The organism is Lactobacillus taiwanensis, assembly GCF_017894345.1.
In the GTDB taxonomy this organism is placed as follows: Bacteria; Bacillota; Bacilli; order Lactobacillales; family Lactobacillaceae; genus Lactobacillus; species Lactobacillus taiwanensis.
Genome location: NZ_CP059276.1, coordinates 57,672 through 173,014, shown reverse-complemented (window position 1 = coordinate 173,014; position 115,343 = coordinate 57,672). Strand labels below are relative to the sequence as shown.

Here is a 115,343-nt window from a genome sequence, read left to right as displayed (position 1 = left end):
CTCTTTATTGTAGTTTGGCAAGTTGTCAGATACAACCGAACGTATATTCTGAAACAAAAAAGTAACATAAATTACATACTTTTATCTTAAAATAAAAAGAGTAATGCCGAAGCATTACCTTTTCAAGAGCTTATTTAATAACTTAATTAGGTTCCTTACCTCTCTTACCAATGTTTTAATTTTGCTCACTATCATCAAACACAGAAGTAGTTGTACGTTCAACGTATTGAGCAGATAAAGGAACCTGATATTGATCAACTTCTTCCTTTGCAAAAATGTTTGCTTCACACATTTCATTCATTGCATTCTTTACTTCTTCTGCAGTTAAATCTTCAGCTGCTTCTGCTAAAGATAAATTTACTTTCTTGTCTTTAGCATTTTTGAATGTAAGTCTTAAAGTTTTAGTAGTAGCCATTTTTTATTTTCCTTTCAAACTATTGAGATTTATAAAATAGATAATTTCTAGTTTTGAATATCTGAATATGAGATTAATCTAGCTTTTTGAATTCCTGCATCTTTTTGAAGGCTAGATAAAGCTTTGCCCACCTTCATAATGTCTTCAGCTTTAACTTGCTTTTTAACATTTTTCAGAATTTTATTTTTCTTACCATTGTTGTACTTCTCACCTATAAAAGTAAATTGAACTGATTGATCTTTTAAAATAAATTCCATTTTTATGCTCCTAATTTATAAATATTTTTTGTAAGTCATCACCGGTGAATTGCCTTACACTATTACTAACGATTTATCTCAGTAATTTGTGCCAACTTTTTCTAAAAAATTGTTATACATGAAATTTGGTATAATTTAAGTAGGATAAATTCATTTTTATAGGAGGAAAAAAATGATGAAACGATCAAAACTCGGAGTGGCCATTACGGCATTCTTCATTACCTTTTTAGCAGTTGGATGTTCAAATACATCATCAAATAATTCATCTAATAGTGGTTCAGATAAGTACACTACTTACATGAACCAAGGAAAAGATGCTGCTTCTAGTCAACAATATGAAGCAGCTGAAGAAAAGTTTGAAGATGCACATGATGTAAAGGCTACTTCTGAATCAAAGACCTACGCAGATCAAGCTGGCAACATGAAAGATGCTAAAGAAAAAATTCGAGAATACGAATTTAAAGATGCTCTTGGTGAGTTAGACAAAGTTGCCAATAAGACTAATGGCTACTCTGTAATGACTAAGCAAGCTACAAAGCTCTACAAGACCATTAATAAGGTGCAAGATCATATCAAAAATGATATTAATCCTTTATATAAGCAGGCAAAGATTAGCTATCGCGATGGGAACTACCAATCAACCATTGATTCTTGCGACCAAATCTTAGATCTGCCCTACATTAATGGCAAATATTATAAGAAAGTAAAGAAGAACGTAAAGCATTTGCGTAAAGCTGCTAATGCTAGATTGAACGGTGAAGATGTTAATGAGGATATCGATACCGATAACTTAGACGCTAATGATGAAGATGAGGCTACTTCTTCAAATAAACAAGCTAGCTCAAACTCTAACTCATCTACAAAATCTAACTCTACAAGTACTAACAGCAATAACAGTTCTAACCAAACTAATTCAAGTAGTACTAATACTCAAAACAATAGTGCTTCAAATAAACAATCATCTCACTCAAATGCTTCAAGCAGTAATCAATCTGCTAATAATAACAATACCAGCAGTAACTCCTCATCTAATTCAAATAACGATAGCATGATGGTTGGCGGACAAACAGTTACTGGTCGTGTAATTTCTCAAACTCGTAACCAGTTAAGTTCAATTGGTGTTGATACTAGTTCTTGGTCCGATCAAAAAGTTGTCGACTTCATGAGATCAGCTGCCAACAACGGTCATACCACAATTGACTCATATACTAAGCAAGATGTAGAGAACTTTAAATAAGCCCGATAAAATTTGCTTTTGATTGCAATTCAATGTAAGATTATATTGAATTTTTGTACAGCTAAACAGTAAAGGAGCTCTTAACTTTGACTGAAGACAAGAAGAACACCGAAGAAACTCAAGAAAAAGAAGAATTTGAAGTAGTTATGCCAGAAGCAAATCGTGTAGAAATGCCTGCTACTGAATTTAAAGAACAACCGGATTACTTAAAGACATTTGCTAACTTCTACATTTCAAAATTTGACGAAAGTGATCTTGAAATCATGGACGTTTACGATGGTAATCATGACGTTATCGAAATCAATACTTACTTAACTAATAATATGGCCTTCAGCCGTCAAAATTTGGTTAAGCACGTATTAAACATTCATGCAGAACGTTTTATAGATATGCTTAACAATATCCAAAAACAAACTGGCATAGATCCACAAAACATGAAGACTTACGAAGATTGGGACAAATGGTACACTGATCGTCGTAACGAAATTAAACAAACTCTTTCATAAAAAATCACAATTTATTATTTGCATATTGGTTTTTAATGGGCCAAAATAGTGCTAACAAAAAAGAATGTATCGTATGATACATTCTTTTTTTGTTTATTCAGAAATATTATTAACAATTTATTTCAGAGGAAAGCTAATATGAATAATAATCTACGTAAAAAAGTTACCTTAGCAGGACTTTTAGTTTCAATTGGAATTGTTTACGGTGATATTGGTACAAGTCCACTATATGTTATGAAAGCAATCGTAAACGAAAATGGTGGTATTGCTAATGTTAACCGTGAATATATTGTTGGCTCCATTTCACTTATTCTTTGGACGATAACACTTTTAACAACAGTTAAATATGTCTTAATCGCTCTCAAAGCAACTAATCATGGTGAGGGTGGGATCTTTTCACTCTATGCTTTAGTTAGAAAAAAAGCAAAATGGCTAGTTATCCCCGCCTTAGTCGGAGGAGCTGCATTACTTGCTGATGGAACCTTAACACCAGCAGTTACTGTAACAACAGCCATTGAAGGTCTTAAAAACATGAAATTCGGCGACGACATTCCTCTTCCTAATCAAAATAGCGTTATTATGATTACAATTATTATTTTGCTGTTTTTATTTTCTATTCAAAGAATGGGAACTAGTATTATCGGCAAGACTTTCGGCCCTATCATGCTACTCTGGTTTACCTTCTTAGGAGTAACTGGAATCATGAACTTAAGTCATGACTGGTCACTACTTGAAGCACTTAATCCACTTTTAGCTGTCAAAGTTTTATTTAGCCCAGCAAACAAAGTTGGTATCTTAATTCTAGGAGCAGTCTTTTTAGCTACTACAGGGGCTGAGGCACTCTATTCTGACGTTGGACATGTAGGTAAAGGCAATATTATGGGATCATGGCCTTTTGTGTTTATTTGCTTAGCCTTAAATTATCTTGGGCAAGGTGTTTGGATCTTAGAAAATCCAAACTATCATGCTGGAGCAACTGACTTTAATCCCTTTTTTGAAGCCTTACCAAGCCAATGGAAATTTTTTGCTATAATCTTGGCCACCTTAGCCGCAATTATCGCCTCGCAAGCTTTAATTACGGGGTCATTTACTTTAGTTTCTGAAGCTAGCAGCTTAAAGTTTTTACCAAGAATGAAAATCATTTATCCTTCTACTCAACAGGGACAATTATTTATTCCTTCAATCAATAAAATGCTTTGTGTTGCCACAATTGGAATTGTCTTTTTATTTAGAACATCTGAACACATGGAAGCTGCTTATGGTCTTGCAATTACCGTAACAATGCTTATGACAACAATTCTTCTCTTTGAATATCTATCACTGAGAAAAATTAATTTGGGTTTGCGCTTAATATTTCTGTTACTTTTTGGTGCAATTGAAATTATGTTTTTAATTTCTAGCTTAGCCAAATTTTTACATGGCGGTTACGTTACCGTTATCATCGCTGCCTTCATTGGTGCAATTATGTACGTTTGGTACTTTGGTAATAAAGTACGTGATAAGCGGGAAGCTGAAAATGCTTATGTCCGTTTAGATGAATACACTAATATGTTAAGTAGTTTAAGTCATGATGATAGCGTCCCGCTATATGCTACTAATTTAGTTTATATGGCAAAAGTTAAATACAATAAATTTATCAAACGCGACATGCTTTATTCAATCTTAGATAAACGACCTAAACGAGCTCATGCTTATTGGTTCGTAACTGTAAATGTTACTAACGAGCCATTTACTGCTGAATACGCGGTTAATACTTACGGCACAAAAAATGTCATTAATGTTCAGCTTTATTTAGGATTCAAACAGCAACAAAAAGTTAATGTTTATCTACGCCAAATTGTTCATGATTTAATCAAAGACGGCACTATTGAATCTCAGCCACAAGAATATACAACCACTCCTGGGAGAGATGTTGGTGACTTTAAGTTCGTAATTGTTAACGACGTAATTAGTCCACAAACTCAACTCAACACCTATGAAAAATGGTTAGTTGAAAGTCGCGTTTGGCTTCAAAATCTATCCTCTAATCCAGCTATCTGGTTTGGCTTAGAATATGCTGATACTGTAGTTGAACGAGTTCCTTTAATTTTAGGATCTCAAGATATTAAATCTATTCATAGAACTAAACTAAGATAATTATTTTTAATTATTCTCTTGCAGATACTTGCAACTCTTGCATAAATAGATGAAAATAGATATGTTTAAAGAAGAATGTCCCTTTTTTGGCATTCTTTTTTACGTTATTTAGATATTTAGTCATTTTGGCTATCTATTGGGAGAATAAAAATGAATGAAAAAACACGGAAAAATATATCGGCCGCGGGCTTACTAATTGCTATCGGCATTGTCTACGGTGATATCGGAACAAGTCCGTTATATGTTATGAAGTCAATTGTTGCCGGAAACGGCGGAATTGCAAATGTAAATCGTGACTTTATCGTTGGTTCTATTTCTTTAGTGCTTTGGACAGTTACATTATTAACGACACTGCAAACTGTTTTTATTGCATTAAAAGCAACCAACCATGGTGAAGGTGGTATCTTTGCTCTATATACTTTAATACGTAAACGAGCAAAATGGTTGGTGCTTCCCGCTTTAATCGGTGGGGCGGCAATCTTAGCCGATGGTACTTTAACTCCTGCAGTTACTGTTACAACTGCTATTGAAGGATTAAAGGGAATTGAATTTGGTCATGGTAATGTTCCAGTTTCAACTCAAGGCACTGTTATTGCAATTACTGTAGTAATTTTGTTAATCCTATTTTCGATTCAAAGAATGGGAACAAGTATTATTGGTAAAGCATTTGGTCCAATCATGTTTATCTGGTTTACCTTCCTAGGTGTTATCGGTTTAATGAACATGATGGGCGATCTTTCTATCTTACAAGCTCTTAACCCATACTACGCAATCAAGCTTTTATTTAGTCCATATAACAAGGCTGGGATCTTTATTTTAGGATCTATCTTCCTTGCTACTACTGGTGCTGAAGCTTTGTACTCTGACGTAGGACACGTTGGTAAAGGTAATATTATCGGTTCTTGGCCATATGTTTTCGTCTGTTTGTCACTTAACTACTTTGGTCAAGGTGTTTGGATTTTAAACAATCCTAACTACAATGCTGGAAATGGTGATTTCAACCCATTCTTTGAAATCATTCCACAAAATATTCGTTTAGCTGCTATTGTTTTAGCAACTATTGCAGCCGTTATTGCTTCACAAGCCTTAATTACTGGTTCATTTACTTTAGTGGCTGAAGCCAGTGGATTGAAATTTTTACCAAGAATGAATATTATGTATCCCTCAACTAAGAAAGGGCAAATTTATATTCCCTCTGTTAATAAGATGATTTGTGCTGCAACAATTGCGATTGTTTTGTTCTTCCAAACTTCAGCTCACATGGAAGCAGCATATGGTTTGTCAATTACCATCTCAATGTTAATGACAACAATTCTGCTCTATGAATGGTTAGCAATGAAAGGCATTCATACAATTTGGAACTGGATTTTCTTAATTTTCTTTGGCTTCCTGGATGTAATGTTTATGTTAGCCAGCTTGAGCAAGTTCATGCATGGTGGTTACGTTTCATTAGTAATTGCCGGCTTCATCGGCGTTATTATGTACGTTTGGTTCTATGGTAATAAAATTAGAGACAAGCGTGAATCACGCAATGCTTACGTAAGACTTGATGAATACGTTGATATGCTAACAAACTTAAGTCATGACGAAGATTATCCTACTTTCGCTACTAACTTAGTTTATATGGCAAAAGTTAAATATAATAAGTTCATTAAACGTGAAATTCTTTATTCTATTTTGGATAAACGTCCAAAGCGTGCACGTGCATATTGGTTTGTAACGGTAAACGTTACTAATGAACCATTTACTGCTGAATATGCTGTTAACACTTACGGTACTAAGAACGTAATTAACGTTCAGCTTTTCCTTGGTTTCAAGCAACAAACCAGTGTGAATGTTTACTTGCGTCAAATTGTTCATGATTTAATCGCCGATGGAACAATTGAATCTCAACCACAAGAATACACCACCACTCCTGGTAGAGATGTTGGTGACTTCTCATTTGTTATTGTTAACGATGTAATTAGTCCTCAAACTCAACTACGTAGTTATGAAAAATTCCTAGTAGAAGCACGTGTATGGTTACAGAACCTTTCATCTAACCCAGCTTCATGGTTTGGTTTAGATTACGCTGACACAGTCATCGAACGTGTTCCATTAATTTTAGGAAATCAAAGAAGACAACACATTACTCGAATTGCTCCAAAGAAATTTGAAGTTATTAAAAAGAAACTTCAAGCTGAAGGCGAACTTAAAGAGTAATAAATAGATACGAAAAAGACATCCCAATCGGGATGTCTTTTTTAGTGTTCAAATATAAAAATTATAGAGGAATATTTAAATTATTAACTTAATTCTTTAATAATACCTTCTAAAGTTTCCTTAGCTTCAGCTTGGATTGGTTGAGTAGGATGTTCTTCATCATACTTGTTAAGCCAATCTAAACGATCTTGCATTCTCTTAGCTAAAGTCTTTTGATATTCTGGATCATCCAAGTGAACTTCATAGTCTTCGATTGGTAAGTATGATACACCCTTGAAGTTACCAAATGGTTTCCAGTCGCTATCCTTAATGCTGCCATTAGCAAGATCTTCCACTAACTTCTTAGTTACTTCCTTTGGAATATCCTTACCCATGAATGCATCTGTGTTTAAGATATAACAAGATGCTCCTCGCTTAGTAAATAATTCCTTAAAGTCGGAGTAGTCACCAGATACTGGGTAAGCGCGGAATGGATCTGCAAATGGCTCAATTACTAAGGTATTCATATCAAAGCCCTTAGGCAAGTTTTCAGCACTAGTTCTCTTAGTTGCTAAAGTAAGTCCCATGGTTGTAGCTAAAACTGGATCGTCAACCTTTAAGATTGGTGGTAATGAACCATCCTTCATAATCCAGAATAAAGCTGTAATTGGTGCACTTTCATAGTCAACTCTATGTGGTGAAGTATAACGTGTCTTAATAACACGACCATTATTGTTACGTAAGTCTTCAGTAACAATAACCTTCTTACCATCTTCGTCTTGAGTAACAGCACAGTTCATAATTGTAGTGTAGTACTTAGTCTCGTGGTGACCTGCTGGATAGTCATGCGTCTTATCAAAGTATGAAGGCTCTAATGCTACTGAAGATCCATCTTCACGAGAAATAATAAATGCATCGTCGTGCAAAACAGTAATATCATATTTACCATCATACATTTCATGAGTCAAAGTAGATTTACCTGAACCAGATAAGCCGTAGAAAGCAAATACTTTATCATCCTTATCCTTAAAGTGGAATGACTTTTCACCACCGTGACAAGCAGTATAACCGTTTCTATGAGCCATAGCCCAAGCAAGAGTCAAAGTACCCTTCTTTAATTCACCGAAGTAGCGTAAGCCAAAGACTGCAGCACAGTTATGTGGAGCATCAAAGACACCAAAACCCTTTGGATAGTCTTCATCTTGTGTATTTGGATCAAAGTAGAAGTAAATATCTCCTTCATCATATAATTTCGACTTCTTATAGATCTTTTCTGCTTCTTCATCAAAGAAGTGGAAGTTCAAGATATATGAGAGCAAGTTAAAGGCTTGGTCTTCTGGCATCATAATATGTGCTTTAACAGTAAAGCTTGGATCTAGTCCTACTAAAACTGTTGCTTTTAAGAATTTTTGATTATGGCCCTTATAAATATCTTCACGTAAATTGCCTGCTAATGCCTCAGGATCCTCTTTTGGATCGTCAACAAGGTGACGTGCACTTGCTGTTCTACCCAAAATTTTACCATGGTTATAAACCAATTGCTTTGCCCCTTGTGGCAAGCCTAATTCCTTAGTATGCAAAATTGGTAGGTCAGTTTCAATAACACCAGATTGTTTTTTAGCTAAATTATAAGCTTCAGCAACACTAGTTACTTCGTGTACATTGTTGCCATAAAAGGCAGATTCAATAGTAGAACGAACCCGACTAAATTTCTTGTTAGCTTTTCTTAACTCATCATGAGAATAACGTTCTTGTGTACTCAACTTATTTTCCTCCTCCGAAACCATAGAAAGCGGTTCCAATTCTTACAGTTAAATCATAACATAACAAGTTAGCTATCGCTATGTAAGACTTGAAAAATAAATTGATATTAATAGTAAGTAAACCAGTACAAACAAAAAGCAGAATCCTGATGAGTTTATCCCATCAAGATTCTGCTTTTATATATGATTAAAAATTACTCTAATTAATTATTTTTACCATTTATAAAATTTTTCCATATTAAAAAGACGATAGCTGCAAGCCACGACATCATTGAAATTGCACTCACTATATAGAACCAAGTCGGTACTATAAAACGTAAAGTAGCATGGTTTAATCCCCGTTTTTGATAAATAATTGGGTTACCAATTACATTTTTAGCTCCTGAGAATTTTTTATTATTCACAGTTAACTCACTCTGCTTGTATAAAACAACGGGTAAGATAATATCACGAGATTCTTTTCCCTTCCAAGATAAAATCAAGTCACCATTTTTAGTTACATAGTGACGATATTTTTGCCATTGATTAACAACATTAATTTTGTATAGATAAGCTGCATTTTGATCAATCGACTTATCTTTAGTCGGTAAATAATCAGGCAAGTAATGCCACTTAAGCATATTTAACATCTCACTGTCATTTGATTTATGTGCTACTTGTTGAACAGTAGTATCCTTTGCACAAGCAACTGTGAAAATGTGATTAGTTATTAGGTTTGGTATTGCAGCTTCCAAAAGAAGAATGGTCACTAAGCTAATTCCAACTACTCTTGGCTTAACTCCTTGCTTCAGTAAATAATTAATAGTTAGTCCTATCCCTAAAAGAATTAATGGATAAGCTACTACCGTTAATCTAAATGGAAATTGGAAATAGGATTTCAAACTTGGAAATACTCTTTGTACTAATCCCCAGGGAAAAATAAATGAAGATAACCCTAATAAAATTGTTCCCCAAACTGTTACAAAGGCATTCAACTTATCTCGCTTATAATGCATTACTGCATAAACAAATTGTGCAATAATCAATAAGACAAAGATTGGCAAAATATAAGCAAAGGCTGTTCCATATTCATTATGCCAAAGCATATGCGGCCGCAAACCGCCACGGGATAAGTCAAACTCAGTATTAGCGGCTAAATGATTATTAGGCATTAAGACTAAAAAAGCACCGATTACATTTGCAGATAAAACAACTGTACCAACAACAGCCTTAATAAAAGGTATCCAAACTTTTTTTGAATTGTTATTGATAATTAATGAACAAACAAAGAATGGAATTAATAGCAATGCTGCCATTAATGTACTTAAAACATGAACTTGTACTAGTAAGCTCATTACTAACATCAGCTGAATCCAGTTAATTGGCTGCCTTTTATCTTGAATCATGCGTACGCCGCACAAAACAACTAATGGCATTAAAGCTTGACCCCAACCGTTAAACGAACTGCGGTTAATAAATGCTGGAATCATCCCAATATTAATATAAATAATTCCAATGACAGTTGCTAAAAGCTTATTAATACCTACTTTTTTAAGTAAGTAATACATACTTCCAGCACCTAACAACGAAATTAGATACGTTAAAATAATCTGATAGTTAAACCAATTACCAGCAATAAGCACTAGAATTCCATTAAAGTAAGCAAATAATGGCCCATAGATAGCATTAATTATTCTTCCACTCTGCTGAAAAGTAAAGTTCGTCTGAAAGATACTGAAAATTCCAGTTTTAATTTGCATCCCTGCATCATAAAAACGACTATAGTGAAATAAAGTATCAGCAGTGTCATCGCTAGCCAAAATAGTGTGCGAGATTAATTGCGGTGAAATAACTATGGTAGTAGCCAACGCAATTAAAAGATACGGCCAGATGAATTGGCAGAATTTGTTATTCCTTATTTTTTCTAACATTGTCTAACCTTTTCTAATTTGAGAAATATTTCTTTATTTTAAGAATACCAATTCATAATATTATTAACGAATTTTTTTTGCAAACTACGAAAAAAGAACCAAACAGCTTTCGCCATTTGATTCTAAAATTAGTTTTTATTTTTTACCAGATCACAACACGTTTTTCTGGATCAAGCCACATACCATCTTCTGGCTTCACATCAAATGCCTTGTAGAATTCTTCTTGGCATTGCGATTGAACATTAGCTCTTTCAGGACCAGGAGCGTGAACGTCAACTGAGACTTGTGTCTTAATTGATTCAGGAAGTTGCTTGTTTGCCCAAACACGAGCAAAGTTTTCAAATACTTCCTTCATGTTTCCATTTTCGCCCTTATTTGCTTCAACAGCTGCAGTTAAACCACCTTGGTCTGCAATATTTTCAGAAACAATTTGCTTACCATTTAAGGTAACTGGGCCATATTCAATTCCATTAAATAAGTCAATTTCGTCTTGCGTACGTTTCTTGAATTCTGCAAAGTCTTCGTCAGTCCACCAATTCTTCAAATTACCGAATTCGTCGAACTTAGCACCGTTGTTATCAAATGCGTGTGAAATTTCGTGCGCAATAACGACACCAATACCACCATAATTCAAGCTACGTGATTGCTTCAGGTCGTAGAATGGCTTTTGTAAAATTGCTGCTGGGAAAGTAATGTCATTTCTTTGTGGATCGTAGCAAGCATTTACTAAGTTACCTGGCATTAACCAAACAGTTCTATCAACTGGTTCGTTTAATTTTTCAAGGTTGTACTTAACTGATTCAACAGCAGCGGCACTTTCATTTGAATATAGACTGCCACCTTCTGATTCAGAAGTAACTTGAAGACGATCGTAAATTTTTTCGATCTTTTCTGGGTAACCAATCTTCAAAATTAAGGCGCGCAACTTAACAATTGCTTTTTTCTTAGTATCTTCAGATAACCATTCATTTTCAGAAATACGTTTTTCATAAACGTCAATCATCTTATGAATCATATCTTCGACATCAGCTTTTGCTTCAGCACCAAAGTAAGTTTGACCGTAGTAAACACCAACTACTTCACTAAACATGCCGTTAGCTAAGCGATAAGCTTGCTTAGTACCAGAAGATAATTCAGGTTGACCTGATAAAGCTTGACTAAACGGAAATGCAGCTTCACGGAAATCTTGAGAAAGATATGCAGCTACACCATTAATGAATTTAACAACCATCCAGCCTTTAATTTCATCAAAGTTATCTTCATTAAGTAATTCTTCAACATGGTCTAAGAATCTAGGTTCAGTTACGATCACCTTATCTGGCTTTTGAGCAAATAAGTTACTTAAGAAGTTATCAACTTTAAAGCTATCAAATTTAGATTCGAATTCATCTAAGGACATCGGATTATACATTGCAGGATAATCTGCCCATTCTTCAGATGACTTAACAACTTTAGAAAGTTTCTTATCAAACTTCAAAGCATCTTCTACATATTTCTTGGCATCTGCTTCACTTACACCAGCCATCTTCAATAGGTTTTCAGATTGATCTTGTAATACCTTCAATAGGTCAGCTGCTGCAGGATTATCGTAAGTAGTAGTATCAGGTAAGAATAAGCCAGGTCCACCAACATAAACTACATGAACTTTTGTATCTTTCATGTCAGCATCAACAGATACACTAATTGGTAAATCAAACGCATTCTTGTAAAAATCAGCCGCTCTTAAGTTAAGATCAGCTAAATTGCGTAAACTAGTAATTTCTTCAAGGTCAGCCTTAATTGGTTTTGCACCATCTGCATTTCTCTTGTCAAAATTATTAGCGATCTTATAAAGTTCTACTGCTTTTTCAAAATTAGGAACCTCTGGCAACTTCTTTTTACCATCTGCAAAATCAGCAAAATCCTGCATTAAGTTCTTTTCAATATTTAAGTCAATACCATCAAATGAGCTGATTCTTGAACGATCTGAAGGAATTTTTGCTTTTTCCATCCATTCAGAATTCACTGCTAAATAAAGATTATCTTGTGGTCTTGCATTAAGATCTGGCTTAGTGATATCACCAGCACCACCACGTACATTGAATAATGCCATTAATAAAATTCCTCCTTATAAATCATAAGTAATTAACTAAATGATATCATTATTAAAATTTTTAGTCTATTATTAAAAACATAATTTTTTATCTTTATTTTTTCTTTGGTACAAAGACAATTGTCAGAAGCAAATTAATAATTATCAGAACTAGCAAGATCATAAAAGCCCATTTGGATCCAATTACCGTACTATTTTTATAGTTTTGATTTTGTGCCAAGGCAATCATTGTACCAGCAAGTGCCGTTCCCAGTGCCCCAGAAAATTGTTGCAGCGTATTAAAAATAGCATTACCTTGAGCATGATTATCTTTACCTAAACTAAGTAAGCCACTAGTCAATAAACTACCAAAGCACATTCCATAGCCACCATAATAAAGAATATACAAGAAAACAATTTCTAAATTGCTAAGTGGCGCTAAGAAATTCATCAAAATCAAACTAATCAAACTGGCGCACACACCAATAATAATTGGTAGTCTTGCTCCTTTTTTATCAAGTAGTTTGCCAGCTAAAGCTGCCATTAGCGCATTAATTATTGCTCCGGGAAAGGTTATCCAGCCAGCAAGAGATACTGATCCATGATTAACAGTTTGCACATAAATAGGAAAAATAAAACCTAACGCTAACGTAGCAATTTTGGCAAAACAATAGGCAATTAATTGCATACTAAAATTGAAATTTTCGAATAGTTGCGGGCTAATAAGCGCATTTTTATCGGACCAAGATATCTTTATCCAAATTAACAAACTAATAATACCTAATGCTAAAAATCCAGCAACTTGAATTGACAAAAACTGATACTTTGCTATTTGAGTAAAGCCTAACATGAGACAGACTAAAGCTAGAGCTAGTGAAAACCACTGCCCATACTTAATCTTTACATTTTGCAATGAATTAATTTGCTCAATTGAATACGTTCCCGTTAGTAAACTAATTAAAATTAAAACTAATGAGATAATAAAGATCCAACGCCAATTTAAAATATCAGTTATAGTTCCGCCAAAAACCGGTCCAAAGGCAACTGCACACGCAGTAATCATTGTTCCGATTCCCATCATAAAGCCAATTTTTTCTTTAGGCACTTCCGTTAAAATAATATTGTACATTAGCGGTAATCCAATTCCAGTACCAACACCTTGTAACGCACGTCCTAGCAGTAATAAATCAAAGCGCGGCGTAATAATATCAATTATCAATCCTAAAGCAAACAATAAAACACCTAAGATAAAAATATGTTTAGTTGATATCCTTAATCTAATCTGAGAACTAATTGGTACAATTGTTGCAATTACTAATAATACAAGGGTATTTACCCATTGCACTTGATCAGTTGTAACTGCAAATTCTCTAGTTAGGATAGGAAAAGTAACCGTTGTAGCTGTTTCATCTAAAATTCCTAAAAATGATAGCATCCCTGCGGATAAGATAGCCAATACTATGCGTGGTGAAACCTTTTTAGCCATTTTTAATCTTCCTTTTTCTCATAAATAGGCTGTATCTCTCATATTTCATTCTAGTCTTTTTTTACTCATTCTTGGATAATAAAGTTATGAATTACATCACAAATAAATGGAGAAAAGATTATGAAAAACCTAAATCCAATCCTAATTTAAAATTATCTTTAATAGGATTGAGTTTAGGTTTAATTAGTCTGTTAGTTTACTTAATAGTTAAACGTCTAAGACTCAGATACGAATAATTCCTTAATCTCTTTTGGTATCTTAACTTGTTTCAATTTTTCAATAAAATCTTGGTGAGTAAGTAATTTAACCGTATTAGACAAATATTGTAAATGAATTTTACTATCCTTTACTACTAATCCTAATGGCCAGCTTGCTTCGCTTTCGACATTAACTTTTATGGGCTACATGTCAAAAACCAACTATTTTCCTGATTATGAAGTACGCTCTCGATTACCTTTACAAATCATGACCCGTATTTTTTTGGATGCATATTCGGTTAGAACTGGTTTTGCTAGACAATAAAAAAGAGTTGATAATCTCGTTTTTCAACGTTGATCTATCAACTCTTTTTTATCAGTATATGATTTTATAAATTAATTATTCTTTTTCTTACGGTTAATACCAAGGTAGCTAACTAAGCTAGCTCCTGCAACTGCTAATCCAGAAAGAGCTGCAACTAGCTCATTCTTTGCACCAGTTTGTGGCAATTTATTAGTAGTTACATTACCAGTTACAGCAACTACATGAGCTTTATCAGCTTTAACCCAGCGGTTTGCACTAACTTTGTAGTAAGTAGTACCGTTAACTGTCTTTTCTCCAAAGGTCTTAACTGGAGTATTTGAATCGTTTAAGACAACAGATACGGCTGAACTATCACTATTATCAACAATCTTAACAGTAGATAATTTTTCTTCAGACTTATTGTTAGTCTTAAGATCTGCCTTAGCATTTTCTTTTACAGTACCAGTATCCTTTACCTCTGCATCAGTATCAGCTGGGGTAGTTTCAGATGAATTAGTTGTTGATGCTTCACTATTTGAATCCAGCTTATCTGTTGGCTTTACAGTACTATTTGCAGCAGTTTTATCTGAAGGTTTTACAAGATGACTAGTGTCAGATTCGTTGGTTGCGTTTACAGGTTTTTCAGTATTGGAAGTTTCTTTATGGCTGTTTTCTGTTTCTTTCTTATTAAATGCGTCTAATCTTGCCTTAGCATCTTCAAGCTTACTTTGTTCAGCAGCTAATTCTGCTTCCGCCTTCTTAAGTTCTTCTGATGCGTTTGTAACTTGTGCAGCAGCTTTAGCTTTAGATTCCTTCAAAGTATCTAAAATTAATTGTTGAGCTTTAACTGCCTTATTAGCAGCAGTTACGTCATCGTTTGCCTTATTCAAAGCTGTTTGAGCAGCAGAAAGATTTGATTGTGCATTTTCTAAATTGTTCAAAGTTTGATTCAATGAATCCAAAGCAGCTTGAGCACTCTTTAAATTATTATCTTTAACTTGAACATCACTTTGTGCTGTCTCAACCTTGGCTTGACTAGCCTTAACAGCAGCAGTAGCTTCAGATAAAACATTTTGTGCTTGAGCTACAGCTTCTGCTGCCTTAGCTTGTGCAGCTTTAGCATCTTCCAAAGCTTTTGCTTTTGTACCAACTTTAGCTTGAACATTTGCTAAGGTTTTATTTGCTTGATCTAATTGTTTTTGTTCAAACTCAAGATTTTCTTGGCCCTTAGCAAGAGCAGCTTGTGTATCTGAAATTGCCTTATTGATCTTAGTAGAACCATTGTTTAATTCTGCTAGGTTAGCTTGTAGACTCTGAACGTTATTTTGTGCTGATTTAACTGCATTTTGTGCTGCAACTAGGTTTTGATTTGCAGTTGCTACGTTAGCTTTAAGGGTGTTTAACTGATCTTCTTTTAATACATCTTTAGAATACTTATTAAATAAATCAGTATAGGCTTCAACACTTAGTGGATTTGAAACATCAAGAACATCATTTACATCCCAAGAAACAGCAGAGTCATCTAAGCGGCCCATTCCAAAATGAGTAAGAGACGGATCCATTAAATTCAAAAAGTGACCTACTTGTAAATATTCATCATAATGGTTGGTAAAGAAAGCATAAATATTGTAAGAGCTAGTTGGCACATCAGCATATTCAGGATGTTCCTTTACCATTTCATTCCAGGTTTCTTCTTCTTGCATCCATGATTGAACTGGTTCCTGCATATAAGTAGTAAGATTTTCTGATTGATATAAACTGTCTGGATGGTCTAACCAGCCTGTTTGATAGTCTGCATCAATCATAGCTACAGCCATATCTGTTAATGATATTCCCAAAACAGATCTATTGTGACTTGTGCGGGCTTCATTTACCTTAGGTAAATATGGAAGAACATTTTTCATTTCTTCAATACTGGTAGCATCATTTTTAGCACCTAAATGTACACGTTTTGCATACCAGGTTGGCTCTTTTCCATATTCACCATTATATGTTCCCGCTACAATTTCATATGCAGTTTGAGCATCTTCTCTTAAACTTTCAGAATTATCTTTATTGTCAGCAATTGCCTTAAAGAAACCAGCTGCACCGCTTGCTTGATCTTGAGCAACTTGATCTTGTAAGTCCTTCAAAGCTTGTTTAGCATCAGCCAGCGCCTTTTGTTTAGCATTAACATAGTTTTGAGCATCTACTACAGCTTTGTTTGCCACTGCAAGATTATTATTAACAGTTGCTATCTTTTGATTATTTTCAGCTAAAGCAGCTTGATTCTTAGACAAAACTGATTCGTTATCCGCATTTGTCTTCTTAATATCATTTAATGCGTTTTGAACTTTTTGAACATTTTGTTTTGCTTCATCTAGTCCACTATTCTTAAGAGCAGCTTCAGCGTTAGCAACATTATTATCAGCGGTTTTCTTTGCAGCTTCTTTACTGTTAACTAAATTTTGAGCATCAGCCTGTTTTTGTTTAGCAGTCGCCAATTGACTTTGTGCTGTATTTAAATCTGCACTTGCACCACTGACATTTTGCTTAGCAGCTTTAATTGCATCTTGCTGTGCAGCAATATTCTTTTGGGTCTTTTGAATATTTTCTGAAGTTGCTTGCTTTGCTACTTCAATTGCACTAGTTAACTTATCTTGTGCTTGTTTTGCAACAGCTTGCTTATCAGCTAAATTCTTTTGGCTATCATTTACCTTAGCTTGTTGAGCATCACAGGCATCATTTGGTGCTTTTGCCTGTGCTTGTGCGTTAGTTAATGCGCTCTTTTTACTATATACGCTTGCTTGAGCATTATTAACTGAATTTTGTGCTTGATTAACAGCATCTTGTAATTTTTCTTTATCTGATTTTGCTACAACGACAGTGTTATTTTTATCAGTTGTAGCAGCTTGAACCTTACTATTATTAGTACTTACTAAAAGAGTAGCTGTTAATGCTGCAACAGCCAAACTTGTATATTTTAATTCTTTCATTGTTTTCCTCCAAATTAACAATTCCTTTTTTATTTTATTGTGTTAAGTATGTTTTTTCAAGGTTGGACCTAGGTCCATCCATACAAAAAAACAAGGCCACTTCTAACCTTGTTTTCAATTAAATAATTCAGCTATTATTCTTCGATTTCTAATTTATCTTTCCATGATTTTGCACCTTTAAGTGCATCATTTAAGTTCTCGATATTTTTCTTTCCTTTAAAGTCTGCATCAGCTTTTTCAGTCATTTCAATCTCTGCAATAAATTCTTCTGAAGTTACACCAGCCGATAAAAAGAGATATGGTAAATGAGTTAAATCTGACTGTTTCTTCAATAATTTCTTTGCTTCTTCTTGAGTATAAACAACATTGTTATCGCCATTATAGCCTTCTACAAACTTAATATTAAATGGCATCTCAACTTTAAGAACTGTTACATCATATTGAGACTTAGAGAATTCTTGCATAGTTTTGAAAACTTTTTCAGGTTTTACCTTTGCGTATTCTTCACCTTTAGCATCATTAATTTTCCCATCATAAGTTAATAATTCACGGAAAAATGGTAATCCATTTGCTTTAGTTTCAGCTCCTACTCTTTCAACAAAAGCCTTCTTCTTATCGTTAATTTCATCACTTTCGTCTGGATCGTAGTAAAGTAAGAACTTAACTGCATTGGCACTATCATTTTTAATTCTTAATGCTGATTGATCGGCAATCAAATCACACATTCTACCTAGCTCAGTAGTGTCATAGCCCGTCTTTTCATAAGATAATAATAAACCACAATTCTTATCTCTACCCTTAGCTGCTGGAAGACCATATTCCGGATCTGTCAAAATAGCAGAAGCATATGGAGTCAACTCACTAGAAACAGCTTCCTTAAAATCAACAATTATTGTTTCATCAGCAGGCTAATTTTCTGCCTCAGCTAACATTCGTTTTAATGATCCTCTTTGGTCAATTGTTAATGCACTGATTACGCCAGCCTCATTAGATAAATTATCCATATGTTTTGCAACTTCAGGTGAAATCTTTCTCATCGTGTATCTCCTTTTCATTTACCGCACATTTATATTATAAGATGGCGTTTTCATAAAAAGCAAAGATCGCTTTCATACTATAAAGCTTTTCACTTAATGAGAAAAATCATGTAAAAGTTTATCTAAATATTTTCAGCTTTCCTTTTAATCTTGTATGAAGGGGAACAATAATTGCCAGCATCATAAAAATCCCAACCGCAGCAACAATAAAGAAATTGATATAACCAAACTTATCAATAACCAAGCCCCCAAATAATGGTCCAAATGCTCTCCCAACAGCCGACGTTGAAATTGTTAAACCTTGGTATTTCCCTTTACTATCGACAGGTGACAAGTCATTTACATATGCGGGCATTGCTGGCATTGCTGTTGATTCACCAAGCGTTAAAGTAACCATTGAAAATACAAAGTGAGCATAGTCTTTTGCAAAAATTAGAGTTACAAAAGAAATAGCAAACATAGTAACTCCAAATACTACTTGATGAAATAAGTTCTTAAATGTGTTAGGAAAACGACTTAGAAATGCTTGAACAATCACAATAATGCTGGCGTTAATTGTCCACAATAAACTATATAAATGAAAAGGAATTCCCAAAGAAACCATATAAACTGAAAGGTTAGATTCCCAGTTCATATACATTAACCAAATTACAGCTAAGGTAGTGAAAAAGCCGATAGTCAGCTTTAGATTAGCAGCAGGCATCGGAGTGGCTTTATTTTTACTATCTTTATTTTGCTGAGCTTTTCTTTCCAAATGAAACTTAATAATTGGTCGATAATTAATGATTGCGTTTATACTTACAATCACAAAAAGACTAGCCGCAATTACAAATAAAATTGTAACTGAATAATCATAGATATAACCTACAATTAATGTTCCTAGTACCACACCAAGATTTTGTGCAAAATAAATTGTATTAAAGATATACCGCCCTGGCTTAGACTTGATACTAGTCGCAATTGAATTAATTAATGCACCATTCCAGCCGCCCAGTAGACCAGTCAAAGTCATCCAAACCCAATAAATTGGCCAGGTATGATTAGTGGCCATTCCAAATAGTACTAAGGCATCTAAGCCAGCGCCAGCAATAATTAAATAGTATGGATTGAAATGATCATATGCCCAGCCAGCAATAAATGAACCAAGCATATTAGCCAAACAATTAAATAGAAGTACTATTCCAATCATAGCCAAAGAAACATGGAGTCTTTTATTCAAATAAACTGAAGTTAATGGCCAAATAAAACTGGCTCCAATCCAGGTAAATAATTCACCTAAAAGAAGCCAATGTAACTTTATCTCATCATCCGGTTGGATATTTCCCTTACTATGCAACTTTCTCACCCTTTTCTTCCATATTCTTACATTCAGTCTAGCAATTAATGAACATTTTTGCACGAGCGTAAAAAAGACTCTGCCTAAAGGTAGAGTCTTCTCGTTATCGCTTTTCATTCTTCCAACTTCTAATATCAGTAACATCCTGAGCAACTTCTAAACAGCCCAAATATTTATTATCTTTTCTCACAGCAAAATACTGTAAGTATAGGTACCGCCCCATATGTCTTGGCTGAAACCAAAACTCATACTTATCTTTTTTCCCTTGGTGAAAATCGTCAAAAATCTTTTTAACTCGTGGTATGCTCTCAGGTAAATGACAAGAATAAACACTATTGCCAATCGCATTTTTAGAATGAGGGAAAATATTGGCGCCTCCGCCAAAATAAGCTACTTTATCATTTTCATCAATAAAAGTTAATGCAAAAGGCAATAAGTCCAAAATTGCAGATAATTGCTCCAAATTTAAGCTTCCTTCTGCAAAATTTAGTGCTAAGCTACTTAATTTATCAACAGAAAGTGGCCTATCATTTTTAGTCTTTTCCTTAGGTTTCCAATTCATTGGTTTTTGAATCAAGGTATAGCCAATCTGTTCTTCCTCATTTTTGACATTGCCCCAGTCTTCTTCACTGGCAACTTCATCAATCATTGGCAACATGATTTCTTCTTCTTTAAAAATCATTTCAAGCACTTCATGTGCCGTCTCTTTTATTGCCTTAGACACTTCAACTTGATCAATATCTTTTTGATTAACAAGTAAATTAGCCTGACCAATGAGTTTTCGAATTTTATCATCAACGCCCCACATAACTTTCGGTGGTGCAGTAATTCCATATTTAGTCATAATGGGAAACATTGAAGTTTCCTTACGAGCATAATGATAGTGAATTTTAGCTAGGTCTTTTAACTCCTGTCTTAACTTTGAGAGTGCACCCTTATCTCCCTTTTCCCACTTAGCTAAGTCTGGCAATAAAGCGTCATTTACCAAGGACTTAAGAACAATATTCTCTAACTTGAATGTATGAACTGGATGACCCGGTTTTTCAAACTCAGAATTTTTCTTATTTTCTTTAATATTACCCTTAAAAACATCGGCGTGAACATTGCACAAATATTGGATTTTTCTTGGATCAAGGCCTTGAGCAATTAATTCTCTTTCTGCTGCAGTGATTTCAGCCACATCAACTTGATCAAAGGCAGCTTGAAACATTTTCTTTGCTTCTTCAAGCTCTCCACCATCTTGAATAAAATTTAAAATTTTTAAAATAGCTTTTTGTCGCTCTTTATCTAGTTCTTTCATTAATCAATCACCTTGTAGCCTTTATCTTCGAACGCCTGCCTTATTTTATCTAAATCAATTTTCATAGCTTGGGCACCAAGCGGAATCGTCATTACTCTTCCTACGGTAGACAACAGGCCCGGAATTTTAATTCTTGTAAAGCCGCAGTCATACATAATTTGAATAAAATCTGGATATTCTTCTGCCAGCTTCTTTATTGGAACAGAAAAATCAATTATCTTTTCTTTCTTTTCTGTCTCTTCAATTTTATTTTCTTGATCAAGGACTTGTTCATTATCCAGCATCCCTAATTGTTTCTTAGCCGCTATCGTCATTCTTTCTGGACTCCAAACTGGATACCAAACCAACTTCACATCACAACTCTTAATTTCGGGAACAGACAAGACTGCCTTTTCAATTGCATTTTGCAAATATGTGGACAAGGGACAGCCAACGATTGTTAAAGTCATCTTAACTGTGGCATGATCCCCTTCAATATCAATTCCATAAATTAACCCTAAATTAACTACATCAACTAGTAATTCTGGATCTTCTACACCTTGCAAGGCAGTCATAATTTTATCGACTAATTTCAAATTCTTTTCTTGCATCTTTTTCACCTAAAAAAATAAGAGAAACATTATCGTTTCCCTTATTCTATCAAACTTATCTAACTAGCTTATCCCAAATAATAACCTTATTAGCCTTAATTGATTTTTGAACATCAATAATTCGCTGGTTACTTGACCCACGAAATTGTAGTGTCAAATCTTTTAAATCATCCATGAAACGTCCATCAACTAAAATATCAATCTTTGAAAGCATTTCTTTCTTATCAGGAGTTTCTTTTTGAAGCTCATCCCAGGTATAACCTGACCAAGACCAAATATCTTTACTATGTCCAAATTCTTTACGTACTCGGTTAATTAATTTCAAGCATACCCAAGTATTTAAAAATGGTTCACCACCTAATAAAGTTAACCCCTGCACATAAGATTGAGACATATCTTCAATAATTCTATCTTCCAATTCTTGAGTATAAGGACGTCCATAATTAAAATTCTGGGCTGCTAAATTATAACAACCAGGACAGTCAAACAAACATCCACTTACATATAAACTGCATCTAACCCCTTCACCATCAACAAAATTAAATGGCTTATAGTCAGCAATTTTATGCTTAGAGTATTCTTCTGACTTCCATTCCTTTGGTTTAGGATTCTTCGGTTTTCTATGCTGTTGTTTTAATTTTTTTGCATGTTCAACTTGCGGTTTGTATTGATTAGAATCAACAAAAATTGTATCTCCACCAACATTAACCTTAATTAAATTTCCTCGAACATCAGGACCTTCTTGATTGTTTTTATCTTTCTCTGGCATCAGTATTCGTCATTCTTTCTAACTTCATCCTTAGCCATCTTTTCTTCCATTCCCATATTCAAGTGCTTTACGCGGTGGACAATTTCTTCATGACGACCATGAACCATTGGACGTTTCAAAGGATTACCCAGATAGCCACAAGTACGCTTCACACAATCACAAGTTTCTGGATCATGATTTCCACATTGTGGACATTCAAAGCCTTTAGCGGTTGCCTTAAATTCACCCTTAAAACCACACTTGTAGCATTGGTCAATTGGAGTGTTGGTTCCTAAGTATCCTACTTTATCATAAGCCCAGTCCCAGACAGCCTCTAGTGCCTTAGGATTTTGCTTAAGGTTTGGATATTCACAATAATGAATGAATCCACCTGCAGCATAGAATGGATAGGGAGCTTCAAAAGCTAATTTTTCAAATGGAGTTGGGTGCTTTCTTACATCGTAGTGGAAAGAATTAGTGTAGTATTCCTTATCAGTAATATCTTTCACCTTACCGAATTTTTTGGTATCCAGACGACAAAATCTATCAGTCAAACTTTCACTTGGAGTGGAATATACACTGTAGTGATAGTGATTTGGATCTTCTTTTTCCCATTTAGCGCAGTAATCGTGAAGTTCTTTAACAATATTAATAGTAAATTGGTGCGCTTCTTCATTATGTTCCCAATTAGGACCATAAAAGACTGTACCTACTTCATAAAGTCCAATATAACCTAAGGAAACCGTACAGCGGCCATTTTTGAAAAGATCATTTACATTATCTTCTGCATTTAGTCTTTTACCAAAAGCACCATATTCATAAAGAATTGGAGCATTATCAGGTACAGCATCAGTACAACGTTTAGCCTTAATTTGCAAAGCTTCATGTGCTGTTTGGACCTTTTCTCTAAAGATTTGCCAGAATAAATCTTTATCTCCTTTTGATTCCATAGCAATTCTAGGTAGGTTTAAAGTAACAACACCTAAGTTCATACGACCAGAATTTACTTCTTTACCAGTTTCTGGATCTTTCCAACCTTGTAAGAAGGAACGACAACCCATTGGAGCTTTAAATGATCCAGTAATTTTCTTAATCATGTCATAACTAACAATATCTGGATACATACGCTTAGTAGAACATTCCAAAGCTAATTCTTTAATATCATAGTTTGGATCTCCAGGATGTAAATTAAGTCCCTTCTTTAGCGTAAAGACTAACTTAGGAAAGATAGCTGTTCTTTTGTCTTTTCCTAAACCTTCAATTCTAATCTTTAAGATTGCTTTTTGGATTTCACGTTCAATCCAGGATGTTCCTAATCCAAATCCTAAAGTAGTAAATGGAGTTTGTCCTTGGCTTGAAAATAGGGTATTAATTTCATATTCAAGAGCTTGCATAGCATCATAAATATCTTTTTTTGTTCGCTTAACTGCAAAAGCCTTGATCTTTTCTTCATCGTCAAAGAATTCGCTAGCTTCCTTAATATTCTTGTGATAATTCTTTTCAGCATATGGAGCTAAAACTTCATCTACTCTGTCAGCAGAACATCCCCCATATTGACTAGAAGCAACATTAGCAATAATTTGAGACATTTGAGCAGTTGCTGTTTCGATTGAATGAGGAGGTTCAATATTTGCATTTCCTATTGTAAAGCCATGACCTAGCATTTCTTTAAAGTCAATCAAACAACAGTTAGTTAGAGGACTGAGCGGTGTGTAATCTAAGTCATGCCAGTGAATGTCACCGCGTAAGTGAGCCTTCGCAATATGTTCTGGCATCATCGTTAAACCAATTGTTTTACCAACTACACCAGCTGTTAAATCACGCTGAGTTGAAAAAACACGTGAGTCTTTATTAGCATTTTCATTAACAATTGTTGGATCATGATGAACTAAGCGATTCAGACGGTTAGTAGTCTCAGTTTGCTTCTTAAAATTAGCTTCGTCTTCTCTACGATAATCAACATAAGCATTTGCTTCATCACTAAAGCCGAATTCGATTAATGTTTGAACAAATGCATCTGCTATTTTCTCAGTAGAAGTCTGCTTTGCACCATTTAGTTTTTGAAGGATAGCAGGTAGAATATCTGCTTCATGTTTAGTCAGATGCAAGCTATCTAAAACCATTTCAATTTTGTAAAGAGCAAAAGGATAGATGCTACCGTCTCTTTTAATGGCTGTTTCTGGCAGCGTCATTTGAGTAATTGATTTAATTTGAGCATCTTGTTGTAACATGGTTATTCTCCTCTTTCACAATATCTATGGTTCTATTTTATCAGAAACTACATGATATTGTAGGTATTGACATTTTGGATCATATATATTGTATTAAGCAAAAGTTACGTCTAGCAAGAGAGAGGCTCATTTTCAAAATTTTCTATAATTAGTAAAGTAGTCAAAAAAATACTGCTGAGAGTAAAAAATTCTCAGCAGTATTTTTCTAGTTAAATTTCATTTTCATGGTTTTCTTGTTGACCATCACGAAGAGCTTGTTTTTCTAATTTTTTAGCTTCTTCTTCAAAATATTGTCCCTTATTTACTTGGTAGTACTTCTTATATCTAGCATAGTAATTATGGAACATGTAGTGCATCAATAACCAACGTTTTAAGCTACAATCTTTATCATAGAAGACAGTTGTACCGTAATGCCCCTCATCAATTAACTTTTCAGCTAAGCGTTTTGAACCGTTGTCGTAAGCATATTCCTTAAAGATCTTCTTTGGAACTCCAAGCCACAACATATAGTTAGCACCGTCTTTATTTCCATAAACTGATGGCTTGTCCTTTAAATTATCTTCAACATAGTCATCTACATACCACTTGGCTAAGTTATAACCATTTAAAGTCACGTAGAAACTTGAACGACCTTGACGAAGGTTGATCTCAAAGAATTTGTATTCTCCATCTCTTGGGTCGTACTTAATGTCAAAGTTAGCCATACCAGTATAATTCAACTTCTCAAGGAATGATTGAACAGTATCGTAAAGCTTTTGACTGAAGGCTGGCAAAATTGCCATGTAATTACCGATAGATTGAGGAGTTGGGTCTTCAAGAAGTGGGTGACCTAAGCACATCATCTTAACCTTGTGATCTTTATCAACATAAGCATTAAGAACACGCATGTTAGAATCATCGCCTGGAATGAAATCTTGTAAAATCAAGTCTTCAGTATATCCATGAGTGTAGATTTTACCAACGATATCTACTAATTCTGCCTCATCATGAATAGTAAAGGCTTTTTTACGGCCTTCAAATTGACAATTCAACCATGAAACTGGATCTTCCGGCTTCAATTCAACTGGATAATCAAATGGTAAATTCAAATAATTTTCAGCCTTATAGTCATCCATAGTCACAATCTTAGTGTGTGGATATGGAAGACCATACTTTTCAGCAATTTCGTAGAAACCTTCTTTAGAAATTAGCTTCTCTAACAAATCATAATCAATGTAAGGAACAACAAAAGTATCCTTCAATTCATCCTTATGCTTAGCTAATAATTCTGCGTATCCATCTCCGCAAGCAATTAAAATAACTGGTTCTGGATGGTTCTTGTATTCTTCAATTTTTTGCTTCATAACGTTCATAAAGCCTGGATCTTCTTCAAAACCTTCATGAACTTCTACATCAACAATTTTAGAATAGCGCGTTGCTGCTAATTGACTAGCAGCCCAAGCTTGAACCTTAATTCCATAAGCTTCATTGAAGGAGCGAGCCATTCCGTAAACATTGATATCACTACCCAATAAAATAGGGGTAAATTTTACTTGTACCATTTTGTATCCGTACTTCTCTCTAACTTTAATTAAACAAGTCTGCCACTTTCGATTAATTCTGCCACTTCTGGTTGAACGTGTTGATACTTCTTAACAGTTTCATCATAGTCAACAAAGAATAACTTGTACCAAACTAAGAAAGTGTAAATAGCCCAAATTTGACGACGAGCTGAACCATCGCCCTTGTAGTTATTATCAAGCAATTTAACAATCTTCTTTTGGTCAAAAATGTCATCTACAAAGTCTTCAGTAAACAATTCTCTAACTTGTTTGTAAAATCTTGGTTCCTTAAGCCATTGCTTAATTGGAGTTGGGAAACCAAGCTTAGGTCTTTGAGCCCATTCTTCTGGTAAAACCTTTTCAGATGCTTTACGAAGAGCATATTTAGTATCGTGGCGGTTAACTAAATATTTAGTTGGGATTGAGTTAGCAAGTTCTGCAATCTTCTTATCAAGATATGGCACACGTAATTCTAGAGAATGAGCCATTGAGATCTTATCTGCTTTTTGCTCAATATCATTAAGCATAAAGTGGTGAAGATCAATATATTGCATTTGCTTAACTTCATCGATATTCTTAACTTTCTTAAAGTCTTCTTGATAAATGCCATTAACTGTCAAATCATTCTTGTATTTATCACGCAAGATAGCATTAGCATCTTTGGAAGTAAAGATAGTTGGATAGTCCATATCATAAATGACAGATTGTCCAACATAAAATTCACTTGGCTCTGCCAAGTTAGTGTACATATGTACTTTACCTGGGAAGTTAGGCATCTTCTTAATCTTATGAGCTAAACGAATACGACTCTTCTTAGGTAATTTCTTAAGGCCAGCAGTAAAGACCTTAATTACATCATTATGGGTATGCATGCCGTAGTTAACGTAGCCTGCAAATAATTCATCGGCACCTTCACCAGAAAGGGCAACAGTAACATGCTTTCTAGCTAATTTACACAAGTACCATAATGGAATAATAGATGGGTTGGCATCTGGTTCGTCCATGTGATATTGCATTTCTGGGAAGTCACGCATTGCTTCATCTGCATCAACTTTATCTGCAAAGAATTTCCAGCCGTGTAAGTCAGAAAGTGCCTTAGCCTTTGATGCTTCATTATATGTAGAATCATCAAAAGAAACTGAGAAGACATCTTCAGGATCAAGTAAACTAGTTAAGTAGGAAGAATCAATACCTTCAGATAAGAATGCACCAACTGGTACGTCCGCATTTCTGTATAAATCAACAGTTTCTTTTAAGTCCTCATTGATTTTATCTAAGGTTTCTTCAAAACTTAGACTATTTTCAACATACTTAGCATCCCAGTACTGATGAGTTTTCATTTTGCCATCTTTATATTCAAACCAGTGACCTGCTGGAAAGCGGTAAACACCCTTAAAGAAAGTTTCCTTTAAGTCATTATATTGGTTCATTAAGTATGGCTTAACTGCTTCAGTATTTAATTCCTTTTTAAAGCCTGGGTAAGCTAAGAAGCTCTTCAATTCACTACCAACAATTAACTTACCATTTTGGTCTGAGTAGTACATTGGCTTAATTCCGAAGAAGTCACGAGCACCATATAAAGTCTTGGTATTGTCATCCCAAATTACAAAGGCAAACATACCACGAACTTTCTTCAATAAGCCATCCATTCCCCATTCTTCATAGCCATGAAGCAAGACTTCAGTATCAGCCTTAGTAGTAAAGGTATGACCTGCATCAATTAATTCTTTTCTTAATGGTTTAAAATTATAAATTTCCCCATTAAAAATAATTGCTCTACTTTTATCTTCATTAAAAATTGGTTGACTTCCACCACGAAGGTCAATAATTGACAAACGTCTAAAACCTAAAGCCACCTGATCATTAGTATATTTTCCATCAGAAGACGGACCACGGTGTTTAATTGTATCCATCATTCCCTGAATAGCACAGTCTTTATCCTTTAATTCAGGATCAAAAAACGCACAAATTCCACACATAAGTAACTTTCACCTCAAAATAAACAGTAGTCTTATTATAAGCTATTTACATTTCAAAAATTAAATTCGATAGAATCGTCTCTTAGAAGCAGCTCCATATCCAAATACTTGTAATAAATGTCTTTGAACATCAACATTTACTATATATCCAGCTGCTTCATTAGCATGATCCATCTGTCTATTCCAGCGCTTATTATATTGCGTAGTAAGCGCATGGTTAGGCCCCATTAGAGCCGAGCAATTAAAAAATATATATTGTATACCGTTAATGCGATATTGGTCTTCAGTATGACGGTGTCCACATAAATATGCAACTATTTTTGCATTTTTTATCTTTGTGAAATCAAAGCTGTTAGCTAGGGTAAATTCAGGAGGAACATCCCTTGAATTAAGGTATCCTTTTTCACGTTGATTAAAGGCAACCATTAATTCATGTAGAGAACGCCCATTAAATTTCAAGGCATTTGTTCCCTTGCGAGTAATAGGGTTTGCATGACTCATGAAAATAATTGTTTTACCATTTGAATTTTCAAGAATTTCGATAATTTCTTGCATCTGATCTTCACGAATCGCTAAAGCAAGTTTAGCATCGTATTTTTTCTTTCCTTGATCATCAAGCTCATAAGGTAAATCAGATGTATTGACTGTAATAATTCTGACGTCATCTTTATCAAAATATGCAACCCCGTGCTTGCGCGTGATATAGTGAATACCATCTTGCGCATACATACTTGGCCACATTATATCCTCAAATTCATTTTCTGGAAAACTAGCTCTCAGATCATGATGCTCATCAAATTTATCATTTTCATCGTGATTACCCTTGATGACAGCAAAGTTAGTTTTTTTAGATCTAAACGTTCTAGACAAAGATATCAACTCTGCTTCGCCAACTAATCCTGGATCGGATCCGTCCATCCAATCACCTAAATGAGCTTTTAAATCTAAAACATCTTTATCTTCAAGATAATTAAACTCTTTAACATGACGAAGTCCGTTATGTCCATAAAAATCAATACTATCAGCATCTTTATAGTGTGTATCGGTTAAAACACCGATATTAATTGAGTTATAGCCATCTCGGCTATGCTTTTTCACATAATCTACTAACTGATCTAGTTGATCTTCAACAATATAACGTCGACCTGTTTGCTTGTTAACAAAAGCAGTAAAACGATTTAAGCGTTTATCAAATTTCCTTACGTACGCTGGTGCTAAATCAGAAGCATCAACAGAACGTAAAGCTTGATGCAAAACATTGTCAGTATCCTTGTAAACAATGAGCTTATATTCTTCACCCTGAGGCGTTCCCTCTGAAGCTCCAACGTTATATTCACCGACAGTCATATATTTTTGCATTCCATCAAATGGAATATTACTTTTATTTCGCATCATCTTCCGAGTCATCCCGGAAAACTTATCAATCATACCTTTGGTTTTATTGATAATTTTCATGATACTCTTCCCCACTCATCACACAAAAAAAGGCCGTTAATGGCCTTGGGGTTAATTATTTGCCAAAGCATTTGCGGCAAGACCTAATGATAGAACCGCATCTTTAGACAAAACCTTCTTTAAATCATTTGGAACAATTGCTCTAACAGCTCCAATAACTTTCAAGCTGTAAAGTAGAACATGTAAGTCAGTAGCGCGGTCATAGCTACCATCTTGCATTGGATCTTCATGATTATAGGTTAAATTAATCTCATCTTGATCAACATATCCATCCACATGATTAGTTAAAATTCGATCATTTAATTCACGTAATGATTGATCTAAATGAAGTAAAGTTAACTTCCCATCAGATTCGCTATTGTAGTATTCATCTTGAGTCATATCAAAGTATTCTTCGATTGGCTTATCAAGAATGCTTAAACTATTGATTTCGTTGTAAATTCTTTTGGTATTCAGGTCTTGTTGGCCATTGATAATTTTTTCTTGTGATAATGCAATATCATCAGCCAATGTCATGGTAGTTAAATTATCCATCATTGTCCTCCTTGAAATACAACTTCCATTATAACAAAAAAGTTCACTTTTTCCCGTACTTATCATTATTATAGATAGATATTACAAAAAAATTTAGAATTTGACAAAAGAAAAACGAGCAGATTTGATAAATCTTACTCGTTTCAGTTGATTAAACTAATTTCTTTCTAATCCAACCGGAAATCCAGTCAATGATTACCACCATGACGATGATTCCTACTAAGATGACACCTACTCGGTTCCATTGACGGTATTGCAAGGCAATGATTAATGGATAACCAACACCACCAGCACCAACTAAACCTAGAATAGATGCTGAACGGATTGAAACATCAAATCGATACAAAGTATTAGAGATTAAGGCTGGCATTAAGTTAGGCATTGTAGCAAACATAATAATGTTAAACTTAGATCCACCAGCTGCAGTAACAGCTTCATTTGCGCCTTCTTCAAGGTTTTCAATTGCTTCTGAGAACAATTTAGCAAGCATACCAACTGAGTGGAAACCTAAAGCTAGTACACCGGCTGCGGAACCTGGTCCTACTGCCTTAATAAACATCAAGGCTAAAACAATTTCTGGAAATGAACGAATAACGGCTAATACAACTTTTCCTGAACGGGATGTATACCATTTCTTATGACGAGTATTAGCTGCCCAAAAGGCGAACGGTAAAGAAATAATTGCAGAAATAAAAGTACCCAAGAAAGCAATACAAATTGTTTCCCATAATTGAGAGATTAAATCTTCACCGCTTCCGTTATACACATATGACCAGTCTGGATGAAAAATTCCGGCAACAATAGCTCCTGCAATTTGACCTGCACTTGCTTTTATTCCGCCAAAATCCATTCCTACAAATGACCAAATAATTAAAACAACAGTGACAATAGCGATTGTCCAGTGTTGAATCTTTTTCTTAGTGTCCACTGGTTTAGGAGGTAATTTTTTCATTGTAGTATCCATTATTTCATCAACGCCTCCCTAGATTTAGTAGAAATGTAGTCAATAATAACTACGACAACGATAATAACTAAGATAATCATACCGGTCTTAGCATAGTCAAAGACTTGAAGAGTTTGTTGTAAGTACAAACCAATACCACCGGCACCAATATATCCAAGAACTGTTGAAGCTCTGACATTAATTTCAAATGCATATAAAACATAAGAAATAAAGTAAGTAATTATTTGTGGCATCACAGCAAAATGAATAATTTGTAGTTTATTTGCGCCAACGGCTGTTAGAGCTTCGATTGGACCTGGATCAATTGTTTCAATTGCTTCATAGAACAATTTAACAACCACACCAAATGTAAATACAGTCAAAGCTAAAACACCGGCAACTGGGCCGATACCTACAACAGCAACAAAGATTGCACCTAAAAGCAAGTCTGGGATAGTTCTAACAATATTCATGATTATTCTTAAAATTCCAGTAACTGCTTTATTTTTAACAATATTTCTCGCAATTAGAAGAGAATAAACAAAAGCAATTGCTGATCCCATGACAGTTCCTAAAATTGCCATTTTAATTGTTTCAATTAAAAGTGGAATTGCTGTAGCTGCATATCCCCAATCAGGATGACACATTTGAACAAAAATATCAGTAAATTGGCTAAAGTTATTAAACAAAACACTAATGTGTGTATTTGTTACATCTACTGAAAGAAAGAGACCTAAAATCATAATTACGACCCATACAAAGTTCATAATTTTGAATTTCTTTTTAGGCAACTCAGCTAAATGCTGTTCCTTAGATTTAGGCATCTTCTTCCCCTTTCTTGCCATTTCCACCATTGTAAATATCATCAAAGACAGCTTGAGAAGTTTCACTCATCTTGCCATCGTAAACAATTTGACCTGCACGAACACCGATTACTCGATCTCCAAATTCTTTAGCAAGTTCTACGCTGTGAAGGTTAGCAACTACAGTCATCCCATATTCTTCATTAAGCATCTTCAAATCATGCATAACTCGACGTGAAGTTTGAGGATCAAGTGAAGCTGTTGGTTCATCAGCTAAAATAATCTTAGGATTTTGAGTAAGTACACGGGCAATAGCAACACGTTGTTGTTGTCCACCGGAAAGTTGATCCGCACGAGTATAAACTTTATCTGCTAAGTCAACACGTTGCAATGCTTCATATGCTTTTTGCTTATCTTCCTTAGCAAATAGGTTAAAAGTTGTTTTCCAAGTTGGATAGTAACCTACTCGGCCAGTTAAAACATTGCGCAAAACACTTGAACGTTTAACTAGGTTAAAGCTTTGGAAAATCATTCCAATATCACGACGAATTTCGCGTAAATCTTTACCTTTAGCAGATGTAATTGATTTACCATCAATTCTAATATCTCCCTCAGAGACATCTTGCAGACGGTTAATTGAACGAAGTAGAGTAGATTTACCTGCACCAGATAGACCTACTACTACGACAAATTCTCCTTTATCAATATTTAAGTTAATATCCTTTAAACTAACTGTTCCGTTATTATAAATTTTGCTAACGTTTTTTAGTTGAATCATTGGCTGATTAGTAGCTGCCATTTAATTTAAAAATCTCCTTAACATTATTTAAATTGACTACAGTGCATAAAAAGATAATTGTCTTTTAGGGACAATTATCTTTTACTAACTAAGCTTTATTTAATTGACTATTTCTTGTCCTTGGCAATAATCTTGTCATATTTACGAACAATATCGAAGTTGCTGTCCTTAGACTTAGTGTAGCCTTCGTGACTGTAAATTGATTCGATAATCTTCTTACCTTCTTTAGATTCACCAACTTCAATAAATGCCTTTGCAAGTTTCTTTTGGAAGGACTTAGACATATCACTTCTAACAGCAATAGTATCGTTAGGAATTGGCTTAGTGAAGTAAATTGGAACAACTTGGTCCATAATCTTAGGATTGTCTTTTTTAACCGTGTTACGAGCATCTTCAAACACAAATGCTGCGTCAGTATCACCATTTAATACATTCAAAACTGCTTGGTCTTGGCCAGTAACGGTAACTAACTTACAATCCTTTGGCACATCCAAACCTTTTTCTCCAAGTTCAGCAATTGGGAAAACATAACCTGCTGAAGAAGTTGGGTTTTGAACTGAAATACTCTTGCCCTTTAGGTCCTTCCAAGATTTAATTTTAGAACCTTTTTTAACAAGAATTTCTGCTCTATAGTAATCAACTAATTTATTAGTTGCTTTACCACCAGGTTGCTTAACGCCATAACGTTGTGATTGAAGCAAAACGTCGGCAGCTCCTTGTTTATGAGCTAACACGTAACCATCAGGTGGCAAGAAACCAACATCAACTTTTTTAGATTTCATAGCTTCAACAACTGTGTTGTAATCAGTTGACATTGAAACATGAACTGGAATTCCAAGCTTTTTAGAAAGCATTTTTTCTAAAGGCTTAGCACGAGCTTCAAGCTTATTAGCAGCTTGACTAGGTACAAATTGGATAGTTAATGATTTTGGTGTATAACCATCCTTTGAACTGTTTGATTTGTTAGAACAAGCAGTTGCAACAACAGCAAGTAAAATTGCAAAAAGGCCTACTAAGACTTTTTTGAACTTTTTCATCATTTCCTCCTAATGAAAAACATTAAATGACAAATACAAAAAAAGACCCAATATGATGAGCTGACAAAAAGAGCTAATCACATTGAGCCAGAAAAGTCGCTAAAAAAACAACGAAAGCGCCAACACCAATGAAGACTGGTTCCCCGAGGGAATCAGCCCAAGAGCGAGCCACTGAATCTTGGTTACAGTTTATAATGTTGTAATCGAAATTCATCATTATCGTTCTTCCTTTCCCCTAGTACTAACGTTCGTTCTTAAGTATCATACCAAAAATATTCGTACTTGAATACTATTATTTTAATGTAAGCGCTAGTAAATATTAATTTATTGAATTGGATCGATCCACTTTATAAAAAAATCACTCCATTAGTGACAACAGAGTGAATTTTATAATGTTCGTTTTTTAAAAATACTTTTTCTTAGGTTTTGCAATCTTGTTGTTGTTAAGATCAGTCTTAATAATTAACACATCTGATAAAGCATGTTGGTTAACATAAGCAGTAACGCTACCCATTAACATTCTTTCAACTGCATTCATACCAGTTGCACCCATAATAATCAAATCGTTGTGGTGATCCCTAATAAAATCAACCGCAATAATTCTCTTCGGTGAGCCATAACGAATATGGTAAGAAACATCAGTAAAGTTAAAATGTTCCTTAGCCCATTCTTTTAGACTCTTTAAATACTCTTCGGAATCTTGCGTCATTTGATAAATGGTGTCCCCAGAAATCAAAGTATCCTGCATTTCTCCCATAAATTGACGAGTATCAATAACATTCAATACATCAAGATGAGCATTGTTATCAAGCGCAATCTTTACTGCTTTATCAAATGCACGCTCTGCTGTTTCAGAACCATCAACAGGAACTAAAATGTTGTCGTAATCTTCTACCATAAGTAATCATCTCCGCATGGAATTTGCATCTTTACATTGTAATTTTACCATTAATTATAACAATTAATAAGTCTGTTTTCTTTTTATAAATCCGAGAAAAAGAAAATATCTGTGACAAAATATGTTAAAGTAATAATACTGTATTTAAATAACTATAGTGAGGAAAAATACTAATGAGCGAAAATTATGAGACGAAATTAATTGGCATCCAAAATGGTCGCAATTTCCGCGAACTTGGAGGCTATAAAACTGTGTCCGGTCAGACAATCAAATATAACAAATTGCTTAGAACTGGTAATTTAGCTGATCTTTCTTCATCAGACTTAGAATTATTACAGAAGCATGGCGTTAAGTATGACGTTGACTTTAGAACAGAAAAAGAAAAGAATGATCATCCCGATCGTGTTCCAGAAGGCGCTAAATATGTTTTTGATCCAGTTTTTAGTGATGATCTAACTAATGCATCTAAGGGAATCTTTGCTTTAGAAGAGAATGCCGAAAAAGATCCTGAATTTGGTTTCAAGCATATGTTCTTTGCTTATGAAGATATGATCAATGGACAAACTGCTCAAAAGGCTTACCGTAAATTCTTTGACCTTTTACTTACAAATGATAAAGACAAGAATGCTCTTCTTTTCCACTGTACTGCAGGAAAAGATAGGACAGGGTTTGGAGCTTTGTTGATTTTATCAGCATTAGGTGTACCTTTTACTACTATCAAATATGACTATACTCTAACAAATATCACAACAAAAAGTTTTGTTGATGCAATGCTCAAGCAAGCAGCCGCTGACGGCTCTAGCAAGCGTGTATTGCAGTCTATTAAGGATATTCAGTCAGTATATCCAGAATACTTAGACCATGCTGTACATGTCCTAAACCAGCAATACGGAGGAATCAATGAATATCTTCGTTCTACCATGAAGCTCTCAAGCAGTGATATCATGGATCTTAGGAGAATCTATCTTGAGGATTGATATAGATTATGGACATTCCAAAATATTTGCAAATTGAAAATGAGCTGAAGCAAGAAATTATCTCTGGCAAATTTAAATATGGAGATAAATTTTATAGCGAAGCTCAATTAAAAGATAAATTTAACGTTTCTTCAATTACTGTTATCAGATCTGTCAAAGACCTAGTTAAGGCAGGCTACTTAGTTCGTCATCAAGGAAAAGGTACGTTCATTTCACGTTCAAGGAAGGACAAGCTAGTTCGTCTAAGCGATAATGAAGTTTTCTCTGATAACCAACAAGAAGATAGAGTTGAAGTATTAAAACTTCAAGAAAATAATAAAGCTGACATACTTGAAAAGCTTGGCCTACCAAAATACGATAGTTATTACTATATTGAACGTTTACGTTTAATTGACGATAAGCCTTTCATGTTACACCGTTCATTTATTCCAGCCAAATTTATCAATAGAAGTTTGGCTAAAGATCCAAATAACTATCACAGTATATATGAGACTCTACAAAAAGATAAGCAATTATATCTATTTGATGAGCCATTTACAGAAACGGATATAATCGTACAAGCAGACGATGAAATCAGTCAAAAACTAAAGATTGCCAAAGACTATCCAGTTATACGTCAAGTTAAGAGAACTATTTTAAGTGCAACACGTGAAGTCGCTGAATTAGTAATCGGATATAAACGTTGTGATTACTTTTCACTTTCGTTTTCAAGTACTGATTATCCGGAAGTTTAATAATTTAATCTGAAGAAAAAAAGAAGCTGCAATGCAGCTTCTTTTTTTCTACTTTAATTTTCAAAATTATTTTCTAAGAAATCATAAATTTCTTCATTAGAATCAGAATTGAATAATTCATTTAATTCATCTACGGGCGTTCCAGCAAAGAAATCCATAATTTTAGCTAAAATAGTTGAATGCATATCTGGATCATTATTCAAAATCAAAAATAAAAATTTAACCTTTAATTCTTCACTAGGGTTAACCATATTATTAAAAGTCGAGTAGTTTCTAAGCGCAATTGGAACAATTAATTGAGTACTTACATAGTCTCCCTCAGTATGCGGTACAGCAACATCAGGTAAGTCACGAGATAATGGTCTCATCGAAATTCCTGTTGGGTACTTATCTTCTCGTTCAATAATATCGCCTAAAAAGTCTTCCTTAACATAGCCTAAGTCATATAATTTTTGAGAAACGGTCTTGAAGATTGCATTTCGATCAGTTAAATCTGTTACAAAAACAGCTTCTGGATCGAAAAGATTTTTTTTAGTGTTCGTAGTAGATTCCGCCTTTCCTAAGCAAAAATTTCTATTTTTATTATATAAAACCGATTTCAAAAACACAAAAGTGGGTGTTACTTTTACCTAAATTTTGTTAAAGTTAGTTAATGTAAAAAATATTCCACCGATAAGAAAGAAAGGTTTTTCCATGACAAAACAAAAGACAGTTTATTTTGGTGCCGGTTGGTTTACTGAAACCCAAAACAAAGCGTACAAAGACGCTATGAGCGCTTTAAACGCCAACCCAACTATTGATTTAGAAAACAGCTATGTGCCTCTTCAAAACCAATATAAAGGCATTCGCGTTGATGAACATCCTGAATATTTACATGACAAAGAATGGGCTCAAGCTACTTACAATGGAGATTTAGTCGGAATCAAGACTAGCGACATCATGCTTGGCGTTTACGTTCCTAAAGAAGAAGATGTTGGTTTAGGGATGGAATTAGGTTATGCAATGTCTCAAGGCAAGTATATTTTACTTGTAATTCCCGATGAATTATTTGGTGAATCAATCAACTTAATGAGCTGGGGTGTAGCTGACAACGTAATCAAGATGAGCGAGTTAGCTACATTTGATTTTAACCGTCCTAAATATAACTTTTACGATGGTGCTGTATATTAATTTAAATAAAAATAAACTGGTAGAAATTAAAATCTACCGGTTTTTTAATAGCATCTTGTTCACGTTCTAACATTCTTGTTTCGTAAAGCATAATCTTTTCCCTCATTTCTGGATCTTCATTAATTTATTACGTAAAGAAAAAATGTTGTTACTGCTCTATTGCAATAACAACGTTTTTTCTTCTATTTAGTCATCATTATCATCTGGATCGGAATTATAATGTAAATTACTGAATTTTTCATTAGCATATTTTTCAGCGTCTGATTTACTTCGCCAGCCTACTTCACTTACCCATTTTCCAGTTTCAGAAGAAATGCTTTTTGATGCTTCACCTCAGTTTTTTGTTCATAGCCTAGGTGATGTCGTCCATACTCATACGCATCAAAGCCATCTTTCTTCTTGTATAGTTCAGTTGTATCTAGATCTTCATAAGTAATCCAACTTTCGCCAAATACAATTGTTGTAATTTTTCCAGTCTCTGCATTGGCGAGATACCATCTTCCTCGCATTTCATTTGGAATAGTTACTGCTCCTTTATCTCTTCCAATTAAAGATTCTTCTTGGTTAGCACTAGGTCCTTTTGATTGTGAGACTGAAGAAGAACTTTTACTTAAATTTACAAATTCGACTGAACTACTTTGTTCTTTATTGACAGAACTATGACTAGATTTTCTAGATTGTGTTGACTTAATGTTATCATTATGAGATTCAGATACTTCTTTTTTATTTTACTTTCCCATCTAACTATCTATTAATATTATTTAAATTACCAAAAACGGCTTTGCGAACTATTGCAAAGCCATTTTTCATCCTACTTTTTTACTGGCGTCTTCTCCGCACGAGTCAAGGCATCCTTAATGCAGTCTAAATATAATTTACTAATATCGTCTCGACCTCCAAAGTGTGTTCCATCAGTACCTGCAAATAGATTCTGATGTGCCCGAGCCACCTTGTCCCAATCACCAATTGTAATGAACTTGTACTTCTTAGGAAGAGTTCGTTCCCAAACGGCTAACTTATAGGAATTATATGATGAATCGGCATGACCATCATGCGGAGTAATAAAGATTAAATGATGGCCTGGTTTTAGATCTTTAATAACCTTCTCAGTCTGCTGTTGATAATCATCTAAAGAATTGGTCCCAATACAAATTACAACATTGCGTTTTAATCGACCTGAATTTTGCGCGTTCATCAGCACATTGTAGGCCTTATCCATAGTACGATTACCTTCTGCATCAATATCAACATTTTTCATATGATCTAAGAGATATTTTCTACTTCCTAAAGTCACACTATCACCAATAATAGTTGCTCCATCATCTTGTGCACTATTTTGCGCATTTTCTTTCTTAGGAGGCTTAGGTGCTGCTTGAACATAGGTAGTACTTAATTGATCTGCGTCCTGCTGAATTCCGCCAAGCAGTAGATTTTTTTCTAAAGAAGAAATTGAAGGTGCCTGCAGGCATAAATACACCCCAAGACCGATAGCAAGTGTTAAGCCTAGTCCTAATGGAGCCACAATATGCTTGAAAGTAATTTTATGTTTTCCAATTGAAACAGCTTTTCCTCTGATTAAAGGTTCTAAGAAATAAAACGATACACTTGCAAAAAGAACTGAAAGAATTGTCGTAATTAAAGCTGCTAGCCAAGTTGGATAAATTTTTGAAAAAATTACAAACAAAGGCCAGTGGAATAAGTAGACACTGTAACTAATGTCTGCAATATAAGTAAAAATAAACGGTTCCTTAGTGTTAGGTGTTTTACGGTGTAAAATATTAGCTCCTAAGATTGCACAAGCCGCAAATAAACTTGCTAACAAAAAGCCAAACATATAAGTCTTACGTTGATCAAAGCGTAAAACATAAGCTAAAGCAAATAAACACGCTAAATTTAGCACCATAAAAGTAACGGCACCAGCTTTATTCCAATGTTTTGCTACACTATTACTAAACGCAGGCAATAAATCTTGAATTCCTGCAATCGAACCGAGCATACTTCCAATAAAGAATGGGAAAATATGCGCAATACTTGAGAAATAAATTGGTGAAAATTCGCTTAAACTTTGTGCACGTAAATACATTACCGTTGCACTTACAGCCGCTAAAACCGCAGATGCAAAAAATACACGTATTCTGAACTTTTTAACATTAGGTGTAATCTTGGTTAAAAGATATAAAATAAAGCCCCAAACTAAGTAAAATTGGACTTCAATAGCTAATGACCACGTATGCACAAATAGATGTGGTATAAAGCGCGATTCATAAGTTCCACCAGTATTAATTTCAAAAATATTAGTTGAAAAACCAACTGCGGCTGCTAATTGTTTAGGAAGATCAGTAATATAGTCTTTACTTACCAAAAGCGTAAAAGGTAAGACAAAGGCTATCATTAACAATAAAGGCGGCAAGATCCTCATTATTCGACGATAATAAAAATCTCCTAACCTAAATTTATTAGACCGGCTAAACTCATCTAAGGCTAAAGCAGTAATCAAATATCCAGAAAATGTGAAAAAGATATCTACACCAATAAAGCCACCAGTGTAGCGCATCTGGAAGAAGTGATAAAGAAGCACACAAATTAAACCCGTGATTCGGATTAAACTAAACCATTTAATTCTCATTGTTTAACATATACTCCCCTCTCATACTTCCCAGACTGAATTACTTTTCCTTTCTTCATTAATTGTCCATTTCCTTGGGCAACTCCGTGATGAAATTGTCCTTTAAACGTCCAACCTTCATGCGATTTATAAGTACCTAAGCCTTCAAAATGGCCGTTTTTAAACGCACCAGTATAAGTATCGCCATTGTTAAAATGCATTACGCCAGAACGAAGTTTTCCATTTTCAGTTGTGCCTTGATAGACTGTACCATCTTGGAATTTAACAGTATCCTTTTGTAGACCATTAGCATAATAAAATGTAAACCAAATACATCCCAGAATTAAAATAACAGATACGATTAAAGTCCATATCTTACGTTTAGTCATTGTCATCTCCCTGTTTTATAACACATTAACATCTTATGATACCACACTTATCTTATTTAAATATTTCAGTCTGCAATAATACTCTTTGACCTATTTTCTCTACGAAAAAATGCATATCTAATAAAAATATGCATTTTATGGGTTATTTAAAACTAAGAATAAATCCTAGTTCAGTCATCTTTTTTCAGCGTTACTCCTTTCAATAGTAAGTCTTCTGCCTTTTCATCGCCAGAAGTAAAGGTGATCTTTTTTCGGTTATCTTTTAATTTACCGTATAAAGAATCCTTTCCCTTAAAGTTTAGAGTTATCTTATCGCCGGAAATTTCATAGGTTCCTCTTTCTTTAGACTTTCTTCCGTCTTCCAATGTAGTAGTAGAAGTAAAAGTCTTATCTCTTGAAAACTTCATATCTACTTTTTCTTTCCAAAATAAGAAAGTTATCGTACCTTTATAACTTCCATTGAGTCGATGGGCATTATAATTATTCCATGCAAACAAAGAAACAATTGCTATTAAAAGAATAACTCCACCAGTAATCCAGCCTGTTTTATGTTTCTTTAAATTTTCGTAATCCATCTCTTATCCTTTTTCTTATTCATCAATCTTAAAAGTTAATCCAGTTCTTAAAAATCTGGGGAATTGGGTAGAAGAATGAGTATTCTTTACTTTTTTCAAAGTAAAGCTCTTTTTATCTTCCGAAAGTTTTCCTTCAGCATTTATTTGCTTACCTTTAAGTTTTAAATTACCTTTTGAAAGTTGATATGTTCCTGTTTCTTTAGAAACATTCGAATCCCAATAATCCTCATACTTATTCATAAATTTAGCAGTATATACGAAAGTTTTATTATTTTTAAATTTAATACTCCACTTTTCCGTCTGACCATGGCTTGTTACTTCACAAATATACCTTCCATTTAAATCATGGTCATTCAAATAGTTATGCTGATGGACTCCCCCATAAATACATCCCACTAAGGCAATTACTACAATTACTACAATGGTAATTACATTTGGTTTATTACTCTTTATTTTTTCTTTCATTTGATTTTCTTACCTTTCTTATTCTTCTTCAAAAACTTCAGTGTAGTTGTCGCTACTTACCCAAATAGCTATTAGATTTTTAGAAATAGGTGCCTGTTTTTCACCGTCAATAATTACATTCTGTGAATTTGCTGGATAAAATGTTACGCCCCAGTTATATTGAGAAAATCCATTTGTTTTCGGATCACCTTCAGAATTAATAATGTTCAAAGCATCGCCAACTTTTTTAACTTCAATCGGATGCGTATCATTACTATCTGTTAAACCATCTTTTGATAATTCCATGTCGCGCGTTTTTAAAAGTGACGGAGTAATATTTAAAGTAGAATCTGTCCGATCAGTTACATCTTTATGCCGACCAACAGCTTTAATCAATTTCCAATTACCAACTAAACTACTGTAGTTACCATTCTGAATTTGATCAAAATTCATTTTCTTAGTAGCCACTTTATCAGTACTACTTTGACTAGATTTTGAAATTTTACTTGAACTAATAGTTTCACTGTGTGAGCTAGAAGATGCAGATTTTTCTGTAGAACCTGATTTACTTTCTACGTCATTATCCATTTTATCTGCATCAGTCTCTTTACTACTTTGTTTCTTACTTGAAATCGTACTCTTACTACTTTCTTGAGAAGCATTAGAATTAGATTTATTTTTATTGCTACAACCCACTATTAGTAATAAACTTAATAGTCCTGTTGCTATACTTATACTTTTTTTCATTCTATTTCTCTTACCATCTATTATCTTTTTTATATATAATACGTGTTTCTCTAATTACCTTTGGTTTTGGTTCAGATTTAAATTCTTTGGGTGAACTTAAGGCGCCAACAATAAAGTAATAGAACATAATAACAACTGCCTTCGTAATATAAAATGCAGCTAAAAATAGATATTTTAAGATTACAAAGGTATGTTCCCAAAATCCTTCAGCTTTTTTAAATTCTTGAATCATTTCTACCTCCTTTTCAAACTTTAACTAATCTCCGGTAACATATTCTGCTGCTTCAGGGAAACCACTATCAAATAGATCTCTTCTTTCAAACCTTGTTTTGCGTCCAATTACATTCTTCAGACCATTTGCAGAAGTTACAAAAAAACTTTCTTTATCTTTATCATCGTTACTATATTCTATTTCTGCTTTAACTTTCGCACCATTATTAAAATCAAGCGTAACAGTATCATCCTTTACTTTATATTTACCAGACAATTCAGCTTTATCATATTTTGAAACTGCTTTATTCTTTTGGTTATCCCAAACTTTAAATTGTTGAGCTTTAAAAGTATTTCCTGACGAAAAATCTATCTCATATAGTTCATTACCGATACCATTATTAGTGTAAGAATAATATTTTCCTGTCATATGCGCTTTATTGTATTGCTCAACAGATTTGTTATAGTTATTTATTCCTTGTTCAACGATAAGTAATCCAAAGAATATTGCCCAAATTATTATTACTACTTTGTATTCTTTTATTATAAATTTCATCATTTTGTTGCTTTTATTTTATAGATTAGATTATTTGCTTATGACCATTTTGAGAAACTGCTATCATCTGTTGAGATTTCCTAGCATATTCAACATTATTTTGTTCAATTACTCTCAAGGTATCTGAAATTTCTTTATCGGTATTATTGCTTGCAATAATTGCTGCTTCAATATTTTGTGCAGATCCTATTACATTATTGCTAAGTTCATTGATATTATCATTAACTCGCATTAACTGATTATTTGTCTGCTTTAAGCCTCTTCCAATTTCACGAGTTGACTTCTTTACTGTTGTTCCTAAGTCAGCTAAGTTATTATTAACCTCATTTAGGCCCTGACCAATGGTCTTTTGCAGTTCTTTTTGACTTTCAGCAATCTGCATTTTCAGTTGTTGATTCAATTCTGCTCTTTCAAAACGATCCTCAACAACTTTTATTGCTTCACCTAAAGTACTTACTTGATTTGTATCAATTACTTCATATAAAGATAAAATATAACCAGGATTCAATTGACGTCGTGCGGGCAATTTTATAAGATCTGCCGGCTTCTTTCTTTTCACATTCTCTACTTCTTTTTTCGCACTTGTTACCAAATTATGATCCACATTATTTTTTATAGTCTGTAATTTAGGAATACTGTCATTTAATTTATTTATTTCAGTAGACATATTTTGTGTATTGGATCTTATAGCCTCATTTAGATTGGCAATTCTGGCAATGTGGGGAGCATTTATTTTGTTATACTCTTCCTCATATCTTTTCTTTTTATCAAAGTTATACCATCCCCATATCCCAAGCGCAGATAATATAATCAATATGAATGTAGCCCATCCATTAAAATGAAGAGCACCTTTTAAATTGAAGATAATCAATAATATTCCAATTCCACCAGCGACATATCTTCCTTGCGACACATCCACATTAGTTGGCTTTTCTAAATTAGGAGAATAGCTCACATTAGTAGTTTTATATAATTCATTTAAATCGTTAATTCTATTTTGTGTCTGAACAATCTGGTCATTAAGTAATTTAGATTTGTTTTCTGCATCTTTTAAAGAATTATTTGCCTGTTGAACATTTAGGGCGTAAAAGTATGCTTGTTTAATTCCTTGCAGTAACTCTGTCTTTTTCATGTTTTTACTTTGCTCCATGCCACTTTTTGTTCTACAAAAAAAGTATATTCGGTTGGGAATATACTTTTTAATCATCCAATCAGTAGTTATCTCTAAATACAACTAATTATTCTTTCGCTTGCGATCTACGCCTAGAGCACCTAAACCAAGAGATGCGATTGACAAACCAGCTAAACTTGCGAATAAGCTAATCTTTTCATCAGTACCTGCTTGAGGCAACCTCTTTTCGTTAGAAGTAGCTACTTTTCCATTATTCACTGTGGAAGCATGATTTGCGGTAGCTTTGTTAGTGTTTACCTTGTCGCTTAATGCGACAGTTTGAACAGCATTAGACTTAGTAGCTACATTACCTGATTGAGCTACAGACTTGTTTGAAGTTAAACTATTTACAACGACTTGAGGATTAGCTGAATTCTTTACACTGTCACCAGTTTGTACATTTTTAACTTCAACACCTGATTGAGTAGCAGTAGTTGAAGTTTCAGACTTAGAATTAGAAGTCTTCTTATCTGTTGGAACAGTTACAGTAGTACTATCATTCTTCTTAATGTCAGTAGCTTCATTGGTCTTTGAAGAGTTACTCTTTGTAGAAACTTGTGAGTTTGAATTCTTATTGGTATCAGTTGTAGTTTGATCCTTGCCAGTATCTGAACTATTTTCGTTAGATTTGCTTCCGTGAACTCTGTTGTAGGCATCTTTATCTACCTTGATAAGTTCCTTATTATAAACAAACCATGGGATAACAGTTTTATTTTCAGTATTATTTGTGCTATCACTATCTGTCTCTCCCTCGCCTCTACCGTGTTCGTCTTTATTATCAGGACTAAAAGTAAATTTACCAAACTCAATAGTATTTGGATCTGTGTTAGCTAAAACCCAATTTTTATCTTTTCTAACATTTCTTGCTACCAATTCAGCTAGCTTATCGCTATAGCTATTTTCTTCATTCTTATAATCTGAGTTACTAATAGAATGACGTGCACCTAGTAAAGTAGCCAAATATGGATTTTCGATTGTATTCCAAATATTATCTACAGCATTCACATTAGAGTCATATTTACTCCAATTTTTATCTTTCTCCTGCCTGTCCAGATTATCCAAAATATTACCTGTAGTTGGAAGAGGTACCTTTTTTAAACTATCTGTCGCATTTTTTCTAGTATTAGCAAGTGTAGGCTTATTCTGAACCGCATCATTTAAATACGCATCTACTTCATTTTTAGCATTATTAAGTTTACTATTCATTTTTGACCAGTTAAGATCAGTTGTATCTACGTGAGCCAACCATTTTCCATCAGCAGAGTGTATTCCAGTTCCCGTTGCATCTGGATCGGTAACTGCTGTTTGATATTCTTCTTCACCCATATGCCCTATCGCAGCATGATATTGCTTCATAGCAATATCCTTCAATTCTTCTTTACTTGGTGTTTTAGTAGCAACTTGATTAGCACTAGCATTTGTATTATTTTGCTTTACGTCAGTACTATTAACAGCATTGCCATTATTTGCTTGCACAGTATCAGCTTTAGCAACATTTCCACTGACTGCAAAAGCACCAGCTACAAACAATGCTGACATTAACATCGTTGTTCTTCTCTTCATTCTTACATCCTCCAAATATAATAAATAACGGTTGATACAAGGCTAGTTTACCCCCCCCATTTTTATTTTCGTCAAGAGTTTTCACACAATTAATTGAAAAAATTATAACGTTGTCGTTTTAAACCACTGTGTCACAGCATTCTAATTCGTCCTCTAAAAAACAAAAAAGACTTAACTTCCACTTACTAAAATAGAAACTAAGTCTTCTTTTCCCTATATAAAATTAATTTATTTAACTATTTGCAATTTCTTTAAAATGAGAAGCTAAATCTTGGTTAGCAGTTGGATGAACTACCACATAACCTCCATTTGTCGTCTGATCAACCAAGGCAACTGGTTCTCCATGATAAAAACAGAACAGATACGTTATATGATCTTCTGCACTTTTACCATTATGATTAAAAATAGCAACTACATTATATGTATCACTGTCATTATCTTTATTAATTACTTGCGGATTCCATTTCAACTTAATAGTTTCCATATCTTTAGGATCCCTACTATCATGATCTCCAGAGCTCAATTTAAATGGGTAAGTATCTTCACTAATATCGCGTGGGAAATGCTCTCCAGCTAATGTTACCAGATCATCTTCTCCTTCATTATAATGCTCATAAGATTGATGCATCTTATTGCCGAATTCATCCATATAACTAATTAATTCATCATTTTGGTTATTTGACCATAGCCGGTCTTTACATGTAGTCTTCTTAGATTTTGTGTTAGTTTTAGAACTCCGATCATTAGCTTTTTCATTCGACTTACCAGTAACAATCGATAGATTATCATTCCAAATATTTACATTTTTCTCCGTGTTTTCAGATTTAATTTCTGGATAAATCTGAGTTAAAACACTTCTATTACTGTAGCTAGACTTATTTCCAACATAAGTTATCTCTTTATTATCCTTAGAAACTAAATAGCCAACCTGATCATTTATAACATACAATCTACTTCCGTCAGTAGCACTGATCTCATAATCTCCAAAACGATATTTTGAATAACTTTCTATTGTTAAGTGACCGCTTCTTAAATCATCAGCTGCTTCTCCCCATTTTTTGCCATATTTTTTATCAGCATAAAGGATTGCCCAAGCAGCTAGTTGTTTACTTGGAATCTTTTTAATCTCAGCATTAGTTAATTTTCCATTACCACCAATCACGGTGCTATTAGCCGAATTTCGACCATGTTGATACAAGCCCCAGCCACCAAAAATAAGGATAAATGCGGCGATAATTGATCCAATAATAATATTTCTTTTTTTGGATTTTAATCTATTGCTGTGAATTTCACTTCTTTTAGGCATCTCAGAATTGGAATATATAACTGACCTTCCGCAATGTGGACAGAATCGATTCGTAGGCGTAATTGATTTCCCACAATGGGGACAAAATTTATTCATACTTTGACCTTTCTAAAAGGGTAAATTATAGCACTGTCATTAAATTATTTATATTGTAACAAATTAATCAACAAAAAAAGCTGATAGAAACGAAATGAAGTGCCTCATAATTGTTAGACATAAATCTAATGATTGTGATGCACTTTTTTATGACCAAATATTCAACTGAATTAAAAATTAAAGTTATTTCTAAATATTTGAATCATGTTAATTCACTATTAGGATTAGAAAAAGGAATATTTGAAGAGATGTCCAATAGTTTATTACGCAGAAATTTATACATTTTCATTATAAAAAACGACCCACGTATGGTTTTACCAACGCAAGTCGTTTTCGACATCTATATAAATAAGCTATTTTTTCATGCTAGCAAGCATTTGATTGATATCTACAATTCCTGCCTTGCCAGCATTAACAGCATCTGAATCATTGCCAATCATTTGACTGTTAAGCCAATCAATTACCATTACTAGGTTCATCCCAGCAACCAAATGAATATTTTGACCACCCATAATCAAACGACTAACTGTATTAGCGGGAGTTCCTCCCATTAAATCCGAAAATACTGTTAAATCTTGTTCAGGAATACCGTTAATGGTATCTTGAAACTTTTTTTCAAAATCTTCTGGTCCTTCTTCCGGAAGTAAGCATACTACATGAATATGTTCTTGAGGACCCATAATTAACTCTGCACTTTTTTTAACTTCTTCAGCCATCTTACCATGACCAATTAACACTAACTCTTTTGTCATAACATTTTTCCTTTAATTTGCTGCTTGAATACCAGTACCCAAAGTTTGAATGCTTGTGAACAAAACTGAGAATAAAGTAGTAAATGTGAATCCCATAATTAGATAAGCAATGTGCTTCTTAACTGGTAAGTAACGAAGCAAAATAGCAAAACCAACTGCAGAAAGAACAGCACCAGCTACTGTCAAACCAGTACCTAACCACTTCAAGTTTCCGTTTAATGAGTTAGCAATAGTTTGAACTAAACCGCGTCCAAATGCTAAGGCAATAAATACAGGAATTGCATGCGATAAAGTCCATGGAATTGCACCATATAGGAAGTTTCTTTCAATTCCCTTGTGGGCTCATCCCTTTAATACTTACTGAAAATGCTGTTGCGAGAACTGTACTTCTGTAAAATATTTTGTAAGCGATTTCTACAGTTTTAGTCTTAGTATGTTAAGTTTTGCCAGTCAACTGGTTGTGACCACTTTTTAAAGATTTTCTAAAGTTCCTTATAAAGGTATATTCTTTTAAGCTTTGTAACGTGATTCACCATTTAGATAAGTTTCACTTACCGTCATATCATGGTTTAACACAACAAAATCAGCTGGATGATCTGGCTTAATCACACCACACTTATCAAGTAAATTACAGCTCTTAGCTGGCACATAACTAGCCATCATAACTGCATCTTCAGGTGTTGCGACATTCCAATCAACTACATTCTTAACTGCATCCTTTAAGAGCAAAATACTACCTGCCAAATTATTAGTTTCTTTTAGGCGTGCCATTCCGTCTTTAACATAAACTGGTAATTCTCCTAAAACATAGTCACCATCTGGCATTAAACCTGCTTGCATACAATCTGTAATCAGAGCAATATGTTCTGGTCCACGTGCATTTACCAAAGCACGAACAGCTGGTTCTTCAACATGATGACCATCGCAAATTAATTCATCTGTTGTTAAACGTGAAGAAAAAGCAGCACCAATAATATTAGGTGAGTGTTGTGACAAACTATTCATCCCATTAAATGTATGGGTAAATACGCTAGCACCAGCTTCAACACAACCAATAGCATCTTCAAAATCAGAATCTGAGTGGCCTAAAGCAACAACTAGTCCCATTTTTACTGCTTCACGTACAAACTGACGAGCATTTTTCCTTTCAGGTGCCATTGAAATCTTAATTAGCAGGTTATCTGAAGCCTTACGCCATTTTTTCAAAAGCATAATTGATGGATCAGTCATGTACTTTGGATTTTCTGCTCCACCATGCTTTGGAGTAAAGAAAGGTCCTTCAAAGTGCAAACCTTGAATTTTAGCACCAGTTTCTTCACCCTTATGTGCAGCAAACTTTTCACAAGTTTCTGTTAATTCTTTGTCACTAGCAGTAATAGTAGTTGGTAGCCAGCTAGTTACACCAGCTTGAAGCAATCCTTCAGAAATCTTGTTAACACCTTCCCAGTCGCTTTTCATTGTATCTTCATCAAGCAAACCGTGAATGTGTGTATCAACATAACCAGGTGCAATCCATTGATCGCCATATTCTTTAATCAAACCATGGCTAGGCTTTTCATCTTCTCGATAATATAAACCAAAGTTTCCGTCATCTTGAACTTCAAGATAACCACCATTTTCCGTTCTATTTTCTAAAAAAAATTTTCCTGCATGAATGTAATATGACATAGTATTTAACTCCTTAAATTAATTTTTATTTTAAAATGAAAATGTTTCCAAAATTTGAATATTATTTGACGAATTTGTGAATTGTTATGCCCTTAACAACACGATTAACTGTTCTCGTTGTTGAAGGTGTATCTGGGGTGTTTCCTACTTTGATTGAAGTAGGAAAAGCAATTGTTTGACCAAACATAATGTCTGGTAAAGCTAAATAAGCATCGGGTAATGTTTTTCCTTCAAAAGCAAAGAACTTACCATCAAAATTTTGACCTTCCTTTAATTGACCCATTCCCATCACTAATGGAACAATTTCATCATCTTTAATCTCATCTAAGATATCTAAATCGTATTTTCTGGTGTAGGTATTGTTAGGTACAAAATCAAACTTATTACGGTCACCATGTTTTCTTAAATATGGCATTACCGTGTTGCCTACATAAGCACTAGTTCCTGCCCAGTAAAAATAACCTTTACCTTATTAAATTTTTGGATGATTTTAGTTAAAAAATCATCAATCTCTGTTTTCTTTTCTTGATAGATATCAAAAGTTTCTTTCCATAAAGTTGGCTGTTGCTGAATTTCCCTAGTAGTGACATTTGCGCCCATCTTTTTAATTCTGCGTCACTTTTATTAAACATTAGCCTATTCCTTTCGTAACTACACTAAATGATTGTATTGCCGTGAACGATAAATAAACCTATCGCCTCGAGTAAGCGAAATAGTAAATTCAATTGGCACATTTTTATCATTGATTGCCCGTCTAAAAATCTTCAAGCTTGCATCTCCAGGTTTTACCCCTAGAACTTTGCTATCTTTTTCATCTAAATTGACCGCCTGTACATCTTCAAAAGCAAGAATACTTTGTTCATTATATTTTTGCTTCATCACTGTATATAAGTTTTCCTTTAGGTCTGACATTTTTAGATTAGGAAAAATTTTTTCAGGTAAATATGTTTCTCCATACATTAGTGGTACTCCATCAGCTAGACGTAACCTAACTAATTTATATGCTTTCTCACCAGCTCTTAAATTAAGCTGATTTGCAACGTCTTCTTCAGGTGTCACAAGTTCTAATGTGCGGTTTTGTGTTGTTGGCTTATGGCCTGTTTCAGACATTTGCTCACTAAAAGAATACATACTTCCCAAGTTAGTTTGATCTAGATAAATTGTCGAAACAAATGTACCTTTTCCATGCAATCGATAAATAATGCCTCGTTCTTCTAAATCATTTAATGCTAATCGAATCGTATTTCGACTCACGCCATATTCTTTTAAAAGTTGCCTTTCACTTGGTAATCGATCATTTGGCTTCATTTCAGTCTTAATTTTCTTTTCGAGATCTGAAATAACTTGCTGATAAAGTGTTTTTTTCATCTTCTAACCCCATCCAATCTTTAACTGGTTAGTACCACCTTCTACAGAATATTTTAGAAAGCGTTTTATGTCAAATCTAAAAAAACACGAAACTTATTTTTTCGTTATAATATGAACTATACGTAAATGAAAAATTTAATTTAAAGAAGAAAACTAATTATGTCTGAAATTACTAACAAACAACAACCTCAACATTTAAGTCGTTTAGTCCATGTAGCTAAGGGTACTCGCTACTATGATTTGCAATTTGCAGATGGAACAAGAGCACGTTTATATATTATTGCTAAAGGGATCTTTCGTTTAATCGTTGATCCAGCAGCAGAATTTAAACCTTTAACTCCATCATTAACTATCGCAGCAAATAACTTTAGTTTGCGTCCATTTGAAGATTCTCAGCTTTTAGTAACCGATGAAACTTTTACCATTAAAAGTGGTCAATTTTCACTTCGCTTACAAAAGAATCCAGCTATCTTCAGTATCTTTGACGATCAATTACATCGCTACCGCATGATGCAAAGTAGCCCAATTGAACTCGGTAATGATTATTCCCGTGAATTCTTACGTCAGAACAAAAACGAATTCTACTACGGTGGCGGGATGCAAAACGGAAGTTTCAGCCACAAAGGAAAAATTATCGAGATTAAAAATACTAATTTAACTGGTCCAGGTGCTGTTGCTTGTCCGGAAGGATTTTTCTGGTCAAATGCTGGTTTTGCAGAATTAAGAAACACCTGGAAAGATGGTGTCTACAACTTTAAGAGCGATAATGGAACTACAGCTATTATTACTCATCAAACTCCTATTTTTGATAATTTCTATCTTTTAGGAGATTCTCCAGCAGAAATATTGCGCCAGTACTATAAAATTACCGGTTCACCTCTTTTCTTGCCTAAATATGCCTTAGGATTGGGTTATCTTGGTAATTACCTTGATACTTGTTGGACAGGAGCTAAGCCTCAAGAAAATAGTGCTATTAAATTTGAAGACGGCAATACTTATAAGATTGCTCACATCGATGATGATATTGTAGCTAAGTCCTCTCTTAATGGAGAAGAACAGTACCAATTTTCTGCACGCGCAATGATTGAAAGGTACAATTCTTATCATCTTCCACTTAGTTGGTTTGTTCCTAACTATGAAAGCAAACAAGATTTAGATGAAGATGAGATGAACAACTTAGTCGATTTTGCAAAAGACCAAAATGTAAAAATAGGATTCTATGGATCCTTGCCTACTGATGCACCAGCTAATTTTTTAAAGTTCAAGACTGATCCTGCTAATTTCCCTAATGAAAAAATAATGCAGGACTTTGCTATCGCTAGTGAACCTCTAATTGATAAAAATCAAACCAATCGTCCTTGGGCAATGGCAAGTAATGGTTGGAGTGCTATTCAAACTTTGGCTACTACCGCAAATGAAGGCGTTGGCGGTGAATGGGATCAAATTGCTACTGAAATTGCTAGCTTTTTAAGTATGTCTCTTTCTGGGCAGCCAAATGTCGGAAGTGCTATTGATGGAAAAGAAGGTGGCGGTAATGCACAAGTAAATATCCGTGACTTACAATGGAAAGTCTTTACCCCACTTCTTTACTCAATTGATAATTATGGTAATATCCAAAAAACGCCGTTTGCATTTAATGCAAAAATGACTAGAATTACTCGCGCCTATCTTAAACTTAGAGAAAAAATCACCCCATATCTCTATACTCTTACCCGCGCGGCTCAAGATGGAATGCCAATTGTTAGACCTCTTTTCTTAGCTTTCCCTCATGAGCGAGTTAACTATACTAACCAAATTAAACATGAATTTATGCTGGGAAATAACCTACTAATCGCGCCAATTACTAACGGACGAGAAGATCCAAGTGGTGCTTCCCTAAAGGATAATCTCTACTTACCCGATCATCGCACAATGTGGATTGACCTCTTTACTGGTAAGAAATTAATTGGTGGTCGAATTTACGATAAGTTACATTACCCACTCTGGCATCTTCCTGTATATGTCCGCGGCGGTGCGATTTTACAAGAGTCCTTAAGAAGTGCACTTGTTTACCCACAAAGTAAAAGCTCAGCCATTTTATATGAAGATGATAATCAAACTACTGATTATGAAAAGGGCCATGCAGCTACTACACAAATCACTAGCTCTGTTAGCGGATCAAACCTTCATATTACTGTCTACCCAACTGAAGGCAGCTACACTGGTCTTAAAGAGAAACAAATTACTAATTTAACGATTATGTCTGATCGTTATCCTGGTAAAGTTTCTCTTAAACTAAACGATCAATTTGTTCCACTAACTGAATATAACGATCTTGATGGCTTTAACAAAGCTGAAGAAGGTATCTTCTACCAACAAGATTACATGCCATGCAAAGAGTTTGGTTACTTTACTGGTCAACTGCAACCAGCTCTTAGAGTGAAGATGCCGGCTGTCGATATTCATGACAACAAGTTCGAGCTAATGATTGAAAACTTTAGCTACGGTAGCGAAGTAGAACAACACGCTATTATTGATTCAGCAATGGCTTCTCCAAGAAGTGCTGCAATTCTAACTGATCGCCTAACCTCAAAGAGTATTACTATTACATGGACTAATCCAACTAATTTCGCAGATAAAAATATAATGGCCGATATCGAAGTTAACGGAATTGTTCATACTAATATTGACGGTAATACTTTTACTTTCCATGAGCTTGAACCTAATACACGCTACCGCTTCAGAATTAGAAATAAATTCGGTAATAAAGTATCCGATTGGTCAGAATACTTTGGCACTCATACAAAGCGCGATCAGATGGATTACGCCATTTCAAATGTTACAGTTTCGAGTACGGGAGAAAGCGAAGAAGATTTACAAGTCGAAAACCTAACTGATCTAAAATTAGCTAGTGAGTGGCTTTCTAAAGACCAAATTACTAAAGATAGTCCTCTAGACTTAACTTTTAATTTCAACCATATTTATAAACTGAGCCGGATGGTTTACGTTCCTCGTTCACGTGATCGCATTGGTCATGTTTTACGTGTTCAAGTTGCTATTTCCAAAGACGGAGAAAACTTTAGCGACTTCAGTAAAGAAATTAATTGGCCAAACGATGCTAAAAACAAGGTAATTGGCTTAAGAGACGTAGTTGCTAAATCAATTAAACTTAGAATTTTGGCAACTTCTGATAATTTAGCTTCTGGAAAAGAAGTTCTATTCTTTATGGCTAAAGAATAAAATTAAAAAGTCCGAAAAGGAAATGTATAGTCATTTCATCTTTTCGGACTTTTTTCTACAGTTTTTTGTTTCACGTGAAACTAAACATAAATCTTTCTATCTTTTAACCATTCAAGGCTCAATTCAAACCAATGTGCCAGATGTGGATCAGCTTTGCGTTCAGCAGTTGCCAATTCAGGAGTAGCAAGAGAAAATCCATGTCCTCCTTTATTAAATAAGTGTGCTTCAAAGCGAATTCTATTTTTTCTTAGGGCAGTAATATATTCAATAGTATTATCAATTAAGACAACTGGATCATCTACTGCTTGAAAAATAAAAGTAGGCGGTGTTTCAGGAGTAACTCCTAACGCTGTATCTAATAAATCCTTCGCAGTTGGCATTTTTTCCTTAGCATAAGAAGGTAAAGGAAAACCAATATCTTTAATATTAATTAACGGATAACCTAAAATAGTCGCATTTGGTGATACTTTATCATGCTCAAAATGATATTCAGATTGCCATTTTTGACTTTCTGCCATTACATTCATCGAACTAACAACATGGCCGCCAGCTGAAAAACCAATTGTTGTAATTTTATCCTTATCAAGGCCTAACTTCTCACTGTTTTTTCTAAAGTATGCAACAGCAGTTAAACCAGATAAAGCAGCATCAGGATAAATTCTGCCAGGATCGGTAGTTAAATTATATGACACTATTGCTGCATCAAATCCATGAGCTGCATAAGCTAAGGCAACTGGTTCTCCTTCTCTTAATGATAAATGATCAAAACTACCACCTGGAAAGACTAACATTAGCGGTCTTTTTTTTAGGAGAAGTTGCGGATTATCTTGCAAACTATAATAAGTAACGTTAAATTCACGCCCATTAAAATTTGTTAACGTCAAATTCTCTATTTTCATACTACTGTGCCTCTATTTATCTCTACTTTTTATTTTCTTTATTCGTTAAAGTGTGTGCTAAGAATATTATAGTTAATGGTACCGTTAAAAGCACGCCAATGAACGAATATACAATAATTAAAAACTCATCCACAAAAAGTTTATCATTTAAAATTTCAAATAAGGAATAATTTAGTCTTACATACCAAATAAATATTGGTAAAAAACTGCCAAATAAACCAAATAAGATTGTATTCATGGCTGTTCCTAGTATATCCGCTCCAACTTCATTCCCACTTCTAATTAATTGCTTTTGTGTAATGTTAGGATCATGCCGCTTTAACTCAAGTAAACCAGCACTCATTGCAACACTGGCTTCCGCAATTGCACCTAGCATCGAAAAGATTGCAACTAAAATTGCGATTTGAGAAAAACTAATTCCTACATTTAATGATAAACCAATTAATTCTTCTCCTGCCTGGTCTCCAAAGCCTTGAGTTTGCGCTAAATTTTCAAACAAGATAATTATAAACATCACAATCAAACTCACGCATAGAGCAGTTAAAAAGGCATTTTTGGCTACAGTATAATCATGTGTTCCTAAATAAATAATCGTTAGTAATTTCAAAGGAATAAATATTACTCCAACCAATACAATATTTACTCCCCAAGAAATAAGTAGTGCAACTAAAATCAGTAAACAGGCATTGATAACGACGCTTAGATAACTCTTAAAGCCAGTTTTTCCTCCAACTATAATCATCAATATCAAAAGAATTAATAAAAGAGCAGTTAAAGTTGTCATTTTTCTACCACCTCTGCTTTTTATTTCTTAAAAAGACAGCACTACATAGAGTTGCAAAAATCACTGTCAGTACAATTCCGATCGCCGAGCTTAAACTCTGGATTACCCCTAAAGAAAGGGTATATTTAAAGGTATAGACCAAAGTATTATTATCTCTCAAATACAAAATTGTCATAGGTAGGGCCTCAGCCATAAAAATTAAAACTAGTACATTTATTAGCGGCCCCATAATCTCTTGACCTAGAGTTCGTCCGCTAATAAATAGCTCTTTAAATGTTAGGTCTGACTTATGTTTTGCAAGTGCATAAAGACTAGAGACAATATCCGTTGCCTCATCCATAACTGCCCCTAAAACACCTAAAATTGTCTGTGCTAAAAATAAGGCACGTGGATCTTGTGTAGCATAATCAACTGCTTCATAATCAATTCCACGCTCATGCGTTAGTTTCATAACCAAATAAAAAATGCTAAATGAAACAAAAACGCCTAATAATGTTGCACACAAAGTGACAAGCATCTTTTGATTAAATCCTTGTACAATCACTAATGAAACAAATGTAAATAAAATCGTAGCGATGCTATAAATTAAGAAAATTCGTGTTCCATTTTCTCTAATATCACTTTTAATTACAAAATAGAAAATGATGCTATTTAAAATCATTGAAATTAATAACAAACTAGCTTGTTTCCCTGTAATTAAAATAATTAAGCTAATTGTCAAAAACATACTTAAAACCACAACCCAATCGCGCTTGGGTTCTACTAATTTTGGCTTTCCCTTAATAAACGAAACAATTACGCGTTGATGAGGCCGATATTTCTGCGAAACAGCTTGTGAAAGAGAATAAGTATTTGTAACAGTAAATTTCTTTCCTTGATATCTTCCCGATACAATTTTTAAGTGCAATGTCTGCTGTCTCACTTCATCTTTATTTTCATAATTGTCTTTAGTCTTATCAACCAAGATGTCTTTAATCTGACTATCAGTAATTACAGCTACTGATTTATTTGCAAAAGAAGTTGAAAAATAGGTTATAATTGTGAAGATTATTCCAACTACTAAAACTAGTAGACTAAGCCAAATTTTTGTATTCTTTTTCACTTCGTCATCTTCCTTAATAATTTTGTTGAATACGCTACTATAGTAGCATTAAAAGTTTTTATAATTTATTAAAAAATGGTAATTCATTCGAGGTAAATCTAAATATGGAACTTATGATTTCCAGCTTTACCTTAGCTATTGCGGCCGCAATTAGTATCATTATTGCTCAAGCAATTGACAAGGTTTCTGCTAATTATATAAGTATGATTATCGGGATCATCATCGGTTTAGTCCCTTTCTTAAATTATCAAATCGCTAGTTTTAATCCTGAGATTTTTATGGAATTGATCGTAGCTCCTCTTTTATTTTTCGAGGGACAAAAAACCAAAATTCATAATATTGGTAGGCGTATCAAAGAGATCATTGGTTTAACTGTTATTATGGTTCTACTTGCCTTAATAGTAAGTGGCTTTAGCATTCATTTACTAGCCGGCATTAGTCTACCATTAGCTTTTATCATTGGTAGTATTAGTACACCTACAGATGCAACTGCTAGTGAGGCTGTTACTAACGGTTTAAGAATGCCAAGACGAGTAACAGCATCACTTAAAGCAGAATCACTTTTTAATGACGCTTCTGGAATTATCTTGCTTAACATGAGTTTACTGTGGTTTGCTAACGGCTACATTAACTACAGTCAAACTATTCAAGAATTTCTCATATCTTCAGTTGGAGGAAGTATATTAGGATTTGCCGTAGCATGGATAATCATTATTTTTCGTCAATCTCTTATTAGATCAAGATTTAATTCCTTAAATGCTCAGAATTTAATTTATATTCTCACTCCGCTCGCACTTTACGCCTTAGCAGAACACTTACACGTTTCTGGAATTATTGCTGTTGTAGTTGCTGGCCTTTTACATAATGCGGAATCACAACAAAGTTTACTTATTAACTCTAGACAAATACACATGGGTCGCGATTTAGAAAATCTTATTTCTGATATCTTTAACAGTATGGTATTTATCATTTTAGGTTTAATGATGGTCAGAATCTCTCGCAACAAATTATTTAATAGCGATCTAGTAAAATGGATCACTGTTGGTATAATTGTCTATCTCGCTAACTTATTAGTTCGCTATATCTACGCTCGATTGATTATTCACTATGACCGACGAGAAAGCATTGTCTTTTCACTCGGAGGCATTCACGGAGCGGTAACACTAGCCTTAGCATTAACAATCAGTGCACGTTTTTTAGGTACTCAAAACTACAATTTAGTTATCATGTCTGAAGCCATATTAATTATTTTAAGCATGCTTATTCCAACGATAATTTTTCAATTCATTCTTCCACATGAGGTTAGTGATGAAGAAGCCCATATTGTAGTAGATAAAGTAAGAAATGAAATGGTTAAACGTGCACTAATCTCAGTTCATAGAATGTATTTACCTCAAAGAGTAAAGCGGCATGTTATTTACACTCTACTTAATCAAAAGCGAGTTGTTAAAACTCGTGAATACATGGCTGTCTTACTTAAAACAATTGATCAACCTAACCTGACTAAGTCAGAACAATATTTACAACGTTTAGCCTTTTTTAGAGCATTTGCAGTAGAGCGCGAATATTTAGAAATGATTGGACAAAAAGAAAGTAAGTATCGAACATATATCTTAAGTCTTTATAACGACGTTTTATTAGCTGAATCTCTAATTATTGAACCTGAAGACGAATAAAAATAGGATGCCCGACGGCATCCTATTTTTATTTGAAAAAGCGATCCCACCAATGGTGTTTCTTTTTAGGACGAATTTGCATTTGTGCCAAGGTACGATGAATATTTTCTTCTACCTTTTGCTTACGACGTTTTTCTTCGTTCTCTCTAGCTTTTCTTAAAATTTCTTCATGAGCTTCTTGCTCACTCTTTTGCTCTTCAGTAATTTCAGTGGCAGCTTCCTGTTCTTCATTAGTTTGAACTTTTTCTTTAGAATCTTTTGATTCTGGCTCAGCTAACTGGTGCGAACTATCAATTAATTTCTTATTTTGAGCTTCAACACGAGCTACCTGCTTCTGCAAATCTTCAATCGCTTTATTCTGGCTTGCAATAGTATTTTGTAACATAGTCAAAAGCTTAACTACTTGATCAGCATCAACAGTAGCAGTATTTGTTGCAACCTCTTTTTGTAATTTTGCAGCTTTTCTAGCTTCTTCAGTTTTTTTATCACTTATGGCGAACACTTGTCTAGCTGCCTCTTGTAAGGTTAAATCAGACTTCTTTGAGAGAGCCTTAAAAGCCTTCAAGTCTTCAATATCTTTAGCTGAATAAAGTCTTGCCTTTTGTTTGGTTCTCTCATAATAGTCCTTATTCCCAGTAACCTTTTCAACGATTAAGGAATACTTTCTTAAGGTTGCTACACTGATATGAAGTTCTTCCGCCGTTTTTGCTGGGGCCTCAAGTTCTTCAAAATTATGGTCGCTTGCCATCCTAAATTCTCCCTTTACTACTTACTTTATTAAAACATACTAATTTTAATCATGTTTATGCAACAAGGTCTTCTTGTGATCGTAACGTTCTATTGCGTAATCAATTAATTTAGTAATCAAGTCAGTATATGGAATTCCAACTTCTTCAAATAATTTAGGATACATACTAATATTGGTAAAGCCTGGAAGAGCATTAACTTCTGTTAAAACAACTTCGTTGTCTTCTTTACGAAGCATAGAGTCGATTCTTGCTAAACCACTACATTCAGTTGCTTGGAATACTTTTAATGCGTTCTTTCTGACTTTTTCAACAATTCCTTCTGGTAATTTAGCCGGTATTTCCAAAGTTGAAGTTGAATCATCATCATACTTATTTTCGTAAGTATAGAATGAATCCTTAGCGTTAATAATTTGACCAACACCAGCAACAATTGGATTATCATTGCCTAAAACAGCAGTTTCTACTTCAGTACCATGAACAGTTTCTTCAACTAAAACTTTATCATCATATTTGAATGCTTCAGCTAAAGCAATCTTGTATTCTTTTTCATTGGTTACATGACTTACACCAACTGAAGAACCTTGATTTGATGGCTTTACAAATAAATCAGAACCTAATTGACTAGCTACATGTTCGTAATCAAGCTTATCATTATCTGCATCGTTATATTCAAAACGTTTAATAGTAATCCATTTTGCTACTGGAACGCCAGCACGTTGTGCCAAAATCTTGGTCATTTCCTTATCCATTGTTACGGCTGCAGCTAAAACGTCATCCCCAACAAATGGCTTATCTAACACTCTAAATAAACCTTGTAAGCATCCATCTTCACCTAGATTTCCGTGTACAATTGGGAAAAATACATCGATTTCTGGGCGATCTTTTAATTCAACAATGTTAGAAATGTTAGCTACTTTATGAGGGTTAGCTACTTCCATCTTAGGGTTCTCTAATACCTTACGAGAATCTTCATCATTAGCTAAATAACCATCATTAGTGATCCACATTGGATAAACATCAAATTTGTTAGTATCAATTTCTTCATAAATGTTGTGGGCAGACATGATAGAAACTTCGTATTCGGAAGAGTTTCCACCGAATATCAAACCCACCTTAATTTTGTCAGTCATATCTTTATCTCCTTTTTGTCCTCGAATCCTTATTATAAACAATCGTGACGCTATAATGCATTATTTTCGAAAAAAAGTCTAAAAAGAATGAATTTTTCTTATAATTAAGTTATATATAATACTAACATTTTAATATTTAGTTCCTCAAAAAGGGAGAAAATATGAACTTTACAAAAAAAGCAACCACTTTTTTAGTCGCTATTACGCTTACCGCAACATCATGTATCGCTATAGCTACGAACACACAAGCTGCAACATTTACAAAAGATGAAATTCAGGAAGTTCATCAAGTTCAAAACCAATACGCAAAATTACCGAAACAATCCTTTAATTCTGGTAATCTATATGCAAGCACTCCTCATTTAACAACGCCTTTTTCAACAGGATCCGTTACTAATTCTTATGTTAATTCGCAACTAGATTATATTAATTTCTATCGTAGTATATTTGACTTACCAAGTATCTCTGCTAACAAAACAGATAATGATAATGCTCAAATCACGGCAAGCGTCATGGCGGCAATTAATGCTAATCCATTTACTAATCAACATGGACTGCCTAATGAAACAAAACCAGCTTTCATTAGTAGTACCTATTGGACAATTGCCAAGAGTGTGTCAGCAAGTTCAAATTTAAATTTTAATGTAACTAATCAATCAGCTGGGGATGTAATTACGGACTTATTGACTGATACTTATAATCTTGATGGTTCTGATACTGGTCACCGCGCTTGGCTTTTATCAAGTCGTCTTACTACAACTGGTATCGGAGCAGCTTATGGAACAAACAATTACCGCTATTCAGTACAACAGGTTGCTTATCCAAGCGATGGCTACAAAGCAGCTTCCAAAAGTTCAGTTGCCTATCCAAATAGTGGTATCTTTCCGATTGAATTGCTTAAGGGAAATAATATTGCCTGGTCCTTATATTTATCTGATAAGACTATTTCTGGAACGCCAAAAATCACCGTTACTGACCTTGATACAGGACAAGTAAGTCAAGCTACAAACGTAAATAACTTTGGCAATAAAGGTTTTGGTTTCTTTAAAACTATCCTGACTTACTTTCCAGGAGACATTAAGCTAGTGTCAGGACATGAATATAGTGTTAACATTGATAATGTCTATCAGTATAGCTTTAAACTTTTTAACCAAGTAGCCGCAAATCAGCCAAAACTTGAGAATTCAAAAGATAATAATCAAAATAAAAATAAGACTGAAAATTCAAACACAGTCTCGTCATCTCAAAATATCAACGATACCAAAGACAGAACAACTCGGACAATTTTAAAACAGGCTAATGATCCAGACTCAGCAGCTACCATTAAATCTGCACTCCTACTTCAAGGAGAAGAACTACGTGATTCCCTAAATAAAAAACGTAGAATGAATCCAGCCATTTTCGGGCGGTCTTATCAAGATGGCTATTCTTATTACAGCCTAGGTGAAAACCAATGGTTCCATAACTTTTATATTTTTAACAATCCCGATTTAACTGCTGGTGTAGTAAATATCGATCAGCATTCACTTGATAGCAATATTTATACAAGTCCTTACCCAAGTTTACGTAAACAAACATCTAATCACGTTATTTCGGGAAAAAGTTATGCATATGGTCAAACAATTACAGTAAATCATACAATCTGGTATTATTTAGGTAAAAAACAATGGATTAGACAATTTAATTAATAAATTAATACTTCACGAAGTTTTATAAAGTAATAAATTAATATTTTTAGAATATTTTTTCAATATAAATTACGCATATTATATTATTTAAGAATAATTAAGCCTTTCAACTTGATTTAAAGCTTAATTACTGTAAAAATAGGTAATGAGAAATGGTTGAGGACCCTTACAAGAGCCGTTATGGCTGTTGCATATTACAATTATTTTATACCCTAACTACTTTACACTTACTTGAATACAATTAAGATCATCCAATCCGGCGCCATTTCCTAGAAAAAGGTCTCAGGTTTAAAAACCTGAGACCTTTTTCTATATGCTATTAAAATTATTATTTAGGCTGTTTGTCAAATCCTTTGATGGCCAGTTTCAGATTAAGGAATTAAGCAACTAAAGTATAGTTGTTTGATTTCTTTTCTTTTACAATATTTTCTTCTAGTCTAATTCTAGTTAATAAATGGCTAAAACTGCTGTAGCCATAGGCTGTTCGTTCAATTTGTTTAATCTTACGATTAACTCCTTCAAGACAGCCATTACACAGCACGCGTTGCTTTAACTGGGTGGCTAGCATCAGGGGTAATAAAGCATACGTTAGAAGTATAATGACCATTATGTTTGAGATTAGTGGAACGGCAGTAAGGACAATGGAGCTGAATAAGCTCAGCTACATAGATATCACGATATTTGCCGTTAATACATTTTTTTAATAATTGGAAAAAACAATAATGAATTGGTCGTAGAAGGATTTTACATTAGGAGAAGCTATGGCCTCTTTCTTTATGCAATAAAAAATCCTGTCGATAGGATATCATAGATATCCATCAACAGGAAAAAGTATAGAGCCTTATTTAGCACTAGTAATTTGCCATGTAATAGTACTAATTACAAATGTCACTACACCCACAATTACTAACTCTAAGAAAATTCCACTGGCTATCTCTAAGAAATAACCAATATTAAGAATAAGACTTTCAACATTAAAAATCGTTGGAATGAAAGCTAATAACCCAAAAATTACAATTAAACAAATTGACGCTCTCATTCCACCAGCTGCAAACATGTGAATCAATCGTCTAGTCGAAACTAGCTCTAGCAAGCTTTTTACTTTTTGATAAGTTATTATTCCTACAAAAACAATAACCAGAATATTTAAAACTAAAAATACAAGTTCAACATTTGCTGCTAAGGTTGCATTAGCTAAGCCAAAACTTGTAATGATAGCATACAAGCCGCCTTCTTTATTTTTCCTTAGTTTTTCTTGAACTGACTTGGCTTCCATTGAGGAATTATCATCAATTTTAGTTAATATAATTTTACGAATTTGACCAGCCAAGCTAGAATTTTCAGCCCTAAATAAGTGAATACCCAAAGTATAATCAATCATTGCATTTGCAATTAGTCTTGTTTGTTCAACAGTAAGGAGATTGTTCGTGCTATTATTACTGCTTCGATCTGCACCAATTGTTGCCGCAAAATTATCAAACTTTTGATTTATATATCGTTCAGCTACAACTCCATTACTTTCCTTTGCAATTTGACTTTTCATAAAAATCGGATTCATAAAAGTCACTAAGCTAAAAAATAAAACTACAATTGTAAAAATCGCAATTCCAAAGGATCTTTTATCATGCACAGTTTGAGCCTGATCAATCCTACGCATCTCACTGCGTGTGCGTACCGCCATTTCCTAGATCCTCCTTAACATTACTCGTCAAACATTTTATTAATAGTCTGGGTCAAAGTAGTGAGCTCATATTCTTGTAAAACAGATTTTGCTTCATTGAGGACTTGATTTATCTTGGACTCATCCATTGCCAAAAATGTCGACATAAAAGTTTTTACCATTATATCAGAAATTTCGTCTGCATCTAAATTCAATTCGTTACGTTTTATATACAAACTTCCTCCACCCGTAACAATGAAGCTTAATCCAATCTGAACTTGACGATCATTTCCTAAATCATGCTTAACTCCCTCCTTCTTAAGCCAATCATCTAGAATTTGACTCCAGCGATCTAATGACTGATTATCACTTAAAATGCTTTTAACAACACGTTCAACACCCTTATCCTGAATTCCTTGTTCCAAAATTAAATAAATAAAAATTTTCATTTTTGAATATTCATTTAAGTCTTTAAATTCAGCCGAATTCAAACTTTTTAAAATAGCTGTCATAAAGTTTGTAACAATTGCCGTAATCAAAAGATTCTTATGGGGGTAGTAAGATTGGAGTAATGATTTAGATATACCAGACTTATCTGCAATCATTTGTAGCGATACATTTTCCATTCCTCTCTTTTTAAGGAGCATAAAAGTATTGCGCAATATCTCATGTCGTCTTACCCAATTTTTTTGTCTTGCCATATCCTTTTCCTCGTTTTACTATTCTATTCCTATACAGTATAGCGTTTTCATAGCATTAATTTCAATTATTATAGCATCCTCTATCAGTAACATTAATGAAAAATATAATTTGCATCATCAAAAACTACATAAAAAACTGACAAACTATTTGTCAGTCTTCTACATGTTACGTAATATTACTTATTTTTTCTTTTTTCTAATAAAGAATAGCTAATAGCTAGAGCCAAAATGAAAATAATAGAGATTACTAATGGCAATCTAGTTGCCGGTATTAAAGCTAGAATTATCAAAATTACCAAGTAAAAAATAAGCGTTAACCAGCTTGTTATCGGAAAACCTGGCATTCTAAAATTACCCAAGTTATTCTTATTTTCCGCCCGATACTTCAAATGTGTCCACATAATAATAATCCAGACCATGATAAAGTTAATCGTTGAAACACTAGAAATGATATCAAAAACCTGTGCTGGCATAATGTAATTAAGAATTACAACAATAAATAAAATCAAAGATGAGAAAGTTAACGCATTATTTGGCACAGCCTTTTTACTTAACTTTCCAAATCGCTTAGAAGCATTATTTCCACGAGATAAAGCATATAGTGATCTACTAGTTGAAAAAATTGCACTATTTGTTGCAGACATTGCCGCAGTCAAAACTACAAAGTTTAAAATTCCCGCAGCTGCTGGAATCCCAATTGCGCCAAATACTTGCACAAATGGACTAGTAGTAGTGATAATTTTATTCCATGGATAAACTGCCATAATAGCAATCATTGAACCTACATAGAATAATCCAATTCTGACTGGCAAAGTATTTATTGCCTTGGGAATATCTTTATCTGGATTAGCCGTTTCACCTGCTGTTAAACCAACAATCTCAATTCCAACGAAAGCAAAGACCACCATCTGAAATGACTTTAAGAAGCCCCAAGAGCCTGTTGGGAAAAAGCCCCCATAGTTCACCAGGTTACTTAGAGAAACGCTTCTACCGTCAATTTTGGTGTGCATAACAAGTAGAATTGCTCCAGTAATTATCAAGGCTAAGATAGCTAAAACCTTAATCATTGAAAACCAACTTTCAAGTTCACCAAATAATCCGACGTTAACCATGTTAACAAGCATTAACAAAACAACGATTACCAAAGGACCTACCCATTGTGGTAAGTCTTTAAACCAATATTTCAAATAAATTCCTGTTGCAGTTAAATCAGCCATTGCTAAACTAAGCCAGCATAACCAATACGTCCAGCCTGCAACAAATTCCATTCTATTTCCAAGGTATTTTTTTACAGATTCAATAAATGAATGCTGCTCAGGATCTGCTAGAATTAATTCTCCTAAAGCTCTCATCATAAAAAAGCTAATAATTCCAACAACTAGATATGACAAGATAATTGATGGGCCAGCACTTTGTATGGCTGTGCCAGATCCTAAAAACAATCCAGTACCAATTGCTCCACCAATTGCAATCATTGTTACATGACGGCTTTTAAGCGATCTTTTTAGTTTTAGCTTCTCCTTTTCATCCAATTTTGTAGTCCTCCCTTAAACACAAAAATACCCCTAGTATTTAACTTATACTAGAGGTATTTCTATTCTATGAAATTAAAGTTCTTGTATAGTCAATTAATTGGCTATTTTATTTGTTTGTATTATAACTTGCTTCACGAAATTGTCAAATCTGTTTTTTGAACTCGAGTCAAGATTTGGACATTCTGCTTTATTAACTTTCTGTTCTTAATTAAGATAAAAACGGCAAAACTTACCCAAAGTACTAAACTAATAATTACATGAGTAAACTGACCTGTATTTCCGCCAAAAATGTCCACGCTATCTTGAGTCAATGGAGTTTCAGAAAACACAAGAATATCGTGTAGTGTATGGATTATTATTGTCGGCCATAATTTACCGCTATATAAAATTAGCACAGCCGCAAAACACCCAAAGCCAAATGTATCAATCACTTGAAAAGCAGTTGCTAGTGGCGTTTGCTTAAGTTCTGAGGCAAAGGCATTTCCAATATGAGGTAATGCAAATAGAATTGCACTGCCTAAAACCGCACCATTAATTTGCCACTTTTTATTTTTGAAAAGTACTAATAGCAAAATTAAGTTTATATATCGGGCTGCTTCCTCACCAATTCCCGCTTCTATTGAGTAGAGATAGACAGACCAAGCGTTTTTTAGAAAGACCGGTTCAGTTGGATCAAGTAAAGAAAAATCCCAATTCCAGAATAATTCTTGCCATCTCTGAGCAAATTCACTAAATACTTGAAAAAATGAAAGCCAAATCGCTAATCCAAAAATTAAAATAAATGAAAGCAACTGCAATTTTTTACCCTTAAAAGTCGGTAAATTAAAGTAAAATTCATAACCCCAACTTTTAACAGCAAAATAGACATAAACTAAAATTGCTAAAGCATAAACCAAGCCAGATTTATTTAAACTCATTAAGAAGCCGTCTGGATTTACATTTTTTAAGGTTAAAAGATGACAATACATAATAACAACATTAATCATCCAGACTGATGCTATCAATCGCCAAATTGGCTTTTTAATTTTCCCATACTCGATTATTGTGACTGGAATCAATACTATTACGGTCACAAGAGCATAAATCCAAAAGATAAGTATTGTTAACTTAGAAAGATGCTGCATGAGAATATTACCCAAGTCTCTAACTTGTTCGATAAAAATCATTGGTATAAGTACCGTATTTATTAGCTGAGAAATCTTTTTATTTTTACTTACTAAAACTGCTGCAACTAAAATTCCAAGGTAAATCCAATCTTTAACTGTGTGATAACTAATTAAAATAATTATAGCTATCAAAATATTTAGATATAGCTGAATCTGAAATACTTTCTTCATCTTTGACACCTTATTTATATTAATTTTTGCTTAATAATATATTAACATTGGTGAGCATTCAACAATAGGATAAAATTTATTGCAAATAAAAAGAGCAGAAAACTAGTAATTATACTAGTTTTCTGCTCTTTAAAAATATTGAAATAAAATGTGAATTATCCTTGAATTCTGTTTTGTTCATCAAAGATTTGGTGGATTGATTTATCGTTGTAAATGTAATCAATACCCTTAGCAAGTAAACGTGCAACAGATAAACGAACCATTCTATCTGGGTACTTCTTATGCTTAATAGTATCAGTTACTACGATTTGTTCTACTGGCAATTCGTTCAATACATCGATTGCATTTTGAGAAAGTAGTGCGTGAGTTGCAGCAACATAAACTTTCTTAGCACCAGCAGCTAAAACTGATCTAGTTGAAGAAGCAATTCTAGAACCAGTATCAATCAAGTCATCAACGATAATGACTGTCTTGTCTTTAACGTCCCCAATCATATCATGAGCTTCTGCGTCATAACGTGCACCGCGTTGATCAACAATAGCAATTGGAGCATCGAAGTATGAACCAAAAGTACGAGCGAGCTTTGCACCAGAGTGATCAGGAGAAACAACTACTACATCATCATTTTCCTTACTTGCAATACCATTATCTAAGAAGTATTGAGCTAAGATTGGCATAGCATGTAAGTGGTCAACTGGGATATTGTAGAAACCTTGAATTTGAGATGCATGTAAGTCAACGACAATTAAGTCATCAATATCAGTCAATTGAAGCAAGTTAGCCAGTAATTTGGCAGTAATTGGTTCACGGGAGCGATTCTTAGTGTCTTGACGAGAGTATGCCATATAAGGAATTACTACGTTAACAGAGTGAGCAGATGCACGATGTAAAGCATCCAATACAATCATTAGTTCCATGAAGTTTTCATTCACTGGATCTTGAATAGATTGAATTACGTATACATCACAGCCTCTAACACTTTCTGTAATGTTTACTTGAATTTCTCCGTCACTAAAGTGTTGAACAGCAGTTTCAAGTAATGGCTTATCCAAAGCAGCCGCAATTCTTTCTGCTAGGGCTTGGTTTCCACCGAGTCCGATTAATTTCATTGGGTGCAACATTTCATGCAATTCTTCTTTTTTCATTAATTTGCCCTTCCTTGTAAAATTAACAGCTATTCTTATTATAACGAAAAATTCCTATTTTGCTCTACTTTTCAGTTGTAGATTATAAATGATTCTTTTCAGCTGCCTTAATTTGATCTAAACGACCAACAACATAAGTATAAAAATTTTCTGCATCTTGTGGATTTGTATTTTCATATGCTCTCAACACACTAGCCAATTCATCTTTTCTCATCTGATGTAAACTTGCCATTTGATAAATCATTGGGTTATCACCCTTAGGAACTAATTTTAGAAAACTGTTAATCAATAAATGAGCTTTTTTTATATACAACAGCTTGCAAACTATGAATATCTAACACTATTTCACGTTTGCCTACAAATAAGGGAGATGCATGTTTAATAGAAATCGTATCACCATCTACTGACATCTCGCTGTTCATTCCTTGAACTACTATTTTGTCATCTTTTTAACCTTCTGCTTTTCCAATCTCACTACTTTATATACTAATTCTACCTAATTCAAAAGAAGAAAGAGAGCATCTTCTAGCTCTCTTTACAAAAATCTTTAATTAAATCTAATAATTTCAAGCTATGAACAACATAACTACAGTGCGTTTGCCGAGGCATTAAAACCAAACGACAATTAGGTAATAGTTGGCTGTACCAACGAACGTGTTCAACCTTAACCCAGTCTTTTTCTCCTACAACACACAACGTTGGCGTTTCAATTCTTTTTAGAGTCTCAACAGGAATATGACTTTCCGTTAAAGCCACTTTACTATCTCGATCCCCCTTAAAAAATCCACGAATTGTATTAACAGCAATATGCTTGGCATTTACACCATTACCATTAACGTAAGTTCCAGCAACAATGATTTTAGAAACTAAATCAGGCGCTTGAGCCGCTAAAGATAGTGTTACTAGACCTCCTGAACCAAAGCCCAAAATATAAGGTTTGTTTAATTTAAGCTCAGTAATAAATGCTCTTAAATCTTCTACTTCAGTTTGATAATGCTCACTAGCTTGTCCTTCACTTAAGCCATGTCCTCTCATATCTGGCACAATAACTGTGTAATACAAAGAGAGTGGAGCGACTAACTTATCAAATACTCCACCGTCTTGATGATGTCCATGTAATAAAATTAAGGGATGTCCTTTACCCAATTTTTGATAATAAATTTCAACCCCATTAACTTTTATTTTCATATTGAACCCTTTTAACTATTATTTTTTATAAATCTTGATGATCAAAATCATTTAGAGATGCTTTTTTAGCAATTTTTTTACTTTCTTTTTGAGCCTCACGCTCTGCCATCAAACTTTTAATTATTTGACGCCAAACACGATAATTTGCTTTAAAATTATCTGGTATTTTCTTGGGATTAAGATCGTGAACCATACTATCAGCTCTTTGCCAATAATGATAATAAGGTGTCGAACTATAGTAAAAGCCATTAGTTAAAGATACATATTTAACATTAAATATTTGATCTTCCATAAATGCCAAATCTTCTACAAAATGCAAATGATATTTCTTTACGATGTTAATTTTATATCCCTTATTCCAGGTATATCCCTTAACAGGTGACCCAAAGACATTAGTCATTTTTAAATATGCTTCTCTTTTATCAATTAAGCCACCACTAGTCTTATTTCCTACTGGATGACTTTCATGACGCTTTTCTGAATCAATCCAAAAACCACAAGAGACAATATCAACATCAGGATGTTCATCAAAGGCTCTGACAAAAAAAGTGGTATAACCAGGATCAACCCAGTCGTCTCCATCATGAAAAGTAAAATATGGTGTAGTTACATGTGTCATTCCGACATTTCTAGCGTCAGAAAGACCACCATTTTTTTTATTAATAATATCAAAATAAAGAAACCGATCACGATATTGCTCAGCTACTTCGCGAGTCTTATCCTTTGATCCGTCATTAACAATTAATAATTTAAAATTTCTATCTTTTTGTTTTGTTAAAGCTTCAAGCGCCCGACCTAAATATTTTTCCATATTATAGACAGGCATAATTACCGTTAACATTGGCTGGCGTAACACGGCGTCTGCCTCCTTTTGCTTATGATTATAGCATCTTAATACTTATTTACATAATTCACTTGATTATTTAGGTTATAATATAGCCATTAAAATGAGTATCTTTCATAAGGAGAATAATTATTATGAAAAAAATACTAATTGCATTTCTAGCTATTCTAACAAGTGGATTTTTAAGCTTAGCCACTTTTGCTAATAATAAAACTGCAAAAGCAGATGATAACAATACTCCTGTTGTAACATTAGGTACATCTCTTACCTCTTCTCAAAAACAAGGAACAATTAATACCCTAACACAATCATTAAATGGTGCTAACTACACTACTATCACAATTACTGGGTCTGATCTTGTCAAATACCTTAACCCTTCTGGCTATGACTTCACCAACAATTCTGGTGTCTGGTCAAGTGCAATGGTCCAAAAGACCAACTCTGGTAGTGGAATTAATGTTCATATTTTACCTTATAATGGTCACAATAACATTACAACAATTACTGCTAATCAATATAAAAATGCCGCTTTAACTGCTGGTATTTCAGACGCTGATATTTATGTCACTTCTGCTACTCCAATTGATGGATCTGGTGCTTTAGCAGGCGTATATGCCGCTTATGCTAAAAATGGCAATTCATTAAATCAAAGCCAAATTAATGCTGCACAAACAGAAATGAATACCCTGAGTAAAATTACTAACCAAAATAAGAGTAAAGAAGGCTACTCAGATGCCCAATTAAATAATGCTATTGCTGGAGCTAAAAAGGAAATGGCTAAACAAGGTCAAAATATTTCTAATAGTCAAATTAGAGATATTGTTAATAATCAAATTAATATTAATCATCTCGGTGACACAATTAACAACGACCAAAAAGAGCAAATCATTAATGTTTTAATTAAGGTCAAAAATTCTGGTGCCTTAAAAGATAAAAATTTCCAGCAACAAGCTGGTCAATTAACTGACCAAATTCAATCTGGTGCTAAAAACATTTTTTCAAAATTCAATACCCCGGAAACCCGCAACTGGTTCCAAAAGTTAATTGATTCTATTGTTAACTGGTTTAGAAATATTTTCGGCGGTGCAATTATTTTAAAATAAATTAAGAAAAAAGACGGCTAAATATAGCCGTCTCCGTCGTCAAAACTAGTACCTGCGTGCGTTCTAGTCTTTCACTTATTATTATAGCAACTACTAGTAAAAGTGCATCAAAAAAGGTCTGCAATTTGCAGACTTTTTTTGTTTATCAAGCGGATTTTAATAATTATTCTGTTTTAGTTGTATCAGATTTTTCAGAATTTTCAGCAGTTTCTTCGTCTACAAATTCTGGATCTTCATCTTCAACTATATCATCATTAGTATTAACTTTATCTATAATTTTCTTGGTTACTACTACAGCTACACCAACAGCCGTGCAAATTGCTGTACCAATACCAATTACTTTAAAAAACTTTTTCATAATATCACCTCATTTAAATTAATTTATGCACTTTCAATTCTTATTATAGTCGCTATTTATAATATTACGAATTTTTAAACTTTTATCTCATCTTATTCATGTATCGATTTAGTTCATGATCAACAAAAATATTTCCGTCGTTATCCGCGTGTCCTTTAGTCCAGCTAAATGTACTATCTGGAAAACTACCTAACAAACTGTCTAATCTCTTCCATTCATTAGCGTTAATCAAAGGCCCATTCGATCGTCTCCAGCCACGTTTCTTCCAGCCTTCAATCCAGTGCTTATTAATTCCATTTAAAACATATTGAGAATCTAAAACAAACAAGAGACGTTTTTCATTAAAACCAAGTTCTATTAACTTTTCTAAAGCATTAATCAAACCCAATAACTCCATCTTATTGTTAGTTGCGCCAAATTCTCCACCAGAACCATAGGTACGGCCATCTGTCCATTCAATTAAGTAAGCCCACGCAGCTTTATCGGTTTTATTAACATGACCACCTTTATGAATACCGGTATTTCTTGATCCACCATCAGTATAGATAGTTGCGAAATATTCAGATGATCCATTGGAGGCAGCCTGATGTACCTTTACACTTTTAGCTTTTGAAATACTATTAGCTTTAATTTTTTCAATTGCCCTATTTAAAGAATCTTCCTTTACAACATCTGGTTGTGTCTCTTTATTCCAATTCAAATATTCAGTAGCATCTGTAATTTTAGCAAATGATTTATATTCTGCTCCTGAATAACCATCCACTTGTTTCTTAGCATCTTCCCATGTTCGATAAACACCAGGTGTACGCCCTTTTTTCACTGCGTAAAATTTCATATTTAATCTCTCTTCCCTACTAACGACTATAAAATGTTAGAATAATTTTAACGCTAATGCTAGCAGAAAGGAGGAAGAGTATGTTTTTTATTCAAAAAAAGTATAGTGAAGAAGTTGAAAAAAATAATAAGCATAAAAATAAGGAACCTAGTATTGCTCGAATGTCAGTCTTAGGTTTAATGGCTACCTTTACTCCTACTCGTTGGCTACTCAGAATACACAAAAGAAAAGTTGAAGACAGCTCCACTATTGAAGACCCAGACTTTACTATCGAACAAATACCAATTTTTTATGTTCATGGCTTTCGAGGTGGAGACTATACAACGAACAAAATGGTAGAAGCAGCATGTAAAGCTAAAAATACAGACAAATTTCTAAAAGCAACTATTGATCCTTTTGGAAATTTCATCTTAGAAGGTACTTGGACAGCTGATAAGCAGCCAATTGTTCAATTAATATTTAAAGATCGAATCGCTGGCGTTTATGCTACTTCATATTACTTACGTGCTGCCCTTTCTTACTTAAGCAAAAGATATCATTTTAAAAAATATAGTGCAGTTGCTCATTCATTAGGTGCACCCTCAGTAATAAAAGCTGAAATGAAGACTAGTTTAAGAAAAAACTTTCCTCACTTAGATCACTGTGCATTAATTGCTGGCCCGTTTGATGGAGTAATGTACTTAGGAGATTTACCGAATGTTAACCGCCTTAATGAAAAGGGACGTCCAATTTTAATGAGTACTTCTTACTTAGGGATGCTATTTAATCAGAGACGCTTCAATCCCGATATTTCAGTTTTAAATATTTACGGAAATATTTTAGACGAAACAAATACCGACCGCTTTATATCTGTTGTATCAGCTAAGTCGATTCGCTATATTCTTGCTCCAGTTGCTCATTCTTTCCAAGAAGTAGAAGTTCGAGGAGATGCAGCTGAACACAGTATTTTGCATGACAATCCCTTTGTGATTAATATTATTAACAAGTTCTTGAAGTTAACAGATTAATAATCTTATAAAGAGAGAAAAACAACTATGTATTATATGCCATTTTTTTATGATCCATATTTTTGGATGATTATCTTAGGTGTAGCAATTTCAGGCTGGGCCTCAATGAATGTTAATTCAACCTTTAACCGCTATGATCAAATTCAAAATCATGGTAACTACACAGGAAAAGTAGCTGCACGTTATATTCTAGATCAAGCAGGTCTTTACGAAGTAGAGATTCGTGAAGTTGCGGGTAATTTGACTGATAATTATAATCCAACTAATAAAGTTTTGAGCCTTTCTCAATCTGTCTATAATTCTTCATCGATTGCAGCTGTTGGTGTAGCTGCTCACGAAGTAGGACATGCTCTACAAGATGCCAGTGATTACGCTCCAATGAGACTGCGTTCTGCCTTAGTTCCAATCGTTTCTCTAGGCTCTAACTTGTCAATGCCATTAATTCTTTTAGGTCTAGTCTTAGGAATGAATCAAACATTAATTAAAATTGGTATTTGGTGCTTTGCTTTAGTTCTTGTATTCCAAGTAGTAACGCTACCCGTTGAGTTTAACGCCTCACATCGTGCATTACGCATGTTAAACAATGGTGCTATTTTAGATCCACAAAGAAATGCCGATAGCTCGCAAAGTACTATTTGCGGCTGCCTTAACTTACGTAGCTGCTGTTTTAACAAGCATGTTACAATTATTTAGACTTATCCTTATCTTCGGCAGACATAACGACGATAACAACTAAGTTAACAGGGGGGGATACTTATTTTTTCGAATGAATTCTGGGCTCTTCTTTGGGCAGTTAATACCCTTTTAGCCTTTTACGTTGTATTCCACAGAAAAAGATCTGTTGCAACCTCGTGGGCTTGGTTAATCATTTTATTAATTTTCCCTGTACTTGGTTTTATTCTATATGGCTTTATTGGACGTGGTCTGTCACAAGAGAATCTCTTTGCTATTAATAACCAAAAGCATATTGGTCTTGATAAAGTAAATAAAATGATCCCGCGTATTCCTAAAGCTGCGGGGCCAACTGATACTTCTAAAGAGGCTAAAATTTTAATAGATTATTTCAACTTCAAACACGATTCTCCACTTTCCAAAAATAATAAAATTAGTTTTTATACAGATGGAGAAGAAAAGTTTAAACGACTTTTTAAAGACATCGAAGAGGCACAAGAAACTATTAACGTTGAATATTATTCATTTATGAACGACGATTTAGGGAACAAATTTCTTAATCTTCTAATAAAAAAAGCTCGTGAAGGTGTTAAAGTCAGACTTATTTATGATCCATGGGGTTCGCCTGGAGCTTCAAAAACATGGTTCAAGCCTTTAACTGATCTAGGTGGCGAAGTAGCCTCCTTTATCACTTCTCAAAATATGATAAAAAAATACCGTATGAATTATCATCTTCACCGAAAAATCGTAGTTATAGACGGCAAAATTTCATGGACCGGTGGCTTTAATGTCGGCGATCAATATGTAAGCAAAAGTAAGAAATTTGGCTACTGGCGTGATACTCATCTTAGAATTGTCGGTTCTGCATCATTGTTACTTCAAGAGCGTTTTGTCATGGATTGGAATGCTTCAATAACAGATAAAGGAGAGACAATCTCTTTTAATGAAAAACTTTTTCCAAAAATTGAAGAAAATAAACTCACAGAAGATGATGTAGCCACACAAATTGTTTCAGACGGGCCGGATACCTCTACTCCTTACTTACGTAACGGTATGATTCGAATGATGATGATGGCAAGAAAAACATTATGGATTCAAACCCCCTACCTTGTTCCAGATGATCCAATGATTGCTACTTGGGTTATTGCAGCCCATTCAGGAGTAGATGTACGCATTATGATTCCGTCAATGCCTGATCATCCCTTCATTTATCGCGCAACGCAATGGTATGCCAACTACTTGCTACATGAAGGAATTAGAATCTACGTTTACAATAATGGTTTTATTCATGCTAAAACTGTCATGGTTGACGATCGCTTTTCAGCAGTTGGATCAATGAACCAAGATTTCCGGTCATATAGCTTAAATTTTGAAGCTGATGCTATTTTTTACGATAAAAATATTACCTGGGAATTAAATTGCATTTTTGAAAGAGATTTAGAAAAATGTAGTGAGTTAACCTTAGATATTACTACAAATTGGTCTCGTTATCTTCGTTTTAAACAAGCATTTTCTAGATTACTTTCTCCCATTCTATAAAAAAGTGTCTGGGAAGAAACTCAGAAATTAAGAAATCCTACTAAATCTTGGTATTGATAAACCTTGATTTAATAGGATTTTTCTTTTGAGTAAAAGTCCGAAATTAACTAAAAGCAGACTTTTTTCCCAGACACTTTTTGTGCTCTTAGTATTTCTTACATTATGGATTGAACCTCAATCCCAACATTTGATCCTAAATATTTTCTAATATTTATAATTACATCATTAATTTGTTGAGAGAATCGCAAATAGTACGCTTGGCGATTATTGGTCTGAAAGATAGCCATTACAGTTGGCTTTTTAGGATTGGGAACAGCAATCAAGGTTACATGAGCAATATCGGTATACTTAACAGTGCGTTTAAAATATCCACTTACTACTAATCGTTTCTTAGCTAAGCCACTAACACCATCGATAATACTCATTAGTAAAAATGTTGCAATAAAGATAGTCATGAGTAATGTTGGATCAGTAAAGTAATCTAAGTAAAAACCAATCAATAAGAAAATTAAAGCCCAAATAACAGATGAACTCCTAAAACGAGCCTTATAATCAATGTTCGCTTGCCAATACCAACTATAAAAAATATAGCCAATCAGCAAAATATCAAAAGTAATATATAAAAGTGACATATTTTTCCTTCTAAAATTTATAAATTATCGTTAAATTTCTATTTCAATTATAACAAATACCCCTTTTCCTCTCATCATTCTATAATTGACTTAGCTGAAAATTAATAATAGTAGGAGGTTTTAATTATGAGTTTAGATAAGCAAATTGCTGCACTTCAAGCTGATCTTAATGCAGCTCATTATGTCACTTACTTAACCGGTGCCGGCGTTTCAACTCCATCGCATATTCCTGACTATCGTTCAAAAAATGGAATTTACAATGGGATTTCGGAAAGCCCAGAACAAATTTTAAGTGAAGATACTCTTTTTCATGAACCAGCTAAATTTCATCAATTTGTAATGGAAAATATGTATTTTCCAAATGCTCAACCAAATATCATTCATAAAAAAATTGCCGCTAGTTGCAATAAAAATGGTATTTTAATTACTCAAAACGTAGATGGTCTAGATAAAAAAGCAGGCAATAAACATGTAATCGAATTTCATGGTAATCTTTACAACATTTTTTGTACAAAATGTTATGAAAGAATTTCTTATGATGAATACAAAAAATCATATTTTCATGAAAAAGATAATGGCATCATTCGACCTGGAATTGTCTTATATGGGGAGCCGATTAATGAGGATATTTTAATTAATTCAATAAAAAATATTCAAAATAGCGATTTAGTTATTATTGCTGGAACCAGTTTTGTTGTTTATCCTTTTGCTCAACTTCTTGCTTATAAAAAGCCGAATGCAAAGGTCTGGGTTATCAATAATACCATCGTTCCTGCACCTGAGGAAGTTTCAACAATCATTTCAGATGCCGAAAAAGTATTTGACAAATTATATATATAACCGATATTATCTTAACTAACATTTTATTTAATTCATCAATTACTCTTTCTGTTATTTTTTGCTATATAATATAAGTTAGAGCTAATATATTAATTAAAAGAAAGGCTAAGATTAAATGCCACTTGCTCAAGCAAAAGTTTTTTACTATGATTTTGTTAAAATTAAGCCATGGATCTATGAAATAGTTATTAGTGACCTAGGACTAGCTTTTGTTGGTTCTAAAAATAGTAATATTGAATCTTCAATTTTAGGATTTTATCCTAACCACCTTCTTATTCAGGATTCAAAAAAATTAGCTCCTTATGTGCAACAACTCAAAGAATATTTTGCAGGCAAACGTCGTTCTTTTACTGTTCCAATTGACTATTCAAGTTTCGGAACTCCCTTTCAAAATCAAATTGTTAAAATGATTGAAAATATTCCTTATGGAACAACCATCTCCTATAATGACCTAGCATCTGCTGTCAATGGCTCTACATCGGTTAGAACCGTTGCTCATGCAGTTGCTTTAAACCCATCTCTAATTTTTATTCCTAGTCATCGTGTAATTTTAGCTCCGGATAAGGTAGGAAGTTATAGAATGGGAGAAGAAGAAAAACAACGTTTAATAAAACTTGAAGAAGGCTATTTGAATGCAGCTGATTAAACTTTATCAACCTTTTTTTGATGCAAATAATTGGGCACATGTCTTAACTAGTGGGCAAGACTGGATGATGATTCTAACATTGATCTTAATGGAGTGTCTGCTTTCTGTTGACAATGCTGTCGTTTTAGCTGCTCAAACACAAGTCTTACCTAGTAAAGATGAACAACGTAAGTCGCTAGTATATGGACTTTGGGGTGCCTACCTGTTTCGTTTTATTGTTATCGGAATTGGTACTTACTTAATTAACTTTTGGGAAATCAAATTGCTTGGTGGCTTATACTTACTCTATTTAGTTTATAAATATTTCTATGATGTCCGGCACCCTCAAGAAGTCGCTCAAAAAGAAAAAGCCAAAAATACTCATAAAAAAAGGCACTCTAAAATAAAGAAACATCATCTTTCTTTATTTTGGAGAACAGTTATTTCAATTGAATCAATGGATATCGTTTTTTCAATTGATTCAGTTTTAGCAGCACTAGCAATGTCAAATAACCCAGTTGTAGTATTAGTTGGCGGAATGATTGGTATTTTATGTATGCGTGGTGTTGCAGAAGTTATCATTAAACTAATGGAAATCATTCCTGAACTTCAAACAATGGCCTACGTGCTAATTTCAATCATTGCAGCTAAACTGCTTATTTCACTTCCACCACTAAACTTTAAAGTACCCGACGCAATTTTTGCTGGAATTGTTTTTGGCACAGTTATCATAACAATTATTTTTCACTATATACGTCAAAACGTACATGGCAAAAAAATGCCTTAATTTAATTGACTATCAACAAACTCTTTAAGTACAACCGCTTGGTTGTGCTTTTTATTTTTCGCACCGTACAAAAATAAAACATTTCCTTTGGCTAATTTTTCTTTTACATCTTTAACAAAAGCTGCTGTGACTGGATTCGCCTTCAATTGAGCTATATACTTAGACTTGAATTCAGGATATTTATCATCTTCATGATTAAACCATTTTCTTAGCTCATTTGTTGGACCAATTTGTTTGTCCCATTCATCTAAATGCGCTCTCACCTTACTCATCCCTCGAGGCCATAAACGATCTACTAAAATTCGATATCCTTCAGGTTGTTCATGATCATATATCCTAATGACTTTTATTTCACTCATTTTTACATACTCCTTTTAAATAAAATATATTTACTTTCAATTATGAGTGTACAACTTTTTTAGAAAGAAGAACTAACATGAACTACAAAGACTTTTTTACTAATAGATCTACTAGCGAAATTAGCAAAGATCTATTAGGACGCACTTTATCCTTTAACAATGGAAAAGAAATTTTATCGGGTACAATTGTTGAAGCAGAAGCTTATGTTGGCGTAAAAGACCGCGCTGCACATTCTTATGGCGGGAGACGAAGCCAAGCAAACGAAGGCTTATATCGACCAGGAGGCAGCCTATACATTTATTCGCAAAGACAATATTTTTTCTTTGATGTTGCTTGCCAAGAAGAAGGAGAGCCACAAGGAGTTTTAATCAGAGCAATTGACCCAATAACTGGAATTGAGACAATGACTAAAAATAGAAATGGAAAGACTGGCCGCCTTCTGACTAATGGGCCTGGTAAAATGATGCAAGCCTTGGGTATCACAAGTAGAAAATGGGACTTATCTCGTTTAGAGGATTCTCCTTTTGATATTGACATTAATCATAAACGCAAAATCGAAAAAATTATTGCTTTGCCAAGAGTCGGAATTAATCAATCAGATCCAGAATGGGCTCAGAAGAAATTAAGATTTATAGTTGCGGGAAATCCTTATGTTTCTGACATTAAGAAAAAAGATATCAAAAAAAATCATGGCTTTATTTGACAAAAGATTAAAAATCGTTTAGTCTTTTTATCAGTTAAATAAATTCCCAATGCAATAGAGGTTGCAAGAGTCACAAGATTTATTTGAGCACACGAATGCAATGATAATAAGTTTTAGGATTATTGCCGAAACAAATTTTCTTTCGTGAAGTTAATTTGTTGGGATGTAAGAGCATATCTTACATACTGTCCTGGTCGGCCCCAGGGAGCGCTATATGATTTGGTTTAATTACTGATGATTTTTACAAACCTCGTTGTTTTTGGTAAACAACGAGGTTTTTTCGCTTTTATTGTATTGGCTTTATTTGAAATAATTTTTGGAGGTATTTCAAAGTGAAGTCAAAAATAAGATGGTTTAGTGCTTTATTAGCCTTAATTTTAAGTTTAGTGATTGGTTTTAGTTTTAATTCTAATCAAACTCAAGCGGCTAAAAAAGAAGCGCCTTTAAAAATTGGTATGGAGGCTAACTATCCCCCATACAATTGGACTCAAACAACAGACAAAAATGGCGCTGTTCCAATCGACGGCTCTAAGCAATACGCAAATGGATACGATGTTCAAATTGCAAAAATCATCGGCAAAAAATTACATCGTAAAGTTGTAGTAGAAAAAACTGAATGGGATGGTTTATTACCAGCTTTAACTTCTGGAAAGATTGACTTAATCATTGCTGGTATGTCTCCTACTGCTGAACGTAGAAAAGCAATCAACTTCTCTAAACCATATAGAAAAAGTACTTTCGTAGTTATCACAAGCAGAAACGGAAAATTTGCTCAAGCAAAAGGTTTAAATGATTTTAAAGGCGCAAAATTAACTGCACAACAAGGTACATTACACTATGACCTGATTAAGCAACTTCATGGTGCTAAACGCGAACCAGCAATGAGAAGCTTTTCTGCAATGCGTCAAAGCTTACAATCAGGTACTATTGACGGTTATGTTGCAGAAGATATTGAATACAAAAGTTACAAGACAGTTAACCCTAACATCGTTGCCGTTAACTTAAACAAAATGCAAGGTTTCAAAGTTGATCACGATGATTCAATTACATCAATTGGTGTTAAGAAAGGCAATACTGAGTTACTTAACCAAGTTAATAGCATTTTAAATGGTATTTCTAATAAAAAGCGCGACCAATTAATGGCTGATGCCGTAAAAGAACAACCTCAAGCTGGGGGCAACAAGAAAGAAAATTGGTTTATGTCAATTATGCATCGCTATGGTTCAATGATCCTTGGCGGTGTTGGTATGACACTTCTTCTTGCCTTAGTTGGTACTATCGTTGGTTTCTTCATTGGTTTACTTGTAGGTATTGTTAGAACTATTCCAACTCCTAAGTCTGCTGGTAAAAAGTGGGGCCTAAAGATAGTTGATTGGATTTTAGCTGTTTATATTGAAGTATTCCGTGGAACTCCTATGATGGTTCAAGCTGCTGTTATCTACTACGGAATTGCCCAATTATGGCACCTCAACTTAAACCGTACTGTAGCTGCTTTAGTAATTGTTTCAATTAATACTGGAGCTTACCTAGCCGAAGTTATTCGTGGTGGTATTAATGCCACTCCTAAAGGTCAATTCGAAGCAGCTTCTGCAATCGGTATGACTCACTCACAACAAATGTGGCATATTATTTTACCTCAAGCCATTAGAAATTGTTTACCATCTATTACTAACGAATTTATTGTTAATATTAAGGATACTTCAGTATTAAGTATTATCTCTGTTTCAGAATTGTTCTTTGTTGGTACAACTGTTGCCAGTCAAACATTCCAATTCTTCCAAACTTACTTCATCATTTCAATGATCTACTTAATCTTGACATTCTCTATTACTAGAATCTTTAACTTCATTGAAAAGAAACTTGAAGGTCCAAAAAACTACAATTTAATGGCTAACCAATTACAAGTAGAAGATCCAAAGGAGACTGGATTTGAACATGAACAATAATAACGAAGAAAATATTTTACAAGTGCAACATTTACAAAAAAAATATGGTGACCACACAGTATTAAAAGATATTTCTTTTAATATCAACAAGGGGGAAGTAATGACCATTATTGGACCATCTGGTGGTGGTAAGTCAACCATGCTTAGATGTATCAACCTTCTTGAAGAACCAAGCAGTGGAGAAATTTTATTCCATGGCAAAAACATTCTTGATCCTCATTTTGATCGTAACCAATTTCGTTCAAAGGTTGGAATGGTTTTCCAGCAATTCAATTTATTCAATAATAAAAACGTGCTTCAAAACTGCATGATCGGCCAAGAAATGGTTCTTGGTCGCTCTAAAGAAGAAGCAAAAAAAGTTGCCATTGAAAACTTAAAGAAAGTCGGCATGGATCCTTTCCTTACTGCTAAGCCACAACAGTTATCTGGTGGACAACAACAACGTGTAGCAATTGCTCGAGCAATTTCAATGGATCCAGAAGTCTTACTCTTTGATGAACCTACTAGTGCTCTAGATCCAGAAATGGTTGGTGAAGTTCTTAATACTATGCAATTACTAGCCAAGACTGGTTTAACAATGGTCATTGTTACTCACGAAATGGGATTTGCACGCGACGTTTCTGATCAAGTTGTCTTCATGAGCGATGGAGTTATTACTGAACAAGGAACTCCACAACAGATCTTTAACGATCCACAAAAAGAAAAGACTAAGAAATTTTTACGTAACTTTAGAAGTAATGAGCTTTAAGCAAAATAATATGTGCTTTTAGCCTATAAACTATTAAAAAACTGATTCTCAATGTTTATAATAAAGAGGATCAGTTTTTTGTTATTTATTTTTTATTCTTTGAAGACATATCAAATACTTTAGTTTACTATCCTCATCCTTATATATCTTGTGACAAAGGAACCGTTGAAAGACATAATGGACTATTTATCCCTAAAGAGAGAGGCAATAGACAATTATTCACTACAAGACATCATAGACATTGAAATCTGGTGCAACTCTTTACCAAGAAAGATATTGGCATATCATACACCAGATGAAATCTTTGAAAGAGAATTAGATCTAATCTATCAAGCAGCTTGATTAAAAATGTTCAATTATTATGGTAATTTACGATTTTTTATTCTTTAATCTTTTAGCAAAGTGTAAATTATTGAAATTAGGTGTTTTAAGAGCCATACTATTCCTGAAAAGAGCAAAGTGCATCAATACATTAATTAATATTGATGTGTTATTAAAAGCAAAAGGAAGGAAAATACATCATGTTTGATTTCGTATTTTGGGTTCTGCTAATTTGGTTTATCGTAAATGTTATTTGGATGTGGTTTGTCTTAAAGAAACAAACATATCAAAAAACTTTTGCATGGATTAATGTAGCGGCCGTCATTATTGGTTTTTGGGTTTATTACGGGACCGGTGCTCACTCAGGTGCATTAGCTGACTGCTTCTTATGGTTAAATTGGCTTAATGTCGTATTAGCTTGCCTTCAATTTTACTTTGGCTACCGCAAACTTAATAGTACTAATTAACCACCCTCAAAAGTTTCAATATATCTTAAAAAAAGCTACTATCTTACTTTATAAGTAAATAGTAGCCTTTTGTGTTGCTTATATTTAAATACAATAATCTAGCCTAGATAATTTCGCTATTTTTCTGCTCTTTCTCTAACTTCCAACCTACATCAAAGTACGTTTTACGCTCATTACGTAAAGCATTATAATCACTCTGCAAACTATCAATTGCGTCCTGCAATTTCTTATTTTGTTTACGAATTGCATTTAATTCGGGATCATTAATAACACCTTTTAAATGAACTTTTCCTGCTAAATCTCGTTTAGCTTGTTGAAATTCTTCTTTTAAATTAGCTAACGCATCTTCATACTTAACTAGTTTTTTATTTACTGTCGATAGTTGATCATTTAACTTAGTGAATAATACATATGGCATATTAGATTTAATTCGATTGCATTCACTACACGACAGAATTAAATTATCAAACGAGTTATTATGTGATAAAGAAACTGGATTTTTATGGTCGACACTCGTGCCACGGCGCCCGCAATATTGACAACGATAATTATACTTATGCCTAATTCTTTCCCGATCAACAAAATCAACTTCATTTAAAGAAAAATCAACTTCAATTCCCATGCTTTTCATGTTAATCGCAAAATCAACATTACTGTTAGGAACATAATCTATTTTCCCATCTTCACTTTTAATAATAGCGTGGTTAAATTCAGTTCTTGAAATTTGCTGCAAGGCAACTTCATTACCGTCATAATCCTGAATAAATGATTCGTACTGTTTTCTATTTTCATTTTTAACTAAATAATGATTTCCAGTATCTAAATCAATTTCAGGTGTACTTTTCTTACCTACAAATCCATACAGCATTACCTGGGAAATATTTTCAATGACTAAATTTTCATAGTCTCCAGCTTCTAAACTTCTATCTAAACAAATATCACAAATACTTGTTAGCTTTGGATTCATCAACCCTTCTTGCTTAAAATGAAGACTATCCAGCCGCAAACCACAGGATGCACACTGTAATTTCACCTTATTATTCCCCCATCAATAAAATACTAAAGGCGATTCTTTGCATCTTATCCTTACCAGCAAAATCACCTTTAAACAAGTCTGGCAAAATCTTTTTAATAAAGTACTGAACACAAGTTAAATCATCAAATTTTTTAATTGTTTCCAGACTTTCTTTAAACATTTGCATGAAAACCGGATTTGGATTTCCAAGTTCAATTTCTCCATAAGCTTCATAAAGTAAATCTAATTTGTCACAAATTGATAAGATTTTGCCTTCTAAAGTATCATCTTTACCTTCAGATAGACGTTTAGTATAGATTTTCTGAAATTCCTTTGGAATCTCTTCTTTAATAAATTTAGCAGTCATTGTCTCTTCAACATCCCCAATCATCTTACGTAATTGGGGAGTTGCATATTTAACTGGAGTTTTAATATCACCAATGAAACGTTCAGTATAATCATGGTTTAGACTCTTTTCATAAAGTGCTTTCCAGTTAACTTTCTGCTTACCAATAACTTCCTCAATATCTCCCATCATTTGAGCAAGTTCAGCCGTTCTAAAGCTATGGTCAGCTACAGAGTGGTGTTGATATTTAAAATAACCTGGTGCACGATCGATTGACTCTAAACTGTTAAAACCTTGAATATATGCATTTAATCCCATAAAAACTTACTCCTTCCAGAAATATAAAAATGTCTAAAATTTCTACTATCATAGCAAAACCATTCTACTCTTGCAAATTAAAAATAGAGAAAGATTTAACAACTTAATCTTTCTCTATTTTTCTAATCACGTCAACTCATTTGTATTTAAAGCTGCTAAAACAGTTAATGGCGTAATTGAAATGACTGTTTTACTATGCTTAAGCCAAAAATGAGTTGCACTATAGAGAGTAACTAACGAAGCTAAAAGTGAAAACCAAATTGATGCTAAGGTTGAAACGGCTAAAAAACATTTAACATTATGCTTTCTTCCTAAATGTCGAACTGTATGCTTGGTTTGATGATAAATAGTCCAAAAACTACGAAACATAGTGAAAAATGCTACTAAAAAAATATTGCGGGAAAAGTTACTTGCCACTCCTAAAAGAAGAGACGGCAAAACAAGGGCAAAAATTGCTTTTAATTCTAGCTCTTTTCTCGAAATGTTATTCATCTTAAAATCTCTATCTACAGTTAATTTGTCATATCATATAAGTTTTTTATATAGTAATATAAAACTTAATTACAACAAAATGGTATTAAATAGATTGAGATTTATATAACTGTTCCATGCAAAAAAAGAGAGACGCTAACCAGCGTCTCTCTTTATAGTATGTAGTAAATCTAATTACTTGTTTTCATCTTTAGCAGCTTTATTTAAGAAAGCAACTACTTCAGCAGCCCTCTTAACACGAGCCTTAGAATTCTTCTTGTTCTTAGGTCTTAAGTTTGGTGTAACACCAGTGTTGTAGTTTTCACCTTTACGCATAGATCTATACTTCCTCTCAAATAAAATTTTCGAAAATCTTTTATTATCATACCACGAAGAAGCACGTCACTTCAATACCTAGCAAATCTTTCCACCTAATTTTTTCATCTCATCTGCAGAAAGTTTTTCTCCTTTAAACTCTGTAATTGTTACTCCTCCATCAATAACTCCTTCATTTGAAGATAACGATAAAACAGCATTACGCGCGTTAAGAACTAATCCATCATCTAAAAATGCTAATTCTTTATCAGATGTATACAAATCTAAATCCATATTATTTTTTACTTTAATTGAGAATTCTGGATCTTTGTGATCTAACACAACTAGCTGAAAGTTTGCTCCAATTGTACAAGTACCACCTAACTTAGAATAACCATTAGATCCATCATTTAAAGCAAGCAATACAACTTGACCTGGTTTTACTTTCTTTTCTAAAGCTTCTTTTGCACTGTCTTTAATTTTTAATTCAACATTCTTTGCATCAACCATATAAATTCCTCCCATATCTATTTTACTAACTTAAATATAGCAAGAATATTTCCATTTTTCCTAATAAAATGCTCAAATTATACATAATATAAGGTACTAATTCAAAAAAGACGTTGCGAACTTGCTACAAAGAGTTCAAAATAGTAGTGTTGATTTAATTTTAAGAGGGGACCTTAATGACCGTCATCAAAAATATTGCTAAAGACCGTATTTTACAAATTACGGTTGTCATAACGATCATAAGCTTATTCTTCGCAAGGCCACGTATTGAGGATATTAACTTTCATACACTTTACTCAATTTTGGCAATGCTGACGATTATCCAAATCTTTTCATACCTTCACGTTTTAGATGTATTAGCTTATAAATTAACTGCAAGTGCCAAAAGTACGAGAAGATTAACTGCAATTTTTACACTCTTATCTATCATATCAGGAATGTTTTTAACTAACGATATAACCGTTTTAACGCTTATACCGCTGTATTTAACAATTGCTAAGAGACACCAATTACCAGAAATATTACCCGTAACCTTAATTGGAATGGGCGCTAATATTGGTGCTGCCTTTACTCCATGGGGAAATCCTCATAATATTTTTGTTGTTAACCGTTATAATGTTTCGCCAATTAAGTTTTTCAGTTGGTCAATCCCACTACTACTGGTTAGCTTTCTTATCGTTCTCTTATTCATCTTTTTTGTCAAAGATAAGCCAATCCCCACTGTTCCTTTAGAAGATATTCAAATCAGTGTTAGACCTGTCGTTATAACAATAGCTGTTTCAATTTTCTTCTTCTTTGGTGTTTTTAATATTGTTCCTGCTTATGTTCCAGCAATTGTGGCAATAATCCTTGCTCTTATTATTAATCCATCTATTATGTTACATGTCGATTATGCCTTACTCTTAACTTTCACATGTTTCTTTATTTTTATTAGCGATATACAACAAATTCCATTTATCGTTGCCTTAATTTCAAAGACTATGTTCTCTGAACACTCTGTCTTTTTAACTTCAATTATTTCAAGTCAATTTATTTCTAATGTACCTTCAACTATTTTAATTGGTAAGTTTACTAATTATGCAGAAGCATTATTTCTTGGCTCAAACATCGGAGGATTTGGATCAATCGTTGGTTCGATGGCAAATATGCTTGTCTTCAAAAGTTTTGCTGAAAATGGTACCGTATCAAAGCGCAAGTTTTTCTGGGTGTTCTCGGCTTTAGAATTTGCGGGATTAATTGTTCTTACAATTTTAGGATGGATAGTTTTAGACTTTGTACTTTAAATATCATAAAAAAGCGCAAAATTGCGCTTTTTTTATACTCTAAATTTTCTTTATTTGGTACAATATTCCTAACCTTTTTAACCTAATATTTGTAATAGTAGAAAGGATTTATTCTATGACTCTAACATGGATTATTATTATCATCTTAATTTTATTAATAGCCGTTTACATTGGTATTTACAACGGCTTACAAAAAGCAAAAGTTCACGCTGATGAAGCATGGAGTCAAATCGACGTTCAATTAAAACGTCGTAATGATTTAATTCCTAATTTAGTTGAAACCGTTAAGGGATACGCTAAACATGAAAGTGGAACATTAGAAAAAGTTGTTTCTTTAAGAAATCAATTAGTAAACATTCCTAATTCAGATCATGAGGAAGCCATTAAACTTTCTAATCAAATCACCGATTCATTGAAGAGTATTTTTGCTTTAGCTGAAAATTACCCAGACCTAAAAGCTAATCAAAACTTTTTAGCACTTCAAGAAGAACTTACAAATACTGAAAATAAGATTGCTTACTCACGTCAGCTTTATAACTCAACAGTTGCTATGTTTAATGAGGAGCTATTAACATTCCCATCTAATTTAGTAGCTAAAATTCATGGATTTAAGAAAATGGATTACCTTCAAACACCAACTGAAGAAAAATCTGTTCCTCAAGTTAAATTTTAGGTTTTCTGATGCTCTATCAACAAATAGCACGCAATAAGCGTAAAACAGCATTCTTGCTTGTTATTTTCCTTATCATTCTAGCTCTTGTTGGTGGTGGGTTAGGATATCTAATTAATGGCGAACCTCTATCAGGAATTGCCATTGCACTTATTGGAAGTCTCATTTATCTTTTTATTGTTCTTCAAAACCCTGGAAACTTAGTTATGAGCATGAATCACGGTCGAGAGATTCATGAAGAAGACGATCCAGAACTTTGGCACATTGTTGAAGATATGGCTCTAGCTGGACAAGTTCCGATGCCAAGAGTCTTTATTATCAATGATCCAAGCCCCAATGCTTTTGCGACTGGACGAGATCCTAAGCATAGCTATGTTGCCGTTACAACTGGCTTACGAGAACGATTAAATAGAAGTGAGTTAGAAGGCGTTTTAGGTCATGAAATTTCTCATATTAGAAATTATGATATCTTAGTTTCAACTATTGGAGTTGCACTAGCTGCAGTAATTTCTTTTATTTCTAACTTCGCCTCTCGCATTTGGTGGTGGGGCGGTAATTCAGACCGCGATGACCGAGACTCAAGTCCTTTAGAAGCAATTTTTAAGGTAGTAGCAATTGTTTTTACCCTAATTTTAGGTCCACTTGCTGCAGGTCTTGCCCAAATGGCTCTTTCTCGAAATCGAGAATACTTAGCCGATGCTGGTTCAGTTGAGCTTACTAGAAATCCCCAAGGTTTAATTTCTGCTCTAAAAAAGATTTCTAACAGTGAGCCAATGAAAGATCCAGATCCATCAAGTGCTGGACTTTACATTGAAAATCCACTTCATAATCGTGGATTAAGTTCACTATTTGATACTCATCCCCCTACAGCTGATAGAATTAAAAGATTAGAAAATATGTAATAAAAAGGATGCACAGTTTTGTGCATCCTTTTTAATGTATCTATTTCAAATTGATATGAGCTTCTCTAAATAATCTTTTTCTCATTTCCGCTGGCGTCATACCATAATAATGCTTAAATTTCTTATAGAAAAATGACTTGCTAGAATAACCGATTGCTTCAATAATTTCTTTCAGCGACACATTGGGCTGAGCCAATAATCTTTTGGCTTCTCTCATTCTCCTATCATCAACATGTTCAACAAAGCTTTTACCTGTCTTTTCTTTAACCATCGTTGAAAAATAATTACGATTAAAGCCAAAATACTCGGCTGCTTGGACTAAACTGACGTTATTGTAGTGCTTATCAATATATTGATCTAAAGTTTCATCCTTAAATGCTTTTTCTTTTCTTTCACTGAATTTATAATTCTGCTCACGTAAATTGCGTAAAATAATAATTTTAAATAATTCTAATGCAATTTCTCCACTAAAGTCAGCTTGATTGAAATAGTCCTGAATTACATTATTTAAATTTTGACTACCCCACATCACAGAAGTAGTTGTAAATAAAAATATTCCTGTCTTTTCTAGCTCATCTAAAAATAAAGTGCTCAATCTTTGTTCATTATTAGTATTTATAGCAATTTTACCTATTAAATTTTTCCACAAAAATTCATTAGTAAACTTAAATTTTACAATAATTGCTTGCTCATCTATAACTCGGATTGCATATTTTAAATTACCCTCTATTATTGCTATATTTCCACTATTTAAATTAAAATCATTGCTTTCATTCTTTAATTCGCAACTACCTGAAAAACAATAAATTAATTGGCTATTATTAGACTGATATTCATAAAAGTCATTGTGCTGACTCTCTAAATAAAGATTATAGGGCAAAAATCTACTCTTACTGGAAGCCTCAATTTCACTATTCTGAGCATTTTGCACTAAACTTGATAAATAACTTCTTAATGTAGGTATTGACATTACAATCAGTCCCCTTTAGTTTCACTTTCCTTTTAATTATAACCTTTTTATTATTTCTCATTGCCATTTAGTTTCATTAAGCGTAAGCTAAACATATGTATTGGGGTGCCACCGGGCTGAGAATATACCCATTGAACCTGTTTGATTAATATCAGCGTAGGGAATATGACTTATTTTTAGACTTTTATTTAGTCACCTCTTTGAGGTGACTTTTTTTATTCTTGGAGGAATTAAAATGAAGAAATTACATCTTCGAGATATCATCCTGATCGCTTTAATTGCTATTATTTTTGGTTTTATCTATCTAGCTAGTGATGGACTTTATAATGCTCTAATAGCCTTATTAACGCCAATCGGTTACGGGATGCTTGCAAATGATATTATGATGGGAATCTGGTGTATGGCAGGCCCATTAACTGGTTTTTTAGTACAAATTCCCGGGGCTGCATTTTTAGGAGAATTTCTAGGCTCTTGCGTTGAATTATTGGCTGGAGAACAATGGGGTGCTGTTAACTTACTATCTGGAGCTGTTCAAGGTCTAGGAAGTGAGTTAGGTTTCACATTTACTAGTTATCGTAAATATAATTGGTTTACCCTATTTCTCTCAGCAACAACAACTACCATTGTTACTTATATGTATGACTTTATTAAGAATGGCTACAGCTATTTTTCTACATTTAACATGATTTTATACTTTGTTGTTCGCTGGCTCTCAATGCTTTTATTTACATGTGTATTAGTTAAATTAATAGTTGATCTTTTAGAAAAAGCTCATGTTATCCAAACAAATCAAAATTAACCATCTTTCCTTTCAATATCAAAATCACAAAATTTTTAACGATTTAAATCTTACAGTTAATCAAGGTGAATTTATCTTATTGACTGGCAATAGCGGAAGTGGCAAATCCACCCTTTTAAAAATCATCGCAGAACTTGAACCGAAATTTAGTGGCAAAATTATCGCAGGATCATTAACTCAACCTTTTTCTAATTGGGGAATGATCTTTCAAGATCCAAACCGTCAATTTACCATGGCTACACCTAGAGAAGAATTAATTTTTACTCTAGAAAACAAATTAGTCGATCGTTCGACCGCTTTAAAACGTATTGACTATGCTAGTAAAAAAACTCATATTCAAGATTTACTAGATCGACCATTAACTGAGCTCTCAGGTGGTGAAAAGCAGCGGGTCGCTTTAAGCGTTCTAATTGCCATGGAAAGCGACTTACTATTACTAGATGAACCTTTTGCAAACTGTGATTCAAATAATCGAAAATTTCTTTTAGATTCTCTATCGTTGCTTCATCAAGAAGGAAAAACTATTTTGATTAGTGATCATGATTTTTCTGGTTATAAAGAATTAAATCCGATAGTTATTGAAATCAAAGATCAAAATTTTATAGTAACTTCACTACCTTCTACTCTTCCTAAAATAGAAACTCATTTCTCTCTTCCAGATAAAAAACAGCAAAACAATTTATCCTATACTTTTAATTCATTTTCTCTGTCTTTTCCAAACAAAGGATTAATTACTTCTACCAATTTAGAACTTTACTCAGGAACAGCCACTTTATTAACAGGTGAAAATGGAAGTGGCAAAACATCATTATTTAAAGCTTTAACAAAAGTAATTCCTTACCATGGCCATTTATTTTTTAGAGAAAAGGATGTCAAAAAGTGGCGTAAACGTCCATACCTAGCAAAAGTTGGTCAAATTTTTCAAAATCCTGATGATCAATTTTTAAATGTTACTGTAGAAGAAGAACTCAACTTTAGCTTAAAGTACAATCAAAATCCGCTCCTTAATCATTCTAAACTTACTTCACTCTTATCTAAACTTAAATTAGACAATTTAGATAAGCAGGTAATCTACTCATTATCCGACGGACAGAAAAGAAAATTACAGATTCTGGTGATGTTAATGGCCTATCCGGAGGTTTTACTACTTGATGAACCCTTTAGTGGTTTAGATCAAAAAAGCGTCTCAGACGTCATTTTTTTGCTTAAAAACTACTTTTTAAACACTGAACATACCTTAATTGTAATTAGTCATCAACTTAATCAAATTGATAAGCTCTGTGACTATCATTTAATCCTAAAAGATCATAAACTTTTCTATACTAAATAAAAGGTAATTAAAATGAATCCTGGACTAAAATTATTCTTAATTCTAACTATTTCGTTTGAAATATCTCTTATCCCAAATTTAACTACTAATCTTATTATTATCAGTATTTGCTTAATTTACCTTCTATTCAAAAGTATTAGCCTTAAAAAGATACTACTACTTTTGATAATTCCTTTGTTTGCGGCAACTGTAGTATTCATTACAATTTATTACTTCACACCAAACCATAATCTCTACCACGCAACTATCTTATTTACTCGTATTTACGCCTATGTATTCCTAGGCGCAGTATTTACCGAAACAACTAGTATTCTTTCTCTGGCTCGCTCTTTAGAACAAAATTTTAAATTACCAAGCAAATTTGCCTACGGTACCTTAGCTGCATTCAATGTTATTCCCAAAATCCACACTGAAGTTAATCGTATTCGTTTAGTCGGAGATATGCGCCATTATCACCTATCTTTTTATTCGCCAACTTTATACTTTAAAGCGATTTTAGCCGCCATTTCGTGGTCAAATAGTTTAGCCCAAGGAATGATTTCACATGGTTATCAAGAGGATAAACCTAGAAGTGTAATTGTTCCGGTTGCTCTAACAAAAAAAGATTGGCTTATTTTTAGTAGTATTTTATTGCTACTTCAGCCAATCTTACTTCTAACTAAATAATTATTTATGGTATGGACTACCACTATTAATCATAAAAGCACGGTAAATTTGTTCAATTAAAACTAAACGCATTAATTGATGCGGCATTGTAAACTTACCAAAACTGATCAAATCATCAGCCCGTTTATTTACTGCATCGCTCGTCCCTAAACTTCCACCAATAACGAAAGTAATATCAGAATGACCGTATGTAGTTAATTGAGATATTTCTTTAGCAAATTCCTCACTAGTTCTTTCTTTGCCTTTTATAGCCGTTACATATACATATTCTTTATCTTTTATTTTATCTAAAATTCTTCTACCCTCGATTTCCTTTACCTGCTCCATTTCAGCAGGACTAAGTTTTTCGGGGGCTTTTTCGTCTGGTACTTGGACTATTTTTACTTTTGCAAAACGTCCCATTCTCTTCACATATTCGGCAATGCCATCCTTAAAATATTTTTCTTTTAACTTGCCTACACACACAATTTTTATATTCATTGTAACTTATCTTACCTTTCATGCATCTAGTGCTTTATTCTATCCCCTAATTGACATAGCGTCCACACCACTTTTCCCCTACTTGTGGATTATTAAAAACTACATTTAGTAGTTCTTAGATCTAAGACTCAACAAGTTGTGGTTTATAAAAAAGTGGATAACTTTTTTGATAAATTTATTCCACATTTTTTTAGATTTTATCAATTTTCCAAACTTTTGTCTCTATTCCTTACATAATCAGCTTGAACAGTCGTTCAATATCAATAAAATCACAATTTTATTTACACACAATTCACAGTTTTTCCACATCATTTACTTTATTTTATCTTGACTTATGCACAATCCACAGAGTTTTCCACAGTTTCCCACAACTTATTTAATTTATTACGTTTCTTGACATGAAATAAACCCGAACTTTATCAAGTTTCACACTTTAAATATTAAGAAAAAGCTATGATTACCGCTTACAAAACGCATAATCATAGCTTTTTTATCTCTATTTAATAATATTCAATTAATTCAAAGTAACTTTGATATCCTGTGATTTACCATCTCTAATTACCTGAAGAGTTACTGTATCGCCGACTTTATGTGTATAAAGAGCAGTATGTAGTGAAACAACACTATCAACATCTTTACCATCGAGCTTAGTAATTACATCACGAGCCTTTACACCAGCTTTAGCTGCACTACCATTCTTGGTAACACTAGCTACATACACACCTGATTTAACGCTATCAGGTAAGCCTAATTTCTTACGTCCATATTCTGTTAACTCGTCAACAGATACAATTCTAACTCCTAATTTCGGACGATTAATCTTGCCGTTCTTAACTAATTGATTAATGATTGAAACTACTTCATCACTTGGGATAGCAAAGCCCATTCCTTCAACAGCAGTTCCGTCACTAGAAGAAGAAAGCTTCATGGAGTTAATTCCGATTACTTGACCAGACATATTAACCAGTGGTCCACCGGAGTTACCTGGATTAATAGCTGCATCAGTTTGAATTACTGTAGCTTGGTTAGTAACTTGACCAGCAGAATTAGTTACATCTATAGTCCTGTTCTTAGCAGAAATAATACCTTGAGTTACACTAGTTGCATACTCACTTCCAAGAGGTGAACCTACTGCAATAACTTGTTGACCTGGTTCCAAATTCTTCGATGAACCAAATTGAGCTGTTTGGGTTACATATTTTCCATCAATAGTCAAAACAGCTAGGTCAGTTTCGGCGTCACTTCCAACTTTTTTAGCTGTCACTTTTTTACCATCACTCAAAATAACTTGAATTTCATCACTACCTGAAACCACGTGGTTATTAGTTACAATGTAACCTTTACCATTTGATTTCATATAAATTACTCCAGAACCCTCACTGTAAGTTTCTAAATCAGATTTAGAATTCTTTTTTGAAGAACTTGAACTATCAGAACCAAAAATCCCAAAAGGATCACTACTTGCAGATGAACTTTGTCTCTTTAAGTTAACTACAGAAACAACTGAGTTTTTTACTGTATTAAAGGCATTAGTCATTTGATTACTATTTTTACTGTTAGACTTTTCAACCTTAGCAGTAGGCGCAACGCTAGTTTGTGGAGCATTTTGACCATTAACTTGGGATAATCCAGCATATGCTACTCCACCTCCAAGCAATCCGGCAACTACTCCAACAATACCAGTTTTAATTAAAGTATTATGCTTAGTATTATTCTCTGCCATAAAAATTCTCCTTTTCTATTCACTCTAGCCTAATCACAAAGTTTGAATTTTTTATGAATTCAAGTCAAATTATTTGCTAAATATTATATTTCTGTGAGTGTTCCGGCTTGTAATGGATTAGTATCAATAATTTTAACATCTGCTGGTAAATTTGCATCCCCTGCTACTAATAAATCTTTTGCAGTTTCATGTGCCAAATATTGTGTATTATTATGCTGACTACGATGTGCTAAAAAAATGTTTTTAGTCTTCGGAGAAACAACATCTAATAATGTATCTGCAGCTTGATCATTTGAAAGGTGTCCTACATCTGACATAATCCGATGTTTTAAAGCCCAAGAATATGGACCATTTCTAAGCATCATATCATCATAGTTAAACTCCATTAAATAGCCATCTGCGTCTTTAATTTCTCCTTTAACTGTACTTGACACGTACCCTGTATCTGTTAAACAAGCAAAGCGTTTACCACCACTTGTAAAAACATAATACTGAGGTTCAGCAGCATCATGACTAGTCGCAAAACTAGTTACATCTAAATCACCAAAAGTCTTAGTCACACCAGATTCAAACGTATTCATTTGTTCTACTGGTAATTTACCAATCTTATTACTTTCAATTAAATAGTCCCAAGTGCCCGAATTAGCATACGCAGATATTTGTGGATAGCGTCTCATTAAAACGCCTAAGCCACCTGAATGATCGGTATGATCGTGGCTAATAAATACCATATCAATATCTTTAATATCAACGCCTACCTGAGATAATAAATCCTTCGTCTTTTTTCCAGATAAACCTGCATCCATCAAGATCTTATGCTGAGAAGTTTCTATTAACGTTGAATTACCTGTTGAACCACTCGATAAAACTGATACCTTCAAATTAATTTATCCTTTCGCATCATCATCAGTTATATTATTTTGAATAATTGTACCCGTAAATGCATTTACACGTTTTAAAGTTACTGTTTTTGAATTATTATTCTCAATAGCTGCTACCCAAGTTGGAATATATATCGAACTTCCTCGAACTGTTATTAACCGGGTATAGACCTGCTTTAACCAAATAATTTTTGAGTTATTTGGTAATTCACTATATGTATATAAAGAATTAACAGCAGCTTTAGAACTAATTGTATTCTGTCGTTCACGCACTGGACTCAAATCATTAACATAGCGCTGCGAGTAAGAAACAATCTGATTATTTTTTACAATAATATGAAGGCGGGCAGTATTGGAAAAGACTTCACCATATTTAGTATTTTGGCTAAAGACATAGTCATCTTCTTCAGACAATTCAGGAATATAAACATAGTCCTTACCTTGATAGACATTTTGACTATTATTTTTAAATCTAATAACTTCTTTTAACGCTTCTTTTTGTTTCTTAGATATGGTAACTGGTTTGTTTAAATTAACAGAAATACTATTGTCACTAGCATTAGTTTCAACTTGCTCATTTATTTGCGCTGCTGCTTTTTTTGACCACGAGTTATCAACTTTAGCAGCTAAATAGTAACCGTCTCCTTGCTTATCATTAACTTTAGGAATGGTAATTTGATCTGCGCTAGTTTCACTCTTGATATCAGTTTGAGTGGGCGTCGAATGAGCAGACAATAGCGTTGGCGTTTGCCACAATTCAATGACTAAAAAGATATTAATGCCAATAAATACCACTAAAAATATCCATTCTATTCTTTTAAAGTCCATCTACTAGTCCCTCCTTTCTTGAATTTTCTATTTGATTATTAGTATTAAGCCATTCATCTAAGGTCTTCCATTGCTTATTGATTTTCACATAGTAAGCTGGCTCTAAGTCTACTAATTTTTTATTTTTGCTATTAGCAGATTTAGCGGTATATCCGATAATAATACGTTCAATATCTTTACGATGATATCCTTTTTGATATAACTGATCCATTGCTTCACTAGTTGGAATCAGGGTCTTTTTATCTCCATTAGTTGGAATTGGGATCTGTAAATCTAAGCTATTAAAGTTAATTGTCATTCCATTAGACGCAAATTTCACCTGTGCTCGCATCTTATATTTTCCAGGTAAAAAGATTGGATATTCTTCAACATAGTTTTGATAAATGACTGTATTATCATCTGCATCGAAGAATCTTAAATCTGGTTCCGTCAGTCCAATTTTTCGTACGAAATATAAGCTATCATTTAGTTTTCTACTAATAGTCTTAGGAACCTTGTCTTGTTGATAATCTATATATTCATAGTTATGAGTATGCTTGGCGGCTATTAAACGTTCATATACACCATTAGAATATGTAATCGTATCACCACTATTATGTTGACTAGGATTATTAGAACCTAGCAAGCGATAGACAAAATATGAATCTGATTCTTCATTAGTTAAATAACTATAAACTGGTAAGCTAGAATTTTTGTCATAAAATGGCAAATAATCATCATGAACTTTTTCAAGTGTGACCGGCATTTGAGTCCGAGCAGTTTGAATATGATCAACTAAGTTCTTAAATGAGACATCGCTTAGGCGAACTCGATAAACTGTATAATTTTCATCATTACCTAAGTATATATATTGACTTGACTTTGTAGGAACAAAGAAACGATTAAATTCTCGACTGTCGTTTTTTCTTACATTAGTCAAAAACAATGAAATAGTTATCTGATCTGGATAAGTTAATTGAACATAATCCGAATTCCTTAGCAGTTTCTCATATTTAGTTTGGCTAGACCATACTCTAATTGGCAAAAGCGGTTTTACTGATTGAGTCAACTTAGAAAATTCTAAAGGGAGATTATTCTTAGTATCATAAACTTGATACATCTGCTTATTTTTAAAATAAAAAGTTTGTGTAGGAAGATAAATATCTCTTAAAGAACGCTGTCCTAAGTCCTTTGTTTGAGTTTGATTAGATGTCCCCTCAATTCTAGAAAACCGAGCATCAGATCCCCAAATAATCGCTGATAGAGCAATTGACAATGCTACCATCACAATTAAGCTAACTCGTAATCCAACTCTAGAAAACTTATCTTTAAACCTCATCCCAATTTTCTCCTTCCTCGCTAATTGCTTCATATGGCAAAGAAATGTAGAAAGTTGAGCCTGCACCTTCAGCACTATCTGCCCAAATTCTACCATGGTGTGCTTCTACTATTTCTTTAGAAATAGCTAGTCCTAACCCAGTTCCACCTTGTTTACGTGAACGAGCTTTATCTACACGGTAAAATCTGTCGAAAATCTTGTTTAAGTCTTTCCTTGGAATTCCTAATCCTTGATCTGAAATGCTCAAAATAACATGCTTTTGTGCTTGAAGTAGTCTAACAGTTATCACACCACCATCAGGTGAATATTTAATAGCATTGTTCATAATATTATCGATTACTTGCATCATCTTATCGGTATCAATTTCAACCCATAGAGCTTGGTGAGGAAACTCACGCTTGATTGAATACTTCTTTTTATGCGTTTTATCTGTATCAGACTTGAGCATCATATCAAATCGATTCAAAACATGGTTAACAAAGTCATTTAGGTTAACCCATTCTAAATCCATCTTTGCTACACCACGATCCATTCTTGATAAACTAAGCAAGTCATTAATCATTCTAATCATACGTTCAGTTTCATCTTGAATAACATTTAAAAACTGTGGTGCAACATTTGGATCTTTCCATGCTCCATCATTCAATGCCTCAACATAGGCTCTCAAGCTCGTTAACGGAGTTCTAAGTTCATGTGAAACATTGGAAACGAATTGTTGCTGCTCACGTTCATTCTTTTGTTGCTGAGTAATGTCATGGAGAACACAAACTAGTCCTGAAACAAACCCTGTTACACGTTGAATTAGAGAAAAATTAGCATGTAAAATCATCTCATCTCGTGTATTGTCATTAACGCGAACGACCAATTCTTGCTGAGTACTTAGTAAGTCTTGAATTGTAACGTTCTTTAAGCCTAATAAATTAGTAATTGGTTTTCCAATAACATCTTTTTCAGTCTTACCTAGAAAATCTAATGCCGTTTCATTAATAATCGTAATATTTCCATGACGATCAGTAGCAATAACGCCATCCGTCATGTGCGTTAAAACATTATCTAATCGTCTTCGCTCACTCTCAGAAATTTCTTGTGTTCTTTCAATTCGAACAGACAAAGTGTTAAATGCTTCAGCTAATTGTCCCAATTCGTCTTGAGCATAAACTCGAACATGTCCAGAATAATCACCATTTGCAACTCTTAAAGCTTGTTTACGCATTTCTTCAATTGGTCTGGTTATTGCCCGGGAAATTACCAATGCTACAATCGCACCCAAGACTGCTGCAATTAACGACGCAATTAAAAAATAGATAGATACTTGTCGCAAATTATTAAACACACCTTGCAGGCTAGCACGCACATAAATTGCACCAACAGGCGTATTAGTTCCATTTGCAGAAGTTAATGGTGAAATTTGTACCATATAATTTCCATTATCATTGATCACTTTAGAAACTTGTTTTCCATTAGAAAGAACGCTCTTTATATCAGCATTACTGGTCCTCTGACCAATTCTATTCTGATCATTTACATTTGAAACTGCTCTAATTACACCTTTATTGTCAACTACCATTAATTGACTAATATCGCCCAGATTATAATTTGAAATAATTTGACTAAGCTGTTGATTAGCTTCTTTAGCATTAGCTCTACTCAATTGACTAGCAATCTGATTAGTAATAATATTTGGCACTTGAATTGAAGATTCAAAATTTTGAATTGAATTTTGTTCAAGTTGTCTTGTAAAAGACGCACCAACCACTTCAATTGTGGCCAATAATAACAACATGAAAATTATTGCGATTTTAAAATTAATAGAATTTAGTACACTTTTTATTTTCTTCATTTGTCCTAATTGCAAAAAAAGTCACTATTACTAGTGACTTTGTTCCTTATTCATCTGATGGATTCTTAACGTAATAACCTACTCCACGTCTGGTAACTAAAATAGTTGGAGAACTTGGATTATCCTCAACTTTTTCCCGGAGACGCCTTACTGTTACATCAACAGTTCTAACATCTCCAAAATAATCATAACCCCAAACAGTTTGAAGCAAATGTTCTCTAGTCATTACCTGACCCATGTGCTGTGCTAAATAATGAAGTAATTCAAACTCACGATGCGTTAATTCAATTTTTTCACCATTTTTTTCGACCATATATGCCTCAGGCATAATCACCAAATTACCGATAGTAATGTTCTTATCTTCATCATCCTCGGTAGCTTTTTGAGTTAAATCGCGTCTACGTAGGTTTGCCTTTACTCTAGCAACTAGTTCTCTATTAGAGAAAGGCTTAGTGACATAATCATCCGCACCCATTTCAAGTCCTAATACTTTATCAATTTCAGTATCTTTGGCAGTTACCATAATAATTGGCATATCATGAGTTTGACGCACTTCACGAGCAACCTCTAGACCATCCTTTTTAGGTAACATTAAGTCAAGAATCATTAAATCAGGATCATACTCATCAACTTTTTTAACAGCTTCTTCGCCGTCGTAAGCAGTATCGACATCAAAGCCTTCCTTAGTCAGGTTAAATTTAATAATATCAGAAATTGGTTTTTCATCGTCAACGACTAAAATCTTCTTTGGCATAAATGATGCCTCCTCAGTGTTAATAACTATATTATACTGTTTTCCATAATTTTTTTAAACTTATGGAAAAAAAGCTTGCACTTTATTTATTTTACTGGCATAATAGTATTTGTTAGTTATCCGATTGGGTGGTTAGCTCAGCTGGCAGAGCAACGGACTCTTAATCCGTGGGTCCAGGGTTCGATCCCCTGACCACCCATATTTTAAAGGCATCGCATAAGCGATGTCTTTTTGTTTTATTTTCAATTTTTCTAAAAAAGTTCTTGCATTTTTATTTTTTTTTGGCATAATAATATCTGTTGGTTATCCAATTGGGTGGTTAGCTCAGCTGGCAGAGCAACGGACTCTTAATCCGTGGGTCCAGGGTTCGATCCCCTGACCACCCATATTTTAAAGGCACCGCATAAGCGATGTCTTTTTTTGTTTTTAAACTTCTTTTATAATTAATACCATGAATAATAAACCTTCTAAACACAAAACTATTTATTATAATTCTTTAACTGATGATGTTGTTAAAAGTAAACAACAAGATTTTACTCTACCTGATAATTACCAAATAATTAAACAAAATATACCTAATTACGTTATGCGCTTTTTGGCTACTGGATTTGCTTATCTTTTTACTTATGGTGCAATGCATGTCAAAGTAATAGGTAGAGATAAGTTAGTCAAATATAAGGATCAGGGTTATTTTATTTATGGAAACCACACGCAGATGCTTAACGACGTTTTCATGCCTCTAACCTTATGTGGCTGGAAAAATTATTATGCAATTGCTAATCAAGCAAATTGGGGAATTCCAGTAATTGGCAAGATTCTTTTACCTTATGGTGGCTTACCTGTAGGAAAAACTATTAAACAAGCTATTAATTTGCTTAAGGCAGTTAAAGCGTTAACTAAAGAAAACGCTCATATAGTTATTTATCCAGAAGCTCATATCTGGCCTTACTTTACAGATATTCGACCATTTTCAGAAACCAGTTTTAATTTTCCTGTCCAAGCAAATAAAGCAAGTTTTGTAATGACAACAACTTATCAGAAACGAAAATATGGAAAACATCCCAAAATTACTGTTTATATTGATGGCCCATTTTTCCCTGATACCACTTTAACTAAAAAGCAACAACAAAAAAAGCTTCACGATCAAGTATTTCACCAATTAAAAAAGCGGTCTAAAATGAGCAACTATCAGTATTACCAGTATCAAAAACGAGAAATTGGAGGATAAAATGAATATTCTATTTTGCGGTGACTCTCACGCCGAAGATGGTATTTTAATTGCAACTCTATCTTTATTAAAAAACGCCTCTGCTCCCCTGCACCTCTATATCTTAACTATGCAGGCAGAAGGATATGAAGCTTTTAACGAGCAAGCTCTTAACTTAATCAAAAAAATCATTAAAGAAAAAAATCCAAATAATACTGCTGAACTTATTGACTGTACTGAATTATTCAAAAAAGAGCCTCCACGTGCAAACATGGAAACTCGTTTTACTCCGTATGCTATGCTTCGTTTATTTGCAGATCAAATTCCACAAATTCCCGACCGAATTTTATATTTAGATGACGATATTATTATCCGCAAAGATATTAGTGATTTTTATGACCAGGATCTAACAAATACAGAATTAGTTGGCGTTCTTGATTTTTGGGGTCGCTTTTTCTTTCATAATATTCATACTCATAAAACGTTTGATTATCTAAATTCAGGAGTCTTGCTCCTAAATATGTCTGAAATCAAAAAAACTCATCTTTTTGCAAAAGTAAGAGAAAAAATGAGCGATAAAAAAATGCTTCTTCCCGATCAATCAGCTTTAAATAAACTTGCTACTGAGAAAAAGATTGCACCACGTTGTTACAATGAACAATACCGTTTGCGTCCAGACACTAAAATTCAGCATTTCACAACTAGTTTTCGCTTTAAGCCTTATTTTCACACTCTTACAGTTAAACCATGGGATATTGAGCGCGTTCATGGGGTCTTGAAATTACATGAATATGATGATTTACTTAAGGAGTACACAAAACTAAGACCACAATTAAAGCGGTCCTAAATTTATTTTAGATATGGAGTTTTATGATGACGATACCTGTTTTTTATACAATTAGTGATAACTACACCCCCTATGCAGCCGTGTCAATTCAATCTTTAATTGACCACGCTGACCCAAACAAAGATTACACAATTACTCTTTTAGTACAAAACATTAGTGACGAACATAAAAAGAGTCTTGAGGATCTTTCTACTGAAAATATTCATGTTAATATCTTTCATATCGATGATGATATGGTAGCTCCTATTCACAACAGTAAAGAAAATTATTTACGTGCTCAATTCTTTACCATGTCAATTTTCTATCGTTTATTTATTCCAAATCTTTTTCCTCAATATGACAAGGCTGTTTATTTAGATGCAGATACTATTATTTGTACCGACATTGCAGAACTCTACAATACCGAAATTGGAGACAATATGTTTGCTAGTGTTCCCGATATGTCAATTAGATTTATTAAACCACTTCAAGTTTATATTAAGGAATGCCAAGGAATTTTTTCACCAGAGAAATATATAAACAACGGTGTGATTCTCTTTAATATGAAGGCATTTAGAGATAAAAAATTTGTTGATAAATTCTATTCATTAATTGAAAAATATCACTTCGATAATATCGATCCTGACCAAGCTTACATGAACGAAATTTGTGAAGATAAAATTTATCACTTACCACTTGAATGGGATGCAATGCCTAATGAACATATGGATGAAATTAAAAATCCTAAAATTGTTCACTATAATCTCTTCTTTAAGCCATGGCATTTCGCTGATGTTCAATATGGTAAATATTTCTGGGATGTTGCTAAAAATTCACCATATTACGATGAATTAAAAAAACAATTGGCTGACTTTACTGATGAAGACCGTAAAAAAGCACGCGCTGACTTAGAGTGGATGATTAAAAAAGTCGACCAAATCAAAGATGAAGACGTCACTTGGGCAAAAGTTAAGAAAACTACGTCTGTCAAAATATAAAGAGATACAAAAATAACTATTCCAGTTTTTATAGTATTAGTGATGATTTCACCAAATATGCGACAGTTTCACTTAATTCACTAGTCAAAAATGCAAACTCAGAAAAAGATTATACGATTTTTTGAATCAAGATCTTTCTGAAGAGTATAAAAAGCAACTCGCAAATTTTAGCAATAATTATGTACATGTCAAATTTTTCCATATTGACGAAGAATTAGTAAAACCAATTCAAAATCGAAAAGAAAACTATCTGCGTGCAGACTTTTTCATGATATCTATTTTTTATCGCTTATTCATTCCAGAGTTATTTCCGCAATATGATAAAGCCATTTACAGTGATAGTGACACCATTGTAGTTGACGACATTGCTAAGCTTTACAATACCGAGTTAGGTAGTAATCTCTTCGGTGCTTGTACCGATTCTTCAATTCAATATGTGGATAAATTGGTGAAATATATCAAAGATGCACTGGCTCTTGATCCACGCTGAGTGCAATGCCTAATGAAAATACTGATCCCATTTCTAATCCAGACTTAATTCACTATAATTTATTCTTTAAATCTTGGCACTTCAAAGACGTACAATATAAAGATTATTTCTGGAAATATGCTAAAACAACTCCATTTTATGAAGAATTAAAATCAGAACTAGATAATTATGCTGATAAACAACGGATAGAAGATCGAGCTAAATTAGACCACATGCTTGAAAAAGAAAATACCACAGTAGTTGATCCTAATAATTGGATTCAAGTCAAAAACAAAGGCGAAAGGATTAAATTATGATCATTGGCGAAAATCGTGCACAAGTTATTGAAAATATCAAAGCAGCCGTCAAAAAAGGAAAAATGCACGCTAAAGTTGAACTAGGTGATCCTATTTTAACCAAGAGTGAAAGAATCAAGCTCGTTAATGACTATTGGAAACAACAAAAAAAACTTAGTCATAAATTAAAAAATATCATTGCTCAGGGAATCATTAATATTGATACGCTAATCTTGATGGCTCATACGCAAATCAAAAATAAAGAGCGTGCAAAAAAAACAAAATATGGCGCAATTGTCACTACTAATCACTTTAAGCAAACCGATAGTTTACCAATTAAAAAATTAGCTAATAAGTGCCATAAAAAACTTTATATTGTAATTGAAGATTCTAATTTAAAACTACCTGGCTTTTTTGGCTTTTTAATGAATAATATTAATGCCATTCCAATTGTTCAAAGTTACCAATATTTAGGACGTGAATTTTCTAAGCATTTACAACATGTTTTTGATAAAAAAGGTTGGGTTTTAATCTACCCAGAACAAGAAATGTGGTATAACTACCGCAAACCTCGTCCTCTTCAAAAAGGTGCATATTATTATGCTGCAAAGGCTAACGTGCCAATTGTTTCATGCTTTGTAGAAATTAAAGATCTTCCTGAAATGGAAAAAAATAGTTCTAAATTCCATAAAACTCGCTACATTCTTCATGTACTTCCAACAATTTATCCTATTGATCGTCTTACTGTTGATCAAAATGCTAAAAGAATGCGCGATATTGATTATATGCAAAAGAAAAACGCATATGAAAAGGCATATGGCAAAAAATTAACCTATAATTTCGATTACGATGACATTGCAGGTTATGTAAAAGACTAATCTTTTTTAGACTATCTGATAAAAATCAGATAGTTTTTTATTACATTCATTTAATAACATAATAATTCGTTATTTTTGCTTTACTAAATTAAGTAGACTACAATATAAATGGCTATAATCAAAGCTCACGAGTTTAATAATATTCAAGTTATAAAGTTAATAGTATTTTATCAGAAAGAAGAGAGATAGGATGACAAACGATGGGGACAAGGTGGTCAGTAAAGGTTACAAATACTTTATGGTATTTCTCTGTATGTTAACTCAAGCTATTCCTTATGGGATTGCTCAATTAATTCAACCTTTATTTGTTCACCCTCTGGTTAATACTTTTCACTTTACATTAGCTTCTTATACCTTAATTTTTACTTTTGGGGCTGTCGTAGGGTCTCTAGTTTCACCAATGGTTGGTAAAGCTTTACAGAAAGTTAATTTTAAAATTTTGTATTTGATTGGTATTTGCCTTTCAGCTGGAGCATATGTAATTTTTGGAATTAGTACGAAACTACCCGGTTTCTATTTAGCCGGAATTATTTGTATGGTTGGTTCAACCTTTTATTCTGGGCAAGGTGTTCCATGGATTATAAACCACTGGTTTCCCTTTAAAGGACGTGGTGTTGCATTAGGTCTGGCCTTCTGCGGGGGTTCAGTAGGTGATATTTTCTTACAACCTATTACTCAGGAAATTTTGAAGCACTTTATGACGGGCAATACTAAAACTGGACATTTAACTTCAATGGCTCCCTTTTTCATTTTTGCCGTTGCTCTTTTAATTGTTGGTCTAATTATTGCTGCTTTTATTAGAGTGCCAAAGAAGGATGAGGTTCTTGCTTCAGCCGAAGAAGTTAAAAAGAATCGAAATGAAGCTGCTCAAAAACAAGCCCATGAATTTCAAGGTTGGAACGGTAAACAAGTTCTTCATATGAAATGGTTTTGGGTCTTTAGTATCGGCTTTTTAATTATTGGTTTAGGGCTCGCTTCTTTAAATGAAGACTATGCAGCCTTTTTAGATACCAAATTATCCTTAACAGAAGTCGGAATGATTGGTTCAGTCTTCGGGATTGCTGGTATTATCGGCAATATTTCTGGTGGCTACTTATTTGATAAGTTCGGTACTGCTAAATCCATGGCTTATGCAGGAATCATGTTGATCATCGCTATTTTGATGATGATCCTGATTAGTACACATCCTTATGGGGATCGCATTAACTTATATGCTGGTATGGGTTGGGCCTTTACCAGCGGCCTATCAGTATTTAGCTATATGTCTGGGCCTGCCTTCATGGCTAAGAGTTTATTTGGTGCCAAAGCACAAGGGGTTAACCTAGGTTATATTAGTTTAGCCTATGCAATTGGTTTTGCTATTGGTGCCCCACTCTTTGGTGTTATTAAAGGTGCCACTAGCTTTACCGTTGCTTGGTGGTGTACCACCTTCTTTGTTGCAATTGGTTTTATATTATTAATTTTTGCAGCTATTAAAATTAAACAAATTCAAAAAAATATTATCGTGAACAAGCCAAATATTATTTTAGATAAGTAATTAGTTAGAAAGAGGGTAATTATATGTCTAGTGATGCTGCTACTAAAGATAAAGTAGTAAGCAAAGGCTACAAGTACTTCATGGTTTTCCTTTGTATGTTAACCCAAGCTATTCCTTATGGAATTGCTCAAAACATTCAGCCTTTGTTTATCCACCCCTTAGTTAATACTTTCCACTTCACATTAGCATCGTATACATTGATTTTCACGTTTGGAGCAGTCTTTGCTTCAATTGCTTCACCATTTATTGGTAAAGCACTAGAAAAAGTAAATTTCAGAATTATGTATTTAATTGGTATTGGTCTTTCCGCTATTGCCTACGTAATTTTTGGAATTAGTACAAAACTTCCTGGTTTTTATATTGCAGCCATTATTTGTATGGTTGGTTCAACTTTCTTCTCAGGACAAGGTGTGCCGTGGGTTATTAACCACTGGTTCCCAGCAAAGGGCCGTGGCGCTGCTTTAGGAATTGCCTTCTGTGGTGGTTCTATTGGGAATATCTTTTTACAACCAACAACTCAAGTCATTTTAAAGCACTACATGACAGGTAACACCAAGACAGGTCACTTGATTTCGATGGCACCATTTTTTATCTTTGCGGTTACTTTGCTAATAATCGGTGTAATTATTGCTTGCTTTATTAGAACTCCTAAGAAAGACGAAATCGTTGTTTCTGATGAAGAATTAGCTGAAAGCAAGAAAGAAGAAGAATTAGCTAAAGCCAAAGAATTTAAAGGCTGGACTAGTAAACAAGTTTTACAAATGAAATGGTTCTGGATTTTTAGTCTTGGCTTTTTAATTATTGGTTTAGGTTTAGCCTCTTTAAACGAAGATTATGCAGCATTTCTGGATACAAAACTTTCACTAACTGATGTTGGATTAATTGGATCAATGTATGGTGTCGGTTGTTTAATCGGAAATGTTTCTGGTGGTTTCTTATTTGATAAATTTGGTACAGCAAAATCAATGGCCTATGCTGGCTGTATGTATATCTTATCTATTTTAATGATGGTCTTTATCAGTTTCCAGCCTTATGGTTCTCATGTAAGTAAGGTTGCCGGTATTGCTTACGCTATCTTTTGTGGACTAGCTGTATTTAGTTACATGTCTGGCCCAGCTTTCATGGCGAAAGATCTGTTTGGTTCTAGAGATCAGGGAGTAATGCTTGGATATGTAGGTTTAGCCTATGCCATTGGATATGCCATTGGTGCTCCATTATTCGGTGTCATCAAAGGTATGGCTAGCTTCACTGTTGCTTGGTACTTTATGATTGCCTTTGTTGCAATTGGTTTTATCATTTTAGTATTTGCCGTTATCCAAATTAAGAGATATCAAAAGAAATATATTGCTGAACAAGCTCAATCTATTACTAAATAATTAAAAGGAGGATTTTTGAAATGTGTACTGGTTTAAGATTTACAGATGATCAAGGAAATTTATATTTTGGTCGTAACTTAGACGTAGGTCAAGATTATGGCGAAGGCGTAATTATTACACCTCGTAACTATCCTCTTCCTTATAAATTCTTAGATGACACCAAGACTAAAAAAGCAGTTATTGGTATGGGAATTGTGATTGATGGCTATCCATCATATTTCGACTGCTTTAACGAAGACGGCTTAGGTATTGCAGGTCTGAATTTCCCACATTTTGCAAAATTTAGCGACGGTCCAATTGATGGCAAAGTCAACTTAGCATCTTATGAAATCATGCTATGGGTTACTCAAAACTTTACCAAAGTTAGCGACGTTAAAGACGCCTTAAAGAATGTTAACTTAGTAAATGAAGCTATTAACTCATCATTTGCAGTAGCTCCTCTTCACTGGATTATTAGTGATAAAGATGAAGCTATTATAGTTGAAGTTTCAAAGCAATATGGCATGAGAGTTTTTGAAGATAAATTGGGTGTTTTAACTAATAGTCCAGATTTCAACTGGCACTTAACTAATCTTGGTAACTACACTGGATTAGATCCACATGATGCTAGCGCTCAAAGCTGGAATGGTCAAAAAGTAGCTCCATGGGGCGTTGGCACTGGTAGTTTAGGTTTACCTGGTGATAGCATCCCAGCCGACCGTTTTGTTAAAGCTGCTTACTTAAATGTCAACTATCCAACTGTTAAAGGCGAAAAAGCTAATGTTGCTAAGTTCTTTAATATTTTAAAGTCAGTTGCCATGATTAAGGGTAGTGTTGTCAACAATCAAGGTAGTGATGAATATACTGTCTACTCCGCTTGTTACTCTGCTGCTACTAAGACTTACTACTGCAACTTTGAAAATGATTTTGAGTTAAAGACTTATAAATTAGACGATGAAACAATGAATGTAGATAAGTTAATTACTTATTAATCTAATCAAAAACTGCTATATCCACAAAAAATTCAGAGCAATAAGGCTCTGAATTTTTTTGTTTAGTCATCTTTTTCTGATTTAATAACTTTCTTAGAAATAGCATCAATTTCTACTTCATGCTTACTTGTGCCTGACTCTACAGTAACATCCCAAATCGCCTTATCCTTATCCATTTTTAGAGTCCATTCTTTAGCAGTACTATTCTTAACTTCCTTTTCTGCTATTTCACTAGCTTGGTTTCGGGATATTATCTTATCCAAGTCAAGTCCCTTTTGCAAGCGTTCATCTAAGTCTAACTTTTTAGAACTAGATTTAACCTCTTTGCCATTAATAGCATTTATTATCATTTCATATTCTTTATCTTTATCAAATCCTGTGATTTCATAAATATACTTATTGCCGTCTAGCTTTAAATCTATCTCTTTTAGATCTTTATTACTATATTTTTTATCAAACTTATTTATAGCTTCAGTTTGACTAAGCTTAATTTGACTCTTTCTTACTGTATTCTTTGTATCACTTGCTTTATCTTTAGCAGTCTTCTTTACACTCGACTGTTTAGTTTTATTCGCTGAATTATTATCACTACAAGCCACTACCGAGATGCCTAATGTACCCATTAAAGCAGTGGCTGCTAGCAGTTTACTTATTTTCTTCTTCATGATTTTCTCCTTAAATTAATAAAACTATATTTACCATTAATTATATAGATAAGATGCTATGAAAGCGATTTATATGCTCAAAAAGCTCTGTTTATTCTTAAAATAGATTAAACAGAGCTTTTTTATTTTATTCACCTTTAAAACTACCATTTTCAACTTCGCGAATGAAATCAGCTAAGTGCTTGTAATAAACATCTGGATTATCAACCATGTGGTGGTGGCCACCACCAGGTGTAGTAACCAAACGCGAATTTGGAATTTCTTTTTGCATAATTTTAGCAGTAGCAATTGGCATTGTTTCATTTTCACCAAAAGTAATTAAAGTTGGAACCTTAATGTTCTTTAGTTGATCTCTAAAATGCCAGTCTTTTAGTTTACCAGTAATAACAAACTCATTATCACCTTGGAAGACATGATAAACAGCGTTTCCGCCAAGATCCTTTAAGTGATAAAGCTTTGATGGTTGTTTTCTATCAACAAAATTAATATTCAAAATTTGAACATCATCTTGATAGCGTTGATTGTCGTAGTCATTGTTTTTTTCACACTCATGCATGAAGTCGATTTCTGTTTGAGGAAGTACTTCTTGTCTTCTTCTATTTACAGAATCCACGTACTCATCAATTTCATCAACCATTGAAGAAATGATTGCGCCCTTTAAGTGCTTGCCGTATTTAACAGCATATTCTTGAACGAGTAATCCACCCCAACTTTGACCGATTAGGTAAAAATTATCTAAACCAAGTTTCTCACGAACTTCATCAACTTCATCTAAGAAATATTCATAAGTTAAGTATTTTTTTGCAATTTCAGGATCAGAATAGTCTGGTTGGTCTGAATAAAGTGATCCTAATTGATCATACATGGTTACTTGAACATTAAGCCCCTGCTTTTTTAATTGTTCTGCAGTATCTTCCCAATATTCATGATTTCCACCAGGACCACCATGAAGCGCTAATAAGTGGATATCGCCCTCGCCTTGTGTGTTAGTCCACAAGTGATAACCATTGTCTAAAGTAATAATTTTAGTACCAGTCTTCATAAAACTCTCCTTTTTTAGTTTTTATTTTATATTTTATCTTATTTTCTTTTTAATTCCGATATGAATTGCACCTGCACCTAAATTTAATTTTGTTACTTGTACATTTTTAAAATTATTATTTTCAAGCATAAGCGTTAATTTCGCTGCTGATACAAATTCGGCTGTTGTATTAGATAAATACTGATAGTCTGATACATTAGCTCTTAATAATTTTGCAAAGCTTGGAAACAACTTAAAATAACCTTTCCAACCTAATCTAACAATTGGATTAGTCGGTTGGGAAGTTTCTAAAATACCAATTTTTCCATTTGGCTTTAATACACGATTTATTTCTTTTAGAACTTGATTTGCATCAGGAACATTACGCAACCCAAAACCAATAGTTACAATATCAAAGCTATTATCATTATAGGGTAAATGCATTGCGTCCCCCTGTTTTAGCTGAATTTCTTTTTGTAATCCTTGTTCTCTTATTTTTTTATCAGCTAGATCTAGCATTTCTTGATTAAAATCAAGACCAATAACATTTCCAGACGTTCCAACTTTTCTTGCAAGTGCAATCGTTATATCAGCTGTGCCACAACATAAATCTAAAGCAAAGTCACCAGGTTGTACATTTAATTCTTTTAGAAACTTTCTGCGCCAACCGTTTTGAGTACCTAAGCTAATAATATTATTCATTTGATCATAATGAGGTGCTACGCGAGTAAACAAATCGTGCACATCTTTTTCAGGAACCTTGTTAGTTAAATTCATTTCTATCACCTAATTTATTATCCCAGCAAAAAAGCAATGATTCAAATGAACCATTGCTTAGTCTTTATATTTTATTAGTTTTACGGTGCCAAACATGAATAAAAATGCTAATAACTAACCCCAAGATTGTTGGAACAACCCAAGATAACCCAATATTAGCAAGCGGCAAATACTGTAAACGAAATTGACTTACTGCCTTATAAAATTGCGTTCCAGCAATTGGTGCAGGTAAATGAGTAATTAGATCAAAAATAGCTGGCACTAATGTTAAAGCCATTGTTACTTTATACATTACTTTGTCACCCTTAAATAATGGTGAAAATAGTGACAAAATAATCAAAACAATAGCTAGAGGATATAAAAACATTAACACAGGCAGTGACCAACTAATAATCTTATCCAAGCCTAAGTTGGCAGTAGCAAATGATCCAACACAAGAAATTATTAGCCAACCTTTATAACTAAATTTAGGATAATGCGCAGAAAAATCTAATGCAAAGGCAGACAAAATACCTACTGCTGTAGTTAAACATGCTAAAAATACTAAGACAGCTAATAAAGCCTGACCAAAGATACCAGCATAGTAATTAACAATTTTAGATAATAAAATACCACCATCACTAGTTATCTTAAAATGGCCTAGTGACATAGCGCCAACAGCAATTAAGAGAGTATAAATTATCCCAATTCCTATCACGGCCATTAATCCCGCTTTAGCAGTTATTTTAGCCACCTTTTTCTCATTATTGTTAACTAATTCTTTGATCGCTGTAACAACCGTTACACCAAAAGCCAATCCAGCCAAAGCATCCATTGTATTATAGCCTTCTAAGAAGCCCTTAACTACTGTTCCATGTAAATACTCTTTACTTACAGCTACAGTACTAAGATTGCCTAAAGGATGGGCAAAAGCCACAACAAATACTAAGAAAAGTAAAATTAAGAAAATAGGATTTAAAATCTTACCCAAAGAAGAAAGAATATCACTTTCGTTATAAGCAATCATGAACACAATAGCGAAAAAGATTGTCGTAAATACAAACAACCCTATACTTTTAAATTGCTTGGGTAATAATGGTGCAATGCCGACAGTATAAGAAACTGTCGCATTTCTCGGAGCTGCAAATAAAGGCCCCATTGTTAGTTGTATTAAAGTCATAAAAGAAAGAGCAAAAATCTTCCCTACAGGCAAGGCAATTTGATAAACTCCGTTGCTTCGGGTAATTGCAACAGCCAGTAAGGAAAGTAAAGGCAAAACTACCCCCGTAATTGAAAAGCCAATTGCTGCTGATCCCCAATTTCTACCAGCAAGCTGGCCTAAATGAAGTGGAAAAATTAAGTTTCCTGCACCAAAAAACAATGCAAAAATCATCGAAGCAACAATTAAATATTGCTTTTTACTTAATGTTTTTCCCTTTGCTTCTTTCAATTCGATTCCTCCAAAAAATAATTATTTTTAGTATTTTAGCAAAAAAACATTGTAAACTCTAGTGTTTACAACGTTTTAATGGATTAATACTATTTTTCTAATTCAGCATTTGCGCTATTTGCGGCAATTCTACCAAAAGTAAAGATATCAGCAAGTGAATTTCCACCTAAACGGTTACCTGCGTGAATTCCGCCGGCTACTTCTCCAGCAGCATATAGACCAGGAATTTGCTTCCCATCTTTATCTAAGACATGAGCACCTGTATCAATCTTCAAACCACCCATAGTATGGTGGATGGCTGGCTTTCTCGGTGTTGCATAGAATGGAGCAACTTCGCATTTTAGATTAAAAGCTGATTTTTCAAAATCTGGATCTTTTCCTGCTTCAACATAAGAATTATATTTCTCAACGGTCTCAACTAAAATATCAGGATCCATTCCAACTTGCTTAGCTAAATCTTCTAAACTATTCGCTCTAAACAAGGTACCAGCTTTAACTTGCGCATCAATTGATTCTTGAGTTGTGTTATAAGCAGTATCTTTGATCTTGTCATCAGCAATTAAATAGAACAAACCACCATTATCAATAGCTGCCTTGGTTAAAACATCACGTTCCGCAAACTCATTTACGAAACGCTTGCCCTTTTGATTAACCATAATATAGTTTTCTGGTGGAGTTTGTAGACCAGTAAATAGCTCACCAGTCTTTGGATCAGAAACGGGCATCATCTGAATAAAGCCCATTCCAACTAAGTCTGCACCTGCTTCTTTACCAAGATTAATCCCATCCCCAGTAATTGCCGGAGAATTAGTAGTGGCAATATTATCATCAATATGCTTCCAGTAAGTATTGTATTTTTGAACCATTGGCGTATTTGCCCCAAATCCACCAGCGGTTAGAATTACAGCCTTAGCATGAACAGTGATTGCACTGCCATCTGGTCTTTTAGCAATAACGCCTTTAACTTGACCATCTTCAATAATTAAGTGATCAGCACGAGTATCAGTCAGAATTCTGCCGCCATGATCCTTTACCCAATCACCTAACACATGAATAAAGGCATAACCCATTGGCTCAACTGGCTTGTGACCTCTTCGCCATAAGGCACCTACTGGCATTGTTACTTGACTGCGATCAAATTTTACCCCTAAATCACTTAACCAGTGCACTGAGTCCAAGGCATTATCGATTAATTCTTTGACTAAAGCGTAGTTACCGTGAATTTCATCTCCATTTAAGTCGGTTCTCTTACCACCTAAATAGGTTTGAATTTCATGAAGTAATTTTGAATCAAATAGATAATCTGCACCAGAAGCTACATATTCTTTTATTTGCTTTTGTAATTTTTCAAAGTCTTCTTGATACTCTGGATCAATCTGTTCAAGTGGAGTTACTGCTAATTCTTCTAAAGTTTCTTTTTCACCGGCTAAAGCTTTAAATTGATTTTGCCAATCTGGTTCTGCCGCATTCATTGGGCCACCAGCGCGACTAGTGTTTCCCCCAATTTGTGGGAACTTTTCAAGTACGATGACATCTTTACCATGTTGAATGCTTCTAGCAGCTGCAGCTAAACCTGCACCACCAGCTCCAATAGCTACAACATCAGTCGTATAAGTTTCATCTTTAGCTCTTTGTTCTTTAGGTTTAGCTCGCTTCTTCCACTCATCTGGGTCTCCACCGGCTTCACTAATTGCCAGTGCTACTCCGTCAATAACCCCGTGACTAGAAATAGTAGCACCACTAACTGTATCAACATTTAAAGTCTGATTTTCAACAATTTCTTCAGGCAAACGTCTAAATACTTCATCAGCTACTCCCTTAGTTTCACCTTTAGCGTCAACCTTAATATCTTCAATTTTATTTTCCGAAAGAGT

General features: G+C 33.8%; 105 protein-coding genes, 2 tRNA genes, 8 pseudogenes and 2 riboswitches (1 of these 117 only partly in view). Of the genes and pseudogenes, 39 read left to right on the top strand and 76 right to left on the bottom strand.

All coding sequences use genetic code 11. From position 1 onward, the window contains the following. Positions 1-175 precede the first annotated feature (175 nt). Complete coding sequence (locus tag H1A07_RS00830; RefSeq protein ID WP_210145091.1) at positions 176-415, bottom strand: DUF2922 domain-containing protein; 240 nt, start codon at positions 413-415, stop codon at positions 176-178. A gap of 47 nt (positions 416-462) precedes the next feature. Next, complete coding sequence (locus tag H1A07_RS00825) at positions 463-672, bottom strand: DUF1659 domain-containing protein (RefSeq protein WP_057718127.1); 210 nt, start codon at positions 670-672, stop codon at positions 463-465. Positions 673-847: 175 nt separating this feature from the next. On the opposite strand from H1A07_RS00825, the gene H1A07_RS00820 reads away from it, so the two are divergent. The 4 genes from H1A07_RS00820 (at position 848) to H1A07_RS00805 (ending at position 6,753) form a co-directional block, all read left to right on the top strand. After that, positions 848-1,909 carry a hypothetical protein gene (locus H1A07_RS00820; protein WP_210145478.1) on the top strand — a complete coding sequence of 354 codons (1,062 nt, stop codon included), beginning with the start codon at positions 848-850 and terminating at the stop codon, positions 1,907-1,909. Between the two features lie 86 nt (positions 1,910-1,995). After that, positions 1,996-2,415, top strand: a complete 420-nt coding sequence (locus tag H1A07_RS00815) for a hypothetical protein (RefSeq protein ID WP_210145090.1) — start codon at positions 1,996-1,998, stop codon at positions 2,413-2,415. A gap of 138 nt (positions 2,416-2,553) precedes the next feature. Continuing rightward, on the top strand, positions 2,554-4,551 hold the full coding sequence (locus tag H1A07_RS00810) for a KUP/HAK/KT family potassium transporter (protein WP_210145089.1): 1,998 nt from the start codon (positions 2,554-2,556) through the stop codon (positions 4,549-4,551). A 150-nt stretch (positions 4,552-4,701) separates the two neighbouring features. Beyond that, positions 4,702-6,753, top strand: coding sequence for a KUP/HAK/KT family potassium transporter (locus H1A07_RS00805; RefSeq protein WP_210145088.1), 2,052 nt, complete (start codon positions 4,702-4,704; stop codon positions 6,751-6,753). Between the two features lie 83 nt (positions 6,754-6,836). Here H1A07_RS00805 and H1A07_RS00800 read toward each other — a convergent pair whose 3' ends face one another. The 4 genes from H1A07_RS00800 to H1A07_RS00785 form a co-directional block, all read right to left on the bottom strand. Continuing rightward, positions 6,837-8,495 carry a phosphoenolpyruvate carboxykinase (ATP) gene (locus H1A07_RS00800; RefSeq protein WP_210145087.1) on the bottom strand — a complete coding sequence of 553 codons (1,659 nt, stop codon included), beginning with the start codon at positions 8,493-8,495 and terminating at the stop codon, positions 6,837-6,839. 203 nt (positions 8,496-8,698) lie between these two features. Next, positions 8,699-10,405 carry a cell division protein gene (locus tag H1A07_RS00795; protein ID WP_210145086.1) on the bottom strand — a complete coding sequence of 569 codons (1,707 nt, stop codon included), beginning with the start codon at positions 10,403-10,405 and terminating at the stop codon, positions 8,699-8,701. A 142-nt stretch (positions 10,406-10,547) separates the two neighbouring features. After that, positions 10,548-12,497 carry a M13 family metallopeptidase gene (locus tag H1A07_RS00790; RefSeq protein ID WP_210145085.1) on the bottom strand — a complete coding sequence of 650 codons (1,950 nt, stop codon included), beginning with the start codon at positions 12,495-12,497 and terminating at the stop codon, positions 10,548-10,550. Positions 12,498-12,591: 94 nt separating this feature from the next. Next, positions 12,592-13,962: an MFS transporter gene (locus H1A07_RS00785; protein WP_094498865.1), complete on the bottom strand. Its 1,371-nt coding sequence runs from the start codon at positions 13,960-13,962 to the stop codon at positions 12,592-12,594. Between the two features lie 339 nt (positions 13,963-14,301). Here H1A07_RS00785 and H1A07_RS10070 point away from each other — a divergent pair. Further along, a pseudogene (locus H1A07_RS10070) lies at positions 14,302-14,484 on the top strand (MurR/RpiR family transcriptional regulator); the annotation flags it as partial. A gap of 71 nt (positions 14,485-14,555) precedes the next feature. Here the strand turns inward: H1A07_RS10070 and H1A07_RS00780 are convergent. From H1A07_RS00780 to H1A07_RS00705, 16 genes and pseudogenes are all read right to left on the bottom strand, one after another. Continuing rightward, the gene (locus H1A07_RS00780; RefSeq protein ID WP_210145084.1) at positions 14,556-17,438 is read right to left on the bottom strand and encodes an LPXTG cell wall anchor domain-containing protein; all 2,883 of its coding nucleotides are present in this window, start codon (positions 17,436-17,438) and stop codon (positions 14,556-14,558) included. A gap of 134 nt (positions 17,439-17,572) precedes the next feature. After that, positions 17,573-18,475 (bottom strand): annotated as a pseudogene (locus H1A07_RS00775) (tagatose 1,6-diphosphate aldolase). Between the two features lie 118 nt (positions 18,476-18,593). Further along, a complete protein-coding gene (locus H1A07_RS00770) occupies positions 18,594-19,811 on the bottom strand; it encodes an MDR family MFS transporter (protein ID WP_210145477.1) in 1,218 nt (405 codons plus the stop codon). A gap of 103 nt (positions 19,812-19,914) precedes the next feature. Next, positions 19,915-21,111 carry a DUF438 domain-containing protein gene (locus tag H1A07_RS00765; RefSeq protein ID WP_210145083.1) on the bottom strand — a complete coding sequence of 399 codons (1,197 nt, stop codon included), beginning with the start codon at positions 21,109-21,111 and terminating at the stop codon, positions 19,915-19,917. Further along, positions 21,111-21,701 carry an iron-sulfur cluster assembly protein gene (locus tag H1A07_RS00760; RefSeq protein WP_210145476.1) on the bottom strand — a complete coding sequence of 197 codons (591 nt, stop codon included), beginning with the start codon at positions 21,699-21,701 and terminating at the stop codon, positions 21,111-21,113. The genes H1A07_RS00765 and H1A07_RS00760 overlap by 1 nt, the downstream gene beginning before the upstream one ends. 55 nt (positions 21,702-21,756) lie before the next feature. After that, positions 21,757-22,470: an anaerobic ribonucleoside-triphosphate reductase activating protein gene (gene nrdG, locus H1A07_RS00755; protein ID WP_094498861.1), complete on the bottom strand. Its 714-nt coding sequence runs from the start codon at positions 22,468-22,470 to the stop codon at positions 21,757-21,759. Beyond that, positions 22,470-24,680: an anaerobic ribonucleoside-triphosphate reductase gene (nrdD, locus tag H1A07_RS00750; RefSeq protein WP_210145082.1), complete on the bottom strand. Its 2,211-nt coding sequence runs from the start codon at positions 24,678-24,680 to the stop codon at positions 22,470-22,472. Before nrdD ends, nrdG begins: the two co-directional genes overlap by 1 nt. Positions 24,681-24,889: 209 nt before the next feature. Then, positions 24,890-26,221: a carboxylate--amine ligase gene (locus tag H1A07_RS00745; RefSeq protein WP_210145081.1), complete on the bottom strand. Its 1,332-nt coding sequence runs from the start codon at positions 26,219-26,221 to the stop codon at positions 24,890-24,892. Positions 26,222-26,250: 29 nt separating this feature from the next. Then, complete coding sequence (gene asnB / locus H1A07_RS00740) at positions 26,251-28,200, bottom strand: asparagine synthase (glutamine-hydrolyzing) (RefSeq protein WP_210145080.1); 1,950 nt, start codon at positions 28,198-28,200, stop codon at positions 26,251-26,253. 60 nt (positions 28,201-28,260) lie between these two features. Next, positions 28,261-29,655, bottom strand: a complete 1,395-nt coding sequence (locus H1A07_RS00735) for a metallophosphoesterase family protein (protein ID WP_210145079.1) — start codon at positions 29,653-29,655, stop codon at positions 28,261-28,263. A 51-nt stretch (positions 29,656-29,706) separates the two neighbouring features. Then, complete coding sequence (locus H1A07_RS00730; protein ID WP_057718145.1) at positions 29,707-30,189, bottom strand: hypothetical protein; 483 nt, start codon at positions 30,187-30,189, stop codon at positions 29,707-29,709. A gap of 151 nt (positions 30,190-30,340) precedes the next feature. Then, the gene (gene phnE, locus H1A07_RS00725; RefSeq protein ID WP_094496758.1) at positions 30,341-31,153 is read right to left on the bottom strand and encodes a phosphonate ABC transporter, permease protein PhnE; all 813 of its coding nucleotides are present in this window, start codon (positions 31,151-31,153) and stop codon (positions 30,341-30,343) included. Continuing rightward, positions 31,153-31,956 carry a phosphonate ABC transporter, permease protein PhnE gene (phnE, locus tag H1A07_RS00720; RefSeq protein WP_057718147.1) on the bottom strand — a complete coding sequence of 268 codons (804 nt, stop codon included), beginning with the start codon at positions 31,954-31,956 and terminating at the stop codon, positions 31,153-31,155. The genes phnE (H1A07_RS00725) and phnE (H1A07_RS00720) overlap by 1 nt, the downstream gene beginning before the upstream one ends. Continuing rightward, positions 31,949-32,734: a phosphonate ABC transporter ATP-binding protein gene (gene phnC, locus H1A07_RS00715; protein WP_210145078.1), complete on the bottom strand. Its 786-nt coding sequence runs from the start codon at positions 32,732-32,734 to the stop codon at positions 31,949-31,951. Before phnC ends, phnE (H1A07_RS00720) begins: the two co-directional genes overlap by 8 nt. 107 nt (positions 32,735-32,841) lie before the next feature. After that, positions 32,842-33,771 (bottom strand): phosphate/phosphite/phosphonate ABC transporter substrate-binding protein, encoded by a 930-nt coding sequence (locus H1A07_RS00710; protein ID WP_094517089.1) that lies wholly within the window; start codon positions 33,769-33,771, stop codon positions 32,842-32,844. A 403-nt stretch (positions 33,772-34,174) separates the two neighbouring features. Then, on the bottom strand, positions 34,175-34,669 hold the full coding sequence (locus H1A07_RS00705) for a universal stress protein (protein ID WP_094502992.1): 495 nt from the start codon (positions 34,667-34,669) through the stop codon (positions 34,175-34,177). 173 nt (positions 34,670-34,842) lie between these two features. Between H1A07_RS00705 and H1A07_RS00700 the strand changes: the two genes are divergently transcribed. Together H1A07_RS00700 and H1A07_RS00695 are read left to right on the top strand one after the other, a co-directional pair. Further along, the gene (locus tag H1A07_RS00700) at positions 34,843-35,646 is read left to right on the top strand and encodes a tyrosine-protein phosphatase (protein ID WP_004896112.1); all 804 of its coding nucleotides are present in this window, start codon (positions 34,843-34,845) and stop codon (positions 35,644-35,646) included. Between the two features lie 8 nt (positions 35,647-35,654). Next, positions 35,655-36,380 carry a GntR family transcriptional regulator gene (locus tag H1A07_RS00695; protein WP_210145077.1) on the top strand — a complete coding sequence of 242 codons (726 nt, stop codon included), beginning with the start codon at positions 35,655-35,657 and terminating at the stop codon, positions 36,378-36,380. Between the two features lie 53 nt (positions 36,381-36,433). On the opposite strand, the gene H1A07_RS00690 is transcribed toward H1A07_RS00695, so the two are convergent. Continuing rightward, a complete protein-coding gene (locus H1A07_RS00690) occupies positions 36,434-36,988 on the bottom strand; it encodes a PTS sugar transporter subunit IIA (RefSeq protein ID WP_083486731.1) in 555 nt (184 codons plus the stop codon). Positions 36,989-37,073: 85 nt separating this feature from the next. On the opposite strand from H1A07_RS00690, the gene H1A07_RS00685 reads away from it, so the two are divergent. Beyond that, positions 37,074-37,550 carry a nucleoside 2-deoxyribosyltransferase gene (locus H1A07_RS00685; protein WP_210145076.1) on the top strand — a complete coding sequence of 159 codons (477 nt, stop codon included), beginning with the start codon at positions 37,074-37,076 and terminating at the stop codon, positions 37,548-37,550. Between the two features lie 287 nt (positions 37,551-37,837). On the opposite strand, the gene H1A07_RS00680 is transcribed toward H1A07_RS00685, so the two are convergent. The 16 genes and pseudogenes from H1A07_RS00680 to H1A07_RS00605 form a co-directional block, all read right to left on the bottom strand. Continuing rightward, positions 37,838-38,059, bottom strand: coding sequence for a hypothetical protein (locus H1A07_RS00680; protein WP_210145075.1), 222 nt, complete (start codon positions 38,057-38,059; stop codon positions 37,838-37,840). A 302-nt stretch (positions 38,060-38,361) separates the two neighbouring features. Next, positions 38,362-40,176 (bottom strand): acyltransferase family protein, encoded by a 1,815-nt coding sequence (locus tag H1A07_RS00675; RefSeq protein ID WP_094496447.1) that lies wholly within the window; start codon positions 40,174-40,176, stop codon positions 38,362-38,364. Further along, on the bottom strand, positions 40,173-40,544 hold the full coding sequence (locus tag H1A07_RS00670; protein WP_057718155.1) for an MORN repeat-containing protein: 372 nt from the start codon (positions 40,542-40,544) through the stop codon (positions 40,173-40,175). The genes H1A07_RS00675 and H1A07_RS00670 overlap by 4 nt, the downstream gene beginning before the upstream one ends. Positions 40,545-40,714: 170 nt before the next feature. After that, positions 40,715-41,119, bottom strand: a complete 405-nt coding sequence (locus H1A07_RS00665; RefSeq protein WP_210145074.1) for a lipocalin family protein — start codon at positions 41,117-41,119, stop codon at positions 40,715-40,717. A gap of 15 nt (positions 41,120-41,134) precedes the next feature. Continuing rightward, positions 41,135-41,584, bottom strand: a complete 450-nt coding sequence (locus tag H1A07_RS00660; protein WP_210145073.1) for a hypothetical protein — start codon at positions 41,582-41,584, stop codon at positions 41,135-41,137. A gap of 18 nt (positions 41,585-41,602) precedes the next feature. After that, positions 41,603-42,310, bottom strand: a complete 708-nt coding sequence (locus H1A07_RS00655) for a DUF6287 domain-containing protein (RefSeq protein WP_210145072.1) — start codon at positions 42,308-42,310, stop codon at positions 41,603-41,605. Between the two features lie 10 nt (positions 42,311-42,320). Further along, positions 42,321-42,542: a hypothetical protein gene (locus tag H1A07_RS00650; protein WP_210145071.1), complete on the bottom strand. Its 222-nt coding sequence runs from the start codon at positions 42,540-42,542 to the stop codon at positions 42,321-42,323. Between the two features lie 24 nt (positions 42,543-42,566). Further along, positions 42,567-43,079, bottom strand: a complete 513-nt coding sequence (locus H1A07_RS00645) for a hypothetical protein (RefSeq protein ID WP_210145070.1) — start codon at positions 43,077-43,079, stop codon at positions 42,567-42,569. A 22-nt stretch (positions 43,080-43,101) separates the two neighbouring features. Beyond that, positions 43,102-44,208, bottom strand: a complete 1,107-nt coding sequence (locus H1A07_RS00640) for a hypothetical protein (RefSeq protein WP_210145069.1) — start codon at positions 44,206-44,208, stop codon at positions 43,102-43,104. Between the two features lie 102 nt (positions 44,209-44,310). Then, on the bottom strand, positions 44,311-45,810 hold the full coding sequence (locus H1A07_RS00635; RefSeq protein WP_210145068.1) for a hypothetical protein: 1,500 nt from the start codon (positions 45,808-45,810) through the stop codon (positions 44,311-44,313). Positions 45,811-46,042: 232 nt separating this feature from the next. Then, on the bottom strand, positions 46,043-47,212 hold the full coding sequence (locus H1A07_RS00630) for a DUF4767 domain-containing protein (protein WP_210145067.1): 1,170 nt from the start codon (positions 47,210-47,212) through the stop codon (positions 46,043-46,045). Positions 47,213-47,565: 353 nt separating this feature from the next. Then, positions 47,566-47,964, bottom strand: coding sequence for a PTS sugar transporter subunit IIA (locus H1A07_RS00625; protein ID WP_210145066.1), 399 nt, complete (start codon positions 47,962-47,964; stop codon positions 47,566-47,568). Between the two features lie 21 nt (positions 47,965-47,985). Continuing rightward, positions 47,986-48,303: pseudogene (locus H1A07_RS00620) on the bottom strand (PTS sugar transporter subunit IIC); the annotation flags it as partial. A gap of 171 nt (positions 48,304-48,474) precedes the next feature. Then, positions 48,475-49,632: an N-acetylglucosamine-6-phosphate deacetylase gene (gene nagA, locus H1A07_RS00615; protein WP_210145065.1), complete on the bottom strand. Its 1,158-nt coding sequence runs from the start codon at positions 49,630-49,632 to the stop codon at positions 48,475-48,477. 61 nt (positions 49,633-49,693) lie between these two features. Then, a pseudogene (locus tag H1A07_RS00610) lies at positions 49,694-50,264 on the bottom strand (phosphoheptose isomerase family protein). 19 nt (positions 50,265-50,283) lie between these two features. Next, complete coding sequence (locus H1A07_RS00605; protein WP_210145064.1) at positions 50,284-51,000, bottom strand: GntR family transcriptional regulator; 717 nt, start codon at positions 50,998-51,000, stop codon at positions 50,284-50,286. A gap of 159 nt (positions 51,001-51,159) precedes the next feature. Here H1A07_RS00605 and H1A07_RS00600 point away from each other — a divergent pair, with 159 nt between their 5' ends. Further along, complete coding sequence (locus tag H1A07_RS00600; RefSeq protein WP_210145063.1) at positions 51,160-54,219, top strand: DUF5110 domain-containing protein; 3,060 nt, start codon at positions 51,160-51,162, stop codon at positions 54,217-54,219. An 80-nt stretch (positions 54,220-54,299) separates the two neighbouring features. Here the strand turns inward: H1A07_RS00600 and H1A07_RS00595 are convergent, their stop codons facing one another. Genes H1A07_RS00595 through H1A07_RS00585 form a run of 3 tightly spaced genes read right to left on the bottom strand, consistent with a single transcriptional unit; the run spans position 54,300 to position 57,004 of the window. Next, positions 54,300-55,118: an alpha/beta hydrolase gene (locus H1A07_RS00595; protein ID WP_057718847.1), complete on the bottom strand. Its 819-nt coding sequence runs from the start codon at positions 55,116-55,118 to the stop codon at positions 54,300-54,302. Between the two features lie 22 nt (positions 55,119-55,140). After that, positions 55,141-55,902 (bottom strand): YibE/F family protein, encoded by a 762-nt coding sequence (locus H1A07_RS00590; protein ID WP_210145062.1) that lies wholly within the window; start codon positions 55,900-55,902, stop codon positions 55,141-55,143. 4 nt (positions 55,903-55,906) lie between these two features. Then, positions 55,907-57,004 (bottom strand): YibE/F family protein, encoded by a 1,098-nt coding sequence (locus H1A07_RS00585; protein ID WP_210145061.1) that lies wholly within the window; start codon positions 57,002-57,004, stop codon positions 55,907-55,909. Positions 57,005-57,108: 104 nt separating this feature from the next. On the opposite strand from H1A07_RS00585, the gene H1A07_RS00580 reads away from it, so the two are divergent. Next, positions 57,109-58,680 carry a cation:proton antiporter gene (locus H1A07_RS00580; protein ID WP_210145060.1) on the top strand — a complete coding sequence of 524 codons (1,572 nt, stop codon included), beginning with the start codon at positions 57,109-57,111 and terminating at the stop codon, positions 58,678-58,680. 28 nt (positions 58,681-58,708) lie between these two features. Here H1A07_RS00580 and H1A07_RS00575 read toward each other — a convergent pair whose 3' ends face one another. After that, a complete protein-coding gene (locus H1A07_RS00575) occupies positions 58,709-59,428 on the bottom strand; it encodes a coiled-coil domain-containing protein (protein ID WP_210145059.1) in 720 nt (239 codons plus the stop codon). A gap of 45 nt (positions 59,429-59,473) precedes the next feature. Further along, positions 59,474-60,559: a D-alanine--D-alanine ligase family protein gene (locus H1A07_RS00570; protein WP_210145058.1), complete on the bottom strand. Its 1,086-nt coding sequence runs from the start codon at positions 60,557-60,559 to the stop codon at positions 59,474-59,476. A gap of 161 nt (positions 60,560-60,720) precedes the next feature. Between H1A07_RS00570 and H1A07_RS00565 the strand changes: the two genes are divergently transcribed. Beyond that, a complete protein-coding gene (locus tag H1A07_RS00565; RefSeq protein ID WP_210145057.1) occupies positions 60,721-62,247 on the top strand; it encodes a CAP domain-containing protein in 1,527 nt (508 codons plus the stop codon). Positions 62,248-62,626: 379 nt separating this feature from the next. Here H1A07_RS00565 and H1A07_RS00560 read toward each other — a convergent pair. From H1A07_RS00560 to H1A07_RS00520, 10 genes and pseudogenes are all read right to left on the bottom strand, one after another. After that, positions 62,627-62,785: pseudogene (locus H1A07_RS00560) on the bottom strand (transposase); the annotation flags it as partial. Between the two features lie 303 nt (positions 62,786-63,088). Next, positions 63,089-63,928 carry a hypothetical protein gene (locus H1A07_RS00555; RefSeq protein ID WP_057718854.1) on the bottom strand — a complete coding sequence of 280 codons (840 nt, stop codon included), beginning with the start codon at positions 63,926-63,928 and terminating at the stop codon, positions 63,089-63,091. A gap of 20 nt (positions 63,929-63,948) precedes the next feature. After that, positions 63,949-64,608: a TetR/AcrR family transcriptional regulator gene (locus H1A07_RS00550; RefSeq protein ID WP_210145056.1), complete on the bottom strand. Its 660-nt coding sequence runs from the start codon at positions 64,606-64,608 to the stop codon at positions 63,949-63,951. Between the two features lie 176 nt (positions 64,609-64,784). Next, positions 64,785-66,140, bottom strand: a complete 1,356-nt coding sequence (locus H1A07_RS00545; RefSeq protein WP_186822797.1) for an amino acid permease — start codon at positions 66,138-66,140, stop codon at positions 64,785-64,787. Between the two features lie 134 nt (positions 66,141-66,274). After that, positions 66,275-67,480, bottom strand: a complete 1,206-nt coding sequence (locus H1A07_RS00540; RefSeq protein ID WP_244974145.1) for a CPBP family intramembrane glutamic endopeptidase — start codon at positions 67,478-67,480, stop codon at positions 66,275-66,277. A gap of 155 nt (positions 67,481-67,635) precedes the next feature. Beyond that, a complete protein-coding gene (locus tag H1A07_RS00535; RefSeq protein WP_094496432.1) occupies positions 67,636-68,625 on the bottom strand; it encodes a ribose-phosphate diphosphokinase in 990 nt (329 codons plus the stop codon). A gap of 82 nt (positions 68,626-68,707) precedes the next feature. After that, positions 68,708-68,914: a hypothetical protein gene (locus tag H1A07_RS10065; protein ID WP_244974144.1), complete on the bottom strand. Its 207-nt coding sequence runs from the start codon at positions 68,912-68,914 to the stop codon at positions 68,708-68,710. Further along, the gene (locus tag H1A07_RS10060) at positions 68,907-69,047 is read right to left on the bottom strand and encodes a hypothetical protein (RefSeq protein ID WP_244974143.1); all 141 of its coding nucleotides are present in this window, start codon (positions 69,045-69,047) and stop codon (positions 68,907-68,909) included. The genes H1A07_RS10065 and H1A07_RS10060 overlap by 8 nt, the downstream gene beginning before the upstream one ends. Positions 69,048-69,150: 103 nt before the next feature. Continuing rightward, positions 69,151-69,813: an alpha/beta fold hydrolase gene (locus H1A07_RS00525; protein ID WP_210145054.1), complete on the bottom strand. Its 663-nt coding sequence runs from the start codon at positions 69,811-69,813 to the stop codon at positions 69,151-69,153. A gap of 25 nt (positions 69,814-69,838) precedes the next feature. Then, positions 69,839-70,669, bottom strand: coding sequence for a glycosyltransferase family 2 protein (locus tag H1A07_RS00520; RefSeq protein WP_057718860.1), 831 nt, complete (start codon positions 70,667-70,669; stop codon positions 69,839-69,841). 122 nt (positions 70,670-70,791) lie between these two features. On the opposite strand from H1A07_RS00520, the gene H1A07_RS00515 reads away from it, so the two are divergent. Beyond that, entirely contained in the window at positions 70,792-71,760 is a 969-nt protein-coding gene (locus H1A07_RS00515; RefSeq protein ID WP_057718861.1) for a DUF1002 domain-containing protein, read from the top strand. Positions 71,761-71,923: 163 nt separating this feature from the next. Here H1A07_RS00515 and H1A07_RS00510 read toward each other — a convergent pair whose 3' ends face one another. Together H1A07_RS00510 and H1A07_RS00505 are read right to left on the bottom strand one after the other, a co-directional pair. Then, positions 71,924-72,118, bottom strand: coding sequence for a hypothetical protein (locus tag H1A07_RS00510; RefSeq protein ID WP_210145053.1), 195 nt, complete (start codon positions 72,116-72,118; stop codon positions 71,924-71,926). 82 nt (positions 72,119-72,200) lie between these two features. Then, positions 72,201-72,953: a ribonuclease H family protein gene (locus tag H1A07_RS00505; RefSeq protein ID WP_210145052.1), complete on the bottom strand. Its 753-nt coding sequence runs from the start codon at positions 72,951-72,953 to the stop codon at positions 72,201-72,203. 80 nt (positions 72,954-73,033) lie between these two features. On the opposite strand from H1A07_RS00505, the gene H1A07_RS00500 reads away from it, so the two are divergent. The 3 genes and pseudogenes from H1A07_RS00500 (at position 73,034) to cls (ending at position 76,171) form a co-directional block, all read left to right on the top strand. Beyond that, positions 73,034-73,960 carry an alpha/beta hydrolase gene (locus tag H1A07_RS00500; RefSeq protein WP_057718864.1) on the top strand — a complete coding sequence of 309 codons (927 nt, stop codon included), beginning with the start codon at positions 73,034-73,036 and terminating at the stop codon, positions 73,958-73,960. A gap of 27 nt (positions 73,961-73,987) precedes the next feature. Next, a pseudogene (locus tag H1A07_RS00495) lies at positions 73,988-74,696 on the top strand (zinc metallopeptidase). A gap of 14 nt (positions 74,697-74,710) precedes the next feature. After that, positions 74,711-76,171 (top strand): cardiolipin synthase, encoded by a 1,461-nt coding sequence (gene cls / locus H1A07_RS00490; RefSeq protein WP_210145475.1) that lies wholly within the window; start codon positions 74,711-74,713, stop codon positions 76,169-76,171. A 155-nt stretch (positions 76,172-76,326) separates the two neighbouring features. Here the strand turns inward: cls and H1A07_RS00485 are convergent, their stop codons facing one another. Then, entirely contained in the window at positions 76,327-76,803 is a 477-nt protein-coding gene (locus tag H1A07_RS00485; RefSeq protein ID WP_210145051.1) for a hypothetical protein, read from the bottom strand. A gap of 126 nt (positions 76,804-76,929) precedes the next feature. Here H1A07_RS00485 and H1A07_RS00480 point away from each other — a divergent pair, with 126 nt between their 5' ends. From H1A07_RS00480 to H1A07_RS00470, 3 genes are all read left to right on the top strand, one after another. After that, positions 76,930-77,643, top strand: coding sequence for an NAD-dependent protein deacylase (locus H1A07_RS00480; RefSeq protein WP_057718868.1), 714 nt, complete (start codon positions 76,930-76,932; stop codon positions 77,641-77,643). A gap of 115 nt (positions 77,644-77,758) precedes the next feature. After that, a complete protein-coding gene (locus tag H1A07_RS00475; RefSeq protein WP_057718869.1) occupies positions 77,759-78,289 on the top strand; it encodes a methylated-DNA--[protein]-cysteine S-methyltransferase in 531 nt (176 codons plus the stop codon). Continuing rightward, positions 78,276-79,055, top strand: coding sequence for a TerC family protein (locus H1A07_RS00470; protein WP_210145050.1), 780 nt, complete (start codon positions 78,276-78,278; stop codon positions 79,053-79,055). Before H1A07_RS00475 ends, H1A07_RS00470 begins: the two co-directional genes overlap by 14 nt. On the opposite strand, the gene H1A07_RS00465 is transcribed toward H1A07_RS00470, so the two are convergent. After that, positions 79,052-79,414, bottom strand: a complete 363-nt coding sequence (locus H1A07_RS00465; RefSeq protein ID WP_057718871.1) for a DUF488 domain-containing protein — start codon at positions 79,412-79,414, stop codon at positions 79,052-79,054. The two genes, H1A07_RS00470 and H1A07_RS00465, sit on opposite strands and share 4 nt — an antisense overlap. A gap of 77 nt (positions 79,415-79,491) precedes the next feature. On the opposite strand from H1A07_RS00465, the gene H1A07_RS00460 reads away from it, so the two are divergent. The 5 genes and pseudogenes from H1A07_RS00460 (at position 79,492) to H1A07_RS00440 (ending at position 83,600) form a co-directional block, all read left to right on the top strand. Then, entirely contained in the window at positions 79,492-80,118 is a 627-nt protein-coding gene (locus H1A07_RS00460) for a DNA-3-methyladenine glycosylase (RefSeq protein WP_057718872.1), read from the top strand. 47 nt (positions 80,119-80,165) lie between these two features. Beyond that, a riboswitch (Lysine riboswitch) is annotated at positions 80,166-80,339 on the top strand. Between the two features lie 111 nt (positions 80,340-80,450). Beyond that, on the top strand, positions 80,451-82,064 hold the full coding sequence (locus H1A07_RS00455; protein WP_094498827.1) for an ABC transporter substrate-binding protein/permease: 1,614 nt from the start codon (positions 80,451-80,453) through the stop codon (positions 82,062-82,064). Then, positions 82,054-82,812, top strand: coding sequence for an amino acid ABC transporter ATP-binding protein (locus H1A07_RS00450; protein WP_057718874.1), 759 nt, complete (start codon positions 82,054-82,056; stop codon positions 82,810-82,812). The genes H1A07_RS00455 and H1A07_RS00450 overlap by 11 nt, the downstream gene beginning before the upstream one ends. A gap of 101 nt (positions 82,813-82,913) precedes the next feature. Continuing rightward, positions 82,914-83,154: pseudogene (locus H1A07_RS00445) on the top strand (IS30 family transposase); the annotation flags it as partial. Positions 83,155-83,333: 179 nt separating this feature from the next. Beyond that, positions 83,334-83,600, top strand: a complete 267-nt coding sequence (locus H1A07_RS00440; protein ID WP_057718393.1) for a hypothetical protein — start codon at positions 83,334-83,336, stop codon at positions 83,598-83,600. 103 nt (positions 83,601-83,703) lie between these two features. Here the strand turns inward: H1A07_RS00440 and H1A07_RS00435 are convergent, their stop codons facing one another. From H1A07_RS00435 to H1A07_RS00415, 5 genes are all read right to left on the bottom strand, one after another. Beyond that, complete coding sequence (locus tag H1A07_RS00435) at positions 83,704-84,633, bottom strand: HNH endonuclease (RefSeq protein ID WP_210145049.1); 930 nt, start codon at positions 84,631-84,633, stop codon at positions 83,704-83,706. Between the two features lie 4 nt (positions 84,634-84,637). Next, positions 84,638-85,279, bottom strand: coding sequence for a YfbR-like 5'-deoxynucleotidase (locus tag H1A07_RS00430; RefSeq protein WP_057718391.1), 642 nt, complete (start codon positions 85,277-85,279; stop codon positions 84,638-84,640). A 126-nt stretch (positions 85,280-85,405) separates the two neighbouring features. Next, positions 85,406-85,771: a hypothetical protein gene (locus tag H1A07_RS00425; RefSeq protein ID WP_210145514.1), complete on the bottom strand. Its 366-nt coding sequence runs from the start codon at positions 85,769-85,771 to the stop codon at positions 85,406-85,408. 174 nt (positions 85,772-85,945) lie between these two features. Continuing rightward, positions 85,946-86,086 carry a hypothetical protein gene (locus H1A07_RS00420; RefSeq protein ID WP_003649666.1) on the bottom strand — a complete coding sequence of 47 codons (141 nt, stop codon included), beginning with the start codon at positions 86,084-86,086 and terminating at the stop codon, positions 85,946-85,948. Positions 86,087-86,164: 78 nt separating this feature from the next. Further along, complete coding sequence (locus H1A07_RS00415) at positions 86,165-86,575, bottom strand: iron-sulfur cluster biosynthesis family protein (protein ID WP_210145048.1); 411 nt, start codon at positions 86,573-86,575, stop codon at positions 86,165-86,167. 176 nt (positions 86,576-86,751) lie between these two features. Here H1A07_RS00415 and H1A07_RS00410 point away from each other — a divergent pair, with 176 nt between their 5' ends. The 3 genes from H1A07_RS00410 to htpX all read left to right on the top strand — a co-directional run bounded on the left by H1A07_RS00410 (position 86,752) and on the right by htpX (position 89,430). Beyond that, entirely contained in the window at positions 86,752-87,858 is a 1,107-nt protein-coding gene (locus H1A07_RS00410; protein WP_210145047.1) for an SLC13 family permease, read from the top strand. A 115-nt stretch (positions 87,859-87,973) separates the two neighbouring features. After that, positions 87,974-88,531 carry a LemA family protein gene (locus H1A07_RS00405; RefSeq protein ID WP_057718387.1) on the top strand — a complete coding sequence of 186 codons (558 nt, stop codon included), beginning with the start codon at positions 87,974-87,976 and terminating at the stop codon, positions 88,529-88,531. Positions 88,532-88,539: 8 nt separating this feature from the next. Further along, a complete protein-coding gene (gene htpX, locus H1A07_RS00400; protein WP_210145046.1) occupies positions 88,540-89,430 on the top strand; it encodes a zinc metalloprotease HtpX in 891 nt (296 codons plus the stop codon). 40 nt (positions 89,431-89,470) lie between these two features. Here the strand turns inward: htpX and H1A07_RS00395 are convergent, their stop codons facing one another. Further along, entirely contained in the window at positions 89,471-90,400 is a 930-nt protein-coding gene (locus H1A07_RS00395) for a helix-turn-helix domain-containing protein (RefSeq protein WP_210145045.1), read from the bottom strand. A gap of 91 nt (positions 90,401-90,491) precedes the next feature. Continuing rightward, positions 90,492-90,580: riboswitch (TPP riboswitch) on the top strand. A gap of 55 nt (positions 90,581-90,635) precedes the next feature. Here H1A07_RS00395 and H1A07_RS00390 point away from each other — a divergent pair. Genes H1A07_RS00390 through H1A07_RS00380 form a run of 3 tightly spaced genes read left to right on the top strand, consistent with a single transcriptional unit; the run spans position 90,636 to position 93,195 of the window. Further along, the gene (locus H1A07_RS00390) at positions 90,636-91,199 is read left to right on the top strand and encodes an ECF transporter S component (RefSeq protein ID WP_210145044.1); all 564 of its coding nucleotides are present in this window, start codon (positions 90,636-90,638) and stop codon (positions 91,197-91,199) included. After that, positions 91,174-92,529 carry an ATP-binding cassette domain-containing protein gene (locus H1A07_RS00385; protein WP_210145043.1) on the top strand — a complete coding sequence of 452 codons (1,356 nt, stop codon included), beginning with the start codon at positions 91,174-91,176 and terminating at the stop codon, positions 92,527-92,529. The genes H1A07_RS00390 and H1A07_RS00385 overlap by 26 nt, the downstream gene beginning before the upstream one ends. A 12-nt stretch (positions 92,530-92,541) precedes the next feature. Then, complete coding sequence (locus H1A07_RS00380; RefSeq protein ID WP_094498818.1) at positions 92,542-93,195, top strand: energy-coupling factor transporter transmembrane component T family protein; 654 nt, start codon at positions 92,542-92,544, stop codon at positions 93,193-93,195. Here the strand turns inward: H1A07_RS00380 and rlmH are convergent, their stop codons facing one another. The 7 genes from rlmH to yycF form a co-directional block, all read right to left on the bottom strand. After that, positions 93,196-93,675 (bottom strand): 23S rRNA (pseudouridine(1915)-N(3))-methyltransferase RlmH, encoded by a 480-nt coding sequence (gene rlmH, locus H1A07_RS00375; RefSeq protein ID WP_094496421.1) that lies wholly within the window; start codon positions 93,673-93,675, stop codon positions 93,196-93,198. A 514-nt stretch (positions 93,676-94,189) separates the two neighbouring features. Then, a complete protein-coding gene (locus H1A07_RS00370; RefSeq protein WP_094496420.1) occupies positions 94,190-95,398 on the bottom strand; it encodes a S1C family serine protease in 1,209 nt (402 codons plus the stop codon). 83 nt (positions 95,399-95,481) lie between these two features. Continuing rightward, positions 95,482-96,279, bottom strand: coding sequence for an MBL fold metallo-hydrolase (locus H1A07_RS00365; RefSeq protein WP_094498816.1), 798 nt, complete (start codon positions 96,277-96,279; stop codon positions 95,482-95,484). Between the two features lie 6 nt (positions 96,280-96,285). Next, positions 96,286-97,107, bottom strand: a complete 822-nt coding sequence (locus tag H1A07_RS00360; RefSeq protein ID WP_094496418.1) for a two-component system regulatory protein YycI — start codon at positions 97,105-97,107, stop codon at positions 96,286-96,288. Then, positions 97,097-98,425, bottom strand: a complete 1,329-nt coding sequence (locus H1A07_RS00355; protein WP_057718377.1) for a YycH family regulatory protein — start codon at positions 98,423-98,425, stop codon at positions 97,097-97,099. The genes H1A07_RS00360 and H1A07_RS00355 overlap by 11 nt, the downstream gene beginning before the upstream one ends. Continuing rightward, positions 98,415-100,265, bottom strand: coding sequence for a cell wall metabolism sensor histidine kinase WalK (walK, locus tag H1A07_RS00350; protein ID WP_057718394.1), 1,851 nt, complete (start codon positions 100,263-100,265; stop codon positions 98,415-98,417). Before walK ends, H1A07_RS00355 begins: the two co-directional genes overlap by 11 nt. Before the next feature lie 46 nt (positions 100,266-100,311). Further along, entirely contained in the window at positions 100,312-101,019 is a 708-nt protein-coding gene (gene yycF, locus H1A07_RS00345) for a response regulator YycF (protein WP_057718376.1), read from the bottom strand. 126 nt (positions 101,020-101,145) lie between these two features. On the opposite strand from yycF, the gene H1A07_RS00340 reads away from it, so the two are divergent. From H1A07_RS00340 to bsh, 10 genes and pseudogenes are all read left to right on the top strand, one after another. Then, positions 101,146-101,218, top strand: a tRNA-Lys gene (locus H1A07_RS00340). Between the two features lie 114 nt (positions 101,219-101,332). After that, positions 101,333-101,405, top strand: a tRNA-Lys gene (locus tag H1A07_RS00335). A 65-nt stretch (positions 101,406-101,470) separates the two neighbouring features. Beyond that, entirely contained in the window at positions 101,471-102,247 is a 777-nt protein-coding gene (locus H1A07_RS00330) for a 1-acyl-sn-glycerol-3-phosphate acyltransferase (protein WP_094496417.1), read from the top strand. Between the two features lies 1 nt (position 102,248). Next, positions 102,249-103,073 carry a glycosyltransferase gene (locus H1A07_RS00325; RefSeq protein ID WP_210145042.1) on the top strand — a complete coding sequence of 275 codons (825 nt, stop codon included), beginning with the start codon at positions 102,249-102,251 and terminating at the stop codon, positions 103,071-103,073. Between the two features lie 23 nt (positions 103,074-103,096). Then, positions 103,097-104,050, top strand: a complete 954-nt coding sequence (locus H1A07_RS00320; protein ID WP_210145041.1) for a glycosyltransferase family 8 protein — start codon at positions 103,097-103,099, stop codon at positions 104,048-104,050. Further along, a pseudogene (locus H1A07_RS00315) lies at positions 104,047-104,836 on the top strand (glycosyltransferase). Before H1A07_RS00320 ends, H1A07_RS00315 begins: the two are co-directional and overlap by 4 nt. After that, positions 104,833-105,693 (top strand): lysophospholipid acyltransferase family protein, encoded by an 861-nt coding sequence (locus H1A07_RS00310; RefSeq protein ID WP_210145040.1) that lies wholly within the window; start codon positions 104,833-104,835, stop codon positions 105,691-105,693. Before H1A07_RS00315 ends, H1A07_RS00310 begins: the two are co-directional and overlap by 4 nt. A 190-nt stretch (positions 105,694-105,883) precedes the next feature. Next, positions 105,884-107,230, top strand: a complete 1,347-nt coding sequence (locus H1A07_RS00305) for a conjugated bile salt MFS transporter (protein WP_210145039.1) — start codon at positions 105,884-105,886, stop codon at positions 107,228-107,230. A gap of 23 nt (positions 107,231-107,253) precedes the next feature. Beyond that, positions 107,254-108,606 carry a conjugated bile salt MFS transporter gene (locus H1A07_RS00300; protein WP_057719032.1) on the top strand — a complete coding sequence of 451 codons (1,353 nt, stop codon included), beginning with the start codon at positions 107,254-107,256 and terminating at the stop codon, positions 108,604-108,606. 20 nt (positions 108,607-108,626) lie between these two features. Continuing rightward, positions 108,627-109,577 (top strand): choloylglycine hydrolase, encoded by a 951-nt coding sequence (gene bsh, locus H1A07_RS00295; RefSeq protein ID WP_094498810.1) that lies wholly within the window; start codon positions 108,627-108,629, stop codon positions 109,575-109,577. A gap of 62 nt (positions 109,578-109,639) precedes the next feature. On the opposite strand, the gene H1A07_RS00290 is transcribed toward bsh, so the two are convergent. The 5 genes from H1A07_RS00290 to H1A07_RS00270 form a co-directional block, all read right to left on the bottom strand. Continuing rightward, complete coding sequence (locus H1A07_RS00290) at positions 109,640-110,242, bottom strand: PepSY domain-containing protein (protein ID WP_210145038.1); 603 nt, start codon at positions 110,240-110,242, stop codon at positions 109,640-109,642. Between the two features lie 127 nt (positions 110,243-110,369). Continuing rightward, on the bottom strand, positions 110,370-111,284 hold the full coding sequence (locus tag H1A07_RS00285) for a prolyl aminopeptidase (RefSeq protein WP_094523652.1): 915 nt from the start codon (positions 111,282-111,284) through the stop codon (positions 110,370-110,372). 33 nt (positions 111,285-111,317) lie between these two features. Further along, complete coding sequence (gene ubiE / locus H1A07_RS00280; RefSeq protein WP_094498807.1) at positions 111,318-112,040, bottom strand: bifunctional demethylmenaquinone methyltransferase/2-methoxy-6-polyprenyl-1,4-benzoquinol methylase UbiE; 723 nt, start codon at positions 112,038-112,040, stop codon at positions 111,318-111,320. A gap of 64 nt (positions 112,041-112,104) precedes the next feature. Next, the gene (brnQ, locus tag H1A07_RS00275) at positions 112,105-113,469 is read right to left on the bottom strand and encodes a branched-chain amino acid transport system II carrier protein (protein ID WP_210145037.1); all 1,365 of its coding nucleotides are present in this window, start codon (positions 113,467-113,469) and stop codon (positions 112,105-112,107) included. Positions 113,470-113,558: 89 nt separating this feature from the next. Next, positions 113,559-115,343, bottom strand: partial view of a flavocytochrome c gene (locus H1A07_RS00270; RefSeq protein ID WP_210145036.1) — the 3' portion only. 72 nt of this gene lie beyond the right edge of the window; 1,785 of the gene's 1,857 nt are visible here — the last part of the coding sequence; its start codon lies beyond the right edge, outside the window; the stop codon is at positions 113,559-113,561.

Coding starts and splice junctions, on each gene's coding strand:
- H1A07_RS00390 (WP_210145044.1), top strand. CDS start 90,636: ATGAAGAAATTACATCTTCGAGATATCATCCTGATCGCTTTAATTGCT.
- H1A07_RS00540 (WP_244974145.1), bottom strand. CDS start 67,480: ATGAAGAAAGTATTTCAGATTCAGCTATATCTAAATATTTTGATAGCT.
- nrdD (WP_210145082.1), bottom strand. CDS start 24,680: ATGTTACAACAAGATGCTCAAATTAAATCAATTACTCAAATGACGCTG.
- H1A07_RS00635 (WP_210145068.1), bottom strand. CDS start 45,810: ATGAAGAGAAGAACAACGATGTTAATGTCAGCATTGTTTGTAGCTGGT.
- H1A07_RS00485 (WP_210145051.1), bottom strand. CDS start 76,803: ATGTCACTTTTATATATTACTTTTGATATTTTGCTGATTGGCTATATT.
- H1A07_RS00420 (WP_003649666.1), bottom strand. CDS start 86,086: ATGCGTAAAGGTGAAAACTACAACACTGGTGTTACACCAAACTTAAGA.
- H1A07_RS00765 (WP_210145083.1), bottom strand. CDS start 21,111: ATGAAAGAACTAGATAAAGAGCGACAAAAAGCTATTTTAAAAATTTTA.
- H1A07_RS00590 (WP_210145062.1), bottom strand. CDS start 55,902: ATGACAACTTTAACTGCTCTTTTATTAATTCTTTTGATATTGATGATT.
- walK (WP_057718394.1), bottom strand. CDS start 100,265: ATGAAGAAAATAAAAAGTGTACTAAATTCTATTAATTTTAAAATCGCA.
- H1A07_RS00370 (WP_094496420.1), bottom strand. CDS start 95,398: ATGGCAGAGAATAATACTAAGCATAATACTTTAATTAAAACTGGTATT.
- H1A07_RS00465 (WP_057718871.1), bottom strand. CDS start 79,414: ATGAGTGAAATAAAAGTCATTAGGATATATGATCATGAACAACCTGAA.
- H1A07_RS00450 (WP_057718874.1), top strand. CDS start 82,054: ATGAACAATAATAACGAAGAAAATATTTTACAAGTGCAACATTTACAA.
- rlmH (WP_094496421.1), bottom strand. CDS start 93,675: ATGAATATAAAAATTGTGTGTGTAGGCAAGTTAAAAGAAAAATATTTT.
- H1A07_RS00505 (WP_210145052.1), bottom strand. CDS start 72,953: ATGAAATTTTACGCAGTGAAAAAAGGGCGTACACCTGGTGTTTATCGA.
- H1A07_RS00355 (WP_057718377.1), bottom strand. CDS start 98,425: ATGAGGTTTAAAGATAAGTTTTCTAGAGTTGGATTACGAGTTAGCTTA.
- H1A07_RS00360 (WP_094496418.1), bottom strand. CDS start 97,107: ATGGACTTTAAAAGAATAGAATGGATATTTTTAGTGGTATTTATTGGC.
- H1A07_RS00285 (WP_094523652.1), bottom strand. CDS start 111,284: ATGAAGACTGGTACTAAAATTATTACTTTAGACAATGGTTATCACTTG.
- H1A07_RS00735 (WP_210145079.1), bottom strand. CDS start 29,655: ATGAAAATTATCAATAAAACCAAAGGTATGATTGATAAGTTTTCCGGG.
- H1A07_RS00745 (WP_210145081.1), bottom strand. CDS start 26,221: ATGGTACAAGTAAAATTTACCCCTATTTTATTGGGTAGTGATATCAAT.
- H1A07_RS00440 (WP_057718393.1), top strand. CDS start 83,334: ATGTTTGATTTCGTATTTTGGGTTCTGCTAATTTGGTTTATCGTAAAT.
- H1A07_RS00385 (WP_210145043.1), top strand. CDS start 91,174: ATGTTATCCAAACAAATCAAAATTAACCATCTTTCCTTTCAATATCAA.
- H1A07_RS00780 (WP_210145084.1), bottom strand. CDS start 17,438: ATGAAAGAATTAAAATATACAAGTTTGGCTGTTGCAGCATTAACAGCT.
- H1A07_RS00650 (WP_210145071.1), bottom strand. CDS start 42,542: ATGATTCAAGAATTTAAAAAAGCTGAAGGATTTTGGGAACATACCTTT.
- H1A07_RS00410 (WP_210145047.1), top strand. CDS start 86,752: ATGACCGTCATCAAAAATATTGCTAAAGACCGTATTTTACAAATTACG.
- H1A07_RS00395 (WP_210145045.1), bottom strand. CDS start 90,400: ATGTCAATACCTACATTAAGAAGTTATTTATCAAGTTTAGTGCAAAAT.
- ubiE (WP_094498807.1), bottom strand. CDS start 112,040: ATGAATTTAACTAACAAGGTTCCTGAAAAAGATGTGCACGATTTGTTT.
- H1A07_RS00415 (WP_210145048.1), bottom strand. CDS start 86,575: ATGGTTGATGCAAAGAATGTTGAATTAAAAATTAAAGACAGTGCAAAA.
- H1A07_RS00605 (WP_210145064.1), bottom strand. CDS start 51,000: ATGAAAAAAACACTTTATCAGCAAGTTATTTCAGATCTCGAAAAGAAA.
- H1A07_RS00570 (WP_210145058.1), bottom strand. CDS start 60,559: ATGACTGACAAAATTAAGGTGGGTTTGATATTCGGTGGAAACTCTTCC.
- H1A07_RS00470 (WP_210145050.1), top strand. CDS start 78,276: ATGCAGCTGATTAAACTTTATCAACCTTTTTTTGATGCAAATAATTGG.
- H1A07_RS00685 (WP_210145076.1), top strand. CDS start 37,074: ATGACAAAACAAAAGACAGTTTATTTTGGTGCCGGTTGGTTTACTGAA.
- H1A07_RS10060 (WP_244974143.1), bottom strand. CDS start 69,047: ATGAACAGCGAGATGTCAGTAGATGGTGATACGATTTCTATTAAACAT.
- H1A07_RS00830 (WP_210145091.1), bottom strand. CDS start 415: ATGGCTACTACTAAAACTTTAAGACTTACATTCAAAAATGCTAAAGAC.
- H1A07_RS00785 (WP_094498865.1), bottom strand. CDS start 13,962: ATGGCTAAAAAGGTTTCACCACGCATAGTATTGGCTATCTTATCCGCA.
- H1A07_RS00430 (WP_057718391.1), bottom strand. CDS start 85,279: ATGGGATTAAATGCATATATTCAAGGTTTTAACAGTTTAGAGTCAATC.
- asnB (WP_210145080.1), bottom strand. CDS start 28,200: ATGTGTGGAATTTGTGCGTTTTTTGATCCTGAATTAAAGGATAAAGAC.
- H1A07_RS00825 (WP_057718127.1), bottom strand. CDS start 672: ATGGAATTTATTTTAAAAGATCAATCAGTTCAATTTACTTTTATAGGT.
- H1A07_RS00820 (WP_210145478.1), top strand. CDS start 848: ATGAAACGATCAAAACTCGGAGTGGCCATTACGGCATTCTTCATTACC.
- phnE (WP_094496758.1), bottom strand. CDS start 31,153: ATGGATACTACAATGAAAAAATTACCTCCTAAACCAGTGGACACTAAG.
- H1A07_RS00565 (WP_210145057.1), top strand. CDS start 60,721: ATGAACTTTACAAAAAAAGCAACCACTTTTTTAGTCGCTATTACGCTT.
- H1A07_RS00645 (WP_210145070.1), bottom strand. CDS start 43,079: ATGATGAAATTTATAATAAAAGAATACAAAGTAGTAATAATAATTTGG.
- H1A07_RS00535 (WP_094496432.1), bottom strand. CDS start 68,625: ATGAAAAAAGAAGAATTGCATGAAATGTTGCACCCAATGAAATTAATC.
- H1A07_RS00330 (WP_094496417.1), top strand. CDS start 101,471: ATGAATAATAAACCTTCTAAACACAAAACTATTTATTATAATTCTTTA.
- H1A07_RS00405 (WP_057718387.1), top strand. CDS start 87,974: ATGACTCTAACATGGATTATTATTATCATCTTAATTTTATTAATAGCC.
- H1A07_RS00710 (WP_094517089.1), bottom strand. CDS start 33,771: ATGAAAAAGTTCAAAAAAGTCTTAGTAGGCCTTTTTGCAATTTTACTT.
- htpX (WP_210145046.1), top strand. CDS start 88,540: ATGCTCTATCAACAAATAGCACGCAATAAGCGTAAAACAGCATTCTTG.
- nrdG (WP_094498861.1), bottom strand. CDS start 22,470: ATGCCAGAGAAAGATAAAAACAATCAAGAAGGTCCTGATGTTCGAGGA.
- H1A07_RS00670 (WP_057718155.1), bottom strand. CDS start 40,544: ATGACTAAACGTAAGATATGGACTTTAATCGTATCTGTTATTTTAATT.
- H1A07_RS00705 (WP_094502992.1), bottom strand. CDS start 34,669: ATGGTAGAAGATTACGACAACATTTTAGTTCCTGTTGATGGTTCTGAA.
- H1A07_RS00640 (WP_210145069.1), bottom strand. CDS start 44,208: ATGAAAAAGACAGAGTTACTGCAAGGAATTAAACAAGCATACTTTTAC.
- H1A07_RS00760 (WP_210145476.1), bottom strand. CDS start 21,701: ATGCAAGAAAAGAATTTGAAATTAGTCGATAAAATTATGACTGCCTTG.
- H1A07_RS00730 (WP_057718145.1), bottom strand. CDS start 30,189: ATGGATAATTTAACTACCATGACATTGGCTGATGATATTGCATTATCA.
- H1A07_RS00580 (WP_210145060.1), top strand. CDS start 57,109: ATGGAACTTATGATTTCCAGCTTTACCTTAGCTATTGCGGCCGCAATT.
- H1A07_RS00525 (WP_210145054.1), bottom strand. CDS start 69,813: ATGAAAATAAAAGTTAATGGGGTTGAAATTTATTATCAAAAATTGGGT.
- H1A07_RS00305 (WP_210145039.1), top strand. CDS start 105,884: ATGACAAACGATGGGGACAAGGTGGTCAGTAAAGGTTACAAATACTTT.
- H1A07_RS00655 (WP_210145072.1), bottom strand. CDS start 42,310: ATGAAAAAAAGTATAAGTATAGCAACAGGACTATTAAGTTTATTACTA.
- phnC (WP_210145078.1), bottom strand. CDS start 32,734: ATGGCAGCTACTAATCAGCCAATGATTCAACTAAAAAACGTTAGCAAA.
- H1A07_RS00575 (WP_210145059.1), bottom strand. CDS start 59,428: ATGGCAAGCGACCATAATTTTGAAGAACTTGAGGCCCCAGCAAAAACG.
- H1A07_RS00790 (WP_210145085.1), bottom strand. CDS start 12,497: ATGGCATTATTCAATGTACGTGGTGGTGCTGGTGATATCACTAAGCCA.
- H1A07_RS00515 (WP_057718861.1), top strand. CDS start 70,792: ATGAAAAAAATACTAATTGCATTTCTAGCTATTCTAACAAGTGGATTT.
- bsh (WP_094498810.1), top strand. CDS start 108,627: ATGTGTACTGGTTTAAGATTTACAGATGATCAAGGAAATTTATATTTT.
- H1A07_RS00325 (WP_210145042.1), top strand. CDS start 102,249: ATGAATATTCTATTTTGCGGTGACTCTCACGCCGAAGATGGTATTTTA.
- H1A07_RS00550 (WP_210145056.1), bottom strand. CDS start 64,608: ATGGCAAGACAAAAAAATTGGGTAAGACGACATGAGATATTGCGCAAT.
- H1A07_RS00625 (WP_210145066.1), bottom strand. CDS start 47,964: ATGACAAAAGAGTTAGTGTTAATTGGTCATGGTAAGATGGCTGAAGAA.
- yycF (WP_057718376.1), bottom strand. CDS start 101,019: ATGCCAAAGAAGATTTTAGTCGTTGACGATGAAAAACCAATTTCTGAT.
- H1A07_RS00320 (WP_210145041.1), top strand. CDS start 103,097: ATGATGACGATACCTGTTTTTTATACAATTAGTGATAACTACACCCCC.
- H1A07_RS00475 (WP_057718869.1), top strand. CDS start 77,759: ATGCCACTTGCTCAAGCAAAAGTTTTTTACTATGATTTTGTTAAAATT.
- H1A07_RS00680 (WP_210145075.1), bottom strand. CDS start 38,059: ATGCGAGGAAGATGGTATCTCGCCAATGCAGAGACTGGAAAAATTACA.
- H1A07_RS00300 (WP_057719032.1), top strand. CDS start 107,254: ATGTCTAGTGATGCTGCTACTAAAGATAAAGTAGTAAGCAAAGGCTAC.
- H1A07_RS00290 (WP_210145038.1), bottom strand. CDS start 110,242: ATGAAGAAGAAAATAAGTAAACTGCTAGCAGCCACTGCTTTAATGGGT.
- H1A07_RS00795 (WP_210145086.1), bottom strand. CDS start 10,405: ATGTTAGAAAAAATAAGGAATAACAAATTCTGCCAATTCATCTGGCCG.
- phnE (WP_057718147.1), bottom strand. CDS start 31,956: ATGCCTAAATCTAAGGAACAGCATTTAGCTGAGTTGCCTAAAAAGAAA.
- H1A07_RS00460 (WP_057718872.1), top strand. CDS start 79,492: ATGAACTACAAAGACTTTTTTACTAATAGATCTACTAGCGAAATTAGC.
- H1A07_RS00665 (WP_210145074.1), bottom strand. CDS start 41,119: ATGGATTACGAAAATTTAAAGAAACATAAAACAGGCTGGATTACTGGT.
- H1A07_RS00700 (WP_004896112.1), top strand. CDS start 34,843: ATGAGCGAAAATTATGAGACGAAATTAATTGGCATCCAAAATGGTCGC.
- H1A07_RS00630 (WP_210145067.1), bottom strand. CDS start 47,212: ATGAATAAATTTTGTCCCCATTGTGGGAAATCAATTACGCCTACGAAT.
- H1A07_RS00425 (WP_210145514.1), bottom strand. CDS start 85,771: ATGAATAACATTTCGAGAAAAGAGCTAGAATTAAAAGCAATTTTTGCC.
- H1A07_RS00480 (WP_057718868.1), top strand. CDS start 76,930: ATGAGTTTAGATAAGCAAATTGCTGCACTTCAAGCTGATCTTAATGCA.
- H1A07_RS00600 (WP_210145063.1), top strand. CDS start 51,160: ATGTCTGAAATTACTAACAAACAACAACCTCAACATTTAAGTCGTTTA.
- H1A07_RS00675 (WP_094496447.1), bottom strand. CDS start 40,176: ATGAGAATTAAATGGTTTAGTTTAATCCGAATCACGGGTTTAATTTGT.
- H1A07_RS00805 (WP_210145088.1), top strand. CDS start 4,702: ATGAATGAAAAAACACGGAAAAATATATCGGCCGCGGGCTTACTAATT.
- H1A07_RS00810 (WP_210145089.1), top strand. CDS start 2,554: ATGAATAATAATCTACGTAAAAAAGTTACCTTAGCAGGACTTTTAGTT.
- H1A07_RS00510 (WP_210145053.1), bottom strand. CDS start 72,118: ATGAAAAAGTTTTTTAAAGTAATTGGTATTGGTACAGCAATTTGCACG.
- H1A07_RS00310 (WP_210145040.1), top strand. CDS start 104,833: ATGATCATTGGCGAAAATCGTGCACAAGTTATTGAAAATATCAAAGCA.
- H1A07_RS00595 (WP_057718847.1), bottom strand. CDS start 55,118: ATGAAAATAGAGAATTTGACGTTAACAAATTTTAATGGGCGTGAATTT.
- H1A07_RS00695 (WP_210145077.1), top strand. CDS start 35,655: ATGGACATTCCAAAATATTTGCAAATTGAAAATGAGCTGAAGCAAGAA.
- H1A07_RS00660 (WP_210145073.1), bottom strand. CDS start 41,584: ATGAAAGAAAAAATAAAGAGTAATAAACCAAATGTAATTACCATTGTA.
- H1A07_RS00555 (WP_057718854.1), bottom strand. CDS start 63,928: ATGGCGGTACGCACACGCAGTGAGATGCGTAGGATTGATCAGGCTCAA.
- H1A07_RS00500 (WP_057718864.1), top strand. CDS start 73,034: ATGTTTTTTATTCAAAAAAAGTATAGTGAAGAAGTTGAAAAAAATAAT.
- H1A07_RS00380 (WP_094498818.1), top strand. CDS start 92,542: ATGAATCCTGGACTAAAATTATTCTTAATTCTAACTATTTCGTTTGAA.
- nagA (WP_210145065.1), bottom strand. CDS start 49,632: ATGTCATATTACATTCATGCAGGAAAATTTTTTTTAGAAAATAGAACG.